The organism is Simiduia curdlanivorans, assembly GCF_030409605.1.
GTDB classification, from domain to species: Bacteria; Pseudomonadota; Gammaproteobacteria; order Pseudomonadales; family Cellvibrionaceae; genus Simiduia; species Simiduia curdlanivorans.
Window position 1 is genome coordinate 1,350,001 of sequence record NZ_JAUFQG010000004.1, and the last position, 115,343, is coordinate 1,465,343.

The window sequence follows — 115,343 nt, forward strand, 5'->3', positions numbered from 1 at the left end:
AAACCCACTGAGCTTTGCTCAGTATCGTACAGTGAATACATAGCTGTACGAAGCGAACCCGGGGAACTGAAACATCTAAGTACCCGGAGGAAAAGAAATCAACCGAGATTCCCTTAGTAGCGGCGAGCGAACGGGGACCAGCCCTTAAGCAACTTGTGTTTTAGTGGAACCTTCTGGAAAGTTGGGCGATACAGGGTGATAGCCCCGTACACGAAAAGGCACTTGTTGTGAAATCGAGTAGGACGGGACACGTGATATCCTGTTTGAACATGGGGGGACCATCCTCCAAGGCTAAATACTCCCATCTGACCGATAGTGAACCAGTACCGTGAGGGAAAGGCGAAAAGAACCCCTGTGAGGGGAGTGAAATAGATCCTGAAACCGTATGCGTACAAGCAGTAGGAGCACCTTCGTGGTGTGACTGCGTACCTTTTGTATAATGGGTCAGCGACTTATTGTATGTGGCAAGGTTAACCGTTTAGGGGAGCCGTAGGGAAACCGAGTCTTAATAGGGCGTTTTAGTCGCATGCAATAGACCCGAAACCGGGCGATCTATCCATGAGCAGGTTGAAGGTTGGGTAACACTAACTGGAGGACCGAACCCACTAATGTTGAAAAATTAGGGGATGACTTGTGGATCGGAGTGAAAGGCTAATCAAGCTCGGAGATATCTGGTTCTCCCCGAAATCTATTTAGGTAGAGCCTCGGACGAATACCACTGGGGGTAGAGCACTGTTTGGGCTAGGGGGTCATCCCGACTTACCAACCCCATGCAAACTCCGAATACCAGTGAGTACTATCCGGGAGACAGACAGCGGGTGCTAACGTCCGTTGTCAAGAGGGAAACAACCCAGACCACCAGCTAAGGTCCCAAATGTTAATTAAGTGGGAAACGATGTGGGAAGGCTTAGACAGCTAGGAGGTTGGCTTAGAAGCAGCCACCCTTTAAAGAAAGCGTAATAGCTCACTAGTCGAGTCGGCCTGCGCGGAAGATGTAACGGGGCTAAATTAGCAACCGAAGCTGTGGCTACAGACTTTGTCTGTGGGGTAGGGGAGCGTTCTGTAAGCTGTTGAAGGTGTGTTGAGAAGCATGCTGGAGGTATCAGAAGTGCGAATGCTGACATGAGTAACGACAAGGGGAGTGAAAAACTCCCCCGCCGGAAGATCAAGGTTTCCTGTCCAACGTTAATCGGGACAGGGTTAGTCGGCCCCTAAGGCGAGGCGGAAACGCGTAGTCGATGGGAAGTAGGTTAATATTCCTACACTTTTTGTTACTGCGATGGAGGGACGGAGAAGGCTAGGCCATCACGGCGTTGGTTGTCCGTGTTTAAGGTTGTAGGCTGGGGGATTAGGCAAATCCGGTCCCCTAAGGCTGAGAACTGATGACGAGCTCAATTTATTGAGCGAAGTGGTTGATGCCATGCTTCCAAGAAAAGCTTCTAAGCTTCAGGTAACAAAGAACCGTACTGTAAACCGACACAGGTGATCAGGTAGAGAATACCAAGGCGCTTGAGAGAACTCGGGTGAAGGAACTAGGCAAAATAGTACCGTAACTTCGGGAGAAGGTACGCCACTGACGGTGAAGGATTTACTCCGTAAGCTGTCGGTGGTCGAAGTAACCAGTCCGCTGCAACTGTTTATTAAAAACACAGCACTCTGCAAACACGTAAGTGGACGTATAGGGTGTGACGCCTGCCCGGTGCTGGAAGGTTAATTGATGGGGTTAGCGTAAGCGAAGCTCTTGATCGAAGCCCCAGTAAACGGCGGCCGTAACTATAACGGTCCTAAGGTAGCGAAATTCCTTGTCGGGTAAGTTCCGACCTGCACGAATGGCGTAATGATGGCGGAGCTGTCTCCACCCGAGACTCAGTGAAATTGAAATCGCTGTTAAGATGCAGTGTACCCGCGGCTAGACGGAAAGACCCCGTGAACCTTTACTGTAGCTTTGCACTGAACTTTGAACCTATTTGTGTAGGATAGGTGGGAGGCTTTGAAGTCGAGACGCTAGTTTCGATGGAGCCGTCCTTGAAATACCACCCTGGTATGTTTGAGGTTCTAACGTAGGTCCCTTATCGGGATTGCGGACAGTGCATGGTGGGCAGTTTGACTGGGGCGGTCTCCTCCCAAAGAGTAACGGAGGAGCACGAAGGTTGGCTAATCCTGGTCGGAAATCAGGAGGTTAGTGTAATGGCACAAGCCAGCTTGACTGCGAGACTGACACGTCGAGCAGGTACGAAAGTAGGTCATAGTGATCCGGTGGTTCTGTATGGAAGGGCCATCGCTCAACGGATAAAAGGTACTCCGGGGATAACAGGCTGATACCGCCCAAGAGTTCACATCGACGGCGGTGTTTGGCACCTCGATGTCGGCTCATCACATCCTGGGGCTGAAGCCGGTCCCAAGGGTATGGCTGTTCGCCATTTAAAGTGGTACGCGAGCTGGGTTTAGAACGTCGTGAGACAGTTCGGTCCCTATCTGCCGTGGGCGTTGGAGATTTGAGAAGAGTTGTTCCTAGTACGAGAGGACCGGAATGAACGAACCTCTGGTGTTCGGGTTGTCATGCCAATGGCATTGCCCGGTAGCTACGTTCGGACGGGATAACCGCTGAAAGCATCTAAGCGGGAAGCCTCCTTCAAGATTAGATCTCCCTGGGACTTTAAGTCCCCTAAAGAGCCGTTGAAGACTACGACGTTGATAGGTTGGGTGTGGAAGCGCTGTGAGGCGTTGAGCTAACCAATACTAATTGCTCGTGAGGCTTGACCATATAACAGAAACGATTGTGTTGACGTTGTACTTTTTAGAAATAGAAAATGATTTGAGAACGATCTGAAGTATTGCGTGAGAGATCACACAACAAGTTAATCAGATTTATGTAAGGCGAGACTCAGCATCTACAGAATTATTACGACGACTTTGTTATCGAAAGACAACAGAGCACATTTACCGCCCTATTTGGATAACGCATGCCGTTGCTTATTGAAAGTGACATAAGACACAGCGATCCATACCAGTTTGCTTGACGACCATAGCGATTTGGAACCACCTGATCCCATCCCGAACTCAGTAGTGAAACGAATTAGCGCCGATGGTAGTGTGGGGTTTCCCCATGTGAGAGTAGGACATTGTCAAGCATCTAAATTAAAATACCCCGAATCAGCAATGGTTCGGGGTATTTTTTTATGTGGCCCACATACCACTGAGGTGCTTGCCAATATCCTACGCTCGCATGGGGCAAGTCGGAGTGCCGCACCACCCTCTCTTTATTTGTGGGGCCGCTCACGCGGTCCGGCCGACAAGCGTAGCTTGCCGGCGCTCCGCGATGCAGGTTGCTGATCGCAACCTAAGCGCATCGCGGAGCCCCCATGTGAGAGCGTGCGAATAGCGAGTTATACTCGTACTTGATGACGTCCAGTTTGCGAAGATTGAGCGTAAGTAAGCGGATGGCCGTGCCGAACTTCGTTAAGTCGCAGCCGGAATGAATGCCGACCAACTGAACCGACGGATGGCGGGTGGCCGCCCCTCCGCCCCGTATCACTGGCCGCGCTATTCTGCGTAGGTTGCTGGTCGCAACCACAATGCGCAGACTAGCCCCATGTAAGAGCTTGCCACTAGCTGCTTTGTAACGAAAATAGCGCATTGCGGCCGTGCCGCTTGCTGTTAAAAGAAGATCCACAAAAAGCCCAATCGATTGCTCGGTTGGGCTTTTTTATTTGTGATTGGGTGTTAGCAAACGCACAATTTTGGCTAGCAGGGGCCGGCCACCCAGCTTGCAGCTTGCAGCTTGCAGGGGGCGGCCATCCGGCTTGCAGCTCTCCGTTTGCCTTCCCGCCCTTCCTGTTAACTGTACCCTGTCAACTCAACCCTCGCTCTTACTCATATTTCACCGAACACCCATAAGGCGCTGTCACTGGGCGTTTTACTACTTCGCCTTTCGCGAGAGATTGCATGGCTGAGGTTAAATAATTCTCTGCTTTTACTATGTCTGCTTGGTTTGCTGACTTGATACTGTCGATGGCGCCTTGGTAACGTAAAACGCCATCCTTATCGATCACATACATATGCGGTGTGGTTTGCGCGCCGTAGGCTTTTCCGACTTTGCCGTCGGTATCGAATAAAACATAGTTAGGTGATGCGTTTCGGTTCTCTGTCAGTGAGTTTGCTTCTGCTGCTGTTACGTAGCCCTGTTTCCCTGTGGCCGAAGAAATGATTGATAACCAAACAACACCTTCATCGGTATATTGCTTTTGTAGCTTTTGCATATTACCGCTGTCGTAATGTTTTTGAACGTAGGGGCATAGATGATTGGTCCATTCGAGAATCACCATTTTACCTTTGTATTGGCTGAGGCTAATGGTTTCGCTGGTGCTCGAGGTGAGGGTGAAGTCGGGTGCTGGTTCGTTTACAGCGACGCGCGCTGAAGCCAAGCTGGTTGCGAATAAGGCGCCCAATAAAATAGCGATACGGGTAATCATGGTGTTTCTCCTTCAAGGTAGCTGATAAGAAGATCTGGCGTTAAAACTTGTGGCAATGTTTGCGGCGCTCCATCTGCTGGATAGTAGACGTAGAGCGGAACACCGCTGCGATCAAAAGATTCTAGATACTTAAGAATGTCGTCGTCTTTTCGGGTCCAATCCAAAGTTACGTAAGATACATTTAATCGGCTCAAGGCTTGTTTAACTTTGTCGGTGTCGAAGGTAACTTGTTCATTCACTTTACAGGTGATGCACCAGTCTGCGGTGACATTGACGAAAACATTTTGGTTGTCCGCTCGAAGCTGTGCGACATCAGCTAATGAAAAGTCCGGTGATAGGTTGCGATCATGGCTCTGCGGAACGAGGTTGCCACCTAGCAAGATCAGAGCGGCAATTAAGCTGGCACCGATGAGCGCTAGCGGTTTAGACGCTAGGCGGCTCAGGTAGGCGCAAAAGGCTAGCGCTAGACACAGCATTAACAACACAGCCAAAGCGTTTGCGCCAGAAATGCCTGCCACTACCCAGCCCAGCCAGATGGCTGTGCCGAGCAGCGGAAATGCCAATAAGTGCTTCAAGTGCAGCATCCAAGCGCCGGGTTTTGGCAGTAGTCGAGCACTAGCGGGCAGCAGGTGCACGAGCCATAGCGGCAGAGCAAAACCGATGGCTAAGGCGATAAAAATAAGGAAGGTTTCTAGAGCGCTGGACTGCAGAGCATAGCCCAAAGCGCCGGCCATAAAAGGCGCGGTACAGGGGGTTGCTACCAGCACAGCAAGGCAGCCGGTCATGAAACTTGCCGATTTACCGCCCAGACGGCTAAGCCGATTGTTGCCTATGTTCTGCAGGTTGCCGCCAAATTGAATGGCGTCTGAGAGCATCAAGCCGAGGGCGAAAAATAGTAGCGCCAGGAAGGATACAAAACCCGCGGATTGCATTTGAAAGCCCCAGCCCAAGTGTTGACCAGATAGCTTGGCAAGCTCGATGATGCCAGCAAAACCCATAAAGCTAAGGATCACGCCCGCGGCATAGGCATCACCTTGGCGACGCTGGCCGCCATCTGTAGCCTGCGCTAAAGACATGGCCTTGATGGTCAAGACCGGCAGAACACAAGGCATGAGATTGAGCAGCAAGCCACCGGCGAAAGCCATCAGCATTAGGATCAAGATGCCAGTAGCCTGGGTTTGAACCTGCCCTTGGCTGGTAGCGGTAAAGCTGAATGCCTCTGAGCCCTCTGGACCTATCGCGAGCCATTGCATGGCTTCAGGTGCCTGCCAAAAGTGCTGGCTCTTTTCAAAACTGATTAAGGTCTGCGCCGAATCGAGGGCAAAGACTGGCGTTGTGTTATGGCTGATCCAGTCGCCGGCAAAGGGCAGTAAAGTCCAGTTACTGGTTAGCTCTCTGGGCACGGCAAGCGCGATCGACTCCTTGGTAATTTCCACCGCCGCGGCTAAATCTTGCTGGGAATATTGATTGGCTCTGGCTCTAGCAAACTCTTCGGTCGTATCTAGATTATTGAGAATGGGCGCTTGCTCGTATACCGGCAGATTTAAGGTCAATCTGGCGTTGCCGGGAATGCAGTCTTCCTTGCACACCAGCCAGCTCAGCTCGACTTCAACATCCAGTGTGCCGGTAAATTGGGCGGGTAACTGCACCGGAAACATGAGCAGGCTGCGCTCGTAACCATAATTAATTAAATGCGCAACGGGAATGACTTTCGGTATCTCCCAAACAAGCTCACCGGCAACGGCGCCGCCATTCAGAGTAATATTTAAGACCGGCGGTTCTCCTGAGTCGCCTGGGTTGAGCCAGTAAGTGTGCCAATGTGGGTCTGGTTCGAACACAATGCCAAACCAGTGTTCGGCGCCTGATCGCAGTTGGCGGTGTTCAGATAAAAGCTCAACCCGTATGTGAGGCCCGAAGGCCTCACTGTTCGATAGCGCTGTGGGCGACCAGACAAGTAAAGCAAAAACGAGGGGCAAAAAAGCGCGGGAGAGGGGCATAACAGATCCTGATCGTCCGACTATGCCCAGATGTTAAACGCAGAACAGGGTTTAGTGCTAGTGACTTGCCTCCGAGACTCTCTGGATGCGCGCATCTAAATGCGGGTGTGTGCTTAGGTATTTGAGCCAGGTATCCCTGTCTGCACAGCTGTCTTCCCCATCAGAGCTTGTCTCTTCATCAGAGCTTGCTTGCTCATTCGCATCTGCTTGGCTGTCCGCGCTTGTAACGTCGCCAGCGTCGGTGGGGGCATCGCAATGGCTGTTGTATAGTTTGGTCAGCATGTCGGCAAAAGCTTGCTTGTCATAGCCGCGCTCGATTAAAAACTGCACGCCGTAGCTGTCGGCTTCCAGCTCAAAATCTCTGGAAAAAGCGAGCTGCGAGAATACGATAGGCAAGGTCAGCACTATGTCGCCTAGGGCGCTGGTGTCGCCACCTATTAATGCAATGGTGAGTGAAATGGCCGAGTTCTGCAGTATCTGACGCAGCGAGTGCTTGTGTACGATATGACCTAATTCATGACCGAAAACACCGAGTAACTGGGCTTCATTACCATCGGCTAAAAGAATCAGCTGATCGGTAAAGACTATGGTGCCGTCGGGTAGCGCTAGGGCATTGGCGCCCATGTCGCCGCCATTAACAATGTGCAGCTTGGTTAAGTCGTAATCGGGAGCTGCTTTGCTAATACTGTCTCGAAAGGACGCCTGCTGTGCTTCATCCAGTTGCGATTCACTGAAGTAACGCTTGTTTAAAATCATTAGCGTTTCATCTGAGGCTTCTTGCAGCAAGGATTCAGGTAGCTTGTCAGCTACAAGGTCGGCTACCGCAGGAATGCCCCAAAGGAAATAACTCACACCTAATCCCACGGTGATTAGCGTCGCCATGAGTACCATCAGCAAGCTGTGTTCGAGTTGATGGATGTAATCGGACCAGGACTTTTTATGTTGGCTTAATAACAACTCGAGCTGCTCGTGCGCACTGGTTTCCAGTTGCCCAGACAGTTCTGCGAATTGAATATAGCGTGGTGTTCGCCCAAGTTTGGGCGACACTTTAACGCCGGCGCGCGACAAGTTTTTACTCGGTTGCCCTTGGACGGTTAACGTCAGTAGCTCGCTGTTGCCGGTAAGTTGTGCGGGCAGGCTGGCGCTGCTCGCGCCGTCCTGCCACAGGCCTGTAAGGTGAAAACCCACAAGTTAGAACCCGACGTTCATATCAAATACATCGCCAAACTCTTCGCCGAAGGCTGAGGGGTCTTCCTGACTTACGGCAATGAACTTATCGAGATCGCCATTGACGTCTATAGAGGTGTGCTGGGCGGCGTAATTAGCCAGCTTTACCTTCGCCCAAGGAATGTAAAGGCCGAGGGTGATAATGGTCAAGATGAAGTTGCCAATCATGATTAAACCGTAGTCTTTGTAGTCAAAGTTGGCCTTAAAGTCGTGATCGGCAAGGTTCAGTTTATTAAAGAAAAGATTATTAATGGCCACAACAAAATAGATGATTGAGCAGATGTATCCGGCGGCGATACCCAGTGCCATCAACGGAGGGAATATAAAGCCTACGACGGCGCCGGCGATGGCACCAACGACCACACAGGCGATGGCAATCAAAAATATCTTGTAGAAGTCGCCAATCTTTCCGCTGAAGGTAAAGCTTTTATTGCCGTAATTGTGGTGGTTGGCGATGTAAGCTTGCTGGCGCTGGATGGCGATGGGCATGAGCAGCATAAAGGTAAACGTGGCCGCTATAGGCCATAGGAAAAATGTTTTGAATGCTGGCCAGTAAGTGCCGGTGAAGCGGAAGCGAATGTTGCGATAGGTGGTGTTTCGGGCATAGAAAGCCAGCGATTTATTTAGCACCCAAGGAAATACAAAAATTAAAGGCAGCGTTACTAAAAGACTGGTGAGTGGCGAATAATATTGCAGCGCCGCAATGAGAATGAAAATGCCGAGCGCGATTAAACGGCCGATAAGCATTTTTACTGGGTCGGCGGTAAACGCAAAACTGGCGCCGTTGAGTGTGGTGTTACCATAAAAATATTGAGTGTTTCTGACTTTAGCCCAGGGCGAATAGAGGCCGAGGGTAACAATCACGAGCAGGATGTTAACGATCCAAATTTTAAAGTATTCGTAGCCTTTACCACTAAAACTAAAGTGAATAGTTTGTTTCTGGGCTGAGGTTGATTTTGCTGCAGGGGTTGCCTCGGCGCTGCTCTCAGTAGCAACGGCCTCTAACTCGGTTTGAATCCCAAGAGAACTGAGTTTGGCTTGGTAATTCTTTGCCGTGGTTTCATCGACATTCTTTTTGATAACGCTAGGCGCGTTGGTAAACAGTGCCTGCGCTTTTTCAACGCTAATGCCAGAGGCTGCTGCAAAGGCGGCAATGGCCTGCTTGGCATCAGTGCCTTCGTTAAACTGGCCGGTGAGTAAAATATTATAGGTATGAGTCACGTTTCCTTCCCTAGATGATCGTAATGGAGAATGTATTGTGTCTTCTTTTACAACTAAATTCCACAGCAAGGGCAGCTGGGGTCTTTTTGTAGTCGAATTTCCTGCCAGCGCATGACTTTGCCGTCTAGCAAAAGCAGGCGATTGGTGAGGCTGGCGCCCGCCGAGGTAATAAATTTCACTGCCTCCAGCGCTTGCACCGTACCAATAATACCCACCAGCGGCGCGACTACGCCAGACTCGGAGCAAGATAAATTATTGGCACCGGGGCCGTAGAGGCAGCGGTAACAAGCGCTGGATGCGTCCCTATGGTCAAACACGCTGACCTGCCCCTCCCACTGAATGGCGGCGCCCGAAACCAGTGGCTTGCGAAATGTCTTGCAGGCTTGGTTGAGCGCAAAGCGGGTGTCAAAATTATCGCTGCAATCCACCACGACATCCGCAGCTTGCACTGCTTGGTCGAGTTGCTCACCAGCTAACCGCGAGTGCATCAACGTAAGCCTGCAATCGGGGTTTAAGTCTTTAAGGCTGGTTTCGGCCGAGGTGGCTTTCTGTTGGCCGATGCGCGAGGTGGTGTGGATGACTTGCCGCTGCAAGTTGCTCAGCTCAACCTTATCGTCATCGCACAGGATCAAATGCCCCACGCCGCTGGCGGCGAGATAGAGCGCAACTGGGCTGCCAAGCCCTCCCACACCGATGACCAGAACTGTCGCATCTAATAGCGCCTGTTGGCCTGTAACATCGATATCATCTAACAAAATATGCCGGCTATAGCGCAGCAGTTGATCATCTTTCATGTTGGGATTCTCGCCAGCGGCCGAAAGAAAAGCGTTCATGTCCGTCTAGGTCTATGCCGCTGCTTACCTGTGAAAATCCCGCTGCCAGCAGCATATGGCGCACCTCGTTTGCTTGCTGGTAGCCGTGTTCTAGAACCAGTGTGGCATCGACTTTTAAGTAGTTTATCGCGTTATTAATGATGCGTCGCAGGTCAGCTAAGCCATTTTCCTCGGCCACAAGTGCCGATAGCGGCTCAAAGCGGACGTCGCCTTGCTGTAGGTGTGGATCTTGTGCGTCGATATAGGGCGGGTTGGAAATAATAAGGTCGTAGTGCTGATCTTGAATCGCACTAAACCAATCGCTGGTCGCGAATTGACAGTTGGCTATCTGCAGTGATTGAGCATTTTCCTGAGCCAGCGCAACGGCGTCGGTGGATAAATCCAATCCGGTAATTTGCCATTGTGGTTTTTCGGAGCCAAGTGCCAGGGCTATTGCACCCGTGCCAGTACCGAGATCGAGCAGCTCGCAGTCTGATGGAAAAGGCTGCGTTAGCACCCATTCGATCAGCGCTTCAGTCGCGGGCCTAGGGATGAGTGTGGAGGCATTCACTTTCAGCGGTAGCGACCAAAATTCACGATAGCCAAGAATGTGTGCAATGGGCTCGCCGAATTTGCGTCGGCTGAGAAGTTCGTTGAAATTTGACGCCTGCTGGTCGGAAAGTTGTGCTTCCGGCCAGGTGTACAAATAGGTGCGCGGTTTGCCCAGGGCGTGACAAAGCAGCAGTTCGGCATCGAGCCGCGCGCTATCGCTGGCGATAGCGGATGCCTGAGAAAGTGCAGCTTTAATTGTCGGCATTAACTGTCGCCGGCAAGCGCCGCCAGCTGATCGGCCTGGTATTCGTGCACCAGCGGCTGAATCACTTCGTCCAGCTTACCTTCCATAACTTCATTTAATTTATACAGGGTTAAATTGATGCGGTGGTCGGTGACTCGCCCCTGCGGGTAATTGTAGGTGCGAATGCGCTCAGATCTGTCGCCAGTGCCTACGAGTGAGCGGCGTTCATCGGCCATTTCCTGCGCGGCCTTATCTTCCTGGGCCGAGTTTAGTTTTGCTGCTAACAGCGACATGGCGCGGGCGCGGTTTTTATGTTGTGAGCGCTCGTCTTGGCACTCCACCACGATACCCGTTGGAATATGAACGATACGAATAGCTGAGTCGGTTTTATTAACGTGCTGGCCGCCGGCGCCGGAGGAGCGAAAGGTGTCGACCCGAATGTCCGCCTTGTTAATATTTACTTCTTCCATTTCATCGGCTTCAGGCATTACCGCGACGGTGCAGGCGGAGGTGTGAATGCGGCCTTGAGACTCCGTTTCCGGCACCCGTTGAACCCGGTGCGCGCCCGATTCGAATTTCATTTGCGAGTACACACCCTGGCCCACAACGCGGGTAATAATTTCTTTGTAGCCGCCGTGCTCGCCGTGGTTTTCGCTGATGATTTCGATGCGCCAGCCACGGGTTTCCGCGTATTTGCTGTACATGCGAAACAGATCGCCGGAGAATATCGCGGCCTCGTCGCCGCCGGTGCCGGCGCGAATTTCCAAGAAAATGTTCTTGTGGTCGTTGGGATCTTTTGGCAGCAGTAATAGTTGCAGTTCAGCGGTTAAGGGCTCTTCTTTTTCCCGCGCCTCATCCCAAGACATCTGCGCCATCTCGCGCATTTCTGGGTCTGGGTCTTTTAACAGCTCTTTGGCTTCTTCGATGTCTTGCTCGAGACTTAGGTAGCGGCGAAAACACTGCACCACAGGTTCAAGCTCGGCGTATTCTTTGGATAATTCGCGAAACTTATTCTGATCCGAAATAATGTCCGCATCAGACAGCAGGGCTGAAACTTCTTCATAGCGCTCGTCGAGTGATTCGAGCTTAAAACGAATAGAGTCTTTCATTGAAATCTACTTACTCCGGTTTGTTTGCGTCTAAGGCAAACAAATGATTAGCCATCACTAAAATATCGTCGCGACCGTCGGCACTTGCTTCGCGTAAGGCTGTGGTTGGTTGATGTAAAAATTTATTGGTTAAGCCATTGGCTAGCTGGGTCAAAACCTGCTCTGGGTTTGCCCCGCCTTGCAGGGCATTTAAGGCCTTTTTTAATTCGGCATGTTTTTTTATTTCGGTTTGTTCTCGCAGCGCTTTGATAGTGAAATTCGCACCTTGGGCGTTTTGTTGGCGACTGAAATTCAGTACGCCTTGGTTGATAATTTCTCTCGCCGCCATGGCGGCGTCTTCGCGCGATTTTCGATTGACGTCTATCACTTCTGTCAGGTCGTCAACGCTAAATAAAAACACATCGTCGAGCTCGGCAACTTGTGGTTCGATATCTCTCGGTACCGCGATATCCACCATGAACATGGGCTTGTGTTTACGCTTTCGCAATGCGTCTTCCACCGAGCCTTTGCCCAATATAGGTAGCTGGCTGGCCGTGGAGGAGATGACGATGTCCGCTTTGTGCAGTTCCGCTGGTATGTCTGAGAGCAAAATAGGTTTGGCGCCAAAGCGCTCGGCTAAATCGGCTGCGCGCGAAAGGGTTCTGTTGGCGACGGTGATTTTCTTTACCCCTTGCTCGGTTAAATGCCGCGCTACCAGTTCGATCATCTCACCCGCACCGATAAGCAGCGCCGATTGTTCGGCCAGATCGGCGAAAATTTGTTGCGCTAAGCTGACCGCAGCATAGGCCACCGAGACGGGATTTTCGCCAATGGCGGTATCGGTGCGGACTTTTTTCGCGATACTAAAGACGTGTTGAAAGGCGATGTGTAACTGGCTTGCCACAGTGCCGGCTTCGCACGCCACGGCATAGGCGGATTTCATCTGCCCCAATATTTGTGGTTCACCTAAAATTAACGAGTTGAGGCCGCAGGCGACTTGCATCATGTGATTGATGGCGCCATCCCCGGCGTGCAAGTAATGGTAGGGCGATAGTTCATCCACATTAATATGGTGGTGCTCACTGAACCATTGCAGTACTTTAAAGGTCTCAATCTCGCCGTGAAAATACAATTCTGTTCGGTTGCAGGTCGATAGTATGGCGAGCTCTTTTAACCCGAGTTGCGACTTGGCTTCCTGCAGGGCAGAGGCCACCTTTTCCGGCGCAAAGGCCACCCGCTCGCGCAGTGCTAGAGGTGCCGTGTGGTGATTGATGCCTAAGGCCTGGAAGGTCATGGGGTTACAGAATTAACTATTTAGGTAAAAAGACCGCCAATTGTCCTGTTTGCGGAGGCTGCTGACAAGTGCGAAGGTTATTTGCCGTCGGTTTGAATTAAAAGGGCGGGCTATTACCTGCTCGCCGGAGCGTGGTAATCTGCTGCTATTGGCTCATTATCGGTTTTAGCCGTGGCGCCCACTTGCGCCCTGGAACGGAGATTTATGACGTTTAACACACGCTTATTCATTGTTGCCATACTTTTTGCTGCACTAGCTGGCTGCGCTAGCTTTGACGGCCCGCCCGCCGCGGTTGATGCTGAGCAGGAATCGGTTGAGCTAAGTGCCGAGCTGGTCGAGCCCGAAGCGGTAGCGCCTATCGAGCGCGCCTTCGAGCCGGATACCTTCTACGCACTCTTGGTGGCCGAGATGGCGGGCAGCCGCGAGCGCTTCGACATTGCTTTGGGTAACTATGTACAGCAGGCCCATAAGACCCGAGACCCGGGCGTTATTGCGCGAGCCACGCGGATTGCACGCTTCCTCGAGAACCGCTCGGCGGCGCTGGAAATGTCCGTGCTGTGGGTTGAGGTTGAGCCGACAAATAATGAGGCTCGCGTGCTTGCAGCGTCGGAGTTATCGGAGGCTGGGCGCTTGTCTGAAGCCTTTACTCATGCAGACTACTTGGCGGCGCAGGGCAACCCCATGCTGCTGCAGACAGTGGCCGCCTACGCCAGCAAAGGTACGGATATCGAGCGCGAGCAGTTGATTGAAGGCCTCGAGGCGCTTAAGCCACAATATCCCGAAGCAGTGGAGTTGTGGATGGCGCTGGCGCTTGCTTATCAGCAGCAAGGTTTGATGGATGAGGCGACCGGCGCGGTTAAAAAAGCGGTAAAGCTAGACCCCGAGCACTTCCAAGCACAGGCGCTGCAAGCGCGCATCCGCTTTCAGCAGGGCGATCAGGTGGGCGCTATCCGGCAGATGGCGGCATTGGTGGATACCAACCCAGACGACAACCGCATCCGGTTGCAGTACGCGCGCATGCTAGCGGGTACCGATATGGTAAAGGCCGCCGATCAGTTTGAGGTGCTGGTGCAAGATAACCCGCACGATGCCGACCTGCTGTTGTCACTGGCGTTGATTCGCTTTGAGCAAAAAAACTTTGAGCAGGCGCAGCCGCTGTTTGAGCAGCTAACAGACATAGAGTCGCGCCGCTCGACGGCCTACTATTATTTGGCGCGCATTGCCCAGCAGCAGGGCGATTTTAATGACGCGTTAAACAACTATTTAAAAGTCGAGCTAGGGCCGGATTTCATGCCGGCGTTGGTGCAGACCTTGGAAATATTGGTGGCCGCGGGTGAATTGAAACCAGCTAATGCGAGGATGCAGGCGGTGCGTAAAACCGTACCTCAGCAGGTTGAGCGCTTATTTGCGCTAGAGGCTGAGGTGTATGGCAAATACGATCACCTAGATGCCGCCGAGCAGATTCTATCCCAAGGCTTGGCCGAGGTGCCCGACAGCACGCGGCTGCTTTTCAGCCGGGCCATGATCAATGAGCGGCGCAATATGCTCGATTTGGCTGAGCTGGATTTTCGCAAAGTCATTCGCTACGAGCCCAACAATGCCATGGCGCTCAACGCCCTTGGTTACACCCTAGCCGATCGCACTGAGCGCTATGATGAGGCCTACGAGCTGATCGTCCAGGCTCACAGCCTAAAGCCCGATGATGCAGCCATTATCGATAGTTTGGGCTGGGTTAGCTATCGCATGGGCAACTACACCGAGGCCTTGTTGCGCCTGCAGGAGGCTTTTAGCCTTTTCCCAGACCCAGAAATCGCCGCCCATCTCGGTGAAGTGCTTTGGGTAACCGGCGATAGAGCGGCGGCGTTAAAGGTGTGGCGCGAGGGCGTTGAGCTAAACCCTAGCAGCGAATTGATTCCCAAGGTGATGAAGCGCTTAGGCGCGCCCGAATAGATGAATGAAGTAAACCGGTGGTTGTGTTCGTGGCGTCGTTTGGCCTTTGTGTGTGCCTTCGCTTTGTTGCTTCAGGCCTGCGCCGGCAAGCATATGCCCGTGCCCGCCGACGCCGAGCTCGATCGGCGCGAGCAACAATTAATGAACATTGAGCGCTGGTCCTTCAACGGCAAGCTGGGTGTTAAGGCACCTGGCGAAAGTGCGTCTGTCTACATTACCTGGCATCAGCAGCAGCAAGATTATGTGATAGGCCTACAGGGCCCCTTGGGGCAGGGTAGCGCCAAAATGTCGGGCACGGAAAGGGGCGCAGTGCTCGAGCAGGATGGCGAGCGCTACCAGTCAGATGATGCGGAAAGCTTGGTGTTCCAGCGTTTTGGCTGGCAGCTGCCGGTGCAGCAGTTGAAATATTGGCTGCGCGCCTTGCCCGCACCGGCGAGCGCCGATGAGCGCCAATTAGAGCGCGACGAGCAAGGCCTGTTGCTCAGCCAGCAACAGGCCGGTTGGAGCCTGCAGTACAGTCAGTACCATTGGGTGGGCGAGCAGGCGCTGCCGGGCAAAATCAAAGCCGAGTCGGCCGCGCTCGGGGTGCGCTTAATCTTAGTAATTAATCAGTGGCAATTAGAGGCAAATACGCTAGGGGCAAGTCAGTAGTTATGCCAGATCAAATGACAACCTTGCGCTGGCCCGCGCCAGCCAAATTAAACCTGTGTTTACACATCACCGGCCGCCGTCCGGATGGCTACCATAATCTGCAAACCTTGTTTCAATTGCTCAATTACGGCGATTTCCTAGAGTTCCACCCCGCTGACGATGGGCGCGTGGCGTTGGCGCAACCCATGCGCGATGTGGCCGAGGCCGACAACCTCGTGGTTAAGGCTGCTAGAGCCCTACAGCAAGCAACGGGCTGCACTAAGGGGGCGACCATTAGCATCGACAAGCGCATTCCCCTAGGGGGCGGCTTGGGCGGTGGCTCCTCGAACGCGGCGACCACCTTGGTGGCGTTAAATTATCTTTGGTCGACCGGCTTGAGTTTGCCCCATTTGGCCGAGGTTGGGCTGCAGCTGGGTGCCGATGTGCCGGTGTTTATCATGGGCCAAACGGCATGGGCTGAAGGTATCGGCGAGCGCTTGACGCCAGTGCAGATGCCGGGCCTTTGGTATCTGGTGGTCACGCCAAATTGCCACGTCTCTACCGCCGCAATATTTTCAAACAAAGATTTGACAAGAGACACAGCCGACATTACAGTAGCGGCCTTTCTTGAGCAGGGTGGGCAGAATGACTGCCAAGCGTTGGTTGCAACGCTCTACCCTCAAGTGCGCCAAGTCATTGATTGGCTTAATCAATTTGGTGCAGCTCAGATGACTGGAACAGGTGCCAGTGTGTATTGCGCCTTCGCCAGTGCAGAAGCAGCACAAGCCGTTTTGTGTATTCTGCCGAAGCGTTGGCAAGGGTTTGTAGCGCAAGCTGTAAACGCATCACCCTTACATAATCTGTTACAGGAAGTTGACGTTACTGGGGCATAGCCAAGCGGTAAGGCAGCGGGTTTTGATCCCGTCATGCGAAGGTTCGAATCCTTCTGCCCCAGCCATATTCAGGTATTAAGGTGTTCGTGCGCAGGCATGCGCAAACATCTTACTTCTATCATCAGTGACTTTGAGTTGATCAAAAGAATCTGACACAGACAGCTAACTGGCAGCAAAGGTAACTCCCTCGTGAACAATTTCATGGTCTTTACCGGCAACGCAAATCCTGCGTTGGCGCAAAAAATCGTTGATCAATTGGGGCTGCCTTTAGGCGATGCCAGTGTTAATAAATTCTCCGATGGCGAAATTTCCGTAGAGCTGAACGAAAACGTGCGCGGCTGCGATGTTTTTGTTGTGCAATCTACTTGTGCGCCCACCAACGACAACTTAATGGAGTTGATCGTCATGGTCGACGCCTTGCGTCGCGCCTCCGCTGGTCGCATCACCGCCGTGGTTCCCTATTTCGGTTACGCTCGTCAAGATCGTCGGGTGCGTTCAGCTCGCGTACCTATTACGGCAAAAGTTGTGGCCGATATGATGGTTGCGGTGGGTGTCGATCGGGTGTTGACCGTTGACCTACACGCCGAGCAGATTCAAGGCTTCTTCGATGTGCCGGTTGATAACGTCTACGGCTCGTCGGTATTAATTGAAGATATCGAGCAGCAAAAATTTGAAGATTTAGTTGTGGTATCGCCCGATATTGGCGGTGTGGTGCGCGCTCGCGCGGTAGCCAAGCAATTAGATATCGAACTCGCCATCATCGACAAGCGTCGCCCGAAAGCCAATATGGCCGAAGTGATGAATCTGATTGGCGACGTCGATGGCCGCACCTGTTTGTTAATCGATGACATGGTCGACACGGCCGGCACCTTGTGTAGTGCAGCCGCGGCGTTGAAAGCGCGCGGCGCCAAGAAAGTGGTGGCCTACTGTACCCACGCCGTACTCTCCGGCAAGGCTATCGCAAATTTAGACGGTTCAGTTTTGGATGAATTGGTGGTTACCGATTCGATTCCCCTGAGCGAAGCGGCCAGCCAGTGCAGCCGCATTCGCCAATTGACCCTATCGAGAATGTTAGCTGAGGCGGTGCGCCGCTTAAGCAATGAAGAATCACTGAGTGCCATGTTCCGCATGTAAGCGGCGGGCACCGTGTTAAGCGCCGAATCATCGGCTTTTTAAACCCCTGTCAAAACCGGTCGCAGGTTCTGATGGATTATTGAGGACACTACAATGTCTGATGCATTTACAATTATCGCTGAAAAGCGTGACCTTGAAGGGAAAGGTGCGAGCCGCCGCCTTCGTCGTCTCGCTGGCAAGGTTCCAGGTATCGTTTACGGTGGTAAAACTGCCCCAGCTAACGTTCAGCTCGTCCACAAAGACCTAGTAAAGTCTTTGGAGAACGAAGCTTTTTACTCGCACATCATCTCTTTGGTGATCGACGGTAAAGCCGAAGACGTTATCCTGAAGGATCTGCAGCGTCACCCATCTAAGCCGCAAATTCTGCACGCTGATTTCCAGCGCGTTGTTCGCGGTCAGAAGATGCACGTACGCGTTCCTTTGCACTTCGTTAACGAAGCAACGGCGAAGGGCGTTAAGCAAGGCGGCGGTATCGTTTCTCACTTGATGACAGACTTGGAAATCAACGTATTGCCAAAAGATCTGCCGGAGTTCATTGAAGTTGATGTGGCCAACCTTGGCTTGGGCGAAAGCTTGCACATCTCTGATCTGAAATTGCCAAAAGGCGTTGAGTCTATTGAATTGTCACACGGCGCAGAGCACGACCAGCCCGTTGTTAGTATCATCAAGCCACGCGGTATGGCGGCTGATGACACCAGCACTGACGAAGCTGAAGGCGAAGCTAGCGCAGAGTAATTTGCTAGCTGCCTGACGGCTTGTCTGGCTCTCTGCCTGAATATGGCCCCTGTATTATGAGCGATCCAATTAAACTCATTGTTGGCCTGGGAAATCCCGGCCAAGAGTACGATCGGACGCGACATAATGCAGGGGCCGATTTCGTTTTTGAGCTAGCGCGTCAATTCAACGCGCAATTAGTGCCCGACAATAAAGTCTTTGGTTTAACCGCCAGAATAATTATTGGCAGCCAAGATGTGCGTTTACTCATTCCCACCACCTTTATGAACCGCAGTGGTCAGTCTGTGGCCGCGCTGGCGACATTTTTTAAAATTGAGCCGGAAGCGATTTTAGTCGCACACGATGAATTAGATTTAGCTCCGGGCATTGCGCGCTTAAAAGTGGGCGGCGGTCACGGTGGTCACAATGGCTTGCGCGATATGATTAGCTCGCTCGCCAACAACAAGAATTTTATGCGCTTGCGAATAGGTATTGGCCATCCAGGCCATGCCAGTCAGGTCTCAGGCTACGTGCTAAAGCGTGCACCGTTAGCGGAACAACAACTTATCGACGATGCCATTGCCGATGCCTTGCGCCAAATAAAGCCCACCGTGGCTGGCGACATAGAGGCGGCGATGCGCGAATTGCACACCAAGAAATAAGTGATTTCGAGGAAATAGTTATGGGCTTTAATTGTGGAATTGTAGGTTTGCCAAACGTGGGCAAGTCCACCTTGTTTAATGCACTGACCAATGCGGGTATAGGTGCAGAAAACTTTCCGTTCTGCACCATCGAGCCCAATGCTGGCGTAGTGGCCGTGCCCGATCCGCGCCAAGATAAGCTGGCCGAAATAGTTAAGCCCGAGCGCGTGGTAGCCACCACCATGGAGTTTATCGATATCGCCGGTATCGTCGCGGGCGCGTCAAAAGGTGAAGGCCTAGGGAATAAGTTTCTCGCCAATATTCGCGAAACCGATGCCATTGCTCACGTGGTGCGCTGCTTTGACGACGACAACGTTATTCACGTGGCTAACGGTGTAAACCCTGCGGCCGACATCGAAGTGATCAACACCGAGTTGGCGCTGGCTGATTTGGAAGCCGTTGATAAGGCGCTAAATCGTTATGCCAAGGCCGCAAAAGGTCAAGACAAACACGCCATGGCCATGAAGGCCGTATTGGAAAAAATTCAGCCGCATTTAAATGAAGCCAAGCCCTTGCGCTCTTTTGGCTTGGATAAAGACGAGTTGCTGTTGTTGAAAGAAATTAATTTGTTAACGCTTAAGCCCACCATGTATATCGCCAATGTGGGTGAAGACGGGTTCGAAAATAACCCACATTTAGACGTGGTGACTAAAATCGCAGCCGAAGAAAAGTCTGTGGTTGTGCCAATTTGCAACAAGCTAGAGGCCGATATCGCCGAGTTAGATGGCGAAGATAAGGCTGAGTTTCTGGCTGAAATGGGTATGGAAGAGCCTGGTTTAAACCGCGTTATTCGCGCTGGCTACCAGCTCTTAGGATTGCAGACTTACTTCACTGCCGGAGTGAAAGAAGTGCGCGCCTGGACCATTAAAATTGGCGCAACGGCACCGCAAGCGGCAGGTGTTATCCACACGGATTTTGAAAAAGGTTTCATCCGCGCCGAGACCATAGCCTATGACGACTTTGTTGAATACAAGGGCGAGCAGGGCGCGAAAAATGCGGGTAAGTCGCGCAAGGAAGGTAAGGAATATGTGGTTAAAGATGGTGATGTGTTGCATTTTTTGTTTAATGTTTAATTAGCCGCAAGCCGCAAGCCGCAAGCCGCAAGCCGCAAGCCGCAAGCTACAAGCATAAAAAAGCCCCGCAATGCGGGGCTTTTTTATGTTGCATTATTTGTATTAACGACGGCTTTTACGATCTGGTTTGTTGCGCGTCTTTCTTTTTGAAGATTACATTTTTCAGCCAAATGAGCGGTAAAAATAATAGGAACCAGAACTTCTTGAGGAAAACCAAAGCCACGGCAATTAAGCCTGTCTTGGCCAATACCTTGCCCGCGATGAGGCCGCCAATGCCATAGGCCGCAACTTGGTCTATAGCGGGGTCGAACTGGGTGTAGCGATTGCCGTCGGTAAAGCTGGCCATGGCTAATACGTCGTTGCGCGCGGCTTCAATTTCCGCCAATTGCGGCATGGATGCGATAAAGTTTAGAACCAGAACGCCTTCGCGGCCTAGAATTCTAACGTTGTAGTTCAGCGTGTTTTCCTCCGCGTCGCCGAACTTTAACTCCTTCGCCCAATAGAGTTTATGGGTTTCGGCATCGTAGTAAGGTTGTGCTGCCCAACCGATAAGCGAGATGGCGTCGAAGCCAGCGTCAACCCTAAACGTAGATTCGCTCTTGGTATCGGCCTGCATGTCTTCGAGCAATTCGTCGTAATCAATCTCTGCGGCATCCTCATCGGCCACATGACCTTCGGCTTCGTAGTCGATTGTTACGCCCCAGGCTGCGCCATCAATAGGTGTGTATCCTGCGGGAAATAGCATGCCCCAACCAAGTTCGCTCTCGGGATTGCCCCAAGCTTCCTCCAGCACCCGCTTGGCGTCTTCTGGCGACAAATAATAGAAGCCTTCGGGCACTTCTAAATTGGCAATGCCACCGGGTAGTGCAATGGTGCCGGTTTGGGGGTTAAGCGAGTCTAGAAAATCGACCGCCCATTGTTGGTAGGCCTGTTCTTCGCTGGATAATTCCGTATCTGTTGTTTCAGCATTTATTGTTTCGCTGCTTGGTGTTTCAGGCGCGGCGGTTTCGGTAGTCTGCGCGAAGCTGATGCTGGTTAGACTGGAGATTAGTAATAGGGCAAGGGTTAAGCGTGTAACGTTAAGCATCGGTCGTCCTTGTGTTCAATTATTATTAGGCAATTTTGGTGGCGCGGTTTTTCAACAATAACATAAGTAAGGGTAAATTTAGCGCCAGATAACTGCCGAAGATGAGCGTGGTCGTTAAGGACAACAGTTGCCAGCAGAGTGCGAAGCCTATCACCGTTAATGAATAGCGCAATAGCTCCCAGCGTAGTGAGCCCTGGTCTAGCAAATGGCCGGTGCTGATCAGTGGCAAGGTCACAAAAAGCCAGCCCAGCAACTTTAAACCTATCGCCAAATCGGCGAAGTGAAAAATAAAGTAAAAGCCGGTGATGAGCCCTGCACTGAATTGGAACATCGCGTAGGCTTGCATGACCTTATCGACGGGGGGGTTATATTTCGTAAAGTTGTCGAGATCTGGCTTCGCGAACGGTAGTTTTGATTCCATATCAACAGGCCGCCAACCGGTTGGCATAAACCAAATGCGAATTTTGTCCCAGACACTGTTGCAATAGATGGCATCTCGCAACAAGTACCACCACACCTGAAGGTTAGCCCGCAGCGGGTTCATGGTGTGTAGTGCGCGGCTGACGCCGTAGATGATAGGGGTATCTTTTCGCTCTGCTTGAAAACTGCCAAACATTTTATCCCAGATAATAAAAACACCGCCGTAGTTTCTATCCCAGTAGAGTGGATTCTGCGCGTGGTGCACGCGGTGGTGCGACGGCGTGACAAACCACTTTTCCATCCAGCCACATTTGTCGATATGTTGGGTGTGCACCCAAAATTGATAGAGCAAGTTGAAGCCGGCGCTGGCGACAATGATGTCGGCCGGAATGCCTATGAGGTACAGGGGGATGGCAAATATCCAATCGAAAAAGCCACCGCTGGTTTGGCGCAGCGCGGTGCTTAGGTTGTAGTCTTCGCTTTGATGGTGCACCACATGGCCGGCCCAAAGGCAGTTAATTTCATGGTTCAGGCGATGATTCCAATAGTAGATGAGATCGTAGCCGATGAACGCCACTAGCCAGGTTAACACTGGGTAGTCTTGCCAGGGAATAAGCTCTGACTTGGGTAGCCATTCCGCCATTAGATAGGCGCCTAAGGCAAATAAAATGAGCCGATGGGTGCGCGAGATAACACCGAGCGACATGCTGGCGATGGCATCGTTAAGGCGATAGAACTGGGTGCCGCGCTTTTTATCAACCCAAAGCTCAAGGGCGATAAGGATGAGATAAAAAGGGGCTGCTAAAACAGTAATGAGTTGCGCCATGACGCTACCTCTCAATAGTGTGACGTCTGCTTGTGTGCTAGCTATTGCGTCATTTTTTATTATAAGAACAAACAAGGGGCTCGAAGCCCCTTGTTTGTTTTGCACATCTTCGAACGTTGTTGCCTAAAAACGGTTAGTTAAACGTTGTTCTTAAGCATTGCTACATTAGAAGTTATAGCGCCCTTGGATGCCGTACATACGTGGCATGCCGCGGGTTGCAACAGGTGAGCCTAAGCCATCACCGGTACCGCCGATATCCCACAGATATTCTTCGTCGGTGAGGTTGTTGGCGTACAGCGCAACAGACCAATCGCCGCCGTCATTTTCTAAGGTTGCGCGGGCGTTGAGAATGTTGAAGGCATCGATGGTGTAACCTTGATCTGCGCCGGTGTTGTTAACGCGTTCGCCGGTATAGTTGTAATCACCGCGCAAACGCAAGGCTAAGTCGCCGGCGAAGTGCAGGGTATATTCCGCCATGGCGTTAAACTTGTGCTCTGGCATTGACGACAGAGGCTCACCAACTAAAGTGAAATCTGGTTCATCGCCGGGGAACTGGTTATAACTGGTGTACTCTGTTTTCACATAGCCATAGTTAGCGCCCAGCATTAAATTTTCTGTGGCTAGGAACTGCCAATCAAATTCAAAACCCATGCCCTCTGCGTCAGCATTTTTTACGTTGTAGGTTGGGATGACGCCCTCAGGACCAGATAGCTTTAAAATCTGGAGGTTGTCGTAAGTAAAGGCATAGACCGATGAGTTGAGGCGCATACGGCCATCCATCATCTTCGACTTCATACCGAGCTCAAAGTTGAGTACGTCTTCCGGGTCAAACGCTGGATCATCACCTAGGCTGTTAAAACCACCGGCCTTGTAGCCCTTGGCGATAGAGCCGAAGAACATAGTGTCGTCAGAGGCGATATAGTTGACGACTAGGCGTGGGTCAACAGAGCTCCAAGTGTCATCCTTCTTTTCTGGGTTGGTTGATCCTTCAGGATCTCCAATTTGATCAGCGAAAATCAGGCCAAAAGGTATCGCTGTTGGTGCTCCCGGAATCATATCGGTTGGGACGCCACCTGCAAGTGTTGGGATGAGGATATAATTGGTATAGTTTGATTGAATTTCAAAGTCTTTACTGTCTTGGCTCCAGCGTAAACCTAAAGTGACATCCCATTTATCAGTGAATGAATAGGTCATATCACCATATAAGGCGTAACTTGTTAGTTCACGTTTATTGTGCATGGCTTCCTGCCAAGGCAAACCATCATCATTTGGACCCATATTCGCGTCTACGGCGTTAGTGATGTCAATCTCGGTTAGTGCACCTCCGAATAAAGGAGCAATGTTATTCCGAATAAATCCGTCCATCCCAGCTCTTCTGGGGGTGTAGGTGTTAACGAAATCAGCAGGGTTCGGATAGTTATCTTGACAAATTGGTGTCGACGCCTCAAGGCCCTTTTTACATGTGTCAACTAGGAAGAATGTGTCGAGTGTTAATGTGGTGGCATCAACTAAGTAGGTTTGATCAATCTCATCTTTAAAGTAGCTCGCACCCACAAACCACTTGAGCTTTTCATCCGCATAGTTCAGGCGGAATTCTTGGCTGACCTGATCTTGTTTTTCGATGGTGTCGGTGGTTAAAAAGAAGCGTGGATTGTCTGTGCCGTCTTCCTCTTCGTTCTGGTGGAACTCGTAACCGCGCTTGGCGGTGATAGAGGTGAAGGTGTAGTTATCGAAATCGTGGCTGATGGTTAAGCTGGTGCCGCGAATAGTGCGGTCGTTGTAACCGGCGTTATCGGTGGTGTAGTTGTCGTATAAGTTGTCAGGCGCCAAGGTAAAGCTGGAACCGATGGGGCCGTCTGTGTCTTCTTTGTTGTAATCAGCGCGCAAGGTCACGTCGGTGTTGTCGCCGGCTTGCCACAGGAGTGCACCCACCACGCCCTGATCGTCTTCAATCCAAAGATTGTCGGGTGCGATGCCGTTGGTGGAGGCGTTAGTGATAAAACCATCGCGGGTATTGGTGTAACCGCTAACGCGCAGCGCGACGGTATCGGTTAGGCCGGCGTTGAAGCCAAGCGCGATTTTTTGCTTGTTGTAGTTACCCATCTGCACGTCAACATAACCTTCGGTTTCTTGTGACGGTGCTGTCGTGGTAATGCTGATGGCGCCAGCGGCGGCGTTGCGGCCAAACAGGGTACCCTGCGGGCCTTTCAATACTTCAACGCGATCTATGTCGTTAAAGTTAACCAGAGCGCTACCGCCGTGACCGGTGTAAACGCCATCCACATAAACCGCTACGGCTGGGTCTGAACCTGAACCGAAGTCATTGGTAGAGATGCCGCGGATGGTGAAGCTCGCCTGGCTGGTATCGCCAACGTTGGTCTCTACGCCGGGGATAAAGGTACCTAGGTCGTTAACGTTTTGAGCGCCCAGCTCGCGGATGCCGTCTGCCGCGAAGGCATTAATGGTGATCGGTACGTCGTCTACCGATTCGGCGCGCTTTTGTGCGGTTACGGTGATCTCTTCCAGCGCAAAGTCCTGCGCCAGCGTAGGTAATGCTAAAGTAGAAAGTGCTGTGGCTATCGCCAGCGATAAACTGCTGGGGGCGTAGCGGCGAAGTGTGCTCTTCGGAGAAATCATAATCGGCTCTCTAATTAATGTTATTTTAAGCGTCGTCATCGGTACTATTCTTGTACCGTCGGCCTAACATAAAGGATTTTCCTAAATGTTCAATGACCTTATGAGACTTGTTGGTCACTAATTTAGTACTTAATTTACCGTTTGTGTTCCTTTGCGCGTAAAAAGATACGTTATAAAGCTGCGGTGTTGGACTCTCGTTCCGTCTTTATACCCTTGTTGCCGCACAAGCGAGGCAAAAGGTCTCATTCAGCCGTGCTTTGTACGGGTACCCGCCGATCATAACGGAGATTTTCATTGGATCAAATAACAGGTCGCTGGCGATTGGGCTTATTTTTGGCATTGAGCACGGCGCTCATGTGGGGTTTGTTGCCTATCGCATTAAAAGGGGTGTTGGGCGCAATGGATGCGATCACCATCACCTGGTTTCGCTTCTTTGTTTCGGCTCTGTTGATTGGCGCCTATATCCAAATTAAGGGTGGTTTCCCTTGGCGCAAGTTGGCTGCTCGCAGTATGGCCATAAGGTTCGCTGTGGCCACGGTCTGTTTGTTGGGTAACTTTCTGTTGTACCTGATGGGGCTGGATTACACCACCGCGTCGGCGGCTCAGGTGATGATTCAGGTCGCGCCCATGCTCATGTTGCTATTGAGCCTTTTTTTATTTAACGAGCGCTTTTCCGTCGGTCAGGCTTTTGGCGTACTGTTATTTGTCACAGGGCTTTTACTGTTCTTCAACTTGCGTTTGGAGGAACTCCTTGGCGCCCAGGGGCGCTACGCTTTCGGTGTGTTGCTGGTCTTCGTTGCGGCGTTGATTTGGGCCGTGTACGGCGTGATTCAGAAGCAGTTGCATAAGAGCTTTACCTCGATGGAGATTCTCTGGCTCATATTTGTCGTTGGCGCCGTGGTATTTGCTCCCAAAGCCAACTTCGGTAGCTTTCAGGGCCTAGGCTCGTTTGAATGGATTTGCCTGATTTTTGCGGCGCTTAACACCATTGTTGCCTATGGCACCTTCGCCTATGCCCTACAGCATTGGGAGGCGAGCAGGGTTAGCGCCACCATTACCCTGGTGCCCGTGATTACGCTCTTGGGGGTGCAGCTGACCAACTGGCTCTGGCCGGCCTTAATTGTGGTGGAGCCAATGAATTTGCTTAGTTGGATTGGCGCATCCCTCGTCGTTGTAGGCTCCATGGCCGCAGCGCTATTAAAAGCGCGCACAAGGCGAATTAGCGCTTGACAGCTTCGGGGTGAATTGCCAAAATTCGCGCCCTCTTTGAGCGGCTGAATTCAGCGGGCTTGGGGCGATATGGCTAGATAGCTCAGTTGGTTAGAGCACAGCACTCATAATGCTGGGGTCGGCGGTTCAAATCCGCCTCTAGCTACCATATTTAAAGGCCTAGCAGGTTAGTAACTGCTAGGCCTTTTTTCTTGGGTCACCCATGGGTCACCGCAAAAAATGTGCTTAACCTAATGAGTTTGGTTATGGGCACGTCAAGCGGCGCTGCAAGTAGGTGGCGGTAGGTTTTAGTAGGTTTCAAAACGCTTTTTGGAGCCCTAACTTGAATCACAGCTAGCAACACCCTTTTTGTAAAATTCTCCCCCTCCCGTACGGCACTCACCTTGACGAAAATGCCAACTAGTCGAGCTCATTCGGCTAATCAAATACAGCAAAGGTGATGATATGAGTCAAAAATCTGGATCAAGCAAACCCGTCTCTTCCCAGCCAGGCAATGGTGGTAATTGGCCGAGTAAGTCCAAAGAACCATCGGGTAAAAAACGAGCAAACGCAGTGCCCAAGTAGTAATAAGACATCTCTACAAGGAGTATTAAAATGCCTTACGACTTCGATGCGTCAGATATGGATCAAGAAGAGTGTGACCGCTATGCAGATCTCAATAATCCAAACAATGATTTCGATTTGGATGATTGGGCGGACTGCCACAACCCGAACAACGAAAATTATATAGGGTAGTTGAATGGCGCCTTGCAGTAGCTAGGCGCCATAATAATTTTTAAACTCCAAAGTTTTGGCATGCTCAGCATAGTATTTTTCATATCGCTGCCGGACTATCTCAAGAAATTCATCAGTGTCGGAAGTTGATTTTTCTATTAACTTAGAGATTAGTATCGTTTGCCAATAGGCACGCTGAAAAAGCCATTTTTCAAATAGCGCGGTATTTCCGAAAACTTGATCTAAATACTTGTTGATTGACTTCCAGGTCGTAGGTTCTCGATTCGACTTATAGCAATTGATCTGATTGCGTATATCCTCTCTGTCCCTATTCATTTTTAAACTTAAAAATTCTGCAAAAGCATGCCAGTTATCCCCACAGCCGTGCAGATGGGCCGTATATTGGCGCAACCAAGTCCAGTACCCATCAATTAGCGTAGAGCCCGTGCTTCGACGTATCACAGAGCTAAATACACCACGAGCTCGAATTTCCTGGTTGTCGCACGACAACTCTGCATCTACAGCGGCGCTTATATAGAGCAGTAGATTTAGCAAATAGATTGCACCTGATTCATCACTCAGTACCGCAATGGGTTCATTTTCTTTTCGTAAGCGCAGTGTAATGGCGGTGGGCCCAATTACTGGTTTTACCGATGGGCATGAAAGAAACAGGGTGCCGCGATCTATAGGGTCAAGCTCAGATGCAAGGGCTGCGTTAAGTGCGCCTGACTCTTCCAGCGCCATCATTTTTGCTATCGAGCATGTATAGGGCAATCCCTCTTTAAAATGAAACTGAACTGTCATCCAAGATAGACCGCCCCAACTGCTGTAGTCGGCCATTAAAAACTCGGTCTGCATCCGAACGGCTTCAAGTGGGACGCCGATTCTTTCGTACAGTGCAATGAGTTTACGCCAGGTGCTTGGCGTTGGGTGTTTAGCGCTTCTGGAGCTGAGTTTATCAAGTGTCCTGTAGTCAATTAACTCTTTGGTTTTCGAGTTAAGTAGTTTGCCCATGCTAGGAAAGCCTAGCGCAGGCAGCAAATCATTGAGGTTAGGTAAAAGGTAGCAATAGGTAGATACGCTCTTACCTTTCAATGCTGACTCGGTCGACTTCAAATACCGAGTCACTTGATCTTTAAAGCTAGACAAGGTTGCCTCTTTTCCAAAATACTTTCTTTAGCAATGCTACCCGAATACCTCGGTAAATAAGAGCGGCCCTGTGGTGCCATTCTGGTCGATTTTTAATCGGTCAGAAAGCCAGGCCAATGCCTGCTGAGAACTCAAAATAAAACCGCAGCTAGTCAATAAACGCTGTCAAATTAGGCTGCACTAGCTACCTGCGCACCTTTTTAGAAGTATGCGCCAAATCAGGCCCAGTTCAGCTAGAGCAATGTCCTGCATCCCTTCTCCCGCCTAAGCGCTGGCTTCCAAGCCCACAAGTTCAAATTTTCCCGGCGTTGAACCTGCATAGGTAAAGGGCGCGTCCCTGAGGGTGATGTTGAAAAGTCCAGGGCGGCTTTAATAGTAAGGACGATATAATTCAACTTTAACTAACAAAATGTTAGGTAGATCCATAATACGTGATAGGCTCTGGCGTTACCTAGCAACCAGACACAATTAGAGACACAGCCATGATCCGCTGCCATCTCGCCCGTATGATGGGCGAACACAAGATGCGTGTTGCCGACGTCGCCCGCGAAACCGGCCTTAGCCGCGCCACTATCACGCTGCTCTACAAAGAAACGGCCCAAAAAGTAGATCTGGAAGCCATTGAAAAGCTGTGCCTGCTATTTGAATGCCGAGTAGGCGACCTACTTGAGCTGACGCAAGCATAACCAATATGGCCGGCATAACGGTTGGCCACCAAAACACATCTTTACACCATTTGATTGCATTAAAACGGGAAACACCATGACAAGCACCCAACAACGCGCCGCCCTGCAACGCCAAATCTGGGCCATTGCCAACGACGTGCGCGGCTCAGTCGACGGCTGGGATTTTAAACAATACGTACTCGGCACCTTGTTTTACCGCTTCATCAGCGAAAACTTCGCCCTCTATATCGAAGCCGGTGACGACAGCATTACCTACGCTGAGCTTCCCGACAGCGTAATAACGCCCGACATCAAAGACGACGCCATTAAAACTAAAGGCTACTTTATTTATCCCAGCCAGCTGTTCGCCAATGTGGTCAAAAGCGCCAACAACAACGAAAGCCTCAACACCGATCTAGCCGCCGTTTTTTCCGCGATAGAAAGCTCTGCCAATGGCTACCCCTCCGAGCAAGACATCAAAGGCCTGTTTGCCGATTTCGATACCACCAGCAACCGCCTCGGCAACACCGTTAAAGACAAAAACCTGCGCTTGGCCGCCGTATTAAAAGGCGTGGCAGGCCTAGATTTTGGCCATAATTTTTATGAAAAAAGCGATGCCGCGCAAATCGACTTATTCGGCGATGCCTACGAGTTTTTAATCTCTAACTACGCTGCCAACGCTGGTAAATCCGGCGGTGAATTTTTTACTCCGCAGCACGTATCAAAGCTGATTGCCCAGTTGGCCATGCATAAGCAAAGCAGCGTCAATAAAATTTACGACCCGGCGGCCGGTTCCGGCTCACTGCTGCTGCAAGCCAAAAAACATTTCGACGCCCACATTATTGAAGAAGGCTTCTTCGGCCAGGAGATTAACCACACCACCTACAACCTCGCGCGTATGAACATGTTTTTGCACAACATCAACTACGACAAGTTCAATATGCAGCTGGGCAACACCCTAACAGACCCGCATTTTCTGGATGACAAACCCTTTGACGCCATCGTCTCCAACCCGCCCTATTCGGTGAAATGGATAGGCAGTGACGACCCAACCTTAATTAACGACGACCGCTTTGCCCCCGCCGGTGTGCTCGCACCAAAATCCAAAGCCGACTTTGCCTTTGTATTACATGCACTCAGCTATTTATCCAGTAAGGGCCGCGCGGCGATCGTCTGCTTTCCCGGTATCTTTTACCGAGGCGGTGCCGAGCAGAAAATCCGCAAATATTTGGTGGACAACAACTTTGTCGAAACCGTGATTTCGCTGGCCCCCAACCTGTTCTTTGGCACCACCATCGCGGTAAATATTCTGGTACTGGCGAAAAACAAAACCAGCACCGATACCCAATTTATCGACGCCAGCGGTTTATTTAAAAAAGAAACCAATAACAACACTCTCACCGATGCGCATATTGAAAAAATCATGGCGGTGTTTGATAGCAAAGTGAACGTTGAGCACTTTGCCCTTTCAGTGCCCCTTGAACAGGTGGCCGTTAACGAATACAACCTGTCGGTGAGTAGCTATGTCGAAGCAAAAGATACTCGCGAACTAGTGGATATAACCGAGCTTAATGCGGAATTAAAAACTACCGTCGCCAAGATTGACCAGCTGCGCCAAGAAATTGATGCGATTGTTGCTGAGATTGAAGGTGAGGAGCAGGAAGCATGAGCAATTTAAGCTTTATGGAAAAGCTGCTGGACGGGGTCGAGGTGGAGTGGAAAGCTTTGGATGAAATTGCTATAAAGATTTCTTCTGGAGGTACACCCAAAACTGGCGTTGCTGAATTTTATGATGGGGATATTCCTTGGCTACGTACGCAGGAAGTTGATTTTGGCGAGATCTGGGATACTGGCGTAAAAATTACTGAAGCTGGTGTTAAAAACTCAAGCGCAAAATGGATTACCGCAAATTGCGTTATTGTTGCTATGTACGGAGCGACAGTCGGAAAAATTGGAATCAATAAAATTCCAATGACCACAAATCAAGCATGCGCGAACATAGAGCTAGATGCTGAGATTGCTGACTATCGCTATGTTTTTCATTTTTTATCAAGCCAGTACGAATATATAAAATCACTCGGAGCCGGTTCTCAGACTAATATCAATGCCGGGATAGTTAAAAAGCTTCTGATCCCCATCCCCTGCCCAGACAACCCCAAAAAATCCCTAGAAATCCAAGCCGAAATCGTCCGCATTTTGGACGCATTTACCGCCATCACCGCCGAGCTGACCGCCGAGCTTAACCTGCGCAAAAAACAATACAACCACTACCGCGACCAGTTGTTGGGTTTTGAAGAAGGGGAAGTGGAGTGGAAGACGTTGCCAGAAATGGCTCTTGATTTTGGGCGGGGAAAATCTAAGCATCGACCAAGAAATGACGCGAGACTGTATGGTGGGGATATACCATTTATACAAACAGGCGATATTAGAGCCGCGTCGCACGTTATCATGCAATACAGTCAAACCTACAGTGAGCTTGGCTTAAAGCAAAGTAAGTTATGGCCTATGGGAACGCTGTGCATAACGATTGCGGCCAACATCGCAGAAACATCTATATTGGGCTTTGATGCTTGCTTCCCTGATAGCGTCATCGGTTTTGTCGCTGACCCTAAAAGAACCAGTTCTGGCTATGTTGAATATCTCCTTCAATCAATTAAAAACAAGCTGGAAGAAAAAGGAAGAGAAAAAAGCAGTGCTCAGAGCAATATTAATCTAGCCACATTTGAACAGTTAAAAATGCCATTTCCATCTCTTGCCGAGCAAGCTCGCATCGTCGCCATCCTCGACAAATTCGACGCTCTAACCAGCTCCATCACCGAAGGTTTGCCCCGCGAAATCGAACTGCGCCAAAAGCAATACGAGTATTACCGCGATTTGCTGCTGAGTTTTCCGAAGCGAGATGCAGAGGTGTCGGCATAAAATGAGCAAGAAAAAAGGCCGGTCTAGTAAGCGAGCAAGAAAAATGGAAAACAAGTCGCCAGTTGATAAACAACCGAATATTGGTAAGGGTGGCACGGTGGATGATCAACCCGGAACGCTGAGTAAAATTGCAGAACAACTAAAAGTTTCTGATAAAAAGGTTCAGTTGATTTATGCCTTTAACGGTATGGGCAAGACGCGCTTGTCGCGTGCCTTTAAGGAATTAGTAACCACCCAAACCACCAATAGCAATGACGGAGAAGAGTCTGAGTTATCCCGCAGCAAAATTCTGTATTACAACGCGTTTACAGAAGATCTGTTCTATTGGGATAACGACTTGGAAAATGATGCAGAGCCAAAGCTCAAAATTCAGCCCAATTCATTTACCGACTGGATTCTTAAAGAGCAAGGGCAAGATCGGAATATCGTTACCAATTTCCAGCGCTACGCGAACGATAAGCTTACGCCACGGTTTAATGAAGAATATAAAACTAAGGATAAAGACGACAAAGAGGTTACGGTTAAAGCATTTTCGGAGGTGACCTTCTCCCTTGCACGCGGTGATAATGCGGCCTCTCCCAACTTAAAAATATCCAAGGGCGAAGAAAGTAACTTTATATGGAGTATTTTTCAGACCTTGATTGATCAAGTTATTAGTATCCTCAACGTCGTGGAGCCAGAGCAGAGAGAGACCAGGCAGTTTGATCAACTGGAATATGTGTTTATCGATGACCCAGTAAGTTCACTAGATGAGAATCACTTGATTGAGCTGGCAGTAACCTTAGGTGAGCTCATCAAATCCTGTCAGTCTCAGCTGAAGTTTATTATCACTACGCATAGTCCGCTGTTTTTTAATGTTTTGCACAACGAACTCAATAGCAAGGCGTGTTATCTGTTAGAGCGCTTTGAGGACGGTTCGTTTGCATTGGCTGCAAAGCAAGGCGACTCAAACAAAAGTTTCTCCTACCACCTACATTTAAAACAAACACTTGAGAAAGCCATTACTGAGAACAGTATTCAGAAGTACCACTTTACATTATTGCGTAATCTCTATGAAAAAACGGCCAATTTTCTGGGTTATGACAAGTGGACGGATCTACTGGATACAGCCCCAGGCGACAAACAAGGATACTTAACCCGTATTATTCAGTTCAGCAGTCATCGTACATTGTCCAGTGAAGAGGTTGCAGAGCCAACTAATCCAGAGAAGCAAATGGTTAGGTTGCTACTGGATAATTTGTTAAGCAACTATGGTTTTTTACAGCAGGAACAGAAGCATGGTTGATGACACACAGCTTATCGCCGAGTCGAACCGTTTTATCGTGCTCGATAAATATACCTAAGAATGGAAAGTGGCCGAAAGCTATTAGAGCGAAGGCGGAAGTAATATCAGGCAGGCACTTAGGGACAATCAGTCCCCAGGTAGTCACAGATAGAAAGGAACGTTATGACCAAGCATCTAAGCTTGCAAGACCAAACCACCGAATTTCTGCTTTATACCGCGCCCACAGGCGAGGTCAAAGTCGAGGTGCTGCTGAGTGGCGAAACCCTGTGGCTGACGCAGGAGCGCATGGCCGAGCTGTTTGGCGTTCAGCGCCCTGCGATCACCAAACATCTGAAAAACATCTTTGAAAGCAATGAGCTACAGGAGGAAGTGGTATGTTCCATTTTGGAACATACCACTGAACACGGCGCCATAGCTGGGAAAACACAGACCAGCCAAGTGAAGTACTACAACCTGGATGCAGTGATTTCCGTGGGCTATCGGGTCAATTCAGCTCAAGCCACTCAGTTTCGTATCTGGGCGACTCAGCTCATCAAGGAGTACATCATCAAGGGCTTTGCCATGGATGATGAGCGCCTGAAAAATGGCCGATTCTTCGGTAAAGACTATTTTCGCGAGCTGCTGGAGCGGGTGCGCTCTATACGCGCCAGCGAACGGCGTATTTATCAACAAATTACCGATATTTTTGCTGAGTGCAGTATTGATTACGACTCTAAATCCCTCACCACTCAGCAGTTTTACGCCCATGTGCAAGACAAGTTTCACTATGCCATTACCGGCCATACTGCCGCCGAGATTATTTCGCTGAAGGCCGATGCCAGTAAACCCTTGATGGGCATGAGCACCTATAAAAATGCACCGGAAGGTCGGGTATTAAAATCGGATGCGACGATCGCGAAAAATTATTTAAGTGAAGATGACATCAAAAAGCTGGAGCGCGCTGTATCGGCGTTTTTTGATTACATCGAAGGCATCATCGAGCGCCGCAACACCTTTACCATGGAAAGCTTTGCCGAGAGCGTAAACAAGTTTCTTACATTCAATGAATATCAGATTCTTGATGGGTTTGGAAAAGTGTCGCGCAAGCTAGCCGAACAAAAGGCCCATGCGGAATACGATAAATTTAATAAGCAACAACGCATCGAATCCGACTTTGATCGCGAAGTGGAAAAGCTGCTGCAAAAAAAGGTGTCACAGGATGACTGATTACAAAACCATCGCCGAATCTAACCACTTCATTGTGCTGGATAAGTACAAGAAGGAATGGCAAGTAGCGGAACACTACCAAAGCGAAGGCGACCTAGAGCGGGAGCTGATTCAGGATTTGCAAAATCAGGGTTATGAGTATGTACCCGCGCTGAATAATCCTGAGGCCATGTTGGCTAATGTGCGAACTCAGCTGCAAAGCCTCAATAGCGTCGAATTCTTAGAGGGCGAATGGAAACGTTTTCTTGAAACTTATTTAGACAAGCCCAGCGATACCATTATTGATAAAACCCGTAAGATCCATGATGACTATATTCATGATTTTGTGTTTGACGATGGTCGCATCAAAAACATCTATCTGGTGGACAAGAAAAACATAGCCCGCAACAAGGTGCAGGTGATCAAGCAATTTGAGCAAACCGGCAGCCATGCCAACCGCTACGATGTGACCATTCTGGTCAACGGCTTGCCACTGGTACAAATCGAACTAAAAAAGCGCGGTGTGGCTATTCGAGAAGCGTTTAACCAAGTGCACCGCTACAGCAAAGAAAGCTTTAACAGCGAGCATTCCCTGTATAAATATTTACAGTTGTTCGTGATCACTAACGGCACCGACAGCCGCTACTTTGCCAACACCACGACGCGCAATAAAAACAGCTTCGACTTCACCATGAACTGGGCGAAGGCCGATAACAGCCTGATTAAAGATTTAAAAGACTTTACCGCCACCTTTTTCCAGAAGAACACCCTGCTGAATGTGTTATTGCATTATTCGGTGTTTGACGTCAGCGATACCTTGCTAGTGATGCGCCCTTACCAGATTGCTGCCACGGAACGTATTTTATGGAAAATTGAAAGTTCTTATAACGCCAAGAACTGGAGCAACCCAGAAGGCGGAGGCTTTATCTGGCATACCACGGGATCAGGCAAAACGTTAACCAGCTTTAAGGCCGCGCGTTTGGTCACAGAGTTGGCGTTTATCGACAAGGTGTTCTTTGTGGTGGATAGGAAAGATCTCGACTACCAGACCATGAAGGAATACCAGCGCTTTTCGCCCGATAGCGTGAACGGCTCTGAAAGTACGGCAGGGTTAAAGCGCAACTTGGACATAGATGATAACAAAATCATCGTTACCACTATTCAGAAACTCAACAACCTAATGAAGAGCGAGGGTGACCTACCGATCTACAACAAGCAGGTGGTGTTTATTTTTGATGAATGTCACCGCAGCCAGTTTGGAGAAGCCCAGAAAAATCTAAATAGGAAGTTCAAACGTTTTTACCAGTTTGGCTTTACTGGCACGCCCATCTTCCCCCAAAACGCTTTAGGGGCAGAAACCACCGCCAGCGTATTTGGGCGAGAATTGCATTCCTATGTGATCACCGATGCGATACGCGATGAAAAGGTGCTTAAGTTCAAGGTTGACTATAACGATGTTCGCCCGAAATTTAAGGAAATAGAAACCGAGCAGGATGAGAAAAAGCTGAGTGCGCTGGAAAACAAGCAAGCCTTGTTGCACCCAGAGCGGATTCGTGAAATATCGCAGTATCTTCTGAATAATTTTCGTCAGAAAACCCACCGCCTGCAAGCGAGTGGAAAGGGCTTTAACGCTATGTTCGCGGTGAGCAGCGTAGATGCAGCCAAGCTGTATTATGAAACGCTAAACCAGTTGCAAGCAGACCCTTCGTACAAAAACAAGGAAAGACCGCTAAAAATAGCCACCATCTTCTCGTTTGCGGCCAACGAAGAGCAGGATGCAGTGGGCGACATTCTTGACGAAAGTTTTGAAGTGTCGGCGATGAGCAGTAGCGCCAAGGAGTTTTTAAGCGCGGCGATAGGTGATTACAACGCTTTCTTTAAAACCAATTTCAGTGTTGACAGCAACGGCTTTCAGAATTACTACCGCGATCTGGCCAAACGGGTAAAAGCCAAAGAGATCGACCTGCTGATTGTAGTGGGCATGTTCCTCACTGGTTTTGATGCGCCCACTTTAAATACGCTATTCGTTGATAAAAACCTGCGCTATCACGGTTTGATGCAAGCCTATTCGCGAACCAACCGTATTTATGATGCCACCAAAACCTTTGGCAATATCGTGACCTTCCGCGATTTGGAGAAGGCAACGGTGGATGCCATTACCCTGTTTGGCGATAAGAACACTAAAAATGTGGTGCTGGAAAAGAGCTATAAAGAATACATGGACGGCTTTACCGATGTTGCCACCGGTGAAGCGCGGCGCGGCTTTATGGAAGTGGTGAGTGAGTTGGAGCAGCGCTTTCCTGATCCGGCCAACATTGAAAAAGAAGCCGATAAAAAGGCCTTCGCCAAACTCTTTGGCGAATACCTGCGCGTTGAGAACATTCTGCAAAACTACGATGAGTTTGCCAGTCTGAAAGCTTTGCAAAACCTGGATATAAGCGACCCCGAGGCTGTGGAAGCATTTAAAGCCGAGCATTATCTGGATGATGAAAAGCTGGCTGAACTGCAAACCATACGTCTGCCCGCTGAGCGCAAGGTTCAGGATTACCGTTCTACCTACAACGACATCCGCGACTGGCAGCGCCGACAGAAATCAGCCGAAGATAAAGAAAAATCCACCATCGACTGGGATGACGTGGTATTCGAAGTAGATCTTCTCAAGTCGCAAGAGATTAACCTAGATTACATTCTGGAGCTGATCTTCGAGCACAACAAAAAGAATAAGAGCAAAGCTGACTTGGTGGATGAGGTACGCCGCGTAATTCGTGCAAGCCTGGGCAACCGTGCAAAAGAAAGCCTGGTGGTGGACTTCATTAATCAAACCGACCTAGATCAGCTTGGTGAGAAATCCAGCGTGATTGAGGCATTCTTCTCCTTTGCCCAAGCTGAACAGCAGCGTGAGGCAGAAGAGTTGATTGACGCTGAGAACCTGAATCAAGAAGCCGCGAAGCGCTATATCACAGCATCGCTTAAACGGGAGTACGCCAGCGACGCAGGAACAGAGCTCAATGCCATTCTGCCCAAAATGAGCCCGTTAAATCCGCAGTATCTGACCAAGAAGCAAAGCGTGTTTCAAAAAATTTCTGCGTTTGTGGAGAAGTTTAAGGGCGTGGGTGGGAAGGTTTAATGAGATTTGGGGATTTGGGAGATTTGGGAGATTTGGGGTAAGACCAGAGTAAAAACTCAAATCATTGACAAGAAGGTGCTTTCGACTAGGGTTAGTTAAATCAGAAACCAAGGAGATTTGGGGTCAGAGTAAAAACTCAAATCATTGACAAGAAGGTGCTTTCGACTAGGGTTAGTTAAATCAGAAACCAATGATCAGGGACGATCTATGGCTCGCTTACCTCGCTTGTGTTTACCCAACATTCCACAACATATTATTCAGCGTGGCAATAATCGCCAGGTGTGTTTTGGCGGTGAAGATGACTTCGCCGCTTATGCACATTGGCTTGAAGAGTATGCAGTAAAGTATCAGGTCGCGGTTCATGGTTGGGTGTTTATGACCAATCACGTCCACCTATTGGTTACCCCACAAACGCCTACCGGCGTTTCGCAAATGATGCAAACGCTCGGTCGGCATTATGTTCGTCATTTTAATTATACCTACCGCAGAACTGGCACTTTGTGGGAGGGCCGTTTTAAATCTTGCGTGGTAAGTGCCGAGCAGTATTTTCTAACCTGCTTGCGCTATATCGAATTGAATCCCGTTCGAGCCGGTATGGTGGAACAGCCGGCAGATTATCGTTGGTCGAGTTATCACGCGAATGGATTGGGTCGCCGAATAAAATTATGGTCCCCGCACGAGGTTTATCAACGATTGGGCTCCACAGTGAAAGCAAGAACGACAGCTTATCAAAGTTTGTTTGCAACACACCTAGAATTACATGATTTGGACGCAATACGAACGGCTGCAAACCAAGGCATGGCATTAGGCAATGATCGCTTCAAGCAGGAAATTGAGTCGCTTGCAGGGCGACGTGTTACATCTGAAAAGAGAGGTCCAAAGCCGAAAAGATAGTTTTTACACTGACCCCAATCTTGCTTCTGCGTAAGCCTGCCCCCCTTAAAATTGATAGCGCACCTCAATGGTGAAGTCGTCTTCGCTCCAGTTGGCTTTGTAGCGCATGCCCTCAGTGTAGCGATTTACCCCGGCGGCGTACTCGCCTTGGAGCAGGGTCCAGGCCGGGGTGCCGAGGGATTGTTTGAGCGAGTTTGATAACAGTCGGTCACTCGAGCGGCGATTTTTCACCTGTGGCGACGAAGCGCTAGATTGGAAGCTATCGACCATTTGGTCGGTGATGCGCTGTGCCTCGGAGCCAAATGCGGGTTGGGACAGGCTGGTGGAGCAAGTGCCCACCACCAATGCCATGCGAATGAAACGTTGCCAGCGCAGCGCCCGGGCCAGTTGGTGTTTGTTGATGGAGGCTTGCTGCAAGAGTATCTCGCCAAGGGGTGCGTGGGTGAGTTTTTGGGTGCGGCTGGCGCGCGCTAGGTCGTCGGCCTTAACCCATTGCCGCTCGAGCAGAATATCGCCGATTCTAGGTGCTTGTTGAGTTGCCATGATGCCGTCCCTCACACTAGTGACGACAATATTCTAGCGCTTGCCAAGGTTTAGCTGTAGGTGTGGTTAGACTGAATATTTATGACCTGATTTTTTGATATAGCTGCAATTTGATTGGCTTCAGATCAAAGCGTTAGCCGCGTCCTTCCCCCAGTTGGGGGAGGGATGGCAGCACCGGTTTGGGTTAGGCTCAGGCTTGTCTCAGTTAGGGTTTCAATGAAGCCTTCATGGTTTAAAGGAGAGAAAAATGTCACATCGATTCACTCGGTTCGGTTGCGTCGCTCGGCTCACGGTTAACTTATTGGCTCGCGCCCTGTTGCTGGGTGGGCTTTTTACGTCCCTTGCTGTTGCCGAACCAGCGTCGCTGCCGGTGAAATTAACCAAGGCGCAAATCGGCGGCGATATTTTCGCCTCATCCTTGTCTGTGGCGACCCAGGAGGCCTCCGAATTAGGCCCCAACCGGGTGCAAGATGCGGAAGTTTTTCTCTCCTCTGATCGAAAGCTCGACGCGGGTATGTACCGCTCTGGCCCCAGCAAATTCACCGTGAGCGAGCCTTATGGCGTGGATGAGTTCATGTTTTTCCTCGATGGTCATGTCACCCTAACCTCGGCCGATGGCTCGGTGCTTCGCGTCGATGCCGGCGAAGCGGTGACCATTCCCAAAGCCTGGACCGGGCTTTGGGAGTCGTCGGCTTACACCAAAATCTACGTGATCTACTCGCCCGACGCTCTGTTGCCAGTAAAGGACGAACGCGCCAATGACTGATAAGCCTGCAAGCGCTAGCGGCGCTAAAGCTGTTAACGGCGCCTCGACACTGGGGCCCGAGGTGACGCGCCGAGATTTTTGTCAGGGCGCGCTGATGGGGGCGGCGGCTTGGTCAGTTGGTGCGCCGAGTTTTGCCGCGGAGGCTGCAGATTATCCGCCGCTGAAAACCGGTATGCGCGGCGCTCATATTGGCTCCTTTGAGGTTGCTCATGGTTTGGCGCGGGAGGGCAAGGTGTGGCTTAGCCCGAATAATTATGTCGACCCTGAGTACGATGTGGTGATTGTCGGCGCGGGCATCAGCGGCCTCGCCACGGCTTATTTCTACCAGCAGGCCATGGGCCCCGCGGCGAAGATATTGTTGCTCGACAACCACGACGATTTTGGTGGCCACGCCAAGCGCAATGAGTTTACCGTCGAGGGCAAAACCCTGATTGGCTATGGCGGCAGTCAGTCGATCGACTCGCCGGGCAGTTACAGTAAAAGCGCGAAACAATTACTGCTCGATCTCGGCGTCGAGACCGAGCGCTTTTATACCCTGTTCGACCGCGATTATTTTCGCCAGCGCAAGCTAACCAAAGGTTTATTTTTAACTGAAAATTTTTTTGGCAAACGCTGCTTTTTAGCGCAAGACTTTGTCTATAACTGGGAGGCAGATCAGGCTAAGGCTACCGAGGCTGCCATCGACGAGCTACCGTTTTCGGATCAGGAGCGCGCCAGCCTTTCGCAATTATTGTTTTCCAGCGCAGATTTTTTAGCGCCGATGACGGTGGATGAAAAACTCTCCTATCTGCTAAAAAATAGCTATTCCACCTACTTAACCGACAAGCTGCACATACCCGCGAAAGTGTTGGCCTTGGTGGAGGAGCGGTTGGACGGCTGGTGGGGGTTGGGTACCGATGCGCTTTCGGCCATGGAGGCCTACCGCAACGACTTGCCTGGCTTTAGCGGTTTAGGTCTGCCCGCGCCCGAGCTTGAGCACGGTGACGAGCCGTATATTTTTCACTTTCCCGATGGCAACGCGAGTCTCGCCCGGCTGTTGGTGCGCAAATTGATTCCGTCTGTAGCCGCGGGCGATAGTATGGATGACATTGTTAAAGCGGCCTTTGATTACGCCCAGCTAGACGTCAAAAGCCACGCCGTTAAATTGCGCTTAAACAGCACCGTGGTGCGCGCTGAAAATAATCAGAGTGGTGTGGATGTCACCTATGTGCAGGCCGGTGCAGCCTACAAAGTTAAGGCGAAAGCGGCCGTTATGGCCTGCTATAACGCGATGATTCCCCATCTCTGCCCGCAGTTGCCACCGGTGCAAAAACAGGCGTTGGCCGAGCAGGTGAAGGTGCCCATGGCCTACGTCAATGTGGCACTGAAAAATTGGCGCGCCCTAGCCAAAGCTGGCGTGCGCGAGGTGAATTGCCCGCGCAGCTTTTTTACCTGGGTGACCATGGACTTTCCGGTGTCCATGGGCGGTTATGCCTATGCGCAATCTGAACATGAACCGGTGCTGTTGCACATGCCCTTCTATCCGAAAAGCTTGGGCCAGGGGCTGGCTGCCAAGCAGCAGTATCGCTTGGGGCGCTATCGTTTGTTGGCCTTAAGCTTTGCCGATTTTGAGCGCGAAGTGGTCGCTCAATTAACCGCCATGTTTGCACCTTTCGGCTTTGACGCAAAGCGCGATATTAGCGCTATAACAGTTAATCGTTGGCCCCATGGCTACGCCTATGAATACGTGGATTTATTTGACCCAGCCTACGGCCCGGGTGAGGCGCCCCATGAAAGAGCGCGCCGGCCGTTTGGGCGTATTCACATCGGCAATTCAGATTCGCAGGCCTTTGCCTATGTCGATGGCGCCATCGATGCCGCGAGGCGGGTGGTGGATGAAATACTGGCTTAATTAGCTGAGTATTTTTTTAGTTAAAGTCGCTTTTCCGCTTTCAGCAGCTGCTCGAAATCCTGCGCGGAAATGGCTGGGCTTTTTAAATAACCTTGGTAGAAATCGCAGCTGGCCTCTTGCAGGAAGTTCAGTTGCGCCTCGGTTTCGACACCCTCGGCCAGCACATTTAATTTGAGTGAATGGGCCATGGCGATAATCGCCAGCGTGATAGCGGCATCATCGCTGTCATCGGGCAAATCGGAAATGAAGCCGCGGTCGATTTTTAGGGCGTCGAGCGGAAAGCGCTTTAGGTAAGCGAGGGATGAGTAGCCGGTGCCGAAATCGTCGATGGCAATGCGCACGCCGCGGGCTCTGAGTGCCGTGAAAATTTTAATGGCATCTATTTCTCTGTCCATTAAGGTTCCCTCGGTAATTTCTAATTCTAAATGCTGTGCGGGAAAGCCGGTTTTTGCCGTGGTGGCGGCGACATTTTGTTCTATATCGCCGTGCAAAAATTGATAGGGCGATAGATTCACCGCTAGGGTAAAATCGCGTAGCCCTTGGGCAAACCAGGTAGCGCACTGCTGGCAGGCGCTGTTCAATACCCAGTTGCCAATGGCCGAAATAAGACCGGTGGCCTCGGCCACGGGAATGAAATAAATCGGTGGTATCAGCCCCTTGCTGGGGTGTGCCCAGCGCACCAGCGCTTCGGCGCCGACGATGGTATTGCTGCTGGTGTCATATTGTGGTTGGTAGTAAACCAATAGTTCATTATTTTGGATGGCGTGACGTAGCTCTGCTTCTATCTCAAGCCGTGCGCGCACGGTTTTAGTAAGTTCCTGGTTAAAAAATTTATAGCGAGCGCGGCCTTCGGCTTTGGCGCTATACAGGGAGGTGTCGGCCTGCTGCAGCAGCTCTTCGGCGTTGTTGCCGTGGCTTGGGTAGAGGCTAATGCCGACGCTGGCTGAAATGCGCACTTCGATTTCATTGACGAGGCGCCAGGGTTGGCTCAGCATGTGAATGATTTCTTCGGCAACGCGCGCCGCGGCGTCGGGCGAGGCGATATTATCGAGCACAAGGGTAAACTCATCGCCACCGAGCCGGCACAGGCAATCCTGTTCTCGGAAGCGCTTGGTGAGTTTTTCGGTGACAAGCTTTAATAATTGGTCGCCGGCGGCGTGGCCAAAACTGTCGTTGACGTATTTAAAATGATCCAGGTCAAACATAAGCAGTGCCAGCATAGTGTTGTTGCGCTTGGCGATGTCCATGCTGTGTTTTAAGCGTATGTAAAGCTGCACTCGATTGGGCAGGCCGGTGAGTGCATCGTGATGGGCTAGGTGTGCCAGCGCCGCTTCGTTCTGCTTTATTTTACTGATGTCAGAAAAAATCGCGAGGTAGCGGTCTTCCGCTTCGGGCTGGTGATGAACGCGATTGATGGTTATCCATTCTGGGTAGGCGTCGCCACTCTTGCGTCGGTTCCAAATTTCGCCTTGCCAGCTACCGGTGTTTTCTAAGGCTTTCCATACCTCGGCGTAGAATTCTTTGGCGTGTTTATTAGCACTTAAAATGCGTGCATTTTGGCCGAGAATTTCGGCTTCACTATAGCCAGTGATGACGCTAAAAGCTGGGTTTGCTGCGAGTATGTTGCCTTGCAGGTCGGTAATCATAACGCCATTAAAGGTTTTTTCATAAATGGCATTGGACTGCAAAATTTTCTGTTCGAGTTTTTTGCTTTTAGTGGTGTCGGTAAAATAAATAGTGAGGCCGTCTTCCGAGGGATAGACGCGATTTTCGAACCAGCGCCCCCAAGGTTCGTAGTAGTGTTCAAAATAGACGGCTTGCTGTGTGTCTACCGCTTTATAGTAGGCGGCGTGAAATGGGTCGTCTTGCACCGGTGGGAACTCATCCCAAATGTTCGTGCCGATGAGCTGTTTTTCGATACCGAAACTTTCAAAGAGCGCTTGTGCTCTTTGGTTGATATAGGTGAAGCGCCAGTGGTTGTCTAGGGCGACAAAGCAATCTGTGACGCGATTAAAAATAGACTCGAGTAGCTGGTTGGTGTTGTTCTTCTCATTGAGTAACAGTTGGGTTTGCTCGAGCAGTTGTTGAACCTGTGCTTGGGCTAGTTTTTGCTCCGTGAGGTCTTCCAAGCAGGCCGCTCTAAACATCACTTTCCCTTGGTCGTCTTTGAAGGCGGTGACGTGGGTTTTGCAGTCAAAGCTGGTGCCATTTTTGCGCAGGTGTTTTGTTTCGTAACTAAAGCTGCCTTCTTTTTCAGCGCGCGCCGCTAGGGCTGGTAACTGCTTGCGCGCCTCGATCGAAAAAGTGTCGGCTAAATTTAGCTTGCGCATTTCCGTCTGGGTGTAGCCGTGCATGGTGGCGAAGGCGAGGTTGCTATAAATGAGCTGGTGGCTCTCCGGGTCGGCTATAGCCATGCTCCAGCCGGCATTTTGGAACAGCGTTTCGTATTTCTCGAGTTCTTGGGTTGCTCTTTCGGCGGCAAGGCTAGCCTCGCTCGCGCTGATGACACTGGAGGCGTCGGTACTGATGTCGATGAGCGTCTGCTTGGTGTTGGTGTCAAAGCGTTGCTGTTGATGCCAAATCAGAACCAAAATGCCAAATACTTTAGCCTCGTTAAACAAGGGTAGGGCCGCAGCGCTCTGCCATTTGTTTTTGGTCAGTAGTGAGTGCCAAAAGTTGTCATCGGTTTGGCTGCTGAGGTAGTCGTAAAGTTTAGCGTCGCCGCTATCAAAAAAGGTCGGGGAAAGCACTAGGTCGGCAAAAGGGAAGGCCTGTACTAGTGCCTGCAGCTTGTTTGACTCTGTTGGGTCTGAGGCATGGGCCATGGTCGACACAATCTGGCATTTTTCTGGGTCTAGCGCGCCAATCCAGGCGCCGTGTAAATCGCCAATTTGCACGGCATCGCGGGTGATGTGCTCGAACAGTTGAGCGGTCGACTTGTAGCGCAGTATGGCCTTGTGAAAGTTGTACAGTTTAATCTGATAGTCGGCACGGGGAGGGGCGGCGTTAGCCATGTGAATTGCCTGTGAGTGGTTGTCTTAAGTTCTAGCCAAACTTAGGCCTTAAGTGTAGATCAAGCCGCTGGCTGTCAATGGGCTTTAACAAAATATAGATTTTCCTTAGCGCTTTTTTGGCGCGGTTTATTGTCGTTGGGTGGGCTTGGGCTATCGGCTTTGTGGGTGAATGCGTAAACTGTTCGCCTTGGCTGGAGGGGCTATGTCACATCACGATGGTATTTTGACAGTTAATTTGCGCGCGATTGCGCGCAACTGGTTGGCGCTCAGCCGGAAAGTGGGCGAAGCACAGTGCGCCGCCGTGGTGAAGGCCAATGCCTATGGCTTGGGTATGGTTCCGGTCGCCCGCAGTTTGGCGCACGTTGGTTGCCGCACGTTTTTTGTCGCCACCGTGGATGAGGCGATAGAGCTACGTGAAGGCTTAGGCGAGGCGCCTGTGATTGTCGTGTTGGGTGGCGTGCGCCCGGGGCGAGAACCGGCCTTGGTGGCGAATGCTATTTGGCCGAGTTTATTTTCTGTCGATGCCATTGCGCGCTGGCAGCGAGCCACCACCGTGGCCGATGTGTCGGCGCCCTGTGTGGTAAAAGTCAATACCGGTATGACCCGACTCGGCTTGGACTTGAGCGAACTCGCGAATTATGTGGCTTCGCCCGAGGCGCGGCAGTTGGATGTGCGTTATTTTATGAGCCACTTGGCCTGTGCCGATGAGCCTGCGCACCCGCTCAACCGCGAGCAGCTAGGTCGCTATCAGGAGGCCGCAGCTTTGGCCGCCTCAGTCTGGCCGCAGGCGCGGCGCAGCTTCGCCAATTCTTCGGGCATATTTCTCGGTGCCGAATGGCATCAGCAGTTGGCCCGTCCCGGCGCGGCGCTGTACGGCGTAAATCCGACGCCGGGGCAGCCCAACCCCATGGAGCCCGTGGTGTCACTGCGCTTGCCGATTATTCAATATCGCTTGTTGGCCGACTCAGCGGCCGTGGGTTATAGCGCCACGGCGACTTGCCAGCCGGGTCAGCGGCTCGCGGTGGTATTGGGCGGCTATGCCGATGGCTTGCAGCGTCAGTTGAGCAGCCGGGGCGAGGGCGTGTTCGCTGGGCGGCGGGTGCCCTTGGTGGGCAGGGTGTCGATGGACGCCACAATTTTTGATGTCAGTGCAATCCCCGAATCAGAGCTGCCGCCGATTGGCGCGGCTTATATAGAAGTGCTTAACAGTGAGTTAACGGTCAATCTCGTTGCCTCGCACATGAATACCATCGGCTATGAGGTGTTAACCAGCTTGGGCAACCGCTACCAGCGCGAGTATGTTGAACTGGGAGATTTGCCATCGTGACTGCGCTAGCCGATCAAACCCTGCGGACTTTATTGCGCGCCTTAGCCGATGGCGAGTTTCATTCCGGCGAAGAGTTGGGCGCGCTCTTGGGGGTGTCGCGCGCTGCGGTTTGGAAGCAATTGCAGAAACTCGAAGGTTTGGGTTTGGTGGTTGAGTCGGTGAGGGGGCGTGGTTACCGCCTGAGCCGCGCGTTGGATTTGCTGGATGTGGATGTGATTAAAGACGGCCTCGCGCCCAAGTTGCGGCAGAATTTACAGCTAACCAGTTTTTTGCAGACAGATTCCACCAGCGTTCGCGCCATGGAGGCAGCTTCGGGCGCGGCCCATGGCCATGCTTTTATAGCCGAACAACAAACGGCGGGGCGCGGCCGGCGCGGGCGCGCTTGGGTTAGCCCCTTTGGGTCGAACATCTATTTATCCCTGGTGTGGGGTTTTCAGGGCGGAGCCGCGGCGTTAAGCGGGCTGAGTTTGGCGGTGGGTGTCGCCTGTGCGCGCATGTTGCGAGCCAGCGGCGCCGATCAGGTTGCGCTTAAATGGCCCAATGATTTGTTGGTCGACGGCAAAAAGCTGGGGGGCATTTTGTTGGAAATGACCGGCGACCCAGCCGGCGAGTGCCAGGTGGTGATTGGTATTGGCATTAATGTCGCCATGCCCTCTGAGCAGGCGCAGGGTATCGATCAGGCCTGGGTCGATTTGCGCAGCTTGGGCGTCACGCTATCGCGCAATGCGTTAGTAGCTAAACTGCTCACCGAGCTGGTTGCTGTGCTCGAGCGTTTCGCGCTCGAGGGTTTTGCCGGATTTAGGGCCGAGTGGTTGGCGCTCGACGCCTTTGCCAATCAGGCTGTCACCTTAAGCAGTGCAGCGAGTTCGGTCAGTGGTATTGCGCAGGGCGTTGACGATAGCGGTGCGTTAATCGTGTGGGTGGATGGCCAGATGCGTTTGTTTCACGGTGGTGAATTGAGTTTGCGTGCGGCGGGTGCGCGATGATTTTAGAGTTGGATTGCGGAAACAGCCGGATTAAATGGCGGTTGGTGAATGCTTCCTTACAGCCTGAGCATTCGGGTAGCTTGTCCTGGCTTGAGTTTCAGGCCAGGGCCCTGCCGGAGATCTTTCGCCAAGTGAGCGTTGCTCGCGTGCGCATTGGCTCTGTGGCCGCGCAGGATATAACCCAGGATCTGTCCGGAGTGCTTAAGGCGTTGTTTGCCGTGGAGCCAGAAATCGCTGGTGTGGCCAGCCCTTGTGCCGGCATTCGGTGTGGCTATGACGACCCGCAGCGCTTAGGGGTGGATAGGTGGTTGGCGGTGCTGGCGGCTGTGGCCGAGTATCCAGAGTGTGACTTGTTGGTAGTGGATGCCGGTAGTGCCATAACTGTTGACTTGGTCTCACCGGGGCTACACCGGGGTGGTTTTATCGGCCCTGGTTTGCATATGATGCGCGACGCCTTGTTTTCTGCAACCGCTGGCGTCAAGGTGCCGAGCCTAGCGCCGGACTTGCCGAGCTCTGTGGCGAGCACTACTGGCGCTGCCGTATCCGGTGCGCTGCGCATGATGCAGCTGGGTTTTGTTGAGCAGTGCCGGCTTCGTTTTAGCCCGGACGCGCACATAGTGCTCACCGGTGGCGATGGCCAGGCCTTGCTCGCGGAGTTGCCTGGGGCTGTCTGGCGCCCGGCGTTAGTATTGGATGGTTTGCGCCTAGCTTTGCCTTAGTGGAATATGCAGGCTCTCGTGGCCTGTGCTGGGTTTATCGAACGTTAATGGAGTGGAAGGCTAAGACATGCGGTTAGTTTTTATTGGGTTGTTGGTTATTAATGTGCTGGTTTTAGGTTGGCATTTTTTGCAGGCCAAAGAAGAGCCTAAAGCAGTTGTGCGCGCCATGCCCAAAACTACTGAACAGGCGCGGGCGCTGACCTTGTTGAGCGAGGTGGATGAGGATGCCAAGTCGCTACTGGTTCGCGATATCAATGCCAAAGATGATCAAGGCGCAGGCCCCATCTGTACCTTGGTCGGGCCTTATATCGACTCCGACAAGGGCGCGATCGTGCGCGAGCGCTTGCGCTCGCTGGGTGTTGAGTCCAATTTGCAGTCGCTGGAGATTGCTGCCGGTGAATCCTATTGGGTGTATTTGCCGCCCGAGCCCTCGCAAGAGGGCGCTTTGCGCAAGCTGCATGAGCTACAGGCGAAGAAAATAGACAGCTATGTTATTCCCAAAGGTGACCTAGCCAATGGCATCAGCTTTGGCGTCTTCACTCAAAAGCCTTTGGCCGAGCAGCGCATGGCCGACATGCGTCGCCAGGGCTATCAAGCCGAACTCAAGGCTATCCCCCGTACGCAAAAGGAGTTGTGGTTGCTTTTGGGGCCAGGGCAGGCGACTCGCGTGGCGCTTTCCGTCTGGGCTGAACTGGTTCCGAAGGAAAGTGGCCAAGAGATTCGTCAAAATTTATGTTCAGCTGTTGCGTCTGCGGACAAGTTTCACTAGAATCGCGCCTCCACATTACAGGCAGGCCTGAAAAGGTGTGTTTGCTAGGTGGTTTTAGCTGGTGTAGCTCAGTTGGTAGAGCATCTGACTTGTAATCAGGCGGTCGAGGGTTCAACTCCTTTCACCAGCTCCATTTTCTACAAGCTAAGTGCTGTAAGCCTGTGAATTTACTCACAAAAATGGTTGACAAGTGCTTGCTTGAGCCGGAGAATTGCCGGCTCTTTTGGCAGGGGTTCCCGAGTGGCCAAAGGGATCAGACTGTAAATCTGACGCGAAAGCTTCGATGGTTCGAATCCATCCCCCTGCACCATTATTGATTTAAGCCTTGCCGTAAGGTGAGGTTGCTGTAAGCAGCTTGAGGGGTATTTCAGGTTGTGTGATTTTCGGATTGCTGTTGCAAAGTCTGTCGGTTAGGCGGGCATAGTTTAATGGTAGAACCTCAGCCTTCCAAGCTGATGATGCGGGTTCGATTCCCGCTGCCCGCTCCAGTTTCTGGCTGGGTTCCGAAAATGCGTCGTGTTTACGCTCTTGTAGCTCAGCTGGTAGAGCACACCCTTGGTAAGGGTGAGGTCTCCGGTTCAATTCCGGACAAGAGCTCCAGTTTCCGCAAAGGCCGGTCTTTTGCGGAGTTTTGTTTTGTTTGAAGAAACGATTTATCGCCCCTGTATATAGGAGACGTTAGCAATGGCTAAGGCTAAGTTTGAACGTAACAAGCCCCACGTAAACGTGGGCACCATTGGTCACGTTGACCATGGTAAAACTACCCTGACAGCAGCTCTGACTCGCGTATGTGCGGAAGTGTGGGGCAGTGGTACAGCGGTTGCATTTGATGGTATCGACTCGGCGCCAGAAGAGCGCGAGCGCGGCATCACCATTTCTGCGGCACACGTAGAATATGATTCGCCTATCCGTCACTACGCGCACGTTGACTGCCCAGGCCACGCCGACTATGTGAAAAACATGATCACCGGTGCTGCCCAGATGGACGGTGCGATTCTGGTATGTTCTGCCGCTGATGGCCCAATGCCACAGACGCGCGAGCACATCCTGTTGTCGCGTCAGGTAGGTGTACCTTACATCGTTGTATTCCTGAACAAAGCCGACATGGTTGACGATGCCGAGCTGCTAGAGCTGGTTGAAATGGAAGTTCGCGAGCTGTTGAGCCAGTACGAATTCCCAGGCGACGATACCCCAATCATCATCGGTTCTGCGCTGATGGCGTTGAACGGTACCGATGACAACGAAATGGGTACCACCGCTGTTAAGAAATTGGTTGAGACCCTGGACTCTTACATTCCTGAGCCCGAGCGTGCCATCGACGGTGCTTTCTTGATGCCAATCGAAGACGTGTTCTCTATCTCTGGTCGCGGTACTGTTGTGACCGGTCGTATCGAGCGCGGTATCGTTAAAGTGGGCGAAGAAATCGAGATCGTTGGTCTGCGCGATACCACCAAGACTACCTGTACTGGTGTTGAAATGTTCCGCAAGCTGCTCGACGAAGGTCGTGCAGGCGAGAACGTAGGTGTTCTATTGCGCGGTACTAAGCGCGATGACGTTGAGCGTGGCCAGGTGTTGTCTAAGCCAGGTGCGATCAAGCCGCACACCAAGTTCCAGTCAGAAGTGTACGTATTGTCGAAAGATGAAGGTGGTCGTCACACGCCATTCTTCAAAGGCTACCGTCCACAGTTCTACTTCCGTACTACCGACGTAACTGGCGCTTGTGAGCTGCCAGAAGGCGTTGAGATGGTAATGCCAGGTGATAACGTGCAAATGGAAGTCACCTTGATTCACCCCATCGCGATGGAAGACGGCTTGCGCTTCGCCATCCGTGAAGGTGGTCGTACCGTTGGTGCGGGTGTTGTTGCTAAGATCATCGAGTAATCGTTGATTGTTGCGCGGAGGCCGGGGCCTTGGTTCCGGCCTTCGTGCAAAAAGAAGTTTGTTTAGGCCAGTAGTTCAATTGGTAGAGCACCGGTCTCCAAAACCGGGTGTTGGGGGTTCGAGTCCCTCCTGGCCTGCCATTTAATAAGAGTAGTTAAGGGTAAGTTCCCTGATGAACGCTAAAGTAGAAGCTCCAGCCTTTCGGTTTGACGCAATTAAGTGGTTGCTTGTTGTTGCCATTGTTGCTGCCGGTGTCGTGGCAAATTCGCAGTTTGCGGATGTGGCATTGCTTTACCGTGTGTTGGGTATGGTGGCCGCAGGTTTGGTTGCCGTATTTATCGCTGTCAATACTGCCAAAGGTGCGGCTTTCTGGGGTTTGATGAAAGAAGCCCAGGTGGAAGTTCGCAAAGTAGTTTGGCCTACTCGCGAAGAGACTAACCAGACGACGCTGATCGTTTTAGCGGTGGTGTTGGTAATGGCTTTAATTCTCTGGTTGATCGACACCGTGCTGGGTTGGTTAGCGTCACTGATTATCGGCTGATAAAAAAGGGTGAGCAATGGCTAAGCGCTGGTATGTAGTACACGCCTATTCTGGGTTTGAAAAGAAAGTTGCCGCTTCATTAAAAGAGCGCATTGAGCTGCATAACATGCAGGACAATTTTGGCGACGTGCTGGTTCCCACTGAAGAAGTGGTTGAGATGCGCGGCGGTCAAAAGCGTAAGAGCGAGCGCAAGTTTTTCCCCGGTTACGTGTTGGTGCAGATGGAGTTGAATGATGACTCTTGGCACTTAGTTAAAGAAACCCCGCGGGTGATGGGTTTTATTGGTGGCAAGGCAGATAAGCCAGCGCCAATTACTGAAAAAGAAGCCCAGGCTATTTTGCAGCGCGTCGATGACTCTGCCGATAAGCCAAAACCAAAAACCATATTCGAGCCGGGTGAAATGGTTCGCGTATGCGATGGTCCATTCAACGACTTTAATGGTGTTGTTGAAGAGGTGAATTATGAGAAGAGCCGTTTGCGTGTGGCCGTGTTGATTTTCGGTCGTTCAACGCCGGTTGAGCTTGAGTTTGGTCAGGTAGAAAAGGCTTAAGACTCGCAATTTTATTGCCTTCCTGTGTGTTTTCGCACAGGAAGGTTTTCGTGTCTCTGAGTTTTGCAAATTTTTTGCGGGTTTAGAGACTGGGGAGCCGATGACGAAAGTTTAGCCAAAGACTTTTCGAGGCGCTAAAACCCAACTATGGGAGTAAATCATGGCTAAGAAGATTAATGCTTACATCAAGCTGCAAGTTGCAGCTGGCAAAGCTAACCCGTCGCCACCAGTAGGTCCGGCGCTTGGTCAGCACGGCGTAAACATCATGGAGTTCTGTAAAGCGTTCAACGCCCAGACTCAAGAAATGGAAGCGGGCGCACCAGTGCCTGTCGTGATCAGCGTATACAGCGATCGCTCTTTCACTTTCACCATGAAAACGCCACCAGCGTCTTACTTGTTGAAAAAAGCGGCGGGTTTGAAAAGCGGTTCACCGCGTCCAAACACGCAAAAAGTTGGCACGGTTACCCGCGCGCAACTCGAGCAAATTGTTAACACCAAGCGTCCGGACCTTACCGCTGCTGATATGGATGCCGCTCTGCGCACTATCGCCGGTTCTGCCCGCTCCATGGGTCTAGATGTGGAGGGTTTGTAAGATGGCTAAATTGAGCAAGCGTCAGCGCGCGATTCGTGAAAAAGTTGATTTCACCAAAACTTACGGCATCGCTGATGCGGTAGCGTTGTTGAAAGACGTTTCATCTGTGAAATTTCCAGAGTCTGTGGAAGTTGCGATTAATTTAGGTATCGATCCACGTAAGTCGGATCAGTCTGTACGCGGTGCGACTACCTTGCCACACGGCACTGGTAAGTCCGTACGCGTTGCTGTGTTCACCCAGGGCGCAAACGCAGAAGCAGCTAAAGCAGCTGGTGCTGAGTTTGTTGGTATGGATGAGCTGGCTGCTGAAATTAAAGGCGGCATGATGGATTTCGACGTGGTTATCGCCGATCCAGCGGCTATGCGCGTTGTTGGTCAGTTAGGTCAAGTTTTGGGTCCACGTGGCTTAATGCCTAACCCCAAGACTGGCACCGTAACGCCAGACGTTGTAACTGCTATTAAAAATGCCAAGGCCGGTCAGGTGCGTTTCCGTGCTGAAAAAGGCGGCATCATCCACGGTGGTATCGGCAAGTTGGCGTTTGAAGCCAATGCACTGAAGGAAAACTTAGAAGCCTTGATCAGCGACCTTAAGCGTCTGAAGCCTGCGTCTTCTAAAGGTGTTTACCTGAAACGTATTTCCCTGAGCACCACGATGGGCCCAGGTTTGATTATTGATCAATCAACTTTAGACGTATAAGTCTGAAGTTAAACAGAACTTTGGGGGCCGGCTTTGCCGGTCTGTCAAAGACCGTAGGTAAGCAAGTTTCGGCTTGCTTTCAATAGCGCTAAAGAGCGAAAGCTTGGCGGCAAAACCTACGCAGATGGTGGCCCAATTCAGTATTTACTGGATTTGAAACACCGAAAAACGCAACGTTAGTCTATAAGTAGTGGCTATTTGTTGTTTTGTTAATGATTAGCTTTGCTAATCAAATCCAGGAGAAGATCGTGGCACTAGGACTTGAAGACAAAAAAGCGATTGTCGCTGAAGTCCAGGAAGCTGCTAAAAGCGCTCTCTCTGCTGTTGTTGCCGATGCACGCGGTGTAACCGTGTCTAGCATGACAGCGCTGCGTAAAGAAGCTCGTGATAATGGCGTATGGCTTAAAGTCGTACGTAATACACTAGCTCGCCGCGCAGTAGAGGGTACTGACTTTGCGTGTCTTAACGACGCGTTAGTTGGTCCGTCTTTGATTGCATTCTCAACCGAGCACCCAGGTGCCGGCGCGCGAATTCTTAGTGAATTTGCCAAGAGCAATCCAAAGTTGGAACTGAAGTCAGCGTCTTTCGAAGGTGGTTTGGTTGATATCGCGCTGTTGGCAAGCTTGCCGACATACGATGAAGCCATCGCCAAGTTGATGAGCGTAATGAAAGAAGCAGCTGCTGGTAAATTGGTTCGCACTATTGCGGCTATCCGTGACCAGAAAGAGCAAGCGGCAGCTTAATCCGTCGGATTATCTGTTCGTAAATTTATTTCGAGCGCAAGCTCACATAATGTAGGAATTGAGTCATGTCTCTGACTAAAGACGATATCATCAATGCAGTTGCCGCAATGTCTGTTACCGACGTTGTTGAACTGATCACTGCTATGGAAGAGAAGTTCGGCGTTTCTGCTGCTGCAGCTGTTGCTGTTGCTGGCGGTGCTGGTGCTGCTGCTGAAGAAGAAAAGACCGAGTTCGACGTTGTTCTGACTGCCGCTGGCGACAAGAAAGTTAACGTGATCAAGGCTGTTCGTGGCATCACCGGTCTGGGCTTGAAAGAAGCCAAAGACTTGGTTGACGGCGCACCAAAAACTCTGAAAGAAGGCGTGTCTAAGGCTGAAGCCGAAGCTGCTAAGAAAGAGTTAGAAGAAGCTGGTGCTTCTGTAGAGCTGAAGTAATTCAGGTTTACTGTGAAAAGGGTCAGTAGTTAATACTGGCTTGGGCTGGCGGGGCGAAAATCCCGCCGGCCTTTTTCCGTTTGCGGTCGACGCTAATGACCGAAGCGTGATGTTCGAAGTGGAAGCTTCTTATAGTTCATGCGCACAGCAAGACGCTGATGAAACCGTAGCAATGAAGTGCTTTACAAAGTGCTTCTAGGCTCAGAGATTCCAAAAGCCCAATTCGTGAACAAGCTGGGGAATACTGATGGCTTACTCATATACTGAGAAAAAACGTATCCGCAAGGACTTCGGCAAACTGCCGAGTGTAATGGATGTACCTTACCTCCTGGCGATTCAGTTGGACTCCTACAGAAAGTTTACCCAGGCAGATGCTTCTGCCGATGCGCGCACAGATTTTGGTCTGCACGCTGCATTTAAGTCGGTATTCCCTATTGTGAGTTATTCCGGGAACGCAGCCCTGGAATATGTTAGCTATGCCTTAGGCAAAGCGGCATTTGACGTGAATGAATGTATTTTGCGCGGCGTAACCTACGCAGCTCCTTTGCGCGTAAAAGTTCGATTGATTATTTACGATAAAGAATCTGCGAATAAATCCATTAAGGATATTAAAGAACAAGAAGTCTACATGGGTGAAATTCCGCTCATGACAGACAACGGTACCTTTGTTATCAATGGTACTGAGCGAGTGATCGTATCTCAGTTGCATCGCTCGCCTGGCGTTTTCTTCGATCACGACAAGGGTAAAACTCACTCCTCCGGTAAGCTGCTGTTTACTGCGCGCGTGATTCCTTACCGCGGCTCGTGGTTGGATTTCGAATTCGATCCGAAAGATCTCGTGTTCGTCCGTATTGACCGTCGTCGCAAGCTGCCCGCGACTATTTTGTTGCGTGCGCTCGGCTTTACCTCAGAGCAAATGCTCGACATGTTCTTCGATACCAGCAAGTTTGCTATCAATAAGGATGGCGAGTTTGTGTTGGAGTTGGTGCCTTCCCGCCTACGTGGCGATGTGGCAACTTTCGACATTAAGGACAAGAAAGGTAAGGTGCTGATCGAAGAAGGGCGTCGTATTACTGCGCGTCATATTCGCGACATTGAGAAAGCTGGCATCACGGATCTCGTTGTACCTAACAGCTACCTCGTTGGTAAAGCCTTGGCGAAAGACATCGTCGATGAGAAAACCGGCGAGCTGCTGCTTGAGTGTAATACCGAAATCACTGATGAAGTGTTGGAGACGTTGCGCGAAGCCAATGTCAATAACATTGAAACCTTGTACACCAACGATATCGATTGCGGTCCTTTCGTATCTGACACCTTGCGCGTAGATCCTACCCGCTCGCCGCTGGAAGCATTGGTAGAAATCTATCGCATGATGCGTCCTGGTGAGCCACCAACAAAAGAATCTGCAGAAACTCTGTTCCAGAATTTATTCTTCAGCCAAGAGCGCTACGATCTTTCTGCGGTTGGTCGCATGAAGTTCAATCGCCGCTTGAGCCGCGAAGATGAAACGGGTGAAGGCGTATTGTCAAACGACGACATCGTCGACGTTATGCGCACCCTCATTGCCATTCGCAACGGCCAAGGTGTCGTCGATGATATCGATCACTTAGGCAACCGTCGCGTTCGCTCTGTAGGTGAAATGGCTGAAAACCAATTCCGTGTTGGTTTGGTTCGGGTTGAGCGCGCTGTTAAAGAGCGCTTGTCCATGGCCGAAAGCGAAGGCTTGATGCCGCAGGATTTGATTAACGCTAAGCCAGTGGCTGCCGCGGTGAAAGAATTCTTCGGCTCGTCGCAGCTGTCGCAGTTTATGGATCAAAACAACCCGCTGTCTGAAGTGACGCACAAGCGTCGCGTTTCAGCCTTAGGCCCAGGCGGTCTGACGCGCGAGCGCGCTGGCTTCGAAGTGCGTGACGTGCACCCGACTCACTACGGCCGCGTATGTCCCATCGAAACACCGGAAGGTCCGAACATTGGTTTGATCAACTCATTGGCGACTTATGCTCGCACTAACGATTACGGCTTCCTCGAGAGCCCGTATCGCAAAGTGAAAGATGGCCAAGTGACGGATGAAATTGAATATCTGTCTGCTATTAACGAAGCCGAGCAAGTTATTGCCCAGGCCTCTGCCGTGGTAGATAAGAATGGCAAGCTAACTGAAGAGTTGGTTTCCGTTCGTTATTCGAATGAATTCACCTTGAAAGGCCCGGGCGATGTGACCTACATGGACGTGAGTCCGCGTCAGGTTGTATCTGTTGCCGCGTCATTGATTCCATTCTTAGAACACGATGACGCCAACCGTGCATTGATGGGTTCAAACATGCAGCGTCAAGCTGTACCAACACTGAAAGCTGAAAAGCCTTTAGTGGGTACGGGTATGGAGCGTCACGTAGCTGTCGACTCCGGCGTGTGTGTGGTTGCTAAGCGCGGTGGTGTGGTCGATCGCGTCGATGCCTCGCGCATCGTGATTAAAGTGAATGACGGTGAAGTGGATACCGGTGATGCGGGTGTGGATATTTATAACCTCACCAAGTACACCCGGTCGAACCAAAACACCTGTATTAACCAGCGCGCCATTGTAAAAACTGGTGATGTTATCGCCCGTGGCGATGTGCTGGCCGATGGTCCCTCTGTGGACATGGGCGAGTTGGCGCTGGGTCAAAACATGCGCATCGCGTTCATGCCTTGGAATGGTTACAACTTCGAAGATTCCATCTTGGTTTCTGAGCGGGTTGTACAGGAAGATCGTTTCACCACGATCCACATTCAAGAGCTGACCTGTATCGCGCGCGATACCAAATTAGGTAGTGAAGAAATCACCGCCGATATTCCAAACGTAGGCGAAAGTGCGCTGGCGAAACTGGATGAATCGGGCATCGTTTACATCGGTGCCGAAGTGGGTGCTGGCGACATTCTGGTAGGCAAGGTTACACCTAAAGGTGAGACCCAGCTGACACCAGAAGAGAAGCTGCTGCGTGCCATCTTCGGTGAAAAAGCTTCCGATGTTAAAGATACGTCTTTACGCGTTGGCACCGGTACCCGCGGTACCGTTATCGACGTCCAGGTGTTTACCCGCGACGGTATCGAGAAAGATCAGCGCTCTAGAGAGATCGAAAAATCTCAGCTAGATAAAGTGCGCAAGGATCTGAACGAAGAATACCGCATCATGGAAAATGCCACCTTCGAGCGTCTGCGTGCAGCGCTTGTGGGTCAAAAAGTTTCCTCAGGTAAAAATGTTAAGAAGGGCGAAGTGCTCACCGATGACATTTTGAATGAGTTGCCCTATGAGCAGTGGTACAAACTGCGCATGGCAGAAGATGCATTGAACGAGCAGTTGGATGCCGCTGAGGCTGGTTTGATTGAGCGTCGCAAGATTCTCGACGAGCGTTTCGAAGATAAGAAGCGCAAGTTGGAAACTGGCGATGACTTGTCTCCAGGCGTGCTGAAGATCGTTAAGGTTTACTTGGCGATCAAGCGTCGTATCCAGCCTGGCGATAAGATGGCCGGTCGTCACGGTAACAAGGGTGTTATCTCCGTCATTATGCCGGTAGAAGATATGCCCTATGACGAGTTTGGTCAGCCGGTTGATATCGTGCTTAACCCGCTCGGCGTACCATCGCGGATGAACGTTGGCCAGGTGTTGGAAATGCACTTGGGTATGGCGGCCAAAGGCTTGGGCGACAAGATCAACGTGATGCTCGAAGAGCAGCGCAAGATTGCCGATATCCGCAAGTTCTTAGACGAGGTGTACAACAAAACTGGCGATGCATTGGCGAAGGCCGATCTCACCAAGTTCACCGACGAAGAAGTACTTGAGTTAGCCAGCAATCTGCGCAACGGCGTGCCCATGGCAACGCCAGTGTTCGACGGTGCTAAAGAAACTGAAATTAAAGCGCTGCTACGTTTGGCAGACCTTTCTGACACAGGTCAGGTTCAGTTGTATGACGGTCGCTCCGGTGATCCGTTCCAGCGTCATACTACCGTTGGTTACATGTACATGCTCAAGTTGAACCACTTGGTTGACGACAAGATGCATGCGCGTTCTACCGGTTCTTACAGCTTGGTTACTCAGCAGCCGCTGGGTGGTAAAGCGCAGTTCGGTGGTCAGCGTTTCGGTGAGATGGAAGTGTGGGCGTTAGAGGCATACGGTGCCGCTTACACCCTACAGGAAATGCTCACTGTTAAGTCTGATGACGTGAATGGCCGTACCAAGATGTATAAGAACATCGTAGATGGCGATCACAGAATGGAACCTGGCATGCCCGAATCTTTCAACGTGTTGGTGAAAGAGATTCGGTCACTGGGTATTAACATGGAATTGGAACACGATTCTTAATCCATTGTTTGCATGACATCGAAGGGCGGGAGCGTTGCTCCCGCTGGCACACCCGGAGCTATTTAAGCCCATTGGAGGAAGCGCCTTGAAAGACTTACTTAATCTGCTGAAGTCCCAGGGACAGGTTGAAGAATTTGACGCGATTCGTATTGGTTTGGCATCGCCAGACATGATTCGCTCTTGGTCATTTGGCGAAGTTAAAAAGCCAGAGACAATCAACTACCGCACGTTCAAGCCTGAGCGTGAAGGTTTATTCTGCGCCAAAATTTTTGGCCCAGTAAAAGATTACGAATGTTTATGCGGCAAGTATAAGCGCATGAAGCATCGCGGCATCATTTGTGAAAAATGTGGCGTAGAAGTGACCTTGGCCAAAGTGCGTCGCGAGCGCATGGGTCACATCGAGCTCGCCTCGCCCGTTGCTCACATTTGGTTCTTGAAGTCACTGCCAAGCCGTATCGGTTTGTTGCTGGATATGACCCTGCGCGATATCGAGCGGGTGTTGTATTTTGAATCTTATGTAGTGACCGACCCAGGCATGACCACGCTAGAGTTAGGTCAGTTGCTGAACGACGAACAGTACTTTGAAGCCATGGAAGAGTTTGGCGACGAGTTCGAAGCCAGCATGGGTGCGGAAGCTATTCAGAAATTGATGGCGGATATTCATCTCGAGCAGGAAATTCAATTCTTGCGCGAAGAAATTCCAAACACCAATTCTGAAACCAAAATTAAGAAGTACTCCAAGCGCTTGAAGTTGCTTGAGGCTTTCTTCGGCTCGGGCAATAAGCCTGAGTGGATGGTGCTGGAAGCGCTGCCCGTGTTACCGCCAGATTTGCGTCCGTTGGTGCCGCTGGACGGTGGCCGTTTTGCCACCTCCGATCTGAACGATTTGTACCGCCGCGTAATCAACCGTAACAACCGCTTGAAGCGTTTGTTGGATTTGTCTGCGCCAGACATTATCGTGCGCAACGAAAAGCGTATGCTGCAGGAAGCTGTGGATGCGTTGCTGGATAACGGTCGTCGCGGTCGCGCCATCACCGGTTCAAACAAGCGTCCTTTGAAGTCACTGGCTGACATGATCAAAGGTAAGCAGGGTCGTTTCCGTCAGAACTTGCTCGGTAAGCGTGTTGATTACTCCGGTCGTTCTGTGATCGTGGTAGGTCCAACCCTGCGCTTACACCAGTGTGGTCTGCCGAAGAAAATGGCATTGGAGTTGTTCAAGCCGTTCATTTTCAGCAAGCTGGAACTGAAAGGTTTGGCCACCACCATTAAAGCTGCAAAGAAAATGGTTGAGCGCGAAGAGCCCGTGGTTTGGGATATCCTCGACGACGTGATTCGCGAACACCCGGTGTTGTTAAACCGTGCGCCAACACTTCACCGCTTGGGTATTCAGGCGTTCGAGCCAGTGTTGATTGAAGGTAAAGCCATTCAGTTACACCCACTCGTTTGTGCGGCTTACAACGCCGACTTCGACGGCGACCAGATGGCTGTACACGTTCCACTGACCATTGAAGCTCAGTTGGAAGCGCGCGCGTTGATGATGTCGACCAACAACATTCTGTCGCCAGCTAACGGTGAGCCAATCATCGTGCCGTCGCAGGACGTGGTATTGGGTCTCTACTGGATGACCCGCGAGCGCATCAATGCCAAGGGTGAAGGCATGGCTTTCGCGGATATCAAAGAAGTTAACCGCGCCTATCACGGTAAAATTGCCGAGCTGCAAGCGAAAATTAAAGTCCGCGTAAATCAAGTGACTTTTGGCGAGCAAGGCGAGCGTATCGAAGTGTCGAAAGTTGTCGATACGACCGTGGGTCGTGTGCTGCTTTGGGAAATCGCGCCAGAGGGTATTCCCTTTGACATGGTTAACAAGAACATGGTGAAAAAGGCAATCTCTGCCTTGATCAACTACTGCTACCGCCAGGTTGGTTTGAAGTCCACGGTTATTTTCGCCGACCAGTTGATGTACATGGGTTACGAGTACTCAACGAAGTCCGGTTCGTCTATCGGTGTGAATGATTTCGCTATTCCCGATGCGAAGGCGAAGATTGTTGAGCGCGCCGAAAATGACGTGAAAGAAATTGAGAGCCAGTTTGCTGCCGGTCTGGTTACCCAGGGCGAAAAGTACAACAAAGTGATCGATATCTGGTCGCGCGCTAACGATTTAGTGGCTAAGTCCATGATGGAAGGCATCAGCAAAGAAGCTGTGATCAACCGCGATGGCAAAGAAGAAATGCAAGACAGCTTCAACTCCGTGTACATGTACGCCGACTCAGGTGCGCGTGGTTCGCCAGCGCAGATTCGTCAGCTGGCCGGTATGCGTGGTTTGATGGCCCGTCCCGATGGCTCGATCATCGAAACGCCTATTACCGCAAACTTCCGCGAAGGCTTGAACGTACTTCAGTACTTCATCTCGACGCACGGTGCGCGTAAAGGTTTGGCGGATACCGCATTGAAGACAGCGAACTCCGGTTACTTGACCCGTCGCTTGGTCGACGTGGCGCAAGACGTTGTTGTGACCGAAGTCGATTGTGGTACCGACGAAGGCTTGACGATGTCACCGGTAATCGAGGGTGGTGACATCATCGATTCTTTGGGTGATCGTATTCTTGGTCGTGTTATCGCGCGCGATGTGGTGCGTCCAGATTCAGATGAAATTTTGATTCCTGCCGGCACTATCATCGATGAAGAGTGGGTCAAGCGCGTAGAGAAGATGGGTATCGACGAAGTTGTTGTTCGCTCGCCAATCTCTTGTGAGACCCGCCAAGGTATCTGTGCTCAGTGTTATGGTCGCGATTTGGCCCGTGGCCATCGCGCCAACATGGGTGAGTCTATTGGTGTTATTGCCGCTCAGTCGATCGGTGAACCCGGTACTCAGCTGACCATGCGTACCTTCCACATCGGTGGTGCGGCGTCGCGAGCTTCTGCCGCCGACAGCGTTAGCGTTAAGCAGGAAGGTACGATTCGCCTGCACAACATCAAAGTGGTTAGCCGTCCCGACGGTCACTTGGTGGCAGTTTCTCGTTCCGGTGAGCTGGCAGTTGCCGACGGCAATGGCCGCGAGCGCGAGCGCTACAAGATTCCATACGGCGCCTTGATTACCGTTAAAGAAGGCGAGGCCGTTGACGGTGGTCAAATCGTTGCCAAGTGGGACCCGCACGTTCACCCCATCGTCACCGAAGTGGCGGGTCAGGTAGCTTTCTCCGGTATGGAAGAAGGTCTGTCTGTGCGTCGTCAAACAGACGAATTGACCGGTCTGTCATCGATCGAGATTATTGATCCGGCCGAGCGTCCCGCTGCTGGTAAAGATTTGAAGCCGGCGATCACCTTGATCGACGAAAAGGGCGACGAGCTTTACTTGCCCAATACCAATGTGCCCGCGCACTACGCGCTGCCGCCTAAGTCTATTTTGTCGATCAGCAATGGCGATAAGATTGTGGTGGGTGACATTCTTGCGCGTATCCCGCAAGAGGGCTCGAAGACGCGCGATATTACCGGTGGTCTGCCACGCGTTGCCGACCTGTTCGAAGCGCGTAAGCCGAAAGAGCCGTCAATTTTGGCGGAAATCTCCGGTACCGTTAGCTTCGGTAAGGAAACTAAGGGCAAGCGTCGCTTGGTGATTACCCCGAGCGATGGCCAGCCGCTGCCAGACGGTTCGACTCACTACGAAGTGCTGATTCCTAAGCACCGTCAGTTAACCGTGTTCGAAGGTGAGCAGGTAGCCCGTGGTGAAGTTGTGTCGGACGGCCCGAGCAATCCGCACGATATTTTGCGCCTCAAGGGTGTAGAGGCCTTGGCTCGTTACATTACTAACGAAATCCAAGACGTTTACCGCTTACAGGGTGTGAAGATTAACGATAAGCACATTGAAACCATTTGCCGCCAGATGTTGCGCAAGGTTGAGATCACCACCATGGGTGACTCTAGCTTCGTTAAAGGCGAGCAAGCGGAGTTCCATAAAGTGCTGGAAGAGAACGAGCGCTTGCGCGCCGAAGGTAAGCAGCCTGCCACTTACGAGCGTCAGTTGCTGGGTATTACCAAGGCGTCCTTGGCCACCGAATCCTTCATCTCTGCGGCTTCCTTCCAGGAAACCACGCGCGTATTGACCGAGGCTGCCGTAACTGGCAAGCGCGATGATCTACGCGGCTTGAAAGAGAACGTGGTCGTGGGTCGTTTGATTCCAGCCGGTACCGGCTTGGCCTATCACAACGAGCGTCGCCGCGTGCGCGAAATCGGTCCGAGTGAGGGTGGTGTGAGTGCTGCGGAAGTAGAAGCAGCCTTGACCGAAGCTCTGAAATCCAGCGCTAGCTGAGTATTAGGGTAAAAAACATGTGAGATGACTGCAGCCAAGGCAACTTGGGTGTTTTTTCATCTTGACTGGGGTGGGAGGCGTCCTTACAATGCGCCTCCCACTTTTTCTGAGTGGGGCAGGCGCTTGCCTGCACTTTTAACTGCGTTATCCGACTTTTGGGTAGCGAAAACTAGTTTGTGGAGTTTATTTTCATGGCAACGATCAACCAGTTGGTTCGTAAGCCGAGAAAACGTAAGGTTGTTAAAAGCGACGTTCCTGCATTGCAAGCCAATCCGCAGAAACGTGGCGTTTGTACCCGCGTTTACACCACTACACCAAAGAAGCCAAACTCAGCTTTGCGTAAGGTCTGCCGTGTGCGCCTAACCAATGGCTTTGAAGTAACTTCTTACATCGGTGGTGAAGGGCACAACCTGCAAGAGCATAGCGTGGTGCTAATCCGTGGCGGTCGTGTAAAAGACTTGCCAGGTGTGCGTTACCACACAGTGCGTGGCTCTTTGGATACCGCTGGCGTGAAAGATCGCAAGCAGCGTCGTTCCAAGTACGGAGTCAAGCGTCCTAAGTAATCGCAAGATTTCTGAAGACATACGTTTTCGGTTGAACCGAGTAAGGCTAAGCGCGCTTGCCCCGCTGAAGAGATTGGAAGTTCCGACTTTTAGGACCTTTGAGCAGCGGTAAGAGCGGAGTCTTAGAAAAACCTAAAGATAGAGGCGATTTAAAATGCCAAGAAGACGCGTCGTCGCAAAACGCGAAGTCTTACCAGATCCTAAGTTTGGTAACACAACGCTGGCGAAATTTATGAACCACGTGATGGTCAGTGGTAAGAAGTCGGTCGCAGAGCGCATTGTTTATGGTGCCCTCGAAGTTGTTCAGACAAAACTGAACCGCGATCCGTTAGAAGTGTTCGATGAAGCTCTCGAAGCCATCGCGCCCATGGTAGAAGTTAAGTCCCGCCGTGTTGGTGGTGCTACTTACCAGGTGCCCGTTGAAGTTCGTCCAGCTCGTCGTGCAGCGCTAGCTATGCGCTGGCTGGTAGATTACTCACGCAATCGCGGTGAGAAGTCTATGGCCCAGCGTTTAGCCGGTGAATTGATTGACGCCTCACAGGGCAAAGGTGCTGCTGTGAAGAAGCGTGAAGATGTTCACCGTATGGCAGAAGCGAACAAGGCATTCAGCCACTACCGTTTCTAAGCGCCATGCTTTGATGCTAAAAGGCAGCTTCGGCTGCCTTTTAGTGTTAATAACGTTTGTTTTTTCGGGAGTCTTTTGTGGCACGTAAAACACCCATCTCACGCTACCGCAATATTGGTATTTGTGCGCATGTTGATGCGGGTAAAACCACGACTACCGAGCGCGTTCTGTTCTACACAGGTCTATCCCACAAGATTGGCGAGGTGCACCACGGTGCGGCCACCATGGACTGGATGGAGCAAGAGCAAGAGCGTGGTATTACCATTACATCCGCCGCTACCACCTGTTTCTGGCGTGGTATGGATGCTCAATTCGAAGAGCATCGCGTCAATATTATCGATACCCCGGGGCACGTGGACTTCACCATTGAGGTGGAGCGTTCATTGCGTGTGCTGGATGGTGCTGTCGTCGTTCTCTGTGGTTCCTCTGGGGTTCAGCCTCAGACCGAAACCGTGTGGCGGCAGGCCAACAAATACGAAGTTCCGCGCATGGTGTTCGTCAATAAGATGGACCGCACCGGCGCCGACTTTATGCGCGTGGTTAATCAGCTAAAGACGCGCTTGGGTGCCAACCCAGTGCCGTTACAGATGACCATTGGCGCCGAAGAAAATTTCCAAGGTGTAGTAGACCTGATCAAAATGAAGGCGATTCGCTGGAGTGAAGAAGATCAGGGTATGACCTTCGCCTACGAGCCTATCCCGGCCGATATGCAGGATGTTTGCGCGACCATGCGCGAGCAGTTGGTCGAGGCTGCCGCCGAAGCCACCGAAGAGTTGATGGATAAGTATCTCGAGGGCGGCGAGCTCACCGAAGCCGAAATCAAGTCAGCCTTGCGCAAGCGCACCCTTGCTGGAGAGATTATTCCCGTGCTGGGTGGCTCCGCCTTTAAGAACAAGGGTGTGCAAGCGGTTTTGGATGCTGTGGTTGAGTACTTACCGTCGCCTACGGAAGTAAAGGCTATCGACGGCGTGCTCGATGATGGCGAAACCCATGCGATTCGCGAGGCTGATGATGACGCGCCTTTCTCTGCATTGGCCTTTAAAATTGCTACCGACCCTTTCGTCGGCACGTTGACCTTCTTCCGGGTTTACTCGGGCAAGTTGGCCCAAGGCGATCAGATTTTCAATGCCGTTAAAGGCAAGAAGGAGCGGGTTGGGCGCATGGTGCAAATGCATGCCAACAACCGGCAAGAAATTAAAGAAGTCTGGGCCGGCGATATTGCCGCCGGCATCGGCTTTAAAGATGTCACCACGGGCGACACCCTGTGCGATATCAACCATGTTATTACGCTTGAGCGCATGGAGTTCCCGGAGCCGGTTATTTCGGTGGCGGTAGAGCCCAAGTCGCAAGCGGATCAGGAAAAGATGGGCGTGGCGCTGGGCAAGCTGGCGCAGGAAGATCCGTCGTTCCGCGTTCACACGGATAAGGAGACAGGTCAGACCATTATCTCCGGCATGGGTGAATTGCATTTAGATATCATTGTTGACCGTATGCGCCGTGAATTCAGCGTTGAGGCCAATATTGGTAAGCCACAAGTTGCTTACCGCGAAAAGATCACAAACACCTGCGAGATCGAAGGTAAGTTTGTGCGTCAATCGGGTGGCCGTGGTCAGTATGGTCACTGCTGGATCAAGTTTGAGCCAGCAGAGGATGCCAACGCTGAAAAAGTGGAGTTCGTAAGCGAGGTTGTGGGTGGTGTTATTCCCAAGGAATACATTCCGGCAATCGGCAAGGGTATTGAAGAGCAATCTAAGAACGGTGTTCTGGGTGGCTATCCGTTGCTGGGCTTAAAGGCTACCGTTTACGATGGTTCCTTTCACGATGTCGACTCCAACGAAATGGCGTTCAAAATCGCCGCGTCCATGGCTACTAAGCAATTGGCGCAATTTGGCGGTGCGGTTCTGCTTGAACCAACTATGAAGGTTGAGGTGGTAACGCCAGAAGAGAATATGGGTGATGTGGTCGGTGACTTAAATCGTCGCCGGGGTCTGATCCAGGGTATGGAAGATACCCCGTCAGGCAAGATCGTTAATGCTGAGGTGCCGCTGGCCGAGATGTTCGGTTATGCGACTGCATTGCGCTCTGCAACCCAGGGTCGTGCAACTTACTCCATGGAGTTCTTGCACTACGCTGAGGCACCTTCTAACGTCGCGCAGGAAATCATTGCCAAGAGCAGGGTTGCTAGCGATTACTAATCGAATCAAATTCACGTATTTGAGGTTTTAAAAAATGGCTAAGGCTAAGTTTGAACGTAACAAGCCCCACGTAAACGTGGGCACCATTGGTCACGTTGACCATGGTAAAACTACCCTGACAGCAGCTCTGACTCGCGTATGTGCGGAAGTGTGGGGCAGTGGTGCAGCGGTTGCATTTGATGGTATCGACTCGGCGCCAGAAGAGCGCGAGCGCGGCATCACCATTTCTGCGGCACACGTAGAATATGATTCGCCTATCCGTCACTACGCGCACGTTGACTGCCCAGGCCACGCCGACTATGTGAAAAACATGATCACCGGTGCTGCCCAGATGGACGGTGCGATTCTGGTATGTTCTGCCGCTGATGGCCCAATGCCACAGACGCGCGAGCACATCCTGTTGTCGCGTCAGGTAGGTGTACCTTACATCGTTGTATTCCTGAACAAGGCCGACATGGTTGACGATGCCGAGCTGTTAGAGTTGGTTGAAATGGAAGTTCGCGAGCTGTTGAGCCAGTACGAATTCCCAGGCGACGATACCCCAATCATCATCGGTTCTGCGCTGATGGCGTTGAACGGTACCGATGACAACGAAATGGGTACCACCGCTGTTAAGAAGCTGGTTGAAACCCTGGACTCTTACATTCCAGAGCCCGAGCGTGCTATCGACGGTGCTTTCTTGATGCCAATCGAAGACGTGTTCTCTATCTCTGGTCGCGGTACTGTTGTGACCGGTCGTATTGAGCGCGGTATTGTTAAAGTGGGCGAAGAAATCGAGATCGTTGGTCTGCGCGATACCACCAAGACTACCTGTACTGGTGTTGAAATGTTCCGCAAGCTGCTCGACGAAGGTCGTGCGGGTGAGAACGTAGGTGTTCTGTTGCGCGGTACTAAGCGCGATGACGTTGAGCGTGGCCAGGTGTTGTCTAAGCCAGGTGCGATCAAGCCGCACACCAAGTTCCAGTCAGAAGTGTACGTATTGTCGAAAGATGAAGGTGGTCGTCACACGCCATTCTTCAAAGGCTACCGTCCACAGTTCTACTTCCGTACTACCGACGTAACTGGCGCTTGTGAGCTGCCAGAGGGCGTTGAGATGGTAATGCCAGGTGATAACGTGCAAATGGAAGTCACCTTGATTCACCCAATCGCGATGGAAGACGGCTTGCGCTTCGCCATCCGTGAAGGTGGTCGTACCGTTGGTGCGGGTGTTGTTGCTAAGATCATCGAGTAATCGTTGAAAATATTTTCAGTGTTTTGTTGCTGAATTGTTAGCCGCCCCGAAAATTTGGGGCGGTTTTCACCGTTAAGCTCTTGTTTTAAAAGTCTTTTTCTCTGGAAAAGGAAGTTTTCTTCATTTGCTTGACAGTAGGGGTCTTCGCCCTTAATATTGCGCCTCCGTTTTTCAGGGATTTCCCCTGGCGGATTGTTCTTTATAGTATTTTGGAGTTTGGTTCAGATGCAGAGTCAGCGCATTCGCATTCGCCTGAAAGCTTTCGATCACAAGTTGATTGATGCTTCTACACAGGAAATCGTCGAGACAGCAAAGCGTACAGGTGCCCAAGTGCGTGGTCCGATTCCGCTGCCTACTCGTCGAGAGCGTTTCACTATTCTGGTTTCACCGCATGTTAACAAAGATGCGCGTGACCAGTACGAAATCCGCACACATAAGCGTTTGTTGGATATTGTAGAGCCTACAGAAAAGACTGTAGACGCCCTTATGAAGCTGGACCTAGCTGCTGGTGTCGAAGTTCAAATTAGTCTCGGATAAATAACATTTTGCTGCCTACCCGCGCGAGTGAGTAGGTGTGTGTAACGCTCTGAAATGGGCGGCCATAGCGGGTAAAAGCCCCGTACACCATAGAGGTTTTAAAAATGACAATAGGTATTGTCGGTCGCAAAAGCGGCATGACCCGTATCTTCACTGAAGACGGTGTCTCTATCCCAGTAACGGTGGTTGAAGTTGAGCCAAACCGTATTACTCAGGTTAAGAGCGTCGAAACTGATGGCTACTCTGCTGTGCAGGTAACTCTTGGTTCGCGTCGCGCTTCCCGCGTTGTAAAATCTGCTGCTGGTCATTTTGCCAAAGCTAATACAGAAGCCGGTCGTGGTCTGTACGAGTTGCGCAATGACGGTGGTGAAGCTTTCGAAGTTGGTTCAGAAATTACTGTTTCCGCGTTCGAAGCTGGTCAAATCGTAGACGTCACTGGAACATCCAAAGGTAAGGGCTTCGCTGGTACTGTTAAGCGTTGGAACTTCACCATGCAGGATGCTACCCACGGTAACTCCCTTTCTCATCGCGTACCTGGCTCTATTGGCCAGTGCCAGACTCCTGGTCGCGTGTTTAAAGGCAAAAAGATGACCGGCCATATGGGTGATGAGCGCGTAACCGTTCAAAATCTTGAAGTGGTTAAGGTCGATGCAGAGCGTAATTTGCTGTTGATCAAAGGCGCAGTACCTGGTGCTCCAGGTGGTGACGTCATCGTGCGTCTCGCTGTTAAAGCGCGCAACAACGGCTAAGTTTCCGAGGGGGATCGACCATGGAATTGAATATTACTACTCCAGCAGGCGCCAAAGGTACGGTTAACGTATCTGACGTAGCGTTTGCTCGCGAGTTCAATCAAGACTTGGTGCACCAAGCGGTTGTTGCTTATATGGCAGCAGCGCGTCAAGGCACCAAAGCGCAGAAGACTCGCGCTGAAGTTTCTGGTGGCGGCGCCAAGCCTTGGCGTCAAAAAGGTACGGGTCGTGCTCGTGCAGGTACAACTCGCGGTCCGCTATGGCGTACCGGTGGTGTAACTTTCGCAGCCAAGCCACGTAGCTTTGACCAGAAGTTAAACAAGAAAATGTATCGCGCTGCCATGCAGTGCATCATGTCTGAACTTGCTCGCCAAGAGCGTTTGATTGTTGTTGATAGCTTCGAGCTTGATGCACCAAAAACAAAAGCATTGGTAGGTCAGTTGGCTCAATACAATCTTTCAGATGTGTTGATCGTCACTGAAGAGTTAAACATGAATCTTTATCTGGCAGCTCGCAACCTGCACAAAGTTGACGTTCGTGACGCAGAGGGTGTTGACCCTGTAAGTCTGATTCGTTTCGACAAGGTTGTAGTAACTGTTCCTGCTCTGAAGAAGCTTGAGGGGATGTTGGCATGAACCAAGAACGCATTTATAAAGTGTTGCTAGGTCCGGTCATTTCCGAAAAAGCGGCCGGCGCAGGTGAGCAAGATCAAGTGGTTTTCAAAGTGCTTCCAAGCGCTGAAAAAACTGAGATCAAAGCTGCAGTAGAAAAGCTTTTTAGTGTGAAGGTTGTAAGCGTTCGCACAATCAACGTGAAAGGCAAGACCAAGCGTACTAAGCATGGTATGGGCCAAAAGAGCGATTGGAAGAAGGCTTACGTTCGTCTCGAGCAGGGTCAAGATATTGACTTTGCAGTAGCAGAGTAAGGGGATTGTTGAGATGGCAATTGTAAAACGCAAACCAACCTCTCCTGGCCGTCGCTTTGTTGAGAGCGTTGTAAATCCTGAACTACACAAAGGCGCGCCTTATGCACCTTTGTTAGAGAAGAAAAGCAAGACCGGTGGTCGTAACAACAACGGTCGCATCACTACCCGTCATATCGGTGGTGGTCATAAGCAGCATTATCGCGTTATCGATTTTAAGCGCTTGAAGGACGGTATTCCGGCCAAAGTTGAGCGTTTGGAATACGATCCAAACCGCAGCGCAAACATTGCGTTGGTGTGTTACGCCGATGGTGAGCGTCGTTACATCATTGCACCGAAAGGTCTGCACGCTGGCGATCAAATCGTGAGCGGCGAAGCAGCGCCAATCAAGCCAGGTAATACTTTGCCATTGCGCAATATTCCTGTGGGTGCCGTGATTCACTGTATTGAGCTTAAGCCTGGTAAGGGTGCTCAGTTAGTGCGTTCTGCGGGTACTTCTGCGCAGTTGGTTGCCCGCGATGGCGCCTACGCTACCCTGCGTCTTCGCAGCGGTGAAATGCGTAAAGTTCTGAGTGATTGTCGTGCGACGTTAGGCGAAGTGTCTAACAGCGAACACAGTCTGCGTTCACTAGGTAAAGCCGGTGCCAAGCGTTGGCGCGGTGTTCGTCCTACTGTTCGCGGTGTGGCGATGAACCCGGTTGATCACCCGCACGGTGGTGGTGAAGGCCGCACCTCTGGTGGTCGTCATCCGGTTACTCCATGGGGTGTGCCAACTAAGGGTTATAAGACTCGTAGTAACAAGCGCACAGATAACATGATTGTTCGTCGTCGCGGCAAGAAGTAATCGCGCGACTTAGCTGATTAGGGGAATTACAGTGCCACGTTCACTGAAGAAAGGTCCTTTCATCGATCTTCACCTGTTGAAGAAGGTCGAAGCAGCGATCGAAAAGAATGATCGCCGTCCAGTTAAAACCTGGTCGCGTCGCTCGATGATCATGCCAGATATGGTTGGTCTAACGATTGCTGTGCACAACGGGCGTCAACACGTTCCGGTTCTGGTCAACGAAGAAATGGTTGGTCATAAACTGGGCGAATTCGCCGCCACTCGCACTTACCGCGGTCATATCGCGGATAAGAAAGCGAAGAAGCGTTAATTCGAGGTTATGACGATGGAAGTAGCAGCAAAATTACGCGGTGCTCGCTTATCAGCGCAAAAAGCTCGACTGGTTGCTGACCAGATTCGTGGCAAGCGCGTTGACGAAGCTCTCGATATCTTAGCGTTCAGCCCCAAAAAGGGCGCCGTTTTGATCAAGAAAGTTTTGGAATCAGCGATTGCTAACGCAGAGCACAACGATGGTGCCGATGTGGATGAGTTGAAGGTTTCTACGATTTTTGTCGACGAAGGTCTGACAATGAAGCGTATTCAGCCTCGAGCTAAAGGTCGCGCAGACCGTATTTGTAAGCGCACCTGCCACATTACCGTTAAAGTAGCAGACAAGTAAGAGAGCAGGCGTTATGGGTCAGAAAGTACATCCGACAGGTATTCGTCTGGGTATCGTTAAGAAGCACACTTCTGTTTGGTATGCTGGAAGTGGCGATTACGCAGATAAGCTTTACACCGATTTGAAAGTGCGTGAGTACATTCAAAAGGAGCTTGCCAGTGCGTCTGTAAGTCGCATTGATATCGAGCGTCCTGCGAATACCGCTCGCGTTACCATCCACACTGCCCGTCCAGGCATTGTGATCGGTAAGAAAGGCGAAGACGTTGAGAAATTGCGCAGTGCTATTACCGCTAAAATGGGCGTGCCTGTACATATCAACATCGAAGAAATCCGCAAGCCTGATCTGGATGCGGCTCTGGTAGCACAAAGTGTTGCACAACAGTTGGAGCGTCGAGTGATGTTCCGCCGCGCCATGAAGCGCGTTGTGCAAAACGCCATGCGTCAGGGCGCTGAAGGGATCAAGGTGCAGGTAGGTGGTCGTTTGGGCGGTGCAGAAATTGCACGTTCCGAATGGTACCGCGAAGGACGTGTGCCGTTGCACACCCTGCGTGCAGATATTGACTACGCTACAGCCGAAGCGAAAACCACTTACGGCATCATTGGCGTGAAAGTATGGATCTTCAAGGGCGAAGTTCTTGGTGGTGAAACACCAGTAGAAACTGCAGCGCCTAAGAAGAAGTCTTCTAAGTAAGGGGTACGCAACATGCTGCAACCGAAGCGTACAAAGTTTCGCAAGCAAATGAAAGGCCGCAATCGCGGCTTGGCCCAGCGTGGCTCTAAAGTTAGCTTTGGCGAATTTGGCTTAAAAGCTATTGCCCGCGGACGCATCACTGCTCGTCAGATTGAAGCGGCTCGTCGTGCAATGACTCGTCACATTAAACGTGGCGGTAAAATTTGGATTCGAGTGTTTCCAGATAAGCCAATTACCGAAAAGCCTTTGGAAGTTCGTCAGGGTAAAGGTAAGGGTAATGTTGAGTACTGGGTAGCCCAGATTCAACCAGGCAAAGTGTTGTATGAGATGGAAGGTGTTCCAGAGCAAATCGCTCGCGAAGCTTTCGCTCTGGCTGCAGCCAAACTGCCGCTGTCTACAACTTTCGTTAAGCGTACGGTGATGTAATGAAAACTTCAGAACTCCGCGAAAAATCAGTTGAAGAGCTGAATGCGGCGCTGTTGTCTGAGCTGCAAGCTCAGTTCAAGCTCCGTATGCAGGCAGCTACCGGTCAACTGAGCCAGACTCATCTGTTGAAGAACGCTCGTCGTGACATCGCACGTATTAAAACTGTGCTGACTGAAAAGGCAGGTAATTAACAATGGATCAGGCAAAAAAGACTGCGCGCACGCTGACCGGTAAGGTCGTTAGCAACAAGATGGACAAGTCCATTGTTGTTCTGATCGAGCGTCGCGAAAAGCACCCGATTTATGGCAAGTATGTTAGTAAATCATCTAAGTTGAAGGCTCATGACGAGAACAACGAGTGCAAGATGGGTGACGTTGTCACTATCGCTGAATCTCGTCCTCTGTCTAAAACTAAGTCTTGGGCTTTAGTTAAAATTGAAGAGCGCGCTGCTGAGATTTAGCTCAGTAACGCTCGATTAAGAGTTTCGGAGACGGACCATGATTCAAACTGAATCCTACTTAGAAGTGGCTGACAACAGTGGTGCTCGCCGCGTTATGTGTATCAAGGTGCTAGGCGGTTCACATCGTCGTTACGCATCTGTAGGTGACATCATCAAGGTCACCGTGAAGGAAGCAATTCCTCGCGGTAAGGTCAAAAAGGGTCAAGTGATGAAGGCTGTCGTAGTGCGCACTCGCAAAGGTGTTCGCCGCCCAGACGGTTCACTGATCAAATTTGATGATAACGCAGCTGTATTACTTAACAACCAAGATGCTCCAATTGGCACCCGTATTTTTGGGCCAGTTACACGTGAGCTTCGCGGTGACAAGTTTATGAAAATCATTTCTCTGGCACCTGAAGTACTGTAAGTACAGGCCAGAGTCAGAGAATCGAGGACAGGCAAATGCGTAAGATCAAACGTGATGACGAAGTGATTGTTATCGCCGGGCGCGATAAGGGCAAACGTGGCAAAGTAGTGCGCGTATTGGCCGACAATCGTTTGGTTGTTTCAGGCATTAACATGATTAAAAAACACCAGAAGCCAAACCCGCAAGCGGGTGTTGCTGGTGGTATCGTGGAAAAAGAAGCTGCGATTCAGGATTCTAATGTTGCAATATTTAATGCTGCAACTCAGAAAGCTGATCGTGTGGGCTTCAAAATTCTCGAAGACGGGAAGAAGATTCGCGTCTTTAAATCCAACGGCGAAGCCGTAGACGCATAAGCAGACCAGGTAGCAGAAATGGCTAGGCTGAAAGATCTTTACAAAAAAGAAATCGCGCCCAAGCTCCAGCAAGAGCTCGGACTCGCGAATGTAATGGAAATTCCACGCATCACCAAAATCACTCTGAACATGGGTGTTGGTGAAGCAGTTGGCGACAAAAAAGTGCTTGAGCACGCTGTCAAAAACTTGGAGCAAATTTCTGGGCAAAAGGTAGTTGTTACCAAGAGCCGGAAATCCATTGCAGGTTTTAAAATTCGTGATGGTTGGCCAATTGGCTGTAAGGTAACTTTGCGTCAGGATCGTATGTACGAATTCCTTGATCGCTTGGTTTCCATTGCGATTCCACGTATTCGCGACTTCCGGGGCATTAGCCCTAAGCAGTTCGACGGTCGTGGTAATTTTTCAATGGGCGTTACTGAGCAGATCATCTTCCCGGAAATCGATTACGATAAAATCGATAAAATCCGCGGTCTTGATATCTGTATCACGACTACTGCCCGTACCGATGAGGAAGGTCGCGCGCTGTTAAAAGCGTTCAACTTCCCATTCAAAGGATAAGGGTAGAACCATGGCCAAGAAATCTATGATTGCACGCGAATTAAAGCGTACAAATACAGTAGCCAAATTTGCTGCCAAGCGTGCAGAGCTGAAAGCTATTATTTCTAGCTCTTCTTCGTCTGACGAAGAAATCTGGGACGCACAGCAGAAATTGCAGGCAATGCCACGTGATGCAAGCCCGAGCCGTCAGCAGCGCCGCTGTCGTCTGACCGGTCGTCCGCACGCTGTATACCGCAAGTTCGGCCTGTGCCGTAACAAATTGCGTGAAGCAGCCATGCGCGGTGACGTGCCTGGTCTGGTTAAATCAAGCTGGTAATGACGGCTGTTTTCAGGAGCAGAATCCTATGAGTATGCAAGATCCTTTGGCAGATATGCTAACCCGCGTGCGTAACGCACAAATGGTTGGTAAGCCGAGCGTTACCATGCCGTCTTCAAACTTGAAGGCAAGCGTTGCACGCGTGCTGACAGAAGAAGGCTATGTATCAGGTTTTGATGTAAGCGAAGGCGTTAAGCCAGAACTGACCATCGAACTGAAATACTTCGAAGGTAAGCCAGTTATCGCTGAGCTTGACCGTGTAAGTCGTCCAGGCTTACGTAATTATGCTGGGAAAGATGAGCTGCCTTCAGTCCGTGGTGGATTGGGTGTTGCGATTGTTTCTACCAGTAAAGGTGTTATGACCGACCGCGCAGCACGTGTTGCTGGCGTGGGCGGTGAAGTGCTCTGCACTGTTTTCTAACGGGAAGTCGTCATGTCACGAGTTGCAAAAAGTCCGGTTGAAATACCTGCTGGCGTTGATGTTAGTCTGAAAGGTCAAAACATCAATATTAAAGGCAAGCAAGGTACATTGGCACTCGCGGTTCATACTTCGGTAGAAGTGAAGCAGGACGGTACCGTTCTGACTTTCGCACCGCGCGATAATGCCAAGCAGTCCAATGCGTTAGCGGGTACTACCCGTGCGCTGGTAAACAACATGGTTAAAGGTGTTACAGCCGGTTTCGAAAAGAAACTGACTCTCATCGGTGTTGGTTACCGTGCGAAAGCATCTGGAAACACTGTAAACCTGACGTTGGGCTTTTCTCATCCTATCGATTACACCCTCCCGGCGGGTGTAACGGCTGAGACCCCTAGTCAGACCGAAGTAGTACTGAAGAGCGCCGACAAGCAATTGCTTGGTCAGGTTGCTGCTGAGATTCGCGCATTCCGTCCACCAGAGCCTTACAAGGGCAAGGGTGTTCGCTATAGCGACGAAAATGTACTGCGTAAAGAAGCTAAGAAGAAGTAGGGCTAGGATATGAGCGACAAGAAAATTGCTCGTCAACGTCGTGCTACCAAGGCTCGTGCGAAAATCGCCGAGCTGAAAGTTACCCGTTTGACGATTCATCGCACTCCACGCCATATCTACGCCCAGATTATTTCTGGCGAGGGCGCCAAAGTGTTAGCTTGTGCATCAACTCTTGATAAGAGCTTGCGCGAAGGTAAAACAGGCAACGTAGATGCCGCCAAGGCTGTTGGCAGTCTGATCGCTGAGCGCGCGAAAGCCGCTGGCGTGACCCAAGTAGCGTTCGATCGCAGTGGTTTCAAATACCACGGTCGGATTAAAGCATTGGCCGACGCCGCGCGTGAAGCCGGCCTGGAATTCTAAGGGTTGAATCATGGCTTACGAAAAGAAAGATACAGGTAATACCGAAGGCTTGCAGGAAAAGCTAGTCCAGGTAAACCGCGTTGCAAAAACTGTTAAAGGTGGTCGTATTTTTGCGTTCACAGCATTGACAGTTGTTGGTGACGGAAACGGTAAAGTAGGTTTCGGTCGCGGTAAAGCGCGCGAAGTGCCTATCGCAATCCAGAAAGCTATGGAAGCTGCCCGTCGCAACATGATCCAAGTTGAATTGAATGGCGATACCATTCAGTACGCAACCAAGGGTCGCCACGGCGGTTCTAAAGTTTACATGCAGCCTGCTTCTCAAGGTACCGGTGTTATTGCCGGTGGTGCGATGCGTGCGGTGCTGGAAATTGCTGGCGTCCAAAACATTTTGTCTAAGTGCTACGGTTCTACCAACCCGGTAAACGTTGTACGTGCGACATTCGACGCGCTCAAGGCTATGGTTTCTCCGGAATCCGTTGCGGCTAAGCGTGGCAAAAGTGTTGAAGACATTTTGGGCTAAGGCCTGAGACAAGAACTGAGAATTCGGAACGACTATGGCTAAGAAAACTGTCAAAGTGACTCAGGTAAAAAGCTCAATCGGCCGCCTGAAAAAGCACCAAGCCTGTTTGAAGGGCTTGGGACTGCGTCGCATCGGCCACACTGCTGAAGTAGAAGATACTCCAGCAACACGTGGAATGATTAACAAAGTGACCTATATGGTCCAGGTTGAGGGAGAGTAATATGCGTCTTAATACTCTGAGCCCAAACCCCGGCCGCAATCATGCCAAGAAGCGCGTAGGTCGCGGTATTGGTAGCGGTTTGGGTAAAACTGCTGGTCGCGGTCACAAGGGTTTAAAATCCCGTTCTGGTGGCAGTGTTCGTCCAGGCTTCGAAGGCGGTCAAATGCCTTTGCAGAAGCGCTTGCCAAAGTTTGGCTTCTCTTCACGTATCGGCCGCGTCACTGCGGAAGTGCGTTTAGGCGAGTTAAATAAGGTAGAAGGCGAACTAATTGATTTGGAAGCGTTGAAGCGAGCTGATATCATCGGCACCAACATTAAACGCGCCAAGATCATGTTGTCCGGCGAGCTGACTAAAGCAGTTACCGTTAAAGGTCTTGCTGTTACCAAGGGCGCCAAAGCTGCGATTGAAGCCGCTGGCGGTAAAGTAGAAGAATAATACGAGGTCCCAATGGCGAGTAATCTGCCATTAGGAAATCAGAAAGGTTTAGGCGAGCTTTGGGCTCGCCTTCGTTTTCTGTTTCTGGCTATTGTTGTATATCGGATAGGGACTCACATCCCTGTACCAGGCTTAGATCCTGATCGTTTGGCTAGCTTGTTCAACCAAAACCAAGGCACTATCTTGGGTTTGTTTAACATGTTTTCCGGCGGTGCGCTCGAGCGCATGAGTATCTTGGCGTTGGGTATCATGCCTTACATTTCTGCATCGATTATTATGCAGTTGATGACGGCCGTAACCCCCTCTTTAGAACAGTTAAAGAAGGAAGGTGATGCGGGTCGGCGCAAGATTAGCCAGTACACTCGTTACTTCACGGTAATGTTGGCGACTTTCCAGGGTATCGCGATGGCGGTGGGTTTCTCTGGTCAGGCGTATGGCGGCGAACCGGGTTTTAGCTTCTATTTTATTGCGGTTGTGTCACTCGTGACCGGCGCCGTATTTATGATGTGGTTAGGTGAGCAGGTTACTGAGCGCGGTATTGGTAATGGTATATCCATGCTGATTTTCGCAGGTATCGTAGCCGGTCTACCCAGCGCGGTTGGTCAGGCATTTGAAAGCTCGCGTCAGGGCGATTTGCACATCCTGATGTTGTTGGCAATCACCTTCCTGGCGATAGCGATTGTGTGGTTTGTGGTGCGTGTTGAGCGTGGTCAACGCCGTATTACGGTGAACTACGCCAAGCGTCAGCAGGGGCGGCAAGCCTTCGCGGCGCAAACCAGCCATTTACCCTTGAAAGTGAACATGGCCGGTGTAATCCCGCCCATTTTCGCGAGTAGTTTACTGTTGTTCCCTGCCTCCATTTCCAGTTGGTTTGGTCAGGGTGAAGGTGCCGGTGCAGAGTTTTTACAAGAGTTGGCGTTAGCTATTGGCCCAGGCCAGCCGCTTAACTTCGTCTTGTTTGCTGCGATGATCATCTTCTTCTGCTTCTTCTATACGGCGTTGATGTTTAACCCGAAAGAAGTGGCGGATAACCTTAAGAAATCTGGTGCTTACATCCCAGGGATTCGTCCCGGTGAGCAGTCGGCTAAGTATATTGATACCGTGCTGACCCGCTTGACTGTTGTAGGTGCGCTGTACATGGCAGCAGTGTGTTTGTTGCCGCAGTTTTTGATCGTAGCGACCAATGTGCCTTTCTATCTAGGTGGTACTTCGCTATTGATTGTGGTTGTGGTTGTCATGGACTTTATGTCCCAAGTGCAAGCCCATTTAATGTCTCATCAGTATGATTCACTGATGAAGAAATCAAACTTGAAGAGTTTTGGCCGCTAGGGTCAGGGCTGATTTAAGCGAGGTAGAAAATGAAAGTTCGTGCTTCAGTTAAGAAAGTTTGCCGTAACTGCAAAATGGTCAAGCGCAACGGTGTTCTGCGGGTAATCTGCAGCGTTGAGCCACGTCACAAGCAGCGTCAAGGCTAATTTAAGTGCCGAAGTTGTTGTTTAGCAACTTCGGCAAAGCCAGTTTTGTGGGTACTGAAACCTACATTCTGGTCAGGGGGCGTTGACTGTCGCTTAGGGAGCAATCCCTCGGCTATTGCATTTCGCTGGTATGTTCGCTATCCTGCTGCGCCTTTTGGTGTAGTGGGTGGCGTGCTTTGCCGTCAACGCTACAATTTTGTGCTTTATGGAGTAAATTGAATGGCCCGTATTGCTGGTGTCAATATACCAGATAACAAACACGCGGTTATCTCCTTAACCTACGTTTACGGCATCGGTCGCCCGACTGCTAAAGTAATTCTGGCTGCGACTGGTATTGCTGAAACGACAAAGGTTGGCGAGTTGTCCGAAGAACAATTGGACGTGCTGCGTGGTGAAATCGCCAAGCGTACGGTTGAAGGCGATCTGCGTCGTGAAATCAACATGAACATCAAGCGATTGATGGATCTTGGTTGTTATCGCGGCTTGCGTCATCGTCGCAACCTACCACTTCGTGGTCAGCGCACCAAGACAAACGCCCGCACCCGCAAGGGTCCGCGCAAGCCAATTAAGAAATAAATTGGCTTTTCGGTAACCAAAGGTTTAGGAAGAGATTGCTATGGCCAAGCCAAGTAATAAGACTGTTCGCAAGAAAGTCAAAAAGACCGTGGTTGATGGTGTTGCCCACATCCACGCTTCTTTTAATAACACGATTGTGACCATCACCGACCGCCAGGGTAACACCCTTTCATGGGCGACTGCCGGTGGTTCAGGTTTCCGTGGTTCACGTAAAAGTACGCCATTTGCTGCACAGGTTGCTGCAGAGCGTGCAGGTCAGGCCGCGCAAGAATACGGCTTGAAGAACCTAGATGTGGAAGTAAAGGGCCCAGGCCCAGGCCGCGAATCTGCTGTTCGCGCGCTGAATAATGTTGGCTACAAAATTACCAACATCGTTGACGTCACGCCGATTCCACACAATGGCTGTCGTCCTTCCAAGAAGCGTCGCGTCTAAGGGGACTTGAACAATGGCACGTTATATCGGACCAAAGTGTAAGCTGGCGCGTCGCGAGGGAACAGATCTGTTCCTGAAGAGTGGCGCACGCCCGCTAGATTCAAAATGTAAGGCAGAAACTGCACCTGGCCAACATGGTCAACGTCGCGGTCGTTTATCCGACTACGGTGTGCAGCTTCGCGAAAAGCAAAAAGTTCGTCGTATTTACGGCATTCTTGAAAAGCAATTCCGTGGTTACTACAAAGAAGCAGCCCGTCGTAAGGGTGCAACCGGTGAAAACCTGTTGAAGCTGTTGGAAACGCGTTTAGATAACGTTGTTTACCGTATGGGTTTCGGTTCTACACGTTCCGAAAGCCGTCAGTTGGTTTCTCATAAGACGATTTTGGTTAACGGCAAGACCGTAAACATCCCGTCTTATCAAGTAGCTGAAGGCGACGTGGTTGCCGTGCGTGAAAAGTCAAAGACTCAGCTGCGTATTGCGCAAGCTCTGACCTTGGCTGCACAGCGCGCAGACGTTGAGTGGGTTGATGTGAGCAGCGATAAGAAGGAAGGCACTTTCAAGCGCGTTCCCGATCGTGGCGATCTATCTGCCGACATCAACGAAAACCTGATCGTTGAACTTTACTCCAAGTAATTAACCCCTAACAGGAACGGCTATGCAGAGTGCAGTAAACGAGTTTTATACACCGCGTCATATCGACGTTACCGAATTGAGCTCAACCCGCTCAAAGGTGGTTCTAGAGCCTCTGGAGCGTGGTTTTGGTCATACGTTGGGCAATGCGTTGCGTCGCATATTGCTATCTTCCATGCCCGGTTGTGCGATCACCGAAGTTAAAATCGACGGTGTACAACACGAGTACAGCGCTATCGAAGGCGTGCAGGAAGACGTTATCGAAATCCTGCTCAACCTGAAGGGTGTGGCAGTAATCATGCACGGTAAAGATCAGGTTGAACTGACTTTATCGAAAAAAGGTGCGGGCGTTGTAACCGCTGGCGATATCCAAGTTGATCACGAAGTTGAGATTAAAAATCCCGACCACGTTATTGCTAATATCACCGGTGACAAAGCGCTCAACATGAAGCTGACCGTGTCACGCGGTCGCGGCTATGAGCCAGCTGATCAGCGTCACAGCGACGAGGAAGAAACTCGCGCTATTGGTCGCTTGCAGTTGGATGCATCTTTCAGCCCGGTTAAGCGCTTAGCTTATTCAGTAGAAAGTGCGCGTGTTGAACAGCGTACCGATTTGGATAAGTTAGTGTTGGATTTAGAGACCAATGGCACAATCGAGCCAGAGGAAGCTATCCGTCGCGCAGCTACTATCCTGCAGCAGCAGTTGGCAGTATTTGTTGATCTGGAAGGCGAGAAAGAAGCTGAGCCAGTGCGTAAAGAAGAAGAAATCGATCCGGTGCTGTTGCGCCCAGTTGATGACCTCGAGCTTACCGTACGCTCTGCCAATTGCTTGAAAGCTGAGAACATTTACTACATCGGCGATCTGATTCAGCGCACCGAAGTTGAGCTGTTGAAGACCCCGAACCTGGGTAAAAAGTCACTGACCGAAATCAAAGATATTCTTGCTTCGCGCGGTTTGTCTTTGGGTATGCGTCTTGAAAACTGGCCACCAGCTAGTCTTCGTTCAGACGACAAGTAGGTAGATTCTGTGCGCGGTACGCCGCGCGCTTAACAAGATTTGCTGTGATAGCAATCAGAATGAATAGGATTTAGCGTCATGCGTCATCGTAAAAGTGGCCGTCAACTGAATCGTAACAGCTCACACCGTAAGGCTATGTTCAAGAACATGGCGATTTCTTTGGTTGAGCATGAACTGATTAAGACTACTTTGCCAAAGGCAAAGGAACTGCGCCGCGTCGTAGAGCCTTTGATCACTTTGTCAAAGACTGACAGTGTTGCAAACCGTCGTTTAGCGTTCAGCCGTCTGAACAATGATAAAGCGGTTGGTAAGCTGTTCAACGAACTAGGCCCACGCTTCGAAGGCCGCCCCGGCGGTTATGTTCGTATTTTGAAATGTGGTTTGCGTACCGGCGACAAGGCTCCTATGGCCTATGTTGAGTTGGTTGATCGCAATGCCAAGGTTGAAGCTGCTGAGTAATTAGCGCTGAGATCAAAAAAAGGCCGAGCTTATGCTCGGCCTTTTTTTTGCCCTCATTCTAGGCGTTAATATTTTTCTAATGGCAATCGCGACATTCGTCTTTCCTCGCGGTTCCTATGTCGGCATAGATATCCTTGATTTTAAGGCGGAGTTACCAATTTGCGACAGACCCGTACAGCAAAAAGGCGCTCGAGTGAGCAAAGTCTTGTTGACGGTTTAGCGGCCGCTTAGCATGAGTGCTCATAATATTATCAGCCCTAATGTAGGTTGGTTAAAAATCACTGGAGATATCAATGTTTAAGCCCCGTCTACTTTCCCAAGCGCTCGCTATGTCAGCGGTTAGTCTGTCCGCACCACATGTTCTGGCTCAAGACGCCGCCATCTTCGATATCGAAGAAGTTATCGTTACGGCGACCCGACGTGCAGAAGGCGTCCAGGATATTCCCTATAACATTACAGCAGTGAATGGCGAAGCGCTCCGTGAGCTCGGCGCCACAAGCTTGTCAAAAATGGCCCAATTTGTTCCTGGTATGCAGATGGTTGATGCTGGTGCGCGCGGTACCAGCCTGGTGACCCTAAGGGGGATGAACATTGGAGGCTTACAAGCGTCAGAAAACCAAGGCGGTAAAGATGTCATTTCCCGTTATGTAAACGACACACCTTTATTAATCGACTTTAAACTCATCGACATTGAGCGGATTGAAGTGTTACGTGGTCCTCAGGGCACGCTTTACGGTCGTGGCGCCATGGGTGGTACCGTTCGTTATATCTTGAACAAGCCAAGCACTGAGGCTTTTGAAGGCGAAGTTTACGGCAAGATGTCGCAAAACGCCGAAAGTGACAGCCTGTCCTATGAAACCAATGCGATAGTAAATATTCCCTTGTCAGAAACGGTTGCGGCGCGCTTTGCCGTAGGCTATCTCGATGATGCGGGCTTTATTGATTACACCGACGTGCTCACTCAACCAGGCATATCAAACAATTCCCGCGTTGTAAAAGATGCTAATAACGAACAAACCACTAGTGCTCGCGCTTCCTTGCGCTGGGAGCCTACCGAGGAGTTCTATGTACAAGCTAATTACTTCGTGCAAGATCAAGATGCAGGCGCGCGTCAGGCAGGTAATGAGCTTTATACCGGCAACAAATATCATTCCGCCATGCGTTACGTTGAGCCCTATGAAGCTAAAGATCAGCTTGCTAACGTAGAGTTTGATTGGAAAACCGATTATGTAGAGATTTTCTCCACTACTTCTTTAGCCAGTTTTACCGGTAGAGGTCAGCGCGATCAAACCGATCTATTGGTTGTGGATATTTGGCCTGGTTACGCCGATTTCCCAGAGTTTTCGGCGTTCACGCAAGAGCTTGATGATGTAGATACCTTAGTGCACGAGACGCGCTTCCTTTCTACGGGCGATGGCGCAATCGACTGGATCGCCGGCATCTACTACGAGAATGAAGAGTCCGAAGGTTCGTCTACAGAGTACACGCCTGGGTATCAGGATTGGGCTGGTATCGATACCGGTTGGGGTGAGGTTGAATATCTAGCTACGAATAAGGATACCTTTACCGAAAAAGCGGTGTTTGGTGAGGTTACCTGGCACATCACCGATGCCATGCAGGTAACCGGTGGCTTACGTCGCTTCGAGCAAACCTTGAATATCAAAGAAGATTGTACATTACTCGCGATCTACAACTGGAATGGCACTCCTGGTGATGCTACAGAGCCCGAGTGTGATTCGGGTAAGGGCTCGGTTAAAGATTCTGTCGGTAAGCTCAATGTATCTTATGACCTTACCGAAGATATGATGGTGTATGGAACTTGGGCTGAAGGCTTCCGCCGCGGTGGAGTTAATATTGGGCCTGGCCTGCTTGCTAGTGAAAAAACCTACGCGCCAGACAAGGCTACAAACTATGAGCTAGGTTTGCGCTCTACTTGGGTTGATGGTCGAGTTACGGCTAATGCGGCGTTGTTTCAGATTGATTGGTCTGACTTGCAAGTACCCACCAAGTCTCAAGAAAATGCGTTAAACATTACTAAGAACGGTCAGGAAGGTCAGATTCGAGGCGTTGAATTAACCTTGCAGGCCTATGCAACAGAGCGACTTCGCCTTGATGGCTGGATAACTTTCTACGACACGCAGCTGACAGAGGATGCGCCTGAAATTAACGGTCTTGAGGGTGACGCCTTTCCAGGTGTACCAGAGTTGCAATTTAACTTAGCCGCTGATTACAGCATTCCGTTAGGTGCCGCTGAGTTAGTTCTTCGTGGTAACTACTACTGGAAAGACTCGGTAGCAACCCAGTTAAACGACACCATTGCTAACAACGGTGATTACGTTGAGCTCGATAGCTACGGCTTGCTCAACCTGAGCGCTGACTACGTGCAAGATCAATGGAATGTGAAGCTATTCATTGATAACGCAACTAATGAGTACTACGAGAATGGTGCACGTGGCGAAGCACGTTACGGTGATCGCGGTTCGTTCCGTTACGTGGGCAATCCACGCATGATAGGATTGGAAGCAGGTTACCGTTTCTAATTACTGTTTTTTGTTACAAAAAGGCGGCCTCGTGCCGCCTTTTTTCTGGGAGTGAACGGCTGTTGGATACTCAAGTTGAATGGTCTGCATTGCTCGCCCAAAGTCGGCAAGCCATGTCAGAACAAAATTGGCCGCGACTAAATCAATGCTGCAAGGCGTGGTTAAGTCGCTGGCCAAATCATTCTGAAGGTCACTTTCTTGCAGGTGTGCTCGCCGGGCAATCAGAGAGATATCAACTTGCTGCGCGCGCCTTTGAACGCGCCTTAAGTCTAGATGAGCAGCGCTGTGACGCGGCGGTTCATCTGGCCCGTTGTTTAGTTCGAACAGCTGAGCATGGCCGCGCAGCCGAATTAGTTCGCATAGCGAGTCCGGATATACAAAGCAGTGCATTTCTGCTCGATTTGGCCGGCTCGGTGTTGACCCACGTTGGGTGTCATCTAGAGGCGCTGCCTTATTTCACTAAAGCCGTTCAGCTAAAACCGTCGAATCCGCATTACTTAAGTAATCTCTCTGCGTGCGCACTGTTCAATGGCGAGATGTTATTGGCGCGCGATAGTCTCTTGAAAAATCTAGAATTAAGGCCGAAAGACGCACGTGCTTGGTGGCAGCTTTCACGCTTAAAGCAGAGCGCGCCTGAAGTCCTTAGCGGCCAAATTTGTCAATTTCTTTCTAGTTGGTCTGAACCACAAGATCTCGCTTATGCTAATTATGGCTTAGGTAAGTTAGCGGAAGATGTCGATGATTGGGTGAGTGCTTCCCGTTATTATCAAGCGGCTGCAGCACAGGCAAAGTTAATCGCACCGCCATATAATCAAGCAACAGAATCGGCTTTAGTTTCCGCTATTATTAAGCATTACGATGCCAGCTGGCTTGCCCAAGCTAAGCTCGCGGCAGTAAAAATTAATGCGTCTGACGAAACGAATCCGCTCTTTATTGTTGGTTTACCGCGTACCGGCACCACACTGGTGGATGCAGTTCTGTGTGCCCACTCTGCAGTGTCTGGTGCAGGCGAGTTACAGTTTCTTGGTGTAGGTGTTAAGTCTTTGAGTGGAGTCTTAAGTGCAGACCCAATTAATGCCGACATAATGACGGCAATGGCGGGTGTTAATGCTGACAAGCTGGCTGAGCGTTATTGGCGTGAATCGAATTATTTGGGGCGATTAGGCCGTTATCGAACTGATAAGCTGCCCTTTAATTATTACTACCTTGGGCTCATTGCAGCCGCTTTCCCGCGCGGGAAAATTGTCCATCTGACGCGCCACCCGCTTGACGCTTGCTTTGCCATCTATAAACAGTTGTTCGCCGGTGCCTATGCGTTTTCATACAACCTTGATGAGTTGGCGGAATACTATTTAGGTTATCACCGCTTGATGGCGCATTGGCGAAGTTTACTGGGCGATCGCTTGGTCGAGGTTAGTTACGAAAATTTGGTTGCCAACCCAGAAGAGGAGATTCGATCATTATTGGTGCGGTTGGATTTACCGTTCGAGTCAGCCTGCCTCAATTTTCATCAGCAAAAAAACACCGTAGCAACAGCAAGTGCGGCGCAAGTGCGGGAAAAGCCGCATACGCGCTCCGTCGGTCGATGGCAGCACTTTACCGAGTTAATGGCGCCGGTTAGAGAAAAATTAACCCAAGCCGGCGTGCTCCAATTTGCGCGTAATTGAAATTTAAGCTTTTGCTTTTTTAGTCTTAGTGCTTTTCGGCTTCGGCGCAGGGCCGGCTTTGGCCAACATGGGTTTCAAAAATTGACCCGTGTAAGACTGTTTAACTTTGGCAACATCCTCGGGTGTGCCCTGAGCGATAATTTCGCCACCGCCGCTGCCGCCTTCTGGCCCTAGGTCGACGATCCAATCCGCGGTTTTTATAACGTCTAAATTGTGTTCGATAACGACGACGGTATTGCCGTGATCGCGCAACCTATGCAGTACGTTTAATAGTTGTTGAATGTCGTAAAAATGCAGGCCGGTAGTCGGTTCATCGAGAATATAGAGGGTTTTACCTGTGTCGCGTTTAGATAGTTCTTTGGCGAGCTTGACCCTTTGCGCTTCGCCGCCAGACAGTGTTGTAGCGGCTTGGCCAAGGCGAATATAGGAAAGGCCAACATCCATCAATGTCTGTAATTTTTTCGCGATTGCAGGAACCGCGTCGAAAAATTCACGCGCATCCTCAACGGTAAGATCCAATACTTCATGAATGTTCTTACCCTTGAATTTTATTTCAAGGGTTTCGCGGTTGTAGCGTTTGCTTTTGCACACATCGCAAGGCACGTAGACATCGGGTAAAAAGTGCATTTCTACTTTAGTGACGCCGTCGCCTTGGCAGGCCTCACAGCGGCCACCTTTCACGTTAAAGCTAAACCGGCCAGCTTTGTAGCCGCGCGAGCGCGCTTCTTGCGTGCCGGCAAAAATGTCGCGAATTGGGGTGAAAATACCGGTATAGGTTGCTGGGTTTGAACGCGGCGTGCGGCCAATCGGGCTTTGATCAATATCGACACACTTGTCAAACTGATCCATGCCCTTAATGCTTTTATAGGGTGCAGGTTTTAGTGTGGTGGCCTTATTAAGTTCTGTTGCAGCGATGGGGTGCAGCGTTGCATTCACCAACGTTGATTTACCAGAGCCTGATACCCCGGTTACACAGGTCATTAAACCTACCGGAATTGTCAGCGTGACATCTTTCAAGTTGTTGCCGGTGGCGCCAGAAAGTATCAGCTCTTGCTTGGGGTCATAGGGCGTGCGTTTGCTTGGAATCGCAATAGATTTTCGGCCAGAGAGGTAGTCCGCCGTGAGCGAATTCTTCGCCTTAAGTACTTGTTGGTAAGTGCCCGCTGCCACCACTTCGCCGCCATGCACGCCGGCACCAGGGCCAATATCTATGAGGTAGTCGGCGCTGCGAATGGCATCTTCGTCGTGTTCTACCACGATCACCGTGTTACCCAGATCGCGTAGGTGCGTTAGCGTGCGAAGTAAGCGCTCATTATCGCGCTGGTGTAGGCCGATGGAGGGTTCGTCCAGAATGTACATTACGCCCACAAGGCCCGCACCAATCTGGCTGGCTAGCCTAATACGTTGCGCTTCGCCGCCGGATAGTGTTTCGGCGCTACGGCTAAGGGTTAGGTAATTGAGCCCAACATCGACCAGAAAGCGAAATCGATCCTGCAGCTCTTTCAGAATCTTACTGGCAATTTCTTGTTTACTGCCGGCAAATTTGAGCTTATTAAAATAATCGTAGGCCTCGCCCACCGGAAGGTTGGTAATTTCGGGTAGCGGTCGGTTGTCGATAAACACATTGCGCGCATCTTTGCGTAAACGTGTGCCTTCACATTCCGGGCAACTTTGATGGGACAGAAATTTAGTCAGATCTTCGCGCACCATTTGCGAATCCGTATCGCGGTAACGGCGCTCCATATTGGGCATGACGCCTTCGAAACAGTGGGTGCGCTGGTAGATGTCGCCGCGGTCATTGACATAGCGAAAGGAAATTTCCGTTTCGCCTGAGCCTTTTAACACTGCATCGCGATCTTTTTTGCGCAATTTCTTCCAGGGTGTATCGATAGAAAATTTATAGTGCTCGGCGATGGAGGTGAGCATGTGGAAGTAATAAACGTTTCTACGATCCCAGCCGCGAATGGCACCTTCGGCGAGGGTGAGCTCTTCATCGTGGACAATTTTTTCTTCGTCGAAGTATTGGCGCATACCAAGACCGTCGCAGCTTGGGCAGGCGCCGGCGGGGCTGTTAAATGAAAATAGGCGCGGTTCGAGTTCTGCGAGGCTGTAATCGCAAATAGGGCAGGCGTGTTTGGCGCTAAAAATGCGGTCTGCACCATCGCCATCCATGTAGCTGATCATGGCTTGGCCCTCGGCCAAGTTCAGTGCTGTCTCGAAAGATTCCGCCAGTCTAAGCTGCAAGTCATCTTTAACTTTAAAACGGTCAACCACGACATCAATTGCGTGCTTTTTCTTTTTATCTAATGCCGGCGCATCGTCCAGATCAACCACAAGGCCGTCGATGCGAGCGCGAATAAATCCATCGCGTTTTAATTGCTCGAGTATATGTAAGTGCTCACCTTTGCGGTCTCGCACTAGGGGCGCCAGCAGCATGATTTTTGTGCCTTCGGGCAAAGCCAAAACCTGGTCGACCATTTCGCTGACGGTTTGAGCGGCCAAAGGCTCGCCGTGAATAGGGCAGCGAGGCTCGCCAACGCGAGCGTAAAGTAGGCGCAGGTAATCATAGATTTCGGTGATGGTGCCCACGGTGGAGCGCGGGTTATGTGAGGTGGACTTTTGCTCGATGGAAATGGCCGGGCTGAGGCCCTCCACATGGTCGACATCGGGCTTGTCCATCATCGATAAGAATTGGCGCGCGTAAGTCGATAGAGATTCGACGTAGCGGCGCTGGCCTTCTGCGTAGAGGGTGTCAAAGGCTAAGGAAGACTTGCCGGAACCGGAGAGCCCCGTGACGACGACGAGTTTGTCTCTAGGAATATCGAGATCGATATTTTTTAGGTTGTGGGTGCGTGCGCCTCTAACTTGAATAGTATCCACTGACAGCAGTTCTCATAACGTAGAAAACTCAACAGTATATCTATCCGCCTAGGCGATGTCAGGAACAAGGGGCCTTTCGGCCCCTTTTAATCAGTTTTGGGTTACGACCGCATTATTGCCGGCACCGCCAGACTGCATAATGGTGGCGTAATCGTAGGCGCCCGTTTGTTGAATCAAGGCTGTATTGCTCAAGCCCGCTTGGCCTAGGCCGGTTTGATCCACAAGTGCGGTATTGCCCATGCCGCCTTGATCAATCATGGCCTCGTTGTAATCGCCTGCCTGTACCGCTTGCGCGTAACCGGCTTCGCCATACTGGTCAATTTGCGCAACGTCCGCGGTGCCATTTTGATCCACGTAAGCGCTATTGAACTGCCCTTCCTGATTGACGATGGCCAAATGAATGCCGAGCGGCCCCTGCATAATGGTGGCGTCGTTAAACTCACCGGCTTGTGCAGTATAGGCTTCGCTGCCGAAAGAGCCTGATTGCGTGGTGCTCGCCGTGTTGCCAGTGCCGGTTTGGCTGATGTCTGCTATGGCGTAATCGGAGATGGCATTCTGATCAATGGTGGCCAAATGTGACGAGCCTTCTTGGCTAATGCTGGCGCTGGCAACCCAGGCATCATCTTGGTAAATCGCGGCGGATTGTGCGAAGCCTGTTTGGAAAATATAGGCATCGTCTAGCAGCGTATTGGTTTGCTGGATGTAGGCGTCTGAACCTTCGGTCTCGACCTGTTCGATCTCGGCATTGTTGACTTCAGCATTTTCTTGAACGATGGCGCTGGTTGAGGAAAAAGCGAAGGTTTGGGTGATGCTGGCCGTATTGCCCGCAGCGCTTATCTGATCTATGTCTGCGCTGCTATCGTCGGAAATAAGCTCCTGCACAATGTCGGCGCCATTGTCTTCGCCTTCTTGAGTAATAGTGGCGCTGGCAAACCAGCTATCTTCTTGGAAGATGGAGGCGCGGTTAGCCGTGCCGGTAGTGTCGATGGTTGCCGTCATCGCATTGGTGCTGTTGGCTTGCACAACTGATGCACCATTGCTATCGCCTGATTGAGTTACCGACGCGGTGGCGTCTTGGACATTTACCTGGTCAATGGTGACATCGTTTAAGTCACCGAATTGGGTGCTGTCTGCGATGTTGTTATCTGCAATGGCCTGTACCGATGCCAGAGAAATTGCAAGAGCCAAAGGGGTAAGTAGCTTTTTCATATCATCTTCCTCGTTGATGGGGTTACTGCAGTTGTCTGACGCTCACCTGCTGGTGATCGCCATATTGGGTTATCGTGCTGGCGTGATTGCTACCAGTTTGGTCAACAATGGCGGCATTGTAATTACCGCTTTGAATCACGAGTGCTTGGTTTTGATTGCCGTGTTGGCTGATATCAGCGTTGTTGCCATAGCCATTTTGTTGAACTGTGGCTTTGTTTAGCGAGCCGTTTTGTAGAATGTGGGCGATATTGTGATCGCCGTTCTGTTCGCTAAAGGCTGTATTTTGTGCGCCAATTTGCTCTGCGTTAACAACGTTAGCCAGCCCTACTTGGCTAATAATTAACTCGTTCTCGATGCCGGACTGGGACGCAATAATATTGTTGTCATTGCCAACCTGACTCGCTATTGCGAGATTGTTGAACGCGTAATTTTCAAGGTCGACATTAAAACTTTCGATGTCGATCGCTTTACCGTCAATGTCTGGTGAGGCTTGTACACTCGTGTTAATTAACATTGAAAGGCAAAGCGAAAGGGCGAGCGCGAGCAGCTTAGGTTCAACTATTTTTATTATTTTCCGAACGGTCGCTATTTTCATTCGACAATCCCTGTTAGCAAGCGGAATGTCATTGTGGTAGTAGTGTTGGCGCATCTCTATAGCGCGCTAGACTGAAAATAAAAGTATGTTTTTAATTTGCCCCCCTAAAATGATGAGTTAAAAATTAACCTATATTACAACCTTCGTATGATCAAATTTTAACTTTTGATTTCAGTTGAAATTATTCCTAATGAATGGCGGGTTCCTGCGACATATATTGCTGTAATGTCGAGTTATTCACCTCATTCATGTTCGCTAGCGCCCAAGAGTTATCTTCTATGCCTTGGGCAATTAAATGTATCAGTGCCGACTCTATGGCGGATAGTACACAGAGCTGGGCAGGCTCATTTGTTGTTGTTCCCGCTTCAATTTCCAGTAGGCGCTTGTATTCGACGAAGCGAAACACACCGGTGGTGATTTCTTGCGAAAGGATGGACTTGGTTGTTAGCACGCTGTGCAATATGCGGCCAGAGCGAATATCGATGGCGCGAATGTTTACAGTAACTTGGTCTGCACGGTATTGCTCCGAAGCGCCAATGCCGAAATAGCGTGCGCCTGCACCGCCAGTTTTGATGTTGGATTCGTAGGCCACAATACCACCTTCGATCAAAACATTTGCGGCTAATAAAGACGGCAGCTCATCGTCATTATTTGTGGGAGTGTCAGGTTTTTTGAGCGCAGCACGAATAATTTTCCGCTCGGTTAGAAGGTTTTGTAAGCCCTCTCGCTCGAGGGGGATAAACCAGCCAGACTCATTCATAGCGTTAATCAGCATGGCGGTTGCACCTTGGGTTACCGCTGTTGAAAATGAACTTGCTGGGATAGGTTTATATTGGCCGGTTTGATCGCGAAAGTTGTACACAGTGGCAACTATCTTTCCGCGTGGGCTAGGTAGGCTTTTAAGATCTCGGTAGGTGCTGGCGCGAGGCGTTAGAGTTGCTTCGGTAAGGCCCGGGCCAAATAAGCTTTCACTGGTGTTCTGTGCCATCTGGCAGCCGGTTAAAAAAAATAGGTTGGCTGCGAAAAAAAGCCGAGCAATAGGGTTTAACATGTTTCTTCCTGAAATTAATTTTGTGGGTCCAACCCTGAAACCACAATTTCGGTAACTTCGTTAGTGTGTCTATCGGTAATGACGACGGTGAGTGTGCCGCCATCGTCAACTAAATCAACAATAAAATCGTCGGTTTGTAAGCTGCCACTGTTGCCCGAGCCGACGTCCGTTAAGAGTTGGTTGAGAAGTCGCGACTGTAGCGAGCTGGTAAATCGCTCTAGGTCGGTGGGTGCCGAATAGCCATCTTTGCCCAGGTCTGGGTTCTTATAGGTGTCTTGTGCTTGTGCATTGCCAAGTAAGTAATTGCCATTCAGCGCATTGCCGCCGAAATTCGGATTAACAGGCGTGTAAATTAATTCGGAGGCATAACTGAACGTTGACGATAAGAAAATTAATACAAACAATACTTTTTTCATTATTAGGTCTCTAGTATTCATCCTGATCGAGATCGAAGGTGTCCATAAACATCAGCTGCAATTTACGTTGTTGAGCGGCTGCATGAATCTGCTGCGCTGCTGCATTGGCCTCTTGTTGAATATCAATTCTGCCCGGCGGCAAAAAACGCCGATAAACTTCTTGGTTTTCTGTGGTTACCCAAATAAGGCTGCCCCAGCGAGCCGAAGGTCGCTCGTACACCACAAGGTTGTAGTCGTTGTTTGCGCTGAAATTTGCATTGCGGTAATCACTTAGATGGCGCGCAAATTCATGCCCTGCACGGGTGATAGTGCTGTCTTGAGTGAAGCCTGAAATTTCATTTTCAATTTCATCTGGCCAGCAGGGTGCGGTTACAGCAAATCCAAGCAAACACATAGCCAAGAACGGGAATCTGATACGCGTCACAGTAGGCTGGCCTAGATATTGTTTCTCGCCCAGTTGCTCGCTTGTAACCGATTTTTAACTTCAATCTTTTTAAATACGTTATACAGATGGCTTTTTATCGTGTGTTCGCTGACAAACAGCGACTCGGCAATTTGTAAATTGGTGGCGCCGTCAGCCAACAGCTCCATGATTTGCAATTCCCTGCGGGTAAGCAATTGGCGCGAGCCAGAGTCCATCGGCGGGCGGCGATTTTGCTCAATCAGCTGATGGGTGACGCGCCTAGGTAGCCACAAGTGACCAGCAATAAGTGCCTCTAGGCCTTTGATTAATTGGTTGTGGTCGGCGTTGATGTAAAACATACCTTTGACCTGCGGCCATTCGGCTAGATGCTCCTGCTCGGAGCTTTGGATCACATTGAACAGCGCGATAACTAAGCGGCTGTGTTTGCTTTGCAGCCCTTGCAGGAGCGCGCGTAGCGCGCCGAGGTCGGTATGTTGCGCATCCACTAGCAATAGGTTTTGGTCGGACGCTAGTAGCTGGCTAACTTGATGCGCTTGATCGGTCAGCTTGCAGGTTAATTTAAGGCGCTCGGCCATTAGATTAGCCAGCATTTTGGACTGCATGCTGGATTCACTGAGAAGCACCATGGTTTCTGCAGTGTTTAAAAATTCAGTGCTAGTGGCGTTCATAATGTGGGAGTCCATTTTATAGGTTTACGCGATCCGTGGCGTGCCAGCGTCTAAGAGTAAAGTTTCAAATTTAGTACTGCAAGGCAGGCGCTATTATGACTGTAAAAATAGCACCTAAGTATGGAACTGTTAGATGTTTTTGTCGGTTAATTTGAGCTTTTTAGATAACCTAGTTGTAATTTTTATTTCCAAATAGCGGTTGCTCAGGATGAAATTACCGTCAGCGCGCTTGGTGGCCGCTTTATGAGGGGAAATTGACTGCAATGGTTAGCAATTGAGGAGAGATGTTGCTTGTTGGTACTTCCGTAGCAGTCATATTGGGGGCGAAAAAAAAGGCTCATATAATGAACCTTTTGATGGTACCGCAGTATTATTTTCCAGCGGCCGTGGCAGCGGCTTCGCTGAAGCCTGCTGTGAGTGCATTGGCGACCAGTTGCTCGTCCATGCCAATGGCCAGAGCTCTATCTTGCACGGCAGATGCCAGCATCGGGCGTTCCGAGACAACGGCTAAAATCATGTCGCTCGCAAGGTTGTTGTCAGCGCCAGCTAAGGTGGCTTCTAGCTCGTTCAATAGTTGCTCGTCGCCAACGGAATTGATTGCCACTTGGGCTTCAACCGAAGCAATGGTTAAATCGGCTTGGGCCACAGAGGCGGCCAACTGATTAAAGGCCTCTTGGGTGCTGACGTCGCGAATGGCGAAATTGGCTTCGGCGATGGCGATGGTTAGATCGGCTTCAGCTATCGAGGCCGTAAGCAGATTGACCGCTTCCTGCGACTGCACCTGCATGATCGCCTCTTCCGCGAAGGCGATACTGTTGTCGAGCGCCGCAATTGCATTGCGGGCATCTTTACTCGCGGTATCTGCTTGTGCCACGGCGGCGGTTGCCACGAGGGCGAGAAATAGAGCGGTGCGCTTGATCATCGTTACATCCTGATGTTTATTGTGATTTTGCCAAGTACTCGATCGTCAAGGTTGCTTGGGCGATTAAAATATAACCAAGTTACTATAGCTCGGAGCCCCTAGCTAAGCAATTAGCACTAAAGACACCTTAGTTATAGATCCTCGCATAATAAGAAGCAATTGACCTAAACCTAGGAATCTCGAGCACTGACCAGTGCCGCTCGGAAGCCAATTTTGCTACACTGAGCCGCTTAAAATGATAACGCGACACTATTAAGGCCTCGCCCACTGTGACTCCCCCATTTGAACGCCGAGCTGTTTTGCCGCTGGCTGGCTTGTACGTGTTTCGTATGCTCGGCCTGTTTATGGTATTGCCTGTACTGAGTTTGTACGGCGATGCTTATAGTGGCGCCAGCGCGGCCCTGCTTGGTGTTGCGCTCGGTGCCTATGGCTTTAGTCAGGCAATATTGCAAATTCCCTTCGGCTATTTATCGGATCGATTTGGCCGCAAGCCACTGATTACCATCGGTTTACTTCTGTTCGCCGCCGGCAGTGTCCTGGCCGCTGTGGCGGACAGTGTCTATGGCCTTATTGCCGGCCGCGTCTTGCAGGGGTGCGGTGCTATCGCCAGCGTGTTGATGGCGTTTGTGGCCGATCTGACCGCGGAAGAGAATAGAACCAAAGCCATGGCCTTGATTGGAGCCTCCATTGGCGTGGCGTTTTCCTTGGCCTTGATCCTTGGGCCCTTAGTGACTGAGAGCTTTGGTCTCGCAGGCGTGTTTTGGCTGACGGCTGTGCTCGCCTTAAGTGGGCTCGGGCTATTGTGGTATGTGGTGCCGGCGGCGCCTGTGCGGGTTATGCCTCAGCGGCTCGATTGGGGCTCGGTGTTTCGCGATCTGGAGTTGTGGCGTTTGAATATTGGTATTTTTGCGCTGCACTTTGTCTTAATGGCAACCTTTATTGCCATGCCACGTTATTTAGAGCTATATGGCTTGCCTAGAGAGCAGCATTGGTTACTTTATTTACCAGTGATGGTGTTGTCGTTTTTGGCCATGTTGCCGTTTATGATCTTGGGTGAAAAGCGCGGCAAGGTTAAGCAGAACTTTATCGGTGCCATCGCCTTGCTGGTGATTGTACAGGTGTTGTTAGGCTGGTTGCAGGGTAGCGCCTTACTCGGTGTTGTTATGCTATTCGGCTTTTTTATGGCATTTAATTTGTTAGAGGCAACACTGCCTTCCTGGGTTAGCAAGGTCGCTTCCGCCGAGGTCAAGGGCACCGCCACGGGCGTCTATTCCTCGTGGCAGTTTGCTGGCGCTTTTGCGGGTGGCGCCAGTGGCGGCGTGGTCTTTCAAGCGTTTGGCTTTGGCGCTGTATTCGCCTTATGCGCCGCAATCTTATTGTTATGGCTGTTGGTGGCGCTATTTCAGCAGCCGCCGGCGCCACCGGTGCGTTTGAGCTTGCAGGTGCCAGAGGGTATGGACGCCATTGAGGTAACCCGCCTGTCGACACTGCCTGGGGTTAGGCAAGTGACTTGGGTGGATACCGAATCCACGGTATTGCTGCAAGTGGATGCACGGCATTTCGATAACAGTGCGATAAGCATGTACCGATGGCGCGAAGCCTAAGGCTTTTAGTGAGAATTTCTCGACACATAACTGGCCGAGTGTTTAGATGGCCCTATTAGACAGATATAGATTAGGAGAGACGAAGTATGGCACGGGGTATTAATAAAGTGATTTTGGTGGGTAACATAGGTCAAGACCCAGAAACCAAGTTTATGCCTAGCGGTGGTGCTGTCACTAACGTGAGCGTTGCCACGTCAGAATCTTGGAAAGACAAAAATACTGGCCAGCCACAAGAGCGCACAGAGTGGCACCGTGTGGTGTTTTTCAATCGCCTAGCCGAGATTGCCGGGGAGTATTTGAAAAAGGGCAGTAAGATTTATGTGGAAGGTTCTCTGCGCACCCGCAAGTGGCAAGGGCAAGACGGCCAAGACCGCTATACCACTGAAATTGTAGCCAGCGAAATGCAGATGCTAGACGGTAGAGGCGGTGACTCTAACCAAGGTGGTTACGATCAAGGCGGCTACGATCAATCGCAACCTCAGCAGCGCCAGCCCGCAGCGCAACAACGCCAAGCACCGCAACAAAATCAAGCGCCACAGCAAGGCGGCTACCAACAGGCTCCGCAGCAACAACCTCAGCAGCCGCAGGGCGGTGGCTTCGATAGTTTTGATGACGACATCCCGTTCTGAGGCATAAAGATATTGCTTGAAGAGCCCCATGAATTGGGGCTTTTTCGTTTTAGGAGCAGGTTCTGCTCTTTGGATTAGGTAAGGGCTATTTCGTAACAGAGCCAGATAAAGGATAATTGCCCGCACAAAGGAATAAATAATCTAAGCCTGCGGGCTGGTGGATAAAATGAACAATCAGGATGTCTCATGTCAAAAATAGTTCCCGTTATATTGGCCGGCGGCGTTGGCAGTCGTTTGTGGCCATTGTCGCGCTCTCAATATCCAAAGCAGTGTATAGACTTGCAGGGCTCAGGTGCCAGTCTGCTGCAGAATACTCTGTCGCGCACGCGTTCGAACGCAGAGCAACCCATTATTTTATGTAATGAGGATCATCGCTTTCTCATTGCCGAGCAGGCGCGAGCTATTGGGGTTCAGCCCATGAGTATTATGTTGGAGCCAGAGGGGAAAAATACCGCTCCTGCCATCGCCGCCGCCGCTTGGTTGCTGGCCAGCAAAACACCCGACGCCATCATGTTGGTGCTTCCCTCTGATCACGCCATTTCCGATCAGCAATTGTTTGACGAAAAGGTCGCGCTAGGGGCAGAGCTGGCGGCACAGGGTGCGTTGGTAACCTTCGGCGTCGAGCCCAGTTATCCTGAAACCGGTTATGGTTACATAAAAGCAAATGGCGCCAATGACGTCGAGTCGGTAGCCGAGTTCGTCGAGAAGCCAAGCCTAGAGGTTGCGCAGGCCTATGTAGATGATGGCCAATACCTGTGGAATAGCGGCATGTTCATGTTTCGTGCCGATATTTATTTAGCCGAGCTAGAAAAATACGAGCCTGAAGTTCATCAACTCAGCCAATCGGCTGTGACAGACGCCGAGGCCGATCTCAGTTTTATGCGGTTGGCGGCCAAGCCTTTTTCTGCGTTGAAATCTATCTCCATCGACTATGCCGTCATGGAGCGCACCAGTGCCGCCAAGGTCATTCGCTTCCCGGCTATTTGGAACGATGTAGGCAGCTGGTCTGCGTTATGGGCAATAGGGGAGCCGGATGCGGATAATAATTTGTTGCGTGGCGACGCCGTGGTAATCGATTGTAAAAACACCTTAGTGAATGCGCAGTCTCGGCTGGTTACCGCTGTGGGTCTGTCTGATCTGATCATTGTTGAAACGGATGATGCGGTCATGGTCGCGCCTGCTGGCAGGGCCCAAGACGTTAAAAAAATTGTCGAACAGCTGTCGAAAGCGGGCCGCACAGAGGTCGACTTGCATCGAGAGGTGCATAGGCCTTGGGGTAAATACCACGGTTTAACCACAAGTGATCGCTATCAGGTAAAGCGTATTACAGTAAGCCCGGGGCAAAAGTTGTCCACACAAATGCATCACCATCGAGCTGAACATTGGGTTGTGGTAAGTGGGACTGCAAAAGTTCGCAATGGCGATAGGGAAATTTTATTGACCGAGAATGAGTCAACTTATATTCCTATAGGAGAAATCCATTCTCTAGAGAACCCAGGGAAAATTCCGTTAGAACTTATAGAAATTCAAACCGGCGGCTATTTAGGTGAGGATGATATTGTGCGCTTTAATGACCGTTATGGGCGCAGCTGAAAATAGCATCGGCTAGTTCGTTAGTCAGTAATTCGTATAGGGACGTATTTTCGGAAAGGTTTATGGAAGCATTTTTCTTCGGTTCATCTACGCACAGTTTATACGGTGTTTACCACCCGCCAGCAGTCGCGACGTTTAACAATCAAGCCGTATTGTTATGCGGCCCAGTTGCCCATGAAGCAATTAGGTTGCATAAGGCTTTACGCTTTATAGCGACTCAGTTGGCTAATGCCGGTTTTCATGTGCTGCGCTTTGATTATCGCGGCCAGGGTGATTCTGCCGGCAACATGGATGGCGTGACACCGGCCTGCTGGCAAGAGGATATTGTTTGTGCAATTCAAGAGTTGCGCGATATATCGATGGCTACAAATATCAGTATCATCGGCGTGCGCATGGGCGGATTACTAGCGGCTACGCTAAAGAGTACGCCGGTCAAAGTTAGTCGCTTAGTGTTGTGGGACCCTTGGGTCGCGGGCGAGGCGTATCAGGCTGAAATATTTTCGGCCGGCAAGCCTCAGCCAGACAGTAATGATATTGAGTTTAATGGCTTTCTATTTCCCGGAAGCTTCACCGCTGGCCTCCCAGAAATTTCTTTGATGCAGTCAACCTTTAACCTGTTTCAGCAAGTGGACTTAATATTGTCTCAGCACAATGATGAGTTTGAGTTATTGAGTGAAAAGCTGAAACAGCACGAAAACTATACTTGTACCTCCAGCCCCGCAGTTGTTGATTGGAATTATGTGGATAATGAAAGCGGTATATTGTGGCCCATGTCTAATATGCAGTGTGTTCTGCAGCGCATGGTTGGACCTTCGCTATGAACGCCCAATCTGTGCGTGAACAAGTTTGCTTAATTGGTAGGCCTTCACCTTTAGTCGGCGTGCTAACAGCGCCTGCTAACCCAGTGCGGCCGAACTGCATGATGTTGATATTAAACTCCGGTGTTATTCATCGAGTTGGAGCTTGCCGACTTTCAGTTGAAGTTGCTCGAGGTTTTAGCGAAAAAGCGGGTATGTCATCCTTTCGCTTTGACTACTCTGGCTTGGGCGATAGCCCTGTAAGGCGGACTGAGCTTGGCCGCGATGAGTTGGCTCAGTCAGAAATTGGTGAGGTCATGGATTATCTACAAGCCTCACAGGGAGTGAGTCAGTTTATTTTATTTGGTCTGTGCTCCGGTGCGCGCGACGCCGTTCATGTGGCGGCAGGTGATGAAAGGGTGGTAGGTGTTGTGCAGCTCGATGGCTATGCCTATCGCAATTGGCGTTATTATTTTACCCACTACCGCGCGAGGGTGTTTAATTTTGGCGCTTGGAAAGGCCTTTTAGCTAAAGTTTTTGCAAAATTGTGGAGCAGAGTTGGCCGTCTAATAATGCCTGTATCCGATGAAAGTGCGTCTGCGCGAAAAGTTGAATTAGGTGCTGAAGTGAATTGGGGGGAGTACCCGCCTTGCTCCGAAATTGCGGCAGTTTACAGAAGTTTGGCACAGAGGAGTGTAAGGCTTTTTGTACAGTTTACCGGCTCGTGGGATGATCAGTATAACTACTCCGGGCAATTTTTCGACATGTTTAGCGAAGTAAACTTTGGTGACACCGTTAACGAGCGTCTATGTCCACAGTTAGACCACATTCACTCTGACCCTCGGTCTCGCAGAGAATTAACTGAAGCTTTAGCCGCGTGGGCCAGCTCATATGTCGAAGATCAAGGCCGCAACTGATATCGCAACTAATCATAGTTGCTTTTTCTTGATGATCTTAGCTTGTGAGTGGCTCGATACTCTATGTTAATACCTAGGGAACCTCTGAATAACTCTGGTGCAGCTCTGGCTTCCAGCAAATTTCGTGGGCTAGGCGCGGCTTCGAAGGCTATCGGGGTCTGTCGAGAAGTCGCAACAACGCACACGGAACTTGCTGGAAGCCCCGTAGGGCGCGGCCTTTAGCGGCCATCCGCTGCGTTGAGCTTCTTGCTAAGAGCTACGGCCATTAGCTGCGAAACTCGCCTTGCGGCTGACCGCTACAGGTCACGCAGAGCGGTACCAAAGTTATTCAGAGGTTCCCTAGCTTTCTTCTTGTATGAGATTGCGCTCACTGAGTGCAGTCTGTGGTTTGGCTTCTGCTTTATAGCAAGGATAAAAATACCAAAGTGCCATGCCGACGATGAAACACAATAGATTTGCCATAGATACGGCGCTGTTGTCGCCAGTAACGTGAGGTAGAGTGGGTATGGCGGAAAATGTGTACTGCATCGAGACATTAAAAGTTATCGGTATCAATGCGCTTTTTGTCTTTTCATATAGCCATATATACATAGGGGCTAGCGAAAAAAAGCCTAATAAGATGCTTGCCCCATTTAGCCCTGGTGAAACAAAAAAGCCTGTGAACATAAACGGAATGTAGTCTACGCCCCACAGCACGCCTATCACCAAAGATGCTTTTAGCGAGGAGTAGCCCGCCTGTAGCAATAATGGGTATAGAAAGCCTATCCAAAATAATTCATCGCTTACGGCAACTTGGATAAACATCGGTGTCCAGTGGATGAGTTCTGCCGATGTGGGAGGTGTTATTGCGTAAAGATTGAATGGGTTTCCATACAGAAGGTCATTGAGTAAAACACTGGCGTAAACCACCGGTGTCAAAATAAAGATTGCGGTAAGCCACCAAATAGGATTCAAAGGCACCGTGGCGTAGGGGCGAAATAGTCCTACAACACCTTCTTTGCCTTTAAATAGAAAACTGCCAAAAAGCGCCATGCAAACAGGTATCCAATAGGTGCTGTTTTTCACCAGCGAATTGAGAGATTTTTCGCCAATATCCGGCAGTGCGCCAAAATAAGCTAGTGCGTTCAGGCTATATTGTAAGCTTAGCCCTAAGAATACGATAAAAAAGCCCTTCTGCAGTGGGCTAAGTTGCTGCAGTGTTTGATAATATTTCATAGATTTGTACATCATGCATCCTTTCAGTGTTGGCGCTTTGTATGGCAGATAAGTACTTGCTAATAATTGGGCGCAGAGTTAACTAAAAACATATTTCTGGTCGGTCAGAGCTATACGAGCGGCCTCTATTTTTTCCATTCTGCAATCTTCTTACAGGTGCTGTTGGTCATCCGCCTATTACCCCAAACTTTCCAGAATTCGCCCAATAAATCCCTTCTTCTTTACGGGAATGTCTTGCATTTCTGTTCCGGCTTCTGGCACTGGTGCATCATTTAAGCTACTCATTCGCTCAATGGTGGCACTTAATTGCCCGAGTGAGTTGGTGAGTACCTCCAGCGGCGTAATGCGCACGTTATGCTGAGCTTGGATTTTATGAATAAACTCCAGCGCGAGTAATGAGTGGCCGCCGATATCAAAAAATAGGCTGTCGACGCTTATTGGGCTCTTGTTTAAGAGTTCCGAGCAAAGCGTGGTAACAGATATCTCAATGTCCGTGCTTGGTTCGAGGAAGGTTGTTTGGGTGGACTCTCCCTGGATTGGCTTTGGCAAGTTATTTCGATCAACTTTTCCGTTCGGAGTGAGAGGCATCTTGTCAACTTCAATAAACAGTTGGGGCACCATATAGTCGGGTAACTTGGTGCGTAAAAACTGTCTCATTTCGCTGCTTGTAAGATGCTCTCCTTGAGCGAGTCGAACATAGGCAACGAGCCGGCTATCGGTGAGGCTGAATTCGTGTACAACAGCAGCACATTCCTGAATGGTTGGGTTCTCATTAAGAACCGCTTCAACTTCACCTAACTCTAGACGGTAGCCCCGCAATTTGACTTGATTATCCACTCGGCGTAGGTATTTAAGTTTTCCAGTGCTTTGCCAGTAGGCTAAATCGCCCGTGCGATAAAGGGGAGCGTTGGACTGCAAGCCGGGGATTTGTAAAAAACGTTCCTTGGTTAAACCTTCCTGGCCGAGATAGCCCTGGGTGACGCCCTGTCCACCAATATATAATTCACCAGGAACCCCAATGGGTAGCACTTCTAAATTTTCATTCAATATATAGCATTGTGTATTTGCGATTGGTTTACCTATGGAAATGTTGTCTAAGGGGAGCGTTAACTGCTCGCAGCTTGACCATACGGTGGTTTCTGTTGGCCCATACATATTCCAAACATTTTCGCTAATAAGTAGTAATTTTCGCGCTAGATCGATGGGGAATGCTTCTCCGCCACAAAGAATTTTGATATTGCTCGCTCCTAGCCAACCGTCTGCCAGCAGCATTCGCCAAGTGCTGGGCGTGGCCTGCATGAACGATATCGATTCCTGTTCGAAAATATTCTTAAGCTTCAGCCCGTCGATAACGTCTTCGGCGCTTGCGATGATCAGCTCTCCGCCAACTAAAAGCGGCAAATATAATTCTAGTACTGCTATGTCGAATGATAGGCTAGTAACAGCAAGCAAGCGGTCTGTTGAGTTCATGCCAGGCTTGGCGGCCATCGACATCAAGAAGTTATTAACTGCACCGTGAGGTACCTTCACCCCTTTCGGTTTCCCAGTGGAGCCGGAGGTAAAAATAATGTAAGCGAGGTCGTGGGCGCTAATGTCAATCTGCGGGTTAGTGGTTAGTTGTTTTTCTACTTCAGTTCGCTCTTGATCAATGCAAATGCGACGACAACTATAGGCACTTGCTACATCAGTTAAACTTTGTTGCGTTAAAATGACATGAATATTTGCAGCCTCAAGCATGTATTGGAGGCGCGCATGAGGATACTCTGGATCGAGTGGTACGTAGGTTGCACCGGCTTTCCATATCGCTAAAGTACCTACCAGTAAATCAACGCTACGGTCTAGACAAATAGCGACTAATGATCCTCGCGCAACACCCTCTTGAATCAGAAAGTGTGCAAGTTGGTTTGATCGTTGATCGAGTGTTTGATAATCGAGTGCTTGGTTATGGCTGGAAACGGCGCGCTTTTCCGGGTTCCGTTTCACGCTACTCTTAAACCGTTCAAGAAATAGTTCGTCGCCAAAATTTTCCGATGTGTTGTTCCAGTTATTTAACGCGGCTAATTCGTCGTCATTGGCGGCAAATAGTTTTGCCAGCGTAATGGTTGGCTCGTTGGTAACCGCGTCGATAATAAATGAGAAACTTTGAGCTAGCGATGTCGCAGTGTTCTCAGAAAATAATTCAATGGGGTAGTCTAGGCCACCGATGACATCGGATGATCTGCGTTTTAGCCACAAATCAATGTCGGTTTGAACGGCAGAGCGTTTAACCTCTAAGGGCTCAAGGCTGAGGTCATGTAAATCGGTCTTCCTGTCACGAATATCCTCAAACAAGAAAAAGGCCTGAAAAATGGGAGATCTTGATAGGTCCCGTTCCGGATTTATGTGCTTAACTAGCTCTTCGAAAGGCAGGTCTTGGTTGGCATAGGAGTCGATACATATAGCTTTAATGTGTGTCAGCCAGTCGTTAAAGCTTAATTTTGGGTTTATCGTCATTCTCAGCGCGATGGTATTCACAAAAAAGCCAAGTAAGTCGCCGACGTTACTTGCGCTTCGGCCAGAGACTGGTGCGCCAATAATAATATCGCTCTGTCGACTATGACGATGCAGTGTTAATGTATAGGCTGCAATAAAAAACATAAATAGCGTGCATCCAGATGCCTTGCAAAAATGTTCAATTTCGTTGAGTTTACTTTCCGAGATTGCGATAGGCACAGATTTTGATTTGCTAGCTTGTCGGGCTGGACGGTTATAGTCTTCAGGCAGGGCAAGAATAGGCAGGTCACCAGACAATGTTTCTAGCCAGAACTTAAGTTGACGTTGCATTGCCTCGGATTGCAGGTAATTCTTTTGCCAAAATGCATAATCCGCGTACTGAATGGGTAAAGGCGGTAGTGATGCGGAGCTGCTTCCGTAAACCGTGCTGATTTCTTGCATTAGCAAGTCGAAAGACCAGCCATCGAATATAATGTGGTGGGCGAAGAGGATAAGTAAATGATTGTCATCGGCTATTTTGAAAACTTCTACTTCGAAAAGGTTGTCTTTTTCAATGTCTTGCTTCTTGGATATTCTTGAATTTATAAAGTCGCTAATGGAAGTTTCTGAATCAGCAATCTGTTTTTCTAGTGGTCTCACTATCAAATTGATGGAGCGAGACGCTGAAACCTTTTGTAACAGTTGATTTTCTTTAAACTCAAAGTTTGTTCTAAGTACTTGGTGTCTGGAGATAACAAGATTAACCGCTCTTTCAAGTTCGACTAGGTTTAATTTCCCTCGAACAAAGAATGAGGCCTCCATGGTAAAGTTATTTGCATCAGGATCTATCTGTTCTAAATACCAGAGACGCTGTTGTTGTGATGTGGCCGGTGGTACTTCTTTTCCTTCGTAGGGGGCAATATTAGATTGTGTGGATGTCGCTTTTGAATCTGATATTAAACTTGCCTGCAACTTTATGCTTGGAGCCAAGAACAGTTCGCGTAAATTAAAGTGGGTGGAGAATGCACTGTTTATTGCTGCGAGCAATTTGACACCGAGTAGTGAATGGCCGCCGATTAAAAAGAAGTCATCGTTGGGGTCTACTCTATTAATCGAGAGCGTGCTGCACCATATATCTGCGAGTTTTCTTTCTGTGTCATCTAAGGGCGCTTCGGGGCCTGGTTTTTTGACATCCCGTTCGAGCTCTGGCAGGGCTTTTCTATCAACTTTGCCGCTGCTGGTTAGCGGCATAGAAGTCAGGTTGACCAAATGCTGGGGCAGCATATAGTCGGGCAGCTTTTTAGCCAAATGTGCTTTGAGATCGCCAAGGTCTAGGGTGTAGTTGCTGTTTGGGACAATATAGGCAATTAATCGTGTATCATTTTCGCCTATCTCTTTTGCGATCACCGCGGATGTGTTCACGGCGGGATGCTGATTTATGCCGTTTTCTATTTCGCCTAGTTCAATGCGTAGACCTCGCACCTTAACTTGAAAATCGTTGCGGCCCAAATATTCAATGGCGCCATTTTCTAAGAAGCGGCCTAAGTCTCCAGTCTTGTATAGTTTTGGTGAGGCATTTTGGTTGCTTTGCTGGAATGGGTTGTCGACAAAGCGCTCTTGGGTTAACTCGGGTTTGTTGATATAACCTCGTGCAACTTGCACACCGCCAATGTAAATTTCACCAATTACACCTTCTGCTACCGGTTGCATAAACTCATTGAGTATGTAGATCTGCGTGTTGGCTACAGCGCGACCAATAGGTACGCTTGAATAAGGGCTGGTAGGGCTACACTGCCACTTAGTGACGTCAACGGCGGCTTCCGTAGGGCCATAATAGTTATGCAGTTCCGTGTGTTTATATAGGCTAAAAAAGCGCGCTTGTAACTCGAGGCTGAGGGCCTCGCCACTACAAACCACTCTGTTTAGCTTGCCGGTGGTTGCGTGATAGTCGCTTAGGAATAGAGCCAGCATGGACGGCACGAAATGAATGAGGCTAATGTTCTGCTGAGCGATGGTGGCGGCTAAATAATTACTATCCTTGTGCCCATCCGGCTTGGCCATCACTACTGCCGCCCCAGAAATGAGAGGTAGGAAGAACTCCCAAACGGATACGTCAAAGGTATAGGGCGTTTTTTGTAGAACTCGATCTGTTGAGTTTAGGGCGAAGTCTTCCTGCATCCAAAAAAGACGGTTGCAAATTGACTTATGTTCTACCATGACACCTTTTGGTTGGCCGGTGGAGCCTGAGGTATAGATGATGTAAGCAAGGTCATCAGGTGTGTTTGTTGATGCTAATTCATGCACTGGCTGATTTTGTGTGAGCCCTGCGAGGTCGCGTACCTGTAACCCCGTGACGCCTTCAGGAATTAGCGTTTTGTAGCTGTCATCGCAGAGAACAATTTTAACCCCTGCTTCGAGTAGTAGATAATTAATGCGTTCCGGTGGGTAGCTTGGATCGAGAGGTAAGTACGCACCACCGGCTTTAAGTATGGCCAGTAGGTGAATTGGCAAGGTGAGTGATCTATCCTGTAATAGCGCAACAGGTTCGTTGCGCGATACGCCGATCGAGCGAAGGTAGTGTGCAAGCTGATTCGCTTTTTGGTTGAGTTCTTGGTAGCTGAGGCTATCACCTTCATAAATCACCGCGATATCGGCGGGGGTCCTGTTTGCTTGTGCTTCGATCAAATTCTGTAAGGTAGCATTTTCAAGCGGGTAGTCTTTTTTCGTGTCATTCCATTGATTAAGCATGCGCTCTTGCTCGTCGATACTGTCCATGCGCAGTTTTGAAATTGGCGAGTTCGGGTCTGTGCCGATGTGTTTTAGTAGTTCGAGGAAATTATTTACCCAGCGCTCGACGGTAACGCTATCAAAAAGGTCGCTGCAGTGATCAACTTCCACCCGCAGAAAATCGCCTTCGTCGGTCAAGTTAAACGATAAGTCGTATTTTACGTGGTTGCGCGGCGTCGTTAAAAAAGTTGCCTTTGCGTCATCGAAATTCAACGGATTAAAGGGGAAGTCCAGGTTAAAATTAGCAGAGACAAGCGGCAATCTACCTGCTTGCCTCGGAATGTTAATTGACTGTAACAATTCGCCGAATGAAAAATCTTGATTATCTTTTGCATCTAAAAAGTTGTCGCGAACCTTTAATAGCAGCTGTTGGAAAGTCTGATTAGGATCGATATGGCTGCGTAAAGGCAGGTAACTAACATCGTGAGCGATGAGTGTGGGTAAGCCAATATTTGGTTGCCCTGCTGACGGCACGCCAACAACGATATCCTGCTGACCTGAGAGTCGGCTCAGTAAAAGTTTGAATGCTGTCAACAACAGTACAAAGCTAGTGCAGCCTTGTTCTTTCGCATAAGCGCGAAGTGGCTTCATAATACTGTTGTTAAATCGATATTCGTGCCGCTCGCCATTAAAATTGCGAATGTTTGGGCGCAGATGATCGAGGGGTAATTCCAGTGCTGCAGGGATATTATTTCGATATTGTGAACACCAAAACTCTTTCGCTTCTACGTACTCGTCCGAACCCGCTTGTATGGCTTTAGCGGCAAAGAATTCGGACAGGTGAGGAACCGCTTTGCCTCGATAATGCCGCCCTTGGTAAATTGCGGTGTAATAGCCCGCTATATCCTCCATAACTTTTTCGAGTGACCAACCGTCGGATACTAGGTGGCTGCTTGCGACGCAAAGGCGCGAATCATTGGCTGCTATCTTAACGACTAAAGTGCGCAGTAGTGGGCCAGTGAAGAAGTTGAATGGCTTGTCGATATTCTCTGCAGCTAAGCGCTGATATTCTGCTTCCGCTGCTTCGCGGTCTAAATCACTTAAATCGACATGGCGAAACTCTGGTCGCATATAGGGTTTTACCAGCATGCCCTGTTCATCGGGTGCTACTACGCAGCGAAGGCTCGGGTGCCTATTGATCGTGCGGTCTGTCGCGAACTCCATGCTTAAAGTGTCAATATCTTTATCAATAGCGAAGCAAACCTGCTCATTGTAGGCAGCGGACGCGGCATCACCGAGCTTGCAAGCGAGCCACAGTTCGCTCTGTGCGGCAGTCCATGGGTAGCGCTCTTCGGGTCTGTCTTCTTTGGCATGGAAAAAACCGCCGCGACGGAATTCATTACCGGCAATTATAAAGGCGTTGATGAGCGTCTCTATATCCTCTTGGCTGTGTGCCACGGTCATAAAGCCGGGACGTGGTCCCCAAATGTGGTGTCCGCCATTGATGCGTAAAATTAAGAAAAAGAGAAATTCGAAATCGGGTTCGCCTTTGTACCTAACCAAGAAAACGGAGCCGAAATAAATAATTTCAACGGGTATGTCCTGCTCTCGATAGTGCTTATTGACGCGTTCGGCAAATATCGCTGTTTTATAATTTAGCGCTTGGTGGAGCTGCGCGCCCTCAGCTTTGATTCTCTTTATCACAGCATTAGAGGCGGCTATGGCGAGTGGGTGGCGCACGAAAGTGCCGGCAAAATAAGTAACGCCAGCCTCCGGGAATGAGTCGTCGCCGTATTGCCATGGCCCGCCGTCGAGTACGTCCATGTAGCGTGCACGGCCGGCTACTACGCCAATCGGCATGCCGCCGCCGATAACCTTGCCGTAGCAGGACAGGTCTGCTTCCACATCAAACCAGGCTTGCGCGCCTCTGGGGTGTAGCCGGAAACCAGTAATCACTTCATCGAAAATCAACGGAATTTCCGCGTCGCGAGTAATTTCTCTCAGCTGGTGAATAAATTCTTTAGGTTGTATCTCTGGGAATCGGCTTTGAATCGGCTCAATCAATACGGCGGCAATTTCATCGGCTCGGTCTTTGATAATCTGCAGTGATTCCGGATCATCGTAAGCGAGCATTAAGATATTACTATTGGAGTCTTTCGGAATCCCTGGAGCGATGGGCTGATTTCGACGCTGACCACCAATAACTTGGGAGCGGATGAGCATTTCGTCAAAGATGCCGTGGTAATCGCCGGAGAAGGTCACGATTAAATCGTTCCCGGTAACCGTGCGCGCAATGCGCGTTGCTGCTAAAACGGCTTCGGAGCCAGTGTTACAAAATGACACCCGATCGTAGCCGGTGACTTCGCAAATAAGTCGAGCCGTTTCCCCTGCCATCGCTGATTGAGGACCATAGTCAACACTCAAATCAGCCTGCGCCTTAATTGCATCCATGATGAAGTCGGGTGCGTGACCAAAAAAAATCGCACCGAATCCACCCATGCAATCAACATATTCGTTACCATCAACGTCCCAAGTGCGCGCGCCTTTTGAGCGCTTGGCGACGATTGAATAGGTGATTTCTTTCCAAATAGATTTGAAGCCTAAAACGGTTCGCGGGTCTGCGTAATAGGGGCGAATATCCGCGGCAAGCTGTTTAGAGCCTTTGGTTTTATCAGCATACATGGCGATGAATTCTTGGAGAAATTCACTTTGTTGCTGAGTTAGCTCGCCAGTAATTGATTTAACGATGGGGCGGAATGGGCCGTGCCCCAAGACTTCTTTCGGTGAATCTTCGGCTTCGGTTTTTACGCTGGCTGGGGTTTCGGGTTTGGGGCTTTGACTGAGCTTTTTCGTTGGCACTGAGGCTGGCACGGCGGGGCCGTTGGCCAGTGGCATTAATTGATTGGATTGCGAGCCCTGTAAGATTGATAGCAGCGCATTCGATGCTTGGATCTGTGTCGCCAGCACGTATGCCAACGAGCCTGTATCAATGCCGTTCAGCGCTTGGTGATTAATATTTGCCGTTGGGTTACCAACTGGTATAGCGGGTGCTTGTACAGGCGCCACGGGTGCGCTAGCCGCTATTTCTTCTTGCAGTGCACCCGCGGGTAAACATTCTTCAATGTAGTCTGATAGGCGCGCGATAGTGGGCGCTTCGCTCATTAAGTGTTTAAGTGTTAGCTTTAGTTTGAATATTTTTTTCATCCGCCCATTGGCTTGGGTCAAGAATAATGAGTCAAAGCCAAGGTCGACGAATGTAGCGCTTGTATCTAGGCTGTCTGGAGCAAGGCCAGACATGTCGAAAATTATGCCTTTGATCGTGGTTTCAATGAATTCTCTGCGGTTCACGGCGGCTTTCACTCCATGTGAATGATCTAGGGCGGGTAGGCTTGCCAAGTTAAAGTTTGCGAGTAGGGGCATTGCTGTCGGGTTGGTTTGTGTCTCTAGCGGATTGCCGGTATTGGTTGGTTGTGCACTCGGTGGTGTAAGCGGCAGCAGTAAGCAACTGTTGGGCAGGTCGCGATCTATTTGCAGCCAATCGATATTGACCCCTAGCGACCATAGTTTGGCAGCGGTATTTAGGCTGAACACGACATCAGCCATGTCTTCTTTGGCGTGGCGAAGAGAGGACAAGGTTTGATTCGTGACCGCGTGATCGTGAAGCTTAATTAGGCTGCCTAATATTTTTCCTGGTCCCACTTCCAGAAAAATTCGATTCGGCTTCTGTAGTAAGGTTTGCACACCATCAGAGAAACGCACGGTAGTGCGAAGATGATTTACCCAGTAATCGGGGCTTGTAGCCTGCTCGCTTGTGATCCAGGTACCCGTGGTGTTAGATATGAAAGGAACCTTTGGCGGTTGCAGGCTAACGCTAGCGAGGTAATCCCTAAAGGGTTCGAGTATAGGGTCTAGGTAGCGTGAATGCGCCGCAATATCAATAGGGATAAGTTGAGCGTCTACTGCGTCCTTATCGAGCTGTTTCTTTAATGCCGTAAGTGCGGCCGTGGGGCCAGAAATCGTGCATTGGGCCGGGCTATTAATTGTCGCTAGGTCAAGCTCTTCGCCTAAGTATTCTCGCGCTTGCTCAGCGGCTAATGCAACACTCAGCATGCCACCGGGCGTTACGGATTCAAATAGTTGCCCGCGCAAGCTAACCAAACCCAGTGCATCTTCGAAGGAGAGTACCCCTGCCAGGCAGGCGGCGGTATTTTCGCCGAGACTGTGTCCGATCAGTGCATCGGGTTTGGCGCCCCAGTGACTCCATAGCTTGGCTAGCGCTATTTGCAGAATAAATATGGCGGGCAATTGTAGCGACGGGCGCTTTAATTGCGCCTCGGCATAAGTAGAATTATGGTCAGCGGGAAAAACCAGAGCGCGTAGATCGTGGCCGGTGTTCGCACCGAATAGCGCGAAGCCTGCGTCGACTGCCTGCCTAAATACGTTATGGCGCTCATATAAGCCTTTACCCATATTTAAGAAATGGGCGCCGCCGCCGGGTAACAGGTAAATAGTTTCATTTTTTTCGCTAATGGCTTTCGCTGAACTTGTGATCAACGACGACGCATCGCGCACTGTTTTGGCTAGGTGGCTGGGCGTGATGCTTGCAATGCCAGTTCTATATAAACCGCTGAGTTTGCTGAGCGGTAGTGACATTTCGCTCAGCGAATTTGCGCTCTCGCCGATAGTCGCTTGCTGTTCAATATGGTCGCGCCATAGCTTTACACTGTTTTGCAGCTCAGCTTCGCTGCTGGCTTGAAATAGCAAAACCTTTGGATCTCGCTCGGGTAGATCTATAAGGTAACGCTTTCGGTCGAACTTAAACGTGGGTAAAGGCACTTTGCGTACTAGTTGTCCGTCGTAGAAATTGGGCCAATTTACTTTATTACCTGCGAGCCAAAATTGACCCAGAGATTGCGCTAAAGTGCGGTGTTGATATTGTTCTTGATCTGCGGCATTGATGAGGTAGGCTGAGTCTTCAGGGCTTATTTTTTCTTGTCGTGCGATGAGTCGTGCGTCCGGTATTGGGCTGCGTTCGGCGAGCCGACCAACGTGGGCGTAAAAGTACCTAACGCCTGCAAGTAGGGTATCAATTTTCTCGTCTAACAAAGGCTGCGCAGGCTCAGCGGCGTTATCTGCCTCTTTATCGCTGATGTGGCTAAGCCAGATTTCGGCGGACATTAAATCAGGAATTGAAATAATGTTACCCGTTACCGTTGATAACAGCTTAACTTTGGCGACGGCAGGAATGATGTCTCCGAGAACGTCGTCGAGTGCCTGCTTATTACCCGCTGCTAGAATTGTCGTTGCCAATGCCTGATTGACGCCAATAGCTTTATGGACGCTAAGCATATCGGCAATACAGGCGGTCACAGCTAAGCTGGATCTACCTGTTAAGATCAGCGCCGGCATTTCTGTCCAATGTATCCATAATTTTGCATAAGCGTATTCAAGGCAAAACTTTGCAGCGAAGTAAGTGGCCAGATCAGCAAGGCTGCCGTCTTTATTGGCTTTTTCTGGGTAGAGGCAGGCCAGTACATCTATGCTGTAGTCGCTAGAAAAAATATCCGCACATAAATCCATATAGCGGCGGAAAACCGGTTCGCTTTGGTAGAGTGTGTGGGCGAGCCCAGGTTTAACCTCGAAGCTAGGGAAGTTCAAAGCAAATTTTTGCGCATCGCTTTTGCTACGCCGTTCTATTAATACTGGTTTTCCGTTACTAGACTCAACTACGATAATCGCTCGCTCATTGAAGTTGGCACGAAAATTATTGAGGCTATAGGCTAGGTCAGCCGTATTTAGGTCGGGGTGGTTTTGCAAATAGGCCCTAACACTAGCGATATTGGCATTTAAGCTTGTAGTTGATTTCGCCGAGAGCGTGAGTAGTTCGAAAGGTCGTTGTGCCGGACGATCATTTTGAATACGTTTCGGAGCCTGTTCGAGAATAGCATGGAAATTTGTTCCGCCAAGGCCAAAAGAGCTAACGGCGGCGTAGCGACTTTCGCCGTTTTTAATGGGCCAGTCTTGTAGTGTGTCGCTGACCTGAAAGGGGCTGTTGGCGAAATCGATGTTTGGGTTTGGGCTGGTGTAGTTAAGGCTTGCAGGTATCTTTCCGTGCTCAAGAACCATGATGGACTTGATCATACCCGCTATGGCCGATCCAGCATCTGTGTGGCCGATGTTGGTTTTAATTGAGCCAATGCGGCTATAGCCTTTGGCATCAGTAAAGCGTCTATATGCTTTTGTTAGCGCCGCTACCTCAATGGGATCGCCTAGCAAGGTGCCGGTGCCGTGGGCCTCGACATAGCCTATGGAGTCTGCAGCCACACCTGATAGCACCAATGCTTTGGTAATCACTTCTGACTGGCCCTCAACGCTAGGTGCGGTATAGCCGACTTTAGCGTTGCCATCATTGTTAATAGCGGTTGCTTTGATAATAGCGCGGATGCAGTCTTTGTCGGCCACGGCCTCTTTCAGGCGTTTAATAACCACAAATGCAGCGCCGCTTCCTCGCACCATGCCGCTGGCTTGGGCATCGAAAGCGCGCAAGTGACCATCGTTAGATAAAGCGCCTTCCTCGACTAGCCGATAACCGCTTTTTTGCGGCACTAGTGCTCGGCAGCCACCAATTACTGCGATATCGCAGTCACCGCTTTTTAAGCTTTGGATGGCAAGGTGTAGCGCAGTGCCGCCCGATGAACAGGCGGTTTGAATGCTTGCTGCTGGGCCGCGTAAATTCAACTGATAGGCGACACGAGTGGCGGGGAAGTTTTTATCATTCCCCATGTTGACATAGAACTCGCTAATATCTTCTTGGTAGGTAGAGTGTTTAGACACATAGTTGTGGCTGTAGGCGTCGCGGGCGATGCCGCCAAACACACTAATTTTGTTGGTGTATCTTTCGGTGTCGCTATAGCCCGCGTTATCCAGTGCAGCCCAGGCTTGCTCTAAAAAAATCCGGTGTTGCGGGTCCATCAATTCTGCTTCGCGGGGCTGGTAGCCAAAAAAACCGGCGTCGAAGTATTCAAGATCGTCTAGCGAAAAGTAGGCTCGAATATAGTCTGGGTCTTGTATGTTTTCTTCGCTAACGCCTGCTGATCTTAACTCGTCATCGCTGGCAAAACGCAACGCTTCAATATTTTGGCAGAGGTTGCGCCACAGACTGTCGGTATCTTCCGCGCCAGCAAAGCGGCCGGCGTAGCCAATAATGGCGATATCATCATCGCTAGCATTAACCTGGTATTGCGATAGGTCCTGCTCTTCCGTTTCATAATTTGAGACGAGGTGGGGGAATTTCTTCGCCATAGTTTCATGGTGATCACTCCACAGCGCAGCAACAAAACTGCGAATCGTGGGCGCATAAAAAAAGGTGGCAATTGGGATGCGTTGGCCCAAGTCTTGGCTAAGTTGAGCGACAAAGTTAACCGCCGAGATGGAGGTGCCACCTAATTCAAAGTAACGATCATTAACGCCGACGTCATCAAGACCTAAATGATCGCGCCATAGTTGAACCACAAACGCTTCGGCATCGTCTTTTGCCTCAACCAGTTCCACGCCTATATCGGGTCGGCTTGAAACCGGCGCCGGTAGCGCCCTGCGATCGAGCTTGCCATTGTCGGTCAACGGTAATTTGTCGAGGAATATCCAAGCATTAGGAACCATGTAATGGGGCAAGGCGGCATGAACATAACAACGGATATCACCAATGGGGGGCTTGGCTGTTGCTGAGCGCGCGACCATGTAGCTAATCAGTCGTTTGCCTCCTTTATCATTGGTGTGCACTACAACGGCTGCGTCGCGTATTTCGGGGTGCGAGGTCAGGCAGTTATTGATTTCGCCCAACTCAATTCGGTAGCCAGAAATTTTTACCTGATCGTCAATGCGCCCGATGTATTCTACCAACCCTTCGGCGTTGATTCTGACTTGGTCACCGGTGCGATAGGCGCGCCGGCTCTCGCCACCTAACCTTAGCTGTTGAAAGCTTTCTAGAGTCCGCTCGGGTAAATTGAGGTAGCCCAGGGAAACGCCATCGCCGGTAATGAGGAGTTCTCCCTGCTGACCTAGAGCGACTTCGCGAAGCTCTGCATCGCATACAAAAATTTGTGTTTCATGGATCGGGCGGCCGATGGGAACGGCGGTCCATTGTTCAGGGATAGGTCTAGGTATGGGATAGCAGCAAGCGAAGGTGGTTGTTTCCGTTGGTCCATAGCCGTTTATAAGCTGTGTATTGGGCAGTTGCTCTTGAGCGCGTTTTATATGTGCGAGAGACAGCGCTTCGCCACCAACAAGTAGCTCTTCAACGGGCACGCCGGCAAGCGCGTCATTATCAACCAGCCAGTTAAATAAGGAGGAGGTTAACCACAGGCTCGTTACTTTTTCTTCTTTTAGTACATTGGCTAATAAAGTTGGGTCCGGTATGCCGTCGCCGGGTTGTACAACACAGCAACCACCATTAAGTAGCGGCGCCCACACCTCGAGTGTGGCGGCATCAAAGAATAGCGGGGCGAGTTGTAAAAAGCGTCGACTATTGTTGAAATTGCAGTAGGTATTGCGGGGCGCAACAAGCCTCAGTATGCCTCTATGCGGAACTTCAACGCCCTTTGGTCTACCGGTAGAACCCGAAGTGTAAATAATATAGGCCGGCTGATCCTTGGATACTGTAACAATTGGGCATTCAGCCTCTTGACCAGTGCTGCATGGCCGCTCCTCTAGCAACAATGTTTTTACGCCAACGCGGGTCATTTTGTTGGCAAAGATAGGAGTAGCGAAGGCAAGCTTAAGTTCGGCATCCTCTGCCATGAATTCAGTTCTAGCCTTTGGGTAGTCTGGGCTTATAGGCACATACACCGCACCACATTTAGCAATGGCGAGCATCGCGGCAATGGCAGCTGCTGAGCGCTCAACGCACAAGCCAACCCGATCACCTAGGTTAATACCGGCTTCGCGCAGCTGATTGGCAAGTGCATCGCTCCAGCAGTCCACCTCTTTATAGGTAAGCTCCCAAGCATTGTCGGCCTTTGATTTGGGGATGCGGATACACAGGTTGTTCGGCGTTTGTCGAGCCTGATGGCGAAAGCTTTCTTGTATTGAGGTGAAGGAAATACTAGATTCGCGCGTACCTAATTGCATTTAAAACTCCCTTTTAATGCTGATGACACTTGCTAGGAGGCGCTACAGTCTGGGCGCCTGCCGATGCTGAAGAATAGGTTTCTACCCAGTGCTTCAGTAATCTTGTTTATTGCTACCGCTTTATTATGATTAGGTTATCCATGGTGCTGGTTGCTGATCCACCCAAATGGTCAAGCGCACCCGCTCGGGTAGTCTGGTCTGACACTTAACGGCTAAGCAGATTGCAGCGTATTAGCTAAGCGTGAAAAACCATTTAATCACAGGGGCTATTATAGCGCTGCGTTTATTACATGTCTGCACCACCTAGCTATTTGAACCGGCTTTGGTGTGCCGAGGATCTGACGTTTGGGTGACGCCTTATACCTACTCGGGGCCGGTTTAGGTGCGATCAATTAATTAGGTCGCCCCAGTTGGTGGGCCTATGTGCACTTGCTGGCTTTCGTCGGTCACGGACTTACACTGTTGCGATAATCGTTAATGCCCGGTAGCCCGCAGGATGACTTTCTTCTTCTAAATGTTGAATTGTGAAGCCTGCGCGCTCGAGTAGTTTTGGATAGTTGTGGGAATAGGAAAACTCCCCTCCGAGCGTTAGACGTGACTCAACATCGTGGTTAAGGTCGTGATCGGGTGCTATAGGCTCGTGAAATAGCGAGATAATGCTATGTGGCTGCTCTGTTCGAATCTGTTTGAACAGCGCTTCTAGTGAGGCCTGGCTGAAGTACTCCATTACGCCGCCGTTGGTGATGTAAACAGTGTGGTCTTCGCTGCGTTGACTTATCCAGTCGAATGCATCGCAGGCTAAAAAATTGATATCTGAAAACTGGTTGCGATTTAACGCCATTCTTTGTTCCGACAAGTCCAGCCCTATGAAAGTTAAGTGGCTGGCAAGTGTGTTCTTCAGGTGGGATAGCAGCATGCCATCGCCAGTTCCTATTTCGCAAAGTGTTCGAGTTTTGGTGTCTTTTATCAGCCGGTTAAGCGCAGCAATGTGAGGGGCCAAGGGGGGTAATGTTGCGTCGTGAAACCGCGC

At 50.4% G+C, this 115,343-nt stretch carries 95 protein-coding genes, 7 tRNA genes and 2 rRNA genes (2 of these 104 only partly in view); 79 read left to right on the plus strand and 25 right to left on the minus strand.

Features of this window, described 5'->3' with window-relative positions; all coding sequences use genetic code 11:
* Both QWY82_RS06140 and rrf read left to right on the plus strand, forming a co-directional pair.
* Positions 1-2,764, plus strand: a 23S ribosomal RNA gene (locus tag QWY82_RS06140) (it extends 124 nt beyond the left edge of the window).
* A 251-nt stretch (positions 2,765-3,015) separates the two neighbouring features.
* A 5S ribosomal RNA gene (gene rrf, locus QWY82_RS06145) occupies positions 3,016-3,131 on the plus strand.
* Between the two features lie 738 nt (positions 3,132-3,869).
* On the opposite strand, the gene QWY82_RS06150 is transcribed toward rrf, so the two are convergent.
* The 8 genes from QWY82_RS06150 to hemA are packed head-to-tail and all read right to left on the minus strand — an operon-like array spanning position 3,870 to position 12,907.
* Entirely contained in the window at positions 3,870-4,472 is a 603-nt protein-coding gene (locus tag QWY82_RS06150; protein ID WP_290260677.1) for a redoxin family protein, read from the minus strand.
* Positions 4,469-6,469 carry a protein-disulfide reductase DsbD family protein gene (locus QWY82_RS06155; RefSeq protein ID WP_290260678.1) on the minus strand — a complete coding sequence of 667 codons (2,001 nt, stop codon included), beginning with the start codon at positions 6,467-6,469 and terminating at the stop codon, positions 4,469-4,471. Before QWY82_RS06155 ends, QWY82_RS06150 begins: the two co-directional genes overlap by 4 nt.
* 57 nt (positions 6,470-6,526) lie before the next feature.
* A complete protein-coding gene (locus tag QWY82_RS06160) occupies positions 6,527-7,657 on the minus strand; it encodes a M48 family metallopeptidase (RefSeq protein WP_290260679.1) in 1,131 nt (376 codons plus the stop codon).
* 3 nt (positions 7,658-7,660) lie between these two features.
* Complete coding sequence (locus QWY82_RS06165) at positions 7,661-8,917, minus strand: YjgN family protein (RefSeq protein ID WP_290260680.1); 1,257 nt, start codon at positions 8,915-8,917, stop codon at positions 7,661-7,663.
* 53 nt (positions 8,918-8,970) lie between these two features.
* The gene (locus QWY82_RS06170; RefSeq protein ID WP_290260681.1) at positions 8,971-9,711 is read right to left on the minus strand and encodes a HesA/MoeB/ThiF family protein; all 741 of its coding nucleotides are present in this window, start codon (positions 9,709-9,711) and stop codon (positions 8,971-8,973) included.
* Positions 9,701-10,546: a peptide chain release factor N(5)-glutamine methyltransferase gene (gene prmC / locus QWY82_RS06175; protein ID WP_290260683.1), complete on the minus strand. Its 846-nt coding sequence runs from the start codon at positions 10,544-10,546 to the stop codon at positions 9,701-9,703. Before prmC ends, QWY82_RS06170 begins: the two co-directional genes overlap by 11 nt.
* Positions 10,546-11,634 (minus strand): peptide chain release factor 1, encoded by a 1,089-nt coding sequence (gene prfA, locus QWY82_RS06180; RefSeq protein ID WP_290260685.1) that lies wholly within the window; start codon positions 11,632-11,634, stop codon positions 10,546-10,548. Before prfA ends, prmC begins: the two co-directional genes overlap by 1 nt.
* A gap of 10 nt (positions 11,635-11,644) precedes the next feature.
* Positions 11,645-12,907 (minus strand): glutamyl-tRNA reductase, encoded by a 1,263-nt coding sequence (gene hemA, locus QWY82_RS06185; protein ID WP_290260686.1) that lies wholly within the window; start codon positions 12,905-12,907, stop codon positions 11,645-11,647.
* A 204-nt stretch (positions 12,908-13,111) separates the two neighbouring features.
* On the opposite strand from hemA, the gene QWY82_RS06190 reads away from it, so the two are divergent.
* The 8 genes from QWY82_RS06190 to ychF all read left to right on the plus strand — a co-directional run bounded on the left by QWY82_RS06190 (position 13,112) and on the right by ychF (position 20,002).
* The gene (locus QWY82_RS06190; RefSeq protein WP_290260687.1) at positions 13,112-14,857 is read left to right on the plus strand and encodes a tetratricopeptide repeat protein; all 1,746 of its coding nucleotides are present in this window, start codon (positions 13,112-13,114) and stop codon (positions 14,855-14,857) included.
* On the plus strand, positions 14,858-15,508 hold the full coding sequence (gene lolB / locus QWY82_RS06195; RefSeq protein ID WP_290260688.1) for a lipoprotein insertase outer membrane protein LolB: 651 nt from the start codon (positions 14,858-14,860) through the stop codon (positions 15,506-15,508). It begins immediately after the preceding gene.
* Between the two features lie 2 nt (positions 15,509-15,510).
* Positions 15,511-16,380 carry a 4-(cytidine 5'-diphospho)-2-C-methyl-D-erythritol kinase gene (gene ispE / locus QWY82_RS06200; RefSeq protein WP_290260690.1) on the plus strand — a complete coding sequence of 290 codons (870 nt, stop codon included), beginning with the start codon at positions 15,511-15,513 and terminating at the stop codon, positions 16,378-16,380.
* A tRNA-Gln gene (locus QWY82_RS06205) sits at positions 16,371-16,445 on the plus strand. The genes ispE and QWY82_RS06205 overlap by 10 nt, the downstream gene beginning before the upstream one ends.
* A gap of 136 nt (positions 16,446-16,581) precedes the next feature.
* A complete protein-coding gene (locus tag QWY82_RS06210; protein ID WP_290263478.1) occupies positions 16,582-17,514 on the plus strand; it encodes a ribose-phosphate pyrophosphokinase in 933 nt (310 codons plus the stop codon).
* Between the two features lie 93 nt (positions 17,515-17,607).
* Complete coding sequence (locus tag QWY82_RS06215; protein ID WP_290260692.1) at positions 17,608-18,249, plus strand: 50S ribosomal protein L25/general stress protein Ctc; 642 nt, start codon at positions 17,608-17,610, stop codon at positions 18,247-18,249.
* A gap of 56 nt (positions 18,250-18,305) precedes the next feature.
* On the plus strand, positions 18,306-18,890 hold the full coding sequence (gene pth, locus QWY82_RS06220) for an aminoacyl-tRNA hydrolase (protein WP_290260693.1): 585 nt from the start codon (positions 18,306-18,308) through the stop codon (positions 18,888-18,890).
* 20 nt (positions 18,891-18,910) lie between these two features.
* Positions 18,911-20,002: a redox-regulated ATPase YchF gene (gene ychF, locus QWY82_RS06225; protein ID WP_290260694.1), complete on the plus strand. Its 1,092-nt coding sequence runs from the start codon at positions 18,911-18,913 to the stop codon at positions 20,000-20,002.
* A 115-nt stretch (positions 20,003-20,117) separates the two neighbouring features.
* Here the strand turns inward: ychF and QWY82_RS06230 are convergent, their stop codons facing one another.
* From QWY82_RS06230 to QWY82_RS06240, 3 genes are all read right to left on the minus strand, one after another.
* The gene (locus QWY82_RS06230) at positions 20,118-21,089 is read right to left on the minus strand and encodes a DUF2167 domain-containing protein (protein WP_290260695.1); all 972 of its coding nucleotides are present in this window, start codon (positions 21,087-21,089) and stop codon (positions 20,118-20,120) included.
* Positions 21,090-21,114: 25 nt separating this feature from the next.
* Positions 21,115-22,335 carry a sterol desaturase family protein gene (locus QWY82_RS06235; RefSeq protein WP_290260696.1) on the minus strand — a complete coding sequence of 407 codons (1,221 nt, stop codon included), beginning with the start codon at positions 22,333-22,335 and terminating at the stop codon, positions 21,115-21,117.
* A gap of 165 nt (positions 22,336-22,500) precedes the next feature.
* A complete protein-coding gene (locus QWY82_RS06240) occupies positions 22,501-24,972 on the minus strand; it encodes a TonB-dependent receptor (protein WP_290260697.1) in 2,472 nt (823 codons plus the stop codon).
* 294 nt (positions 24,973-25,266) lie between these two features.
* On the opposite strand from QWY82_RS06240, the gene QWY82_RS06245 reads away from it, so the two are divergent.
* From QWY82_RS06245 to QWY82_RS06255, 3 genes are all read left to right on the plus strand, one after another.
* Positions 25,267-26,202 (plus strand): DMT family transporter, encoded by a 936-nt coding sequence (locus QWY82_RS06245; RefSeq protein WP_290260698.1) that lies wholly within the window; start codon positions 25,267-25,269, stop codon positions 26,200-26,202.
* Positions 26,203-26,273: 71 nt separating this feature from the next.
* Positions 26,274-26,350, plus strand: a tRNA-Met gene (locus QWY82_RS06250).
* Between the two features lie 446 nt (positions 26,351-26,796).
* On the plus strand, positions 26,797-26,937 hold the full coding sequence (locus tag QWY82_RS06255) for a hypothetical protein (RefSeq protein WP_290260699.1): 141 nt from the start codon (positions 26,797-26,799) through the stop codon (positions 26,935-26,937).
* 21 nt (positions 26,938-26,958) lie between these two features.
* Here the strand turns inward: QWY82_RS06255 and QWY82_RS06260 are convergent, their stop codons facing one another.
* Positions 26,959-28,065 carry a hypothetical protein gene (locus QWY82_RS06260; protein WP_290260700.1) on the minus strand — a complete coding sequence of 369 codons (1,107 nt, stop codon included), beginning with the start codon at positions 28,063-28,065 and terminating at the stop codon, positions 26,959-26,961.
* 482 nt (positions 28,066-28,547) lie between these two features.
* Here QWY82_RS06260 and QWY82_RS06265 point away from each other — a divergent pair, with 482 nt between their 5' ends.
* The 7 genes from QWY82_RS06265 to QWY82_RS06295 all read left to right on the plus strand — a co-directional run bounded on the left by QWY82_RS06265 (position 28,548) and on the right by QWY82_RS06295 (position 38,140).
* Positions 28,548-28,751 carry a helix-turn-helix domain-containing protein gene (locus QWY82_RS06265; protein ID WP_290260701.1) on the plus strand — a complete coding sequence of 68 codons (204 nt, stop codon included), beginning with the start codon at positions 28,548-28,550 and terminating at the stop codon, positions 28,749-28,751.
* 76 nt (positions 28,752-28,827) lie between these two features.
* Positions 28,828-30,399, plus strand: a complete 1,572-nt coding sequence (locus QWY82_RS06270; RefSeq protein ID WP_290260702.1) for a type I restriction-modification system subunit M — start codon at positions 28,828-28,830, stop codon at positions 30,397-30,399.
* Positions 30,396-31,649, plus strand: coding sequence for a restriction endonuclease subunit S (locus tag QWY82_RS06275; protein ID WP_290260703.1), 1,254 nt, complete (start codon positions 30,396-30,398; stop codon positions 31,647-31,649). Before QWY82_RS06270 ends, QWY82_RS06275 begins: the two co-directional genes overlap by 4 nt.
* Before the next feature lies 1 nt (position 31,650).
* Positions 31,651-32,934 carry an ATP-binding protein gene (locus tag QWY82_RS06280; RefSeq protein WP_290260704.1) on the plus strand — a complete coding sequence of 428 codons (1,284 nt, stop codon included), beginning with the start codon at positions 31,651-31,653 and terminating at the stop codon, positions 32,932-32,934.
* 162 nt (positions 32,935-33,096) lie between these two features.
* Positions 33,097-34,140 (plus strand): virulence RhuM family protein, encoded by a 1,044-nt coding sequence (locus QWY82_RS06285; protein WP_290260705.1) that lies wholly within the window; start codon positions 33,097-33,099, stop codon positions 34,138-34,140.
* Positions 34,133-37,246, plus strand: coding sequence for an HsdR family type I site-specific deoxyribonuclease (locus tag QWY82_RS06290; protein ID WP_290260706.1), 3,114 nt, complete (start codon positions 34,133-34,135; stop codon positions 37,244-37,246). The genes QWY82_RS06285 and QWY82_RS06290 overlap by 8 nt, the downstream gene beginning before the upstream one ends.
* A gap of 207 nt (positions 37,247-37,453) precedes the next feature.
* The gene (locus QWY82_RS06295) at positions 37,454-38,140 is read left to right on the plus strand and encodes a transposase (protein WP_290260707.1); all 687 of its coding nucleotides are present in this window, start codon (positions 37,454-37,456) and stop codon (positions 38,138-38,140) included.
* A gap of 45 nt (positions 38,141-38,185) precedes the next feature.
* Here QWY82_RS06295 and QWY82_RS06300 read toward each other — a convergent pair whose 3' ends face one another.
* On the minus strand, positions 38,186-38,683 hold the full coding sequence (locus tag QWY82_RS06300; RefSeq protein WP_290260708.1) for a cyclic di-GMP-binding domain-containing protein, MshE-related: 498 nt from the start codon (positions 38,681-38,683) through the stop codon (positions 38,186-38,188).
* Between the two features lie 247 nt (positions 38,684-38,930).
* Here QWY82_RS06300 and QWY82_RS06305 point away from each other — a divergent pair, with 247 nt between their 5' ends.
* Together QWY82_RS06305 and QWY82_RS06310 are read left to right on the plus strand one after the other, a co-directional pair.
* Positions 38,931-39,449: a cupin domain-containing protein gene (locus QWY82_RS06305; protein WP_290260709.1), complete on the plus strand. Its 519-nt coding sequence runs from the start codon at positions 38,931-38,933 to the stop codon at positions 39,447-39,449.
* Positions 39,442-41,340 carry an FAD-dependent oxidoreductase gene (locus tag QWY82_RS06310; RefSeq protein WP_290260710.1) on the plus strand — a complete coding sequence of 633 codons (1,899 nt, stop codon included), beginning with the start codon at positions 39,442-39,444 and terminating at the stop codon, positions 41,338-41,340. The genes QWY82_RS06305 and QWY82_RS06310 overlap by 8 nt, the downstream gene beginning before the upstream one ends.
* Before the next feature lie 20 nt (positions 41,341-41,360).
* On the opposite strand, the gene QWY82_RS06315 is transcribed toward QWY82_RS06310, so the two are convergent.
* On the minus strand, positions 41,361-44,354 hold the full coding sequence (locus QWY82_RS06315) for a bifunctional diguanylate cyclase/phosphodiesterase (protein WP_290260711.1): 2,994 nt from the start codon (positions 44,352-44,354) through the stop codon (positions 41,361-41,363).
* A gap of 202 nt (positions 44,355-44,556) precedes the next feature.
* Between QWY82_RS06315 and alr the strand changes: the two genes are divergently transcribed.
* The 52 genes from alr to QWY82_RS06575 all read left to right on the plus strand — a co-directional run bounded on the left by alr (position 44,557) and on the right by QWY82_RS06575 (position 85,068).
* Positions 44,557-45,681 carry an alanine racemase gene (alr, locus tag QWY82_RS06320; RefSeq protein WP_290260712.1) on the plus strand — a complete coding sequence of 375 codons (1,125 nt, stop codon included), beginning with the start codon at positions 44,557-44,559 and terminating at the stop codon, positions 45,679-45,681.
* The gene (birA, locus tag QWY82_RS06325) at positions 45,678-46,667 is read left to right on the plus strand and encodes a bifunctional biotin--[acetyl-CoA-carboxylase] ligase/biotin operon repressor BirA (RefSeq protein ID WP_290260713.1); all 990 of its coding nucleotides are present in this window, start codon (positions 45,678-45,680) and stop codon (positions 46,665-46,667) included. Before alr ends, birA begins: the two co-directional genes overlap by 4 nt.
* Positions 46,664-47,386, plus strand: a complete 723-nt coding sequence (locus tag QWY82_RS06330) for a type III pantothenate kinase (protein ID WP_290260714.1) — start codon at positions 46,664-46,666, stop codon at positions 47,384-47,386. The genes birA and QWY82_RS06330 overlap by 4 nt, the downstream gene beginning before the upstream one ends.
* A gap of 67 nt (positions 47,387-47,453) precedes the next feature.
* Positions 47,454-48,155, plus strand: a complete 702-nt coding sequence (locus tag QWY82_RS06335) for a hypothetical protein (RefSeq protein ID WP_290260715.1) — start codon at positions 47,454-47,456, stop codon at positions 48,153-48,155.
* Between the two features lie 57 nt (positions 48,156-48,212).
* Positions 48,213-48,288, plus strand: a tRNA-Thr gene (locus QWY82_RS06340).
* A gap of 93 nt (positions 48,289-48,381) precedes the next feature.
* Positions 48,382-48,465: transfer RNA gene (locus tag QWY82_RS06345), tRNA-Tyr, on the plus strand.
* A 104-nt stretch (positions 48,466-48,569) separates the two neighbouring features.
* Positions 48,570-48,643, plus strand: a tRNA-Gly gene (locus QWY82_RS06350).
* A gap of 36 nt (positions 48,644-48,679) precedes the next feature.
* Positions 48,680-48,755: transfer RNA gene (locus QWY82_RS06355), tRNA-Thr, on the plus strand.
* A gap of 84 nt (positions 48,756-48,839) precedes the next feature.
* Positions 48,840-50,036, plus strand: a complete 1,197-nt coding sequence (gene tuf, locus QWY82_RS06360; protein WP_290260716.1) for an elongation factor Tu — start codon at positions 48,840-48,842, stop codon at positions 50,034-50,036.
* Between the two features lie 64 nt (positions 50,037-50,100).
* Positions 50,101-50,176, plus strand: a tRNA-Trp gene (locus QWY82_RS06365).
* 32 nt (positions 50,177-50,208) lie between these two features.
* Positions 50,209-50,577, plus strand: a complete 369-nt coding sequence (gene secE / locus QWY82_RS06370) for a preprotein translocase subunit SecE (protein WP_290260718.1) — start codon at positions 50,209-50,211, stop codon at positions 50,575-50,577.
* Positions 50,578-50,593: 16 nt separating this feature from the next.
* Positions 50,594-51,127 carry a transcription termination/antitermination protein NusG gene (nusG, locus tag QWY82_RS06375; RefSeq protein ID WP_290260719.1) on the plus strand — a complete coding sequence of 178 codons (534 nt, stop codon included), beginning with the start codon at positions 50,594-50,596 and terminating at the stop codon, positions 51,125-51,127.
* A 160-nt stretch (positions 51,128-51,287) separates the two neighbouring features.
* Complete coding sequence (gene rplK, locus QWY82_RS06380) at positions 51,288-51,719, plus strand: 50S ribosomal protein L11 (protein WP_290260720.1); 432 nt, start codon at positions 51,288-51,290, stop codon at positions 51,717-51,719.
* Between the two features lies 1 nt (position 51,720).
* Positions 51,721-52,416 (plus strand): 50S ribosomal protein L1, encoded by a 696-nt coding sequence (gene rplA / locus QWY82_RS06385; protein ID WP_290260721.1) that lies wholly within the window; start codon positions 51,721-51,723, stop codon positions 52,414-52,416.
* Positions 52,417-52,664: 248 nt separating this feature from the next.
* On the plus strand, positions 52,665-53,159 hold the full coding sequence (rplJ, locus tag QWY82_RS06390; protein ID WP_290263481.1) for a 50S ribosomal protein L10: 495 nt from the start codon (positions 52,665-52,667) through the stop codon (positions 53,157-53,159).
* Positions 53,160-53,224: 65 nt separating this feature from the next.
* Positions 53,225-53,593, plus strand: coding sequence for a 50S ribosomal protein L7/L12 (gene rplL, locus QWY82_RS06395; RefSeq protein WP_290260722.1), 369 nt, complete (start codon positions 53,225-53,227; stop codon positions 53,591-53,593).
* A 247-nt stretch (positions 53,594-53,840) separates the two neighbouring features.
* Complete coding sequence (gene rpoB / locus QWY82_RS06400; protein ID WP_290260723.1) at positions 53,841-57,926, plus strand: DNA-directed RNA polymerase subunit beta; 4,086 nt, start codon at positions 53,841-53,843, stop codon at positions 57,924-57,926.
* A gap of 85 nt (positions 57,927-58,011) precedes the next feature.
* Complete coding sequence (gene rpoC / locus QWY82_RS06405; RefSeq protein WP_290260724.1) at positions 58,012-62,232, plus strand: DNA-directed RNA polymerase subunit beta'; 4,221 nt, start codon at positions 58,012-58,014, stop codon at positions 62,230-62,232.
* Positions 62,233-62,423: 191 nt separating this feature from the next.
* On the plus strand, positions 62,424-62,795 hold the full coding sequence (rpsL, locus tag QWY82_RS06410) for a 30S ribosomal protein S12 (RefSeq protein ID WP_290260725.1): 372 nt from the start codon (positions 62,424-62,426) through the stop codon (positions 62,793-62,795).
* Between the two features lie 154 nt (positions 62,796-62,949).
* Entirely contained in the window at positions 62,950-63,420 is a 471-nt protein-coding gene (rpsG, locus tag QWY82_RS06415; protein WP_290260726.1) for a 30S ribosomal protein S7, read from the plus strand.
* A 77-nt stretch (positions 63,421-63,497) separates the two neighbouring features.
* The gene (gene fusA / locus QWY82_RS06420; RefSeq protein ID WP_290260727.1) at positions 63,498-65,615 is read left to right on the plus strand and encodes an elongation factor G; all 2,118 of its coding nucleotides are present in this window, start codon (positions 63,498-63,500) and stop codon (positions 65,613-65,615) included.
* A gap of 34 nt (positions 65,616-65,649) precedes the next feature.
* Positions 65,650-66,846 carry an elongation factor Tu gene (gene tuf / locus QWY82_RS06425; RefSeq protein ID WP_290260728.1) on the plus strand — a complete coding sequence of 399 codons (1,197 nt, stop codon included), beginning with the start codon at positions 65,650-65,652 and terminating at the stop codon, positions 66,844-66,846.
* Between the two features lie 225 nt (positions 66,847-67,071).
* Complete coding sequence (gene rpsJ / locus QWY82_RS06430) at positions 67,072-67,383, plus strand: 30S ribosomal protein S10 (RefSeq protein ID WP_290260729.1); 312 nt, start codon at positions 67,072-67,074, stop codon at positions 67,381-67,383.
* 104 nt (positions 67,384-67,487) lie between these two features.
* Complete coding sequence (gene rplC, locus QWY82_RS06435; RefSeq protein WP_290260730.1) at positions 67,488-68,132, plus strand: 50S ribosomal protein L3; 645 nt, start codon at positions 67,488-67,490, stop codon at positions 68,130-68,132.
* A gap of 20 nt (positions 68,133-68,152) precedes the next feature.
* Positions 68,153-68,767, plus strand: a complete 615-nt coding sequence (gene rplD / locus QWY82_RS06440) for a 50S ribosomal protein L4 (RefSeq protein WP_290260731.1) — start codon at positions 68,153-68,155, stop codon at positions 68,765-68,767.
* The gene (gene rplW / locus QWY82_RS06445; RefSeq protein WP_290260732.1) at positions 68,764-69,057 is read left to right on the plus strand and encodes a 50S ribosomal protein L23; all 294 of its coding nucleotides are present in this window, start codon (positions 68,764-68,766) and stop codon (positions 69,055-69,057) included. The genes rplD and rplW overlap by 4 nt, the downstream gene beginning before the upstream one ends.
* A 13-nt stretch (positions 69,058-69,070) precedes the next feature.
* A complete protein-coding gene (rplB, locus tag QWY82_RS06450; protein ID WP_290260733.1) occupies positions 69,071-69,898 on the plus strand; it encodes a 50S ribosomal protein L2 in 828 nt (275 codons plus the stop codon).
* Positions 69,899-69,929: 31 nt separating this feature from the next.
* On the plus strand, positions 69,930-70,208 hold the full coding sequence (rpsS, locus tag QWY82_RS06455) for a 30S ribosomal protein S19 (RefSeq protein ID WP_183911533.1): 279 nt from the start codon (positions 69,930-69,932) through the stop codon (positions 70,206-70,208).
* 15 nt (positions 70,209-70,223) lie between these two features.
* Positions 70,224-70,556 (plus strand): 50S ribosomal protein L22, encoded by a 333-nt coding sequence (gene rplV / locus QWY82_RS06460; RefSeq protein WP_290260735.1) that lies wholly within the window; start codon positions 70,224-70,226, stop codon positions 70,554-70,556.
* 13 nt (positions 70,557-70,569) lie between these two features.
* The gene (gene rpsC / locus QWY82_RS06465) at positions 70,570-71,247 is read left to right on the plus strand and encodes a 30S ribosomal protein S3 (protein ID WP_290260736.1); all 678 of its coding nucleotides are present in this window, start codon (positions 70,570-70,572) and stop codon (positions 71,245-71,247) included.
* A gap of 12 nt (positions 71,248-71,259) precedes the next feature.
* Positions 71,260-71,673 (plus strand): 50S ribosomal protein L16, encoded by a 414-nt coding sequence (rplP, locus tag QWY82_RS06470; protein WP_290260737.1) that lies wholly within the window; start codon positions 71,260-71,262, stop codon positions 71,671-71,673.
* Positions 71,673-71,864, plus strand: a complete 192-nt coding sequence (gene rpmC, locus QWY82_RS06475) for a 50S ribosomal protein L29 (protein ID WP_290260738.1) — start codon at positions 71,673-71,675, stop codon at positions 71,862-71,864. Before rplP ends, rpmC begins: the two co-directional genes overlap by 1 nt.
* A gap of 2 nt (positions 71,865-71,866) precedes the next feature.
* Entirely contained in the window at positions 71,867-72,133 is a 267-nt protein-coding gene (rpsQ, locus tag QWY82_RS06480; RefSeq protein ID WP_290260739.1) for a 30S ribosomal protein S17, read from the plus strand.
* A 37-nt stretch (positions 72,134-72,170) separates the two neighbouring features.
* Entirely contained in the window at positions 72,171-72,539 is a 369-nt protein-coding gene (rplN, locus tag QWY82_RS06485) for a 50S ribosomal protein L14 (RefSeq protein ID WP_290260741.1), read from the plus strand.
* Between the two features lie 35 nt (positions 72,540-72,574).
* A complete protein-coding gene (rplX, locus tag QWY82_RS06490; protein WP_290260742.1) occupies positions 72,575-72,892 on the plus strand; it encodes a 50S ribosomal protein L24 in 318 nt (105 codons plus the stop codon).
* A gap of 18 nt (positions 72,893-72,910) precedes the next feature.
* Positions 72,911-73,450 (plus strand): 50S ribosomal protein L5, encoded by a 540-nt coding sequence (gene rplE, locus QWY82_RS06495; RefSeq protein WP_290260743.1) that lies wholly within the window; start codon positions 72,911-72,913, stop codon positions 73,448-73,450.
* A 10-nt stretch (positions 73,451-73,460) separates the two neighbouring features.
* Positions 73,461-73,766, plus strand: a complete 306-nt coding sequence (gene rpsN / locus QWY82_RS06500) for a 30S ribosomal protein S14 (protein WP_290260744.1) — start codon at positions 73,461-73,463, stop codon at positions 73,764-73,766.
* Between the two features lie 28 nt (positions 73,767-73,794).
* Positions 73,795-74,187, plus strand: a complete 393-nt coding sequence (rpsH, locus tag QWY82_RS06505) for a 30S ribosomal protein S8 (RefSeq protein ID WP_290260745.1) — start codon at positions 73,795-73,797, stop codon at positions 74,185-74,187.
* Between the two features lie 12 nt (positions 74,188-74,199).
* A complete protein-coding gene (rplF, locus tag QWY82_RS06510) occupies positions 74,200-74,733 on the plus strand; it encodes a 50S ribosomal protein L6 (protein ID WP_290260746.1) in 534 nt (177 codons plus the stop codon).
* Positions 74,734-74,742: 9 nt separating this feature from the next.
* Positions 74,743-75,093: a 50S ribosomal protein L18 gene (gene rplR / locus QWY82_RS06515; protein WP_290260747.1), complete on the plus strand. Its 351-nt coding sequence runs from the start codon at positions 74,743-74,745 to the stop codon at positions 75,091-75,093.
* A gap of 10 nt (positions 75,094-75,103) precedes the next feature.
* A complete protein-coding gene (gene rpsE, locus QWY82_RS06520; protein WP_290260748.1) occupies positions 75,104-75,613 on the plus strand; it encodes a 30S ribosomal protein S5 in 510 nt (169 codons plus the stop codon).
* 34 nt (positions 75,614-75,647) lie between these two features.
* The gene (gene rpmD, locus QWY82_RS06525; protein WP_290260749.1) at positions 75,648-75,833 is read left to right on the plus strand and encodes a 50S ribosomal protein L30; all 186 of its coding nucleotides are present in this window, start codon (positions 75,648-75,650) and stop codon (positions 75,831-75,833) included.
* 1 nt (position 75,834) lies between these two features.
* Complete coding sequence (gene rplO / locus QWY82_RS06530; protein ID WP_290260750.1) at positions 75,835-76,269, plus strand: 50S ribosomal protein L15; 435 nt, start codon at positions 75,835-75,837, stop codon at positions 76,267-76,269.
* Positions 76,270-76,281: 12 nt separating this feature from the next.
* On the plus strand, positions 76,282-77,598 hold the full coding sequence (gene secY, locus QWY82_RS06535) for a preprotein translocase subunit SecY (protein ID WP_290260751.1): 1,317 nt from the start codon (positions 76,282-76,284) through the stop codon (positions 77,596-77,598).
* A 29-nt stretch (positions 77,599-77,627) separates the two neighbouring features.
* Positions 77,628-77,744: a 50S ribosomal protein L36 gene (rpmJ, locus tag QWY82_RS06540; RefSeq protein WP_015047163.1), complete on the plus strand. Its 117-nt coding sequence runs from the start codon at positions 77,628-77,630 to the stop codon at positions 77,742-77,744.
* A 219-nt stretch (positions 77,745-77,963) separates the two neighbouring features.
* On the plus strand, positions 77,964-78,320 hold the full coding sequence (gene rpsM, locus QWY82_RS06545) for a 30S ribosomal protein S13 (protein WP_290260753.1): 357 nt from the start codon (positions 77,964-77,966) through the stop codon (positions 78,318-78,320).
* 40 nt (positions 78,321-78,360) lie between these two features.
* The gene (rpsK, locus tag QWY82_RS06550) at positions 78,361-78,753 is read left to right on the plus strand and encodes a 30S ribosomal protein S11 (RefSeq protein WP_183911551.1); all 393 of its coding nucleotides are present in this window, start codon (positions 78,361-78,363) and stop codon (positions 78,751-78,753) included.
* 13 nt (positions 78,754-78,766) lie between these two features.
* On the plus strand, positions 78,767-79,387 hold the full coding sequence (gene rpsD / locus QWY82_RS06555) for a 30S ribosomal protein S4 (RefSeq protein ID WP_290260754.1): 621 nt from the start codon (positions 78,767-78,769) through the stop codon (positions 79,385-79,387).
* A 22-nt stretch (positions 79,388-79,409) separates the two neighbouring features.
* Complete coding sequence (locus QWY82_RS06560; RefSeq protein ID WP_290260755.1) at positions 79,410-80,402, plus strand: DNA-directed RNA polymerase subunit alpha; 993 nt, start codon at positions 79,410-79,412, stop codon at positions 80,400-80,402.
* 78 nt (positions 80,403-80,480) lie between these two features.
* Positions 80,481-80,861, plus strand: a complete 381-nt coding sequence (rplQ, locus tag QWY82_RS06565) for a 50S ribosomal protein L17 (protein WP_290260756.1) — start codon at positions 80,481-80,483, stop codon at positions 80,859-80,861.
* Positions 80,862-81,154: 293 nt separating this feature from the next.
* On the plus strand, positions 81,155-83,401 hold the full coding sequence (locus tag QWY82_RS06570) for a TonB-dependent receptor (RefSeq protein WP_290260757.1): 2,247 nt from the start codon (positions 81,155-81,157) through the stop codon (positions 83,399-83,401).
* 62 nt (positions 83,402-83,463) lie between these two features.
* A complete protein-coding gene (locus tag QWY82_RS06575; protein ID WP_290260758.1) occupies positions 83,464-85,068 on the plus strand; it encodes a tetratricopeptide repeat-containing sulfotransferase family protein in 1,605 nt (534 codons plus the stop codon).
* Between the two features lie 3 nt (positions 85,069-85,071).
* On the opposite strand, the gene uvrA is transcribed toward QWY82_RS06575, so the two are convergent.
* From uvrA to QWY82_RS06615, 8 genes are all read right to left on the minus strand, one after another.
* Entirely contained in the window at positions 85,072-87,948 is a 2,877-nt protein-coding gene (gene uvrA / locus QWY82_RS06580) for an excinuclease ABC subunit UvrA (RefSeq protein ID WP_290260759.1), read from the minus strand.
* Between the two features lie 90 nt (positions 87,949-88,038).
* Entirely contained in the window at positions 88,039-89,157 is a 1,119-nt protein-coding gene (locus QWY82_RS06585; RefSeq protein WP_290260761.1) for a hypothetical protein, read from the minus strand.
* 22 nt (positions 89,158-89,179) lie between these two features.
* A complete protein-coding gene (locus tag QWY82_RS06590; protein WP_290260763.1) occupies positions 89,180-89,752 on the minus strand; it encodes a hypothetical protein in 573 nt (190 codons plus the stop codon).
* A gap of 187 nt (positions 89,753-89,939) precedes the next feature.
* Complete coding sequence (locus tag QWY82_RS06595; protein WP_290260764.1) at positions 89,940-90,803, minus strand: CsgG/HfaB family protein; 864 nt, start codon at positions 90,801-90,803, stop codon at positions 89,940-89,942.
* 14 nt (positions 90,804-90,817) lie between these two features.
* On the minus strand, positions 90,818-91,219 hold the full coding sequence (locus QWY82_RS06600) for a curli assembly protein CsgF (protein WP_290260765.1): 402 nt from the start codon (positions 91,217-91,219) through the stop codon (positions 90,818-90,820).
* A gap of 10 nt (positions 91,220-91,229) precedes the next feature.
* A complete protein-coding gene (locus QWY82_RS06605; protein ID WP_290260766.1) occupies positions 91,230-91,643 on the minus strand; it encodes a CsgE family curli-type amyloid fiber assembly protein in 414 nt (137 codons plus the stop codon).
* A gap of 11 nt (positions 91,644-91,654) precedes the next feature.
* Positions 91,655-92,311: a LuxR C-terminal-related transcriptional regulator gene (locus QWY82_RS06610; RefSeq protein WP_290260768.1), complete on the minus strand. Its 657-nt coding sequence runs from the start codon at positions 92,309-92,311 to the stop codon at positions 91,655-91,657.
* 370 nt (positions 92,312-92,681) lie between these two features.
* On the minus strand, positions 92,682-93,233 hold the full coding sequence (locus QWY82_RS06615; protein WP_290260769.1) for a hypothetical protein: 552 nt from the start codon (positions 93,231-93,233) through the stop codon (positions 92,682-92,684).
* Between the two features lie 269 nt (positions 93,234-93,502).
* Between QWY82_RS06615 and QWY82_RS06620 the strand changes: the two genes are divergently transcribed.
* From QWY82_RS06620 to QWY82_RS06640, 5 genes are all read left to right on the plus strand, one after another.
* Positions 93,503-94,837, plus strand: a complete 1,335-nt coding sequence (locus QWY82_RS06620; protein ID WP_290260771.1) for an MFS transporter — start codon at positions 93,503-93,505, stop codon at positions 94,835-94,837.
* An 86-nt stretch (positions 94,838-94,923) separates the two neighbouring features.
* The gene (ssb, locus tag QWY82_RS06625) at positions 94,924-95,466 is read left to right on the plus strand and encodes a single-stranded DNA-binding protein (protein WP_290260772.1); all 543 of its coding nucleotides are present in this window, start codon (positions 94,924-94,926) and stop codon (positions 95,464-95,466) included.
* Between the two features lie 186 nt (positions 95,467-95,652).
* The gene (locus tag QWY82_RS06630) at positions 95,653-97,059 is read left to right on the plus strand and encodes a mannose-1-phosphate guanylyltransferase/mannose-6-phosphate isomerase (protein ID WP_290260773.1); all 1,407 of its coding nucleotides are present in this window, start codon (positions 95,653-95,655) and stop codon (positions 97,057-97,059) included.
* Positions 97,060-97,121: 62 nt separating this feature from the next.
* Positions 97,122-97,880, plus strand: coding sequence for an alpha/beta fold hydrolase (locus QWY82_RS06635; protein WP_290260775.1), 759 nt, complete (start codon positions 97,122-97,124; stop codon positions 97,878-97,880).
* Positions 97,877-98,773 (plus strand): alpha/beta hydrolase family protein, encoded by an 897-nt coding sequence (locus tag QWY82_RS06640; protein ID WP_290260777.1) that lies wholly within the window; start codon positions 97,877-97,879, stop codon positions 98,771-98,773. The genes QWY82_RS06635 and QWY82_RS06640 overlap by 4 nt, the downstream gene beginning before the upstream one ends.
* Before the next feature lie 339 nt (positions 98,774-99,112).
* Here QWY82_RS06640 and QWY82_RS06645 read toward each other — a convergent pair whose 3' ends face one another.
* The 3 genes from QWY82_RS06645 to QWY82_RS06655 form a co-directional block, all read right to left on the minus strand.
* The gene (locus QWY82_RS06645; protein WP_290260778.1) at positions 99,113-100,000 is read right to left on the minus strand and encodes a CPBP family glutamic-type intramembrane protease; all 888 of its coding nucleotides are present in this window, start codon (positions 99,998-100,000) and stop codon (positions 99,113-99,115) included.
* A 165-nt stretch (positions 100,001-100,165) separates the two neighbouring features.
* Positions 100,166-114,313 (minus strand): non-ribosomal peptide synthetase/type I polyketide synthase, encoded by a 14,148-nt coding sequence (locus QWY82_RS06650; protein WP_290260779.1) that lies wholly within the window; start codon positions 114,311-114,313, stop codon positions 100,166-100,168.
* A 454-nt stretch (positions 114,314-114,767) separates the two neighbouring features.
* Positions 114,768-115,343, minus strand: the 3' portion of a protein-coding gene (locus tag QWY82_RS06655; protein WP_290260780.1) for a methyltransferase domain-containing protein. The gene runs 273 nt beyond the window's last position; only the last 576 of its 849 coding nucleotides appear in the window; its start codon lies beyond the right edge, outside the window — the gene reads right to left on this strand; its stop codon occupies positions 114,768-114,770.

Coding starts and splice junctions, on each gene's coding strand:
- QWY82_RS06590 (WP_290260763.1), bottom strand. CDS start 89,752: ATGAAAATAGCGACCGTTCGGAAAATAATAAAAATAGTTGAACCTAAG.
- prfA (WP_290260685.1), bottom strand. CDS start 11,634: ATGAAAGACTCTATTCGTTTTAAGCTCGAATCACTCGACGAGCGCTAT.
- QWY82_RS06330 (WP_290260714.1), top strand. CDS start 46,664: ATGATTTTAGAGTTGGATTGCGGAAACAGCCGGATTAAATGGCGGTTG.
- rpoB (WP_290260723.1), top strand. CDS start 53,841: ATGGCTTACTCATATACTGAGAAAAAACGTATCCGCAAGGACTTCGGC.
- rpsQ (WP_290260739.1), top strand. CDS start 71,867: ATGGATCAGGCAAAAAAGACTGCGCGCACGCTGACCGGTAAGGTCGTT.
- rpsK (WP_183911551.1), top strand. CDS start 78,361: ATGGCCAAGCCAAGTAATAAGACTGTTCGCAAGAAAGTCAAAAAGACC.
- tuf (WP_290260728.1), top strand. CDS start 65,650: ATGGCTAAGGCTAAGTTTGAACGTAACAAGCCCCACGTAAACGTGGGC.
- QWY82_RS06615 (WP_290260769.1), bottom strand. CDS start 93,233: ATGATCAAGCGCACCGCTCTATTTCTCGCCCTCGTGGCAACCGCCGCC.
- tuf (WP_290260716.1), top strand. CDS start 48,840: ATGGCTAAGGCTAAGTTTGAACGTAACAAGCCCCACGTAAACGTGGGC.
- QWY82_RS06585 (WP_290260761.1), bottom strand. CDS start 89,157: ATGAAAAAGCTACTTACCCCTTTGGCTCTTGCAATTTCTCTGGCATCG.
- rpsM (WP_290260753.1), top strand. CDS start 77,964: ATGGCCCGTATTGCTGGTGTCAATATACCAGATAACAAACACGCGGTT.
- prmC (WP_290260683.1), bottom strand. CDS start 10,546: ATGCCGACAATTAAAGCTGCACTTTCTCAGGCATCCGCTATCGCCAGC.
- rpsD (WP_290260754.1), top strand. CDS start 78,767: ATGGCACGTTATATCGGACCAAAGTGTAAGCTGGCGCGTCGCGAGGGA.
- rplN (WP_290260741.1), top strand. CDS start 72,171: ATGATTCAAACTGAATCCTACTTAGAAGTGGCTGACAACAGTGGTGCT.
- QWY82_RS06315 (WP_290260711.1), bottom strand. CDS start 44,354: ATGGCTAACGCCGCCCCTCCCCGTGCCGACTATCAGATTAAACTGTAC.
- rplB (WP_290260733.1), top strand. CDS start 69,071: ATGGCAATTGTAAAACGCAAACCAACCTCTCCTGGCCGTCGCTTTGTT.
- rplX (WP_290260742.1), top strand. CDS start 72,575: ATGCGTAAGATCAAACGTGATGACGAAGTGATTGTTATCGCCGGGCGC.
- rplD (WP_290260731.1), top strand. CDS start 68,153: ATGGAATTGAATATTACTACTCCAGCAGGCGCCAAAGGTACGGTTAAC.
- rplQ (WP_290260756.1), top strand. CDS start 80,481: ATGCGTCATCGTAAAAGTGGCCGTCAACTGAATCGTAACAGCTCACAC.
- rplV (WP_290260735.1), top strand. CDS start 70,224: ATGGAAGTAGCAGCAAAATTACGCGGTGCTCGCTTATCAGCGCAAAAA.
- QWY82_RS06210 (WP_290263478.1), top strand. CDS start 16,582: ATGGTCTTTACCGGCAACGCAAATCCTGCGTTGGCGCAAAAAATCGTT.
- pth (WP_290260693.1), top strand. CDS start 18,306: ATGAGCGATCCAATTAAACTCATTGTTGGCCTGGGAAATCCCGGCCAA.
- QWY82_RS06235 (WP_290260696.1), bottom strand. CDS start 22,335: ATGGCGCAACTCATTACTGTTTTAGCAGCCCCTTTTTATCTCATCCTT.
- rpmJ (WP_015047163.1), top strand. CDS start 77,628: ATGAAAGTTCGTGCTTCAGTTAAGAAAGTTTGCCGTAACTGCAAAATG.
- QWY82_RS06630 (WP_290260773.1), top strand. CDS start 95,653: ATGTCAAAAATAGTTCCCGTTATATTGGCCGGCGGCGTTGGCAGTCGT.
- QWY82_RS06295 (WP_290260707.1), top strand. CDS start 37,454: ATGGCTCGCTTACCTCGCTTGTGTTTACCCAACATTCCACAACATATT.
- rpmC (WP_290260738.1), top strand. CDS start 71,673: ATGAAAACTTCAGAACTCCGCGAAAAATCAGTTGAAGAGCTGAATGCG.
- QWY82_RS06150 (WP_290260677.1), bottom strand. CDS start 4,472: ATGATTACCCGTATCGCTATTTTATTGGGCGCCTTATTCGCAACCAGC.
- rplW (WP_290260732.1), top strand. CDS start 68,764: ATGAACCAAGAACGCATTTATAAAGTGTTGCTAGGTCCGGTCATTTCC.
- QWY82_RS06570 (WP_290260757.1), top strand. CDS start 81,155: ATGTTTAAGCCCCGTCTACTTTCCCAAGCGCTCGCTATGTCAGCGGTT.
- QWY82_RS06285 (WP_290260705.1), top strand. CDS start 33,097: ATGACCAAGCATCTAAGCTTGCAAGACCAAACCACCGAATTTCTGCTT.
- QWY82_RS06640 (WP_290260777.1), top strand. CDS start 97,877: ATGAACGCCCAATCTGTGCGTGAACAAGTTTGCTTAATTGGTAGGCCT.
- QWY82_RS06335 (WP_290260715.1), top strand. CDS start 47,454: ATGCGGTTAGTTTTTATTGGGTTGTTGGTTATTAATGTGCTGGTTTTA.
- QWY82_RS06275 (WP_290260703.1), top strand. CDS start 30,396: ATGAGCAATTTAAGCTTTATGGAAAAGCTGCTGGACGGGGTCGAGGTG.
- QWY82_RS06230 (WP_290260695.1), bottom strand. CDS start 21,089: ATGCTTAACGTTACACGCTTAACCCTTGCCCTATTACTAATCTCCAGT.
- rplE (WP_290260743.1), top strand. CDS start 72,911: ATGGCTAGGCTGAAAGATCTTTACAAAAAAGAAATCGCGCCCAAGCTC.
- QWY82_RS06645 (WP_290260778.1), bottom strand. CDS start 100,000: ATGTACAAATCTATGAAATATTATCAAACACTGCAGCAACTTAGCCCA.
- rplK (WP_290260720.1), top strand. CDS start 51,288: ATGGCTAAGAAGATTAATGCTTACATCAAGCTGCAAGTTGCAGCTGGC.
- QWY82_RS06155 (WP_290260678.1), bottom strand. CDS start 6,469: ATGCCCCTCTCCCGCGCTTTTTTGCCCCTCGTTTTTGCTTTACTTGTC.
- QWY82_RS06265 (WP_290260701.1), top strand. CDS start 28,548: ATGATCCGCTGCCATCTCGCCCGTATGATGGGCGAACACAAGATGCGT.
- rpsJ (WP_290260729.1), top strand. CDS start 67,072: ATGCAGAGTCAGCGCATTCGCATTCGCCTGAAAGCTTTCGATCACAAG.
- rplR (WP_290260747.1), top strand. CDS start 74,743: ATGAGCGACAAGAAAATTGCTCGTCAACGTCGTGCTACCAAGGCTCGT.
- QWY82_RS06610 (WP_290260768.1), bottom strand. CDS start 92,311: ATGAACGCCACTAGCACTGAATTTTTAAACACTGCAGAAACCATGGTG.
- secE (WP_290260718.1), top strand. CDS start 50,209: ATGAACGCTAAAGTAGAAGCTCCAGCCTTTCGGTTTGACGCAATTAAG.
- rplL (WP_290260722.1), top strand. CDS start 53,225: ATGTCTCTGACTAAAGACGATATCATCAATGCAGTTGCCGCAATGTCT.
- rplA (WP_290260721.1), top strand. CDS start 51,721: ATGGCTAAATTGAGCAAGCGTCAGCGCGCGATTCGTGAAAAAGTTGAT.
- nusG (WP_290260719.1), top strand. CDS start 50,594: ATGGCTAAGCGCTGGTATGTAGTACACGCCTATTCTGGGTTTGAAAAG.
- ispE (WP_290260690.1), top strand. CDS start 15,511: ATGCCAGATCAAATGACAACCTTGCGCTGGCCCGCGCCAGCCAAATTA.
- rpsL (WP_290260725.1), top strand. CDS start 62,424: ATGGCAACGATCAACCAGTTGGTTCGTAAGCCGAGAAAACGTAAGGTT.
- rplC (WP_290260730.1), top strand. CDS start 67,488: ATGACAATAGGTATTGTCGGTCGCAAAAGCGGCATGACCCGTATCTTC.
- rpsH (WP_290260745.1), top strand. CDS start 73,795: ATGAGTATGCAAGATCCTTTGGCAGATATGCTAACCCGCGTGCGTAAC.
- QWY82_RS06280 (WP_290260704.1), top strand. CDS start 31,651: ATGAGCAAGAAAAAAGGCCGGTCTAGTAAGCGAGCAAGAAAAATGGAA.
- rpsE (WP_290260748.1), top strand. CDS start 75,104: ATGGCTTACGAAAAGAAAGATACAGGTAATACCGAAGGCTTGCAGGAA.
- QWY82_RS06270 (WP_290260702.1), top strand. CDS start 28,828: ATGACAAGCACCCAACAACGCGCCGCCCTGCAACGCCAAATCTGGGCC.
- QWY82_RS06300 (WP_290260708.1), bottom strand. CDS start 38,683: ATGGCAACTCAACAAGCACCTAGAATCGGCGATATTCTGCTCGAGCGG.
- ychF (WP_290260694.1), top strand. CDS start 18,911: ATGGGCTTTAATTGTGGAATTGTAGGTTTGCCAAACGTGGGCAAGTCC.
- rplF (WP_290260746.1), top strand. CDS start 74,200: ATGTCACGAGTTGCAAAAAGTCCGGTTGAAATACCTGCTGGCGTTGAT.
- rpsG (WP_290260726.1), top strand. CDS start 62,950: ATGCCAAGAAGACGCGTCGTCGCAAAACGCGAAGTCTTACCAGATCCT.
- rpsN (WP_290260744.1), top strand. CDS start 73,461: ATGGCCAAGAAATCTATGATTGCACGCGAATTAAAGCGTACAAATACA.
- QWY82_RS06215 (WP_290260692.1), top strand. CDS start 17,608: ATGTCTGATGCATTTACAATTATCGCTGAAAAGCGTGACCTTGAAGGG.
- rplO (WP_290260750.1), top strand. CDS start 75,835: ATGCGTCTTAATACTCTGAGCCCAAACCCCGGCCGCAATCATGCCAAG.
- lolB (WP_290260688.1), top strand. CDS start 14,858: ATGAATGAAGTAAACCGGTGGTTGTGTTCGTGGCGTCGTTTGGCCTTT.
- rpsC (WP_290260736.1), top strand. CDS start 70,570: ATGGGTCAGAAAGTACATCCGACAGGTATTCGTCTGGGTATCGTTAAG.
- QWY82_RS06635 (WP_290260775.1), top strand. CDS start 97,122: ATGGAAGCATTTTTCTTCGGTTCATCTACGCACAGTTTATACGGTGTT.
- QWY82_RS06255 (WP_290260699.1), top strand. CDS start 26,797: ATGCCTTACGACTTCGATGCGTCAGATATGGATCAAGAAGAGTGTGAC.
- QWY82_RS06560 (WP_290260755.1), top strand. CDS start 79,410: ATGCAGAGTGCAGTAAACGAGTTTTATACACCGCGTCATATCGACGTT.
- QWY82_RS06650 (WP_290260779.1), bottom strand. CDS start 114,313: ATGCAATTAGGTACGCGCGAATCTAGTATTTCCTTCACCTCAATACAA.
- QWY82_RS06310 (WP_290260710.1), top strand. CDS start 39,442: ATGACTGATAAGCCTGCAAGCGCTAGCGGCGCTAAAGCTGTTAACGGC.
- QWY82_RS06170 (WP_290260681.1), bottom strand. CDS start 9,711: ATGAAAGATGATCAACTGCTGCGCTATAGCCGGCATATTTTGTTAGAT.
- QWY82_RS06290 (WP_290260706.1), top strand. CDS start 34,133: ATGACTGATTACAAAACCATCGCCGAATCTAACCACTTCATTGTGCTG.
- QWY82_RS06240 (WP_290260697.1), bottom strand. CDS start 24,972: ATGATTTCTCCGAAGAGCACACTTCGCCGCTACGCCCCCAGCAGTTTA.
- QWY82_RS06305 (WP_290260709.1), top strand. CDS start 38,931: ATGTCACATCGATTCACTCGGTTCGGTTGCGTCGCTCGGCTCACGGTT.
- rpmD (WP_290260749.1), top strand. CDS start 75,648: ATGGCTAAGAAAACTGTCAAAGTGACTCAGGTAAAAAGCTCAATCGGC.
- secY (WP_290260751.1), top strand. CDS start 76,282: ATGGCGAGTAATCTGCCATTAGGAAATCAGAAAGGTTTAGGCGAGCTT.
- QWY82_RS06600 (WP_290260765.1), bottom strand. CDS start 91,219: ATGAAAAAAGTATTGTTTGTATTAATTTTCTTATCGTCAACGTTCAGT.
- ssb (WP_290260772.1), top strand. CDS start 94,924: ATGGCACGGGGTATTAATAAAGTGATTTTGGTGGGTAACATAGGTCAA.
- hemA (WP_290260686.1), bottom strand. CDS start 12,907: ATGACCTTCCAGGCCTTAGGCATCAATCACCACACGGCACCTCTAGCA.
- QWY82_RS06595 (WP_290260764.1), bottom strand. CDS start 90,803: ATGTTAAACCCTATTGCTCGGCTTTTTTTCGCAGCCAACCTATTTTTT.
- alr (WP_290260712.1), top strand. CDS start 44,557: ATGTCACATCACGATGGTATTTTGACAGTTAATTTGCGCGCGATTGCG.
- rplP (WP_290260737.1), top strand. CDS start 71,260: ATGCTGCAACCGAAGCGTACAAAGTTTCGCAAGCAAATGAAAGGCCGC.
- QWY82_RS06190 (WP_290260687.1), top strand. CDS start 13,112: ATGACGTTTAACACACGCTTATTCATTGTTGCCATACTTTTTGCTGCA.